The sequence below is a fragment of the Halomonas sp. OfavH-34-E genome (assembly GCF_024124525.1).
Taxonomy (GTDB): Bacteria; Pseudomonadota; Gammaproteobacteria; order Pseudomonadales; family Halomonadaceae; genus Halomonas; species Halomonas litopenaei.
The window spans coordinates 1-115,343 of sequence record NZ_JAMXRY010000009.1 but is presented as its reverse complement, the minus strand read 5'-3'; the positions used below and the strand labels follow the sequence as shown (position 1 = coordinate 115,343).

Below are 115,343 nucleotides of genomic sequence, written 5' to 3'. Positions count from 1 at the left end.
GCTGTCTCGGCTCTACCCAGGTATCTCGCCACGTACCCTGGCGGCCACGCGCCCGGACAGCGATGGTCGAATGCGCGACAGCCGCACCGGCAAGTACTTGATTCGCCTTTGGTGGTGGACCGGGGCGGTGGTGATGGCGGTGATCGGCTCCAACGTGCTGATGTACGCCATCGATACGGGCCGGCCGTCCTCTGGGCTCGACTGGACCCACTGGAATACCGCGCTCGACTTTATCTACGAGGGACTTCGCCACACCGAGCCCTTTCTTTATGGTGCCCTCGGGGCCTTCGCCTTTGTGCTGCGGGTGACCGCGACCCGGCTGTACAGTCGCACCTTCGATCCCGCGCGGATCGGCGAGCATGTCAATCGCATCGTGCTGGGCACGCTCTCCGGTGGCGCCATCGTGTTGTTCGTCTCCCAGATTCCCACCGATCAGGGCGCACAGGTGGCGCTGAGCGGCGCCGCCCTGGGCTTTCTCGCCGGCTACAGCATCGATTTTCTGTTCGGCACCCTGGACCGGGTGATCTGCGCCTTGCTGGCAAATGACGCGGGCGACAAGACTGGCAAGGCGGCGCGGGCTCGCCGTGATGCCGACGTGGTCCAGGTGCTGGATGATCTGGTCGCCGAGCAGCCAGACGGCGAGGCCAGGCGTCGTCTGGGAGAGGTGATCGAGACGCTCAGGCAGCGCCACCAGGCCTGATGGGTAGGGCAGTCGTAGGCCTCAGCCGCTCATCGCCTGGGGCAGATAGGTGGCGATGCCCGGGAACAGGCTCATCAGCACGATGGCCACGATCATCAGCAGGAAGAAGGGTAGCGTGGCGCGGGTGATCGACATGATGTCACGCCCGGTCAGGCCCTGGATCACGAACAGGTTGAAGCCCACCGGCGGGGTGATCTGCGACATCTCGACCACGATGACCAGGTAGATGCCGAACCAGATCAGATCGAAGCCGGCGGTCTCGATCACCGGCATGATGATCGAGGTCACCAGCAGGATCAGCGAGATACCGTCGAGAAAGCAGCCCAGCACCAGCAAGAACAGGGTCAGCACCACCAGCAGCCAGGCCGGTGACAGACCCATGGCGCCGATCTTCTCGGCCAGGTCCATGGGCAGCTGGGTGAAGCTCATGGCCGAGGACAGAAACGAGGCCCCGGCGATGATGAAGGCGATCATGCAGGAGGTGCGCACCGCGGCGAACAGGGCGTCTTTGAAGATAGTGCTGTTGAAGTGGCCGTTGGCTCGAGCGATCAGCATCGACAGCACGACCCCCGAGGCGGCGGCCTCGGTAGGCGAGGCAAGCCCGCCGTAGATGCTGCCGAGGATGCCGCCGATCAGTGCCAGCAGCGGCAGCAGTTGCAGGCTTCCCGACAGCTTCTGGCGCAGCGGCATGTCGCTGTCGCGCTTGCCCACCGCGCCACGACGATTGCCCACCAGCAGCGACCAGCCGATCACGTAGGTCATGAACAGACCGAGCAGCATCAGTCCCGGCCCGACGCCGGCGATGAACAGGCGAGAGATCGACTGTTCGGTGACCACGCCGTAGACGATCATCATGATCGACGGCGGAATCAACAGCCCCAGGGTCGAGGCGCTGGCCAGGGTACCGATGGCCAGATCGTTGTCGTAGCCGCGCTTTTCAAGCTCCGGCAGGGTCATCTTGCCGACGGTGGCGCAGGTCGCCGCCGAGGAGCCGCAGACCGCGGCAAACAGCCCGCTGCCGATGATGTTGGAATGCAACAGACGTCCGGGAATACGCCCGAGCCAGGGCGACAGCGCCTGGAACATGTTGTTGGCGAGCCCCGAGCGAAACAGGATCTCGCCCATCCACACGAACATCGGTAGCGCGGTCAGGTCCCAGCCGTAGCTGGCGCCCCAGAAGTCCGAGGCCAGGATCGGGCCGGGCTCCAGCGGAAAGAACAGCGTCAGCACGATAAAGCCGGTGCCGAGCAGGGCGTAGGCGATCCACACGCCGCTGCCGAGCAGCACCGCCAGCGCCAGCAGGGTGACCAGACTGATCGTCAGCATCTCGGCAAGCCCTCCTGGCGAGACATGCGCAGCAGGCGAACAGGAATCCTCGGGTCAGTCATGGCTGGGCTCCTCGTCCGGGGCCTCGAAACGGCGCGGCGCCGTCAGCGCCTGTCTGGCGGTGTCGATCAGCGCTTCGGCCAGGGCCAGGCTCATCAGCGCCATGCCGACCAGCAACGCCAGCTGGGGAATCCACAGCGGAACGGCGAGCAGTCCCGAGGAGACGTCGTCGAACTCGAGGCTCTCGTGCATCAGTTGCCACAGCGATACGCACAACAGCGCGTTGAGCGCCGAAGCCACCGCCAGGCAGAACAGTTCGGTGAAGGCGCGCACCGCCGCCGGCAGGCGCTGGATCACCAGCGACATGCGGATGTGGGCGTGGTGGCTGAAGGTGTAGGCCATGCCGAGAAAGGTCGCGCCCACCAGCAGGAAGGACGCCAGTTCCGACACCCCGGTGATCTCGAGGCCAAGACGCGCGCCGCCGAACAGCACCAGCAGGGCATCCAGCAGGCGAAACAGCACCTGGATGGTGATCAGGCCGCAGATGGCGACCATGGAGGCGGCCGCACCCAGCCCACCAAGGCGGTAAAGCGGCATCAGGCGAAACTTCATGGGCGATCCTTGGCGTCAGTGGAGCGATACGTTGTCCGTGAGTCGTTGACCGCACCTTTCTTGCACGGCGTCGCGACGTGGCGTGTTGCGAAAGACAGGCCGTGAACGGGACAACGAACGAGCGGCGAGGAAGTCCCTCACCGCTCGTCCCGAGCGCTATTCGGTGTTGGCGCGGTAGTCCTCGATCAGCGCCTTGGCCCGGTCATCGGCGCGGCTCTCCCAGTCCTGGAAGAGCTTGTCGCCGGCCTCGGAAAGGGCTCCGGCCACCGCCTCGTTGGGCTCGCCAATGGTGATGGCGTTTTCCTCCAGGGCCTGGGCGCTGCCTTCCATATCGGCCTTGCTGGCCTCCCAGCCGCGCTCTTCGGCCTCGGCCGCCGCTTCCATCAGCGCTTGCTGGGTCGCCTCATCCAGGCGATCGAAGGCCTTCTGATTGACGAAGATGATGTTCTTCGGAATCCATAGGTTGGCGTCGGAGAAGTGGGAGACATAGTCCCAGGCCGCCATCGACTCGCCGGTGGACACCGAGGTGATCATGGCGTCGACCCGGCCGGTGGAGAAGGCGGTGGGGATGTCCGATTCCTCGGTCTCGGTGGGCAGGCCGCCGAGGTTCTCGGTCAGGCGCTGGGTATTGATGTTGGGCGCACGTACTCTGAGCCCCTCGAACTGGGCGGGGTCATTCAACTCGAAGTCGGTGTAGATACCCTGTGACGGCCAGGGCACCGCGTACAGCGGCTTCATGCCCTGCTCGGCGAACAGCTCCTCGATCACCGGCTTGCTCGCCTGCCACAGCTCCCAGGCCTCGTCGTAGCTGCCGGCGAGCCCCGGCAGGGTGTCCAGTTCGAACACCGGCGACTCGTTGGACAGGATCGACATGAAGATCTCGCCGGCCTGGACGGTACCACGGCGCACCGACGGCTTGATCTCGCCGTGGCTGATCAGCGAACCGCCGGAGTGCACGGTGATGTCGAGCTCGCCATCGGTGGCTTCGCGCACGTCTTCGGCGAACTGCTTGGTGTTCTCGGTGTGGAAGCTGGCATCCCCGTAGGGCGTCGCCAGATTCCATTCGGCGGCCTGGGCGCTGCTGACCGCAGTGGCGGTGGAGAGTGTGGCCACGGCAACGGCCAGCCCCAGGGAGGAGTATCGAGTCATGATGCCTACCTTGTTGTTGTAGAAACGTGGCGGTGAAAACGACGTGTCGTGATGGAGGTATCAGTCTGACTATGCAGCATCGGGCAGGATGGCGTTGAAGATCAAGCCACCTTGCCGATGCCGCTGGGCTCTCAGGCCTTCTTGAACAGCTGGCTTTCGCGATCCTTGAACGCCTTGAACTCCAGGGCGTTGCCGGACGGGTCCTTGAAGAACATGGTGGCCTGCTCGCCGGGCTCGCCCTTGAAGCGGATGTAGGGTTCGATCTCGAACTTGACGCCATGGGACTTGAGCTTCTCGGCCAGGGCCTCCCAGGCGTCCATTTCCAGTACCACGCCGAAGTGCGGCACCGGCACACCGTGGCCGTCCACCGGGTTCTTGTGGGCAGCGTCGGCGGCGTCCTTGAGACCGGGGTTCAGGTGGCAGACGAACTGATGGCCGTAGAGGTCGAAGTCGACCCAGGACTCGGAGCTGCGGCCTTCGGGGCAGCCGAGAAAGTTGCCATAGAACTCGCGGGCCTCGTCGATATCACGGACCTGAATGGCAAGATGGAAGGGATCGCTGACGGCCATGGGGAAACTCCGGAGTGGGTGAAGGGGTATATCACTGATTCTTGGCCGGGGAGGATCGTGGCGTCAATCTTCTTGCCGAATTTGTCGGGAATCGACTCGGGCGTTAGATTCAACTGACAAGAGGAGATTGTGTGGCGCCCCGGCAACGCGATCGAAGCATCCACGAAAGGGCTCGAAGGAAAGCGCTCGGAGCGCGCGCTGGACGCCACGATGGCGACAGAAGACAGCGGAAGACGACAATAACAGGTTCGTTAACCACCTGACGTCCATTGGCAAAGGTTCACCAAAGGACGTCGACAACAGAGGCTGCCCCCATGCCGATACCCCGACTCAACTGCGACGTTGGCGAGAGCTTTGGTGCCTGGAAGATGGGCCGTGACGCCGACGTGATGCCCTATATCGACTGCGCCAATATCGCCTGTGGCTTCCACGCCGGCGACCCTGACGTGATGCGACGCACCGTAGGCTACGCCGTGGCCAATGACGTGCTGGTCGGCGCCCACCCCGGCTATCCCGACCTGGTGGGTTTTGGCCGGCGCAGCCTGGCGGTGTCCGCGAGCGAAGCCGAGAATCTGCTGCTCTACCAGATCGGTGCCCTCGACGGCGTCTGTCGTGCCGAGGGCACCAGGCTCGGCTACGTCAAGCCCCACGGCGCGCTCTATAACGACATGGCCACCAATATGGAATTGCTGCGCGCCACCATGCGCGCGGTCAAGGCCTATGACGAGAGCCTGCCGCTGTTGGTGATGTCCACCGCCGACACCGCCGCAGTGAGGGCGCTGGCCGAGGAGGAGGGCGTCAGCCTGTGGTTTGAGGTGTTCGCTGACCGTGCCTATGACGGCGAAGGTCGGCTGGTGTCCCGGCGTGAGCCAGACGCGGTGCATCACGATGAGGACACCATCGTCGGCCAGGCGGTGACCCTGGCCCGGGGCGAGGCGCTGACCGCCCGCGACGGCACCAAACTGGTCCTTCCCGCCGATACCCTGTGCGTGCACGGCGACAACGAGAGTTCAGTGGCGGCGGTGCGCGCCATCCGCGAGGCCTTCGACCAGCTGGAGGGGGCATGACGCCGAGCCCACGCCTTGAGACAGTGGCCTTCGACAGTCTGATCGTGCGGCTGTTCGACGCCATCGACGAGTCGCATATGCCCTGGGTGCTGGCGGCGGTGGACGCCATCCGCGAGCGGCTGGGCGAGGATGCCCTGGAGGTGGTGCCGTCCTACACCACGGTACTGGTGCAGCTCGATATCCGCAGGCTGTCGCTTGGCGAGGCTCGAGCGCGCCTCGGCGAGGCCTTGGCGAACCTTTCGCCCCGGGCGACGGAGGACGGTAGCCTGCACGAGATCCCGGTGTGGTATGACGCAAGCGTCGGCCCTGAGCTTGAGCTGATCGCTCAGCGCGCAGGCATCACCGCCGACCAGGTCATCGAACGCCACTGCGCCCACGACTACAGCGTGTTCGCGCTGGGATTTGCCCCCGGCTACGGCTTCATGGGACTGGTCGAGGACGCCCTGGCCACGCCTCGACTCAAGACACCGCGCCAGAAGGTCGCCGCGGGCAGCGTCGGCATCGCCGATCGCCAGACCGCCGTCTACCCGGCGCCGTCGCCTGGCGGCTGGAACCTGATCGGACGCACCGCCACCCGGCTGTTCGATCGCGAGCGCGAGGGTTACACCCTGTTCAAGCCCGGCGATCGCGTGCGCTTTGTGGCCATCGACCGCGCCACCTTCGAGGCGCAGGGTGGCGACACCACTCCCCAACCCCCGGCCGAGGAGAGCGGCGCATGAGTCTCAAGGTGGAACGCGCAGGTCCCCTGGCGCTGGTGGTCGATGGTGGTCGTCAGGGTGTGCGCCATCTGGGCGTGACCCAGGGCGGTGCCATGGATTGGGTGGCGCTGGGCTGGGCCAACTGGCTGCTGGGTAACGCCCCGGACGCCCCCGGCATCGAGATCATGGTGGGCGGCCTTGCGCTGGTGGTCGAGGCCGACGTGAGCGTGGCGCTGGCCGGTGCCGACCTGGGCGCGACCCTGGACGGCGAACCCCTGGCTCTGGCGGAGCCGGTAACGCTCAAGCGTGGTCAGCGGCTGGTGTTCGAGCGGCCGAAAAGTGGCCTGCGCACCTATCTGGCACTGCCGGGCGGGGTCGAGGCGAGCGCCATCATGGGCAGCGTCACGAGCACCGTGCGAGAAGGGCTCGGTGGCCTCGACGGTTTCGGCAAGCCGCTGGCCCAGGGCGACGTGCTGACGCCAAAGCAGGATCGGCCCTCGGGCGGCGATCGTCGCCTGCCACGGCGGGACGCCGACAAGGGGCAGCGGGACGCTGATCGAGAGCAGGGGGCTCTGGTCACGGCAAGCGACGGGCCACTGGCGCTGTCGCTGGTGCCCGGGGCCCAGATCGCGAGCTTCTCGGGCACCAGCCTGTATCGCGCCTTCAATGACGTCTGGACGCTGGATCAGCGCGCCGATCGCATGGGGATTCGCCTGACCGGGCCACAGCTTGAGGGCAGCATGAGCGGTATGGTGTCGGAAGGCATTCCGCTGGGGGCGGTGCAGGTACCGCCGGACGGCCAGCCGATCATTCTGATGAACGACCGCCAGACCATCGGCGGCTACCCGCGCCTGGGGGCGCTGACCCCGCTGGCCTGCGCCCGCCTGGCCCAGTGCCTGCCTGGCACCGAGGTGCGCCTGGTGCCGGAGTCGCCGGAGCGTGCCCGCGATGACCATCTGAGGCAGCTTGCCCGTTGGGAGTAGGGGCGGTGGGCTGCCCTCCAACAAGGCCTTGCAGCGGATTCCGATGCAGCAGCAGGCGAGGATAGCGGTCGGGCCGAAACGCAAAGCGCCCCGTTCATGGACGGGGCGCTTTTCCTTCATTTGGGTCAGTGGCTAGAAACGATAGCTCAGGGTAGCGCTGACGCTGCGCTCGGCGCCGAAGTAGCAGAATTCGAGCGAGTTGCAGGAGGCCACGTAGTCCTCGTCCAGCAGGTTGCTGACGTTGAGGCGGCCGCTGACGTTGGTCAGCCCCACCTGGCTGAAGTCATAGCCCAGGGTGGCGTCGACCAGGGTGTAGTCCGGGACCGACTTGGTGTTGTCGCGGTCGGCCTGGATATCGGCGTGGTAGCGCACCCCGAGGCCGGTGTTGAGCCCGGCCAGCGGTCCCTTGAGGAAGTCGTAGTAGCCCCACACCGAGGCGATGTGCTTGGGCGAGTAGATGGCGTCGTTGCCTTCCTCGCTGGGGGCATCGCTTTCGGCGTAGGTGATGTCGGTGTAGGCGTAGCCGGCCTGGAGGCTCAGTGCCTCGGTGAGCTGAGTGCGCGCCTCAAGCTCGATCCCCTGGGATTCGATCTCGCCCACGGCGCGATACGGATCGGTGGGCTGCTCCTTGGTGGCCACGTTTTCCTGGGTGATATGGAACAGGGCGATGGAGTACTGGTCCCGAGTACCCAACGGCTGGTACTTGAGCCCGGTTTCCACCTGCTCGCCCTCCATCGGCTCGAGCAGATCGCCGGAGGCATCGACGAAGCTGGTCGGGGTGAAGGCGGTCGAGTAGCTGGCGTAGGGCGAGACGCCGTTGTCGAAGGCGTAGAGCAGGCCAGCGCGGCCGCTGAACTGGGTTTCGTCGAGATCCGAGCTGTCGCCGCTATCGAGGTTGGTGTTCTCGATGTCGACCCAGTCGTAGCGGCCACCCAGGGTCAGGTGCCAGCGATCCCAGCTGATCTGGTCCTGCAGATAGACGCCGGTCTGGTCGAGTTCGTGCTTCTCGCGGGTGGTCACGACGATATCGCCGATGGGGCCAGCACCGTAGCTCGGGTTGAAGGCGTCGATGTTGGGGAAGGTGCCCCCGGACCAGACCACGTCGTTCTCGCGGGTCTGGTAATCGAACCCGGTCAGCACCCGGTGCTCGAAGCCGCCGGTGGAAAAGTTGGCTTCGAGCTGGTTGTCCACGGTCCAGGCCTCGAGATCCTCGTCGGCGCCGGAGTAGTAGCGGTTGAGCTCGGTGTCGTTGGCCCAGCCGTAGGCGTAGACCTGATCCATCTCGACGTCGGATTCCAGATACTTGAGCTTCTGGCGAGCGGTGATGCCGTTGCCGAAACGGTGCTCCAGCTCATAGCCCAGCAGGGTTTGGTCGCGCTCGAAGTTGTCGTAGTCGTCCTCGCCCTCGAAGAAGGTGTTGTCGATATGCCCGCCGGCATGGCTGGTCACCGTGCCGTCGTAGGGCAGACCGGCGTGATAGCCGCCCTCGGGCTCACGCGAGACGTAGGCGTTGAGGTTGAGGGTGGTGGCGTCGGTGATGTCCCAGGTCAGCGACGGCGCGATGGCGTAGCTTTCTTCTTCGGCTTGATCGAACTGGGTATCCGAGGAGCGGGCGATGCCGGTCAGGCGGAAGGCGGCACGCTGGCCTTCGTCGACACTGCCGGTGACATCGAAGGCGGCGCGCTGCTGGTCATTGTTGCCGAAGCCGACCTGCACCTCGCCGGTGGGGCTGTCGCTGAACTCAGGGCGCTTGCTGGTCAGCGCGACCAGGCCGCCAGGGGAGGCGCGACCATAGAGCACCGAGGCCGGTCCCTTTACCACCTCGATGCTTTCGAGCATCCAGGGGTCGACCTTCAGCGAGCTGAAGCTGTTGGTGTCGCCCATCAGCTTGAGGCCGTCGAGGAAGGTATTGCTCAGGCTGCCGTCGGAGAAGCCCCGCAGTACCAGATAGTCGTAGCGGTTGGACGACCCTAGCTGGTTGGTATAGACCCCGGGGGTGTAGTCCAGCGCCCGCTGCACCGTCTGGGCACCACGTCGCTCGATCTGCTCGGCGCTGACCGTAGAAGTGGCCTGGGGCGTCTCGAGGAAGGGCGTATCGGTCTTGGTGGCGGCCTGGCCGGTGACCGTCATGGTGCCCAGCTCGGTATCGGCGGAGGTGCCGGCATTGGCGGCATCTTCACTGAGGGTGGTCTGGGCCAGCGCGGCGGAGGACACGCTGGCCGCCAGCAGCGCCGGGCCAGCCTTCAAGGCGAAAGGTTTCAGGGCGAAAGACGTCAGCGCGAAGGGCAGGGTCGAGGTGATACGCATGTTGTCGCTTACCATTGGGAGCAGGGAAAGGCGCCGCGGGGTAGGCACCTGAACAAAGCGGTCATGTTTCGGTAATGCGAATTATTACATTTTGCGAGTGGGCCTGTTTATGCGCGGCGCCAAGAACCTTATGCGTGGTGACAGGACCTGCGCCGATAATGAAACCTCAGTAGCCAAGTGCGATCGGCGTAGCGAGTGCTAGGCGCTGTCCGAAAAGTCGACGAGCGAAGGTTAGACAAGGCAAAAATCGGTGAGAAAGCGCAGTTTACGGGGTGTAAATGAGCATGTTGATCCGATTTTTAACGCCGTATTACCGAGCGCAGGCACTTTTCAGACAAGCCCTAGCTGATGTAGTGGATCCAGTCACCGACGAAGCACCGCCCGACGGCTGGGTGCCGTTGCGGTGTACTGTGTCCAGTTGAGGTCTCGGGGGGAGAGGTGCCCAGGGGGGCTGGGCGAAGGGCGAAGGGCGAAGGGCGAAGGTCCTGGAAGCGTCTAGCCAACGTCGCGGGGTGAGACCCCGAAGCGCCGCCGAAAGGCGGTAGAGAAGTTGGAGGCGTGGCTGTAGCCGCTCTCGAAAGCGGCCTGCTGCACGCTGGCGCCCTGCGCCAGCAGCTCGTGGGCCAGGGTCAGTCTGCGTTCTCGCAGGTAGTCGAAGACCGAAACGCCGAACAGGCGCTGGAACTTGGCGCGCAGGCCCGAGGCGCTCATGGACGCCATCGCCGCCAGCTGCTCGAGGCAGTAGGACTCGGCGGGAAAGTCGTGCAGCCGCTGGCGGATCCGCTCCAGCCGCTGGCGCTCCGGCAGGGGCAGGTCACCGCGCTGGCGCGGGCCGGGATGTCGCAGGCCGTGGGCCAGCAGTTGCAGGCCGATGGCCTCCATCAATAGCTGGCGCTGGCCGGGGGAAGGCTGCGGCATGACCGCCTGTTCGAGCATCGGCGCCAGATAGCCCGGCAGTGGCCAGATGTGCAGATGAGGACGCGGGGCGTCGAGCAGTTCGGTGATGTCCGGGCGCTGGCTCAACGAGGCGATCGCGGCCTGGTCCAGCGACAGGTTCAGGGTGCGCAACCGCTGCCCCTCATCCTGATGCACGCGCAGGGAAACCTGATCGGCGAGCCGGGCGCTCAGTGCGCTGCCGGCGGTGAGCCGCTGCCGCCGTCCTCCGGTGTCGACCACGATGGCGCCTTCCATCACCACGCACACGAACAGCGGCGAGGCCATGGTGGAGCAGGAGTCGTAGGGCTTGAGCACCTCGACATCGGAAAAGGTCAGATGCCAGCCGCTGCGTACCTCTTCCTCGATGACGCGGCCTCTAAGAATTTCCAGGTGGTGGGCCACCGCCGGGAAGCGGGCGCCGTCGAAGCGGTAGTCGATGCCATGGCGCTGGCCGAAGCGAAGAAAGTCCCGCGCGCGGATGACCCGGGTATCACCAAGTCCCGCGGCGGCCCCGGCCAGCGGGCGCGAGCGAGGCTGAGCGCCACTCGACTCGCAGGCTTGCGCGTGGCTTGCAGCGCTCATCTTCAGCTTGCGACCAGGCGGCGGGCGTCGCCGCGGGAGGGGAAGGTCTGCACCACTGCCCCTGTGCTCTGGGGCATCGCTGTGGTCCTGGGCTGTCTGACCTTGTTGCCGGTCTTGTTGCTGGTCGTGTTGCTGGTCTTGCTGCTCGCCCTGGCAACGGCGGCATCGTCCAGCGGGCAGTTGCCGCAGCAGCCGAAGTCCTCGAGTCGATAGCGCAGGCAACATAGCCGCCGTGTGCGCTGGGTCTCGCCGTGTTCGTCGGGCAGGTAGCGCACCGGCATGAACAGGGGATTGCGCCGGCCATCCGGGTAGACCCGGTGGTCGATCAGGCGCAGCGCCTCGTCGCCGAGCCCAGGTGAGGCCATGGGGTGGTGCACGGCAGCCTTGGCAAAGTACTCGAAGTAGTTGCCGAAGTTGCTCCAGAACACCTTGGGAGAGGCCCCGGAGACGCAGCCCAGCATGTCGACCAGCGGTGCCACATGCCCCTGCAGCAGGCGTTCGAAGCGCTCGAAGGCGTCGAGTGACCCCAGCGGGGTGCCTTCGTGGGGCAGGGCGATGCCAATCGTCTGGCCGCTGTCGCTGAGATACAGGCCCATCTGATCCAGCGCTACCGGCAGGTCGCGCTCCAGCAGCAGGTTGGAGGCCAGGGTATGGGCGGCCATCGCGCTGAAATGCCACTTGGACCAGAGCGAGGCCACCGCCTTGAGGTCATCGCCCTGGTACTGGGCGGCGAAGCGCTCGAGCAATTCGTCCAGCACGCCAGGTTCGAGCAGACGCTCGGCAGGCATGGCGTCGTCGGGTAGCTCGGCCGCGACGGTGGGTACGGCAAGGTGTTCCAGGGGACCGCAATACAGACGAGGCAGCGCTGATGTCATGGGGTGTCCTGCAGGCCGGAGGCTTGAGGTCATAAGACCAACGGTGGACACCATAAATTAAATGCGAATTGTTATCAAGAATATTGCCGATAGCCGGCGTCGATCGATTGAATGCTGGCGGCCCGCCAGACCTGGCTGGGGCTGGGCCCCTGGTCGATATCCGAGCACATGTCGACCCGTGCAAGCGTGAGGGTATGGCAATGGACGACCAGCTCACCGCTCGCGTCCCCGACCTTGCCTTTGCCATCGCCCTCGCCGGACTGGCGCCAGCGCCAGATCTGGCGGCGGTATTGCAGTTCGTTGTCGCCGTCGTTGTCGCTGTCGTTGTATGTGTGCTGGCCGGGCATCTCTTGCGGGTCCAGGGCGTTGTCCTCGACCAGCGCCAGTTCGACGCAGGGCAGGGCCGAGTCCCTGGCCAGCCACTGGAGCGCGGCGACCTCGGCGCACTGCTGGGCCGGGGTCAGGTGGGAGGCTCCACGATAGCCAGGCAGGAAGCGCCGCCCCTGCGCCTCGGCTTGCAGCATGGGCAACGCCTGGTCGGGCTCGATACGCCCGTATTTGCGCACCGGTGACAGCAGGATGATGCTCGCGGCGAAGCGGCAACCGCCCAGGTGGCTGCTCTCCCACACGTCGAAGGGCAGGCGATGTTCCTCCACGGCGCGGGCCAGCGCCTTGTAGCTGCGATAGCCGTAGCGCGCGCAGCACTTGTCCTTCTTGCCGTGGGTGCAGCACAGCACCAGGTCGTGGTGCTGCGGTGTGGACGGCCAGCGCTCGAGATCCTCGCCCGCGGCCAGCGCCTCGACAAAGGCCACCAGCGCGCTGCGGTCTAGCTGAAGACGCCGACGCTCCGGCATCAGGATCACCTCGTGGACCTCGGCAGGCTGATCACGACGATGGATCAGATTGACCCGACGACCGCTGGCGGCCAGGGCGTCGAGTTGCGCTGCCAGCTCGGGGGGCATGTCGCTGGCGTGGCGCAGGTTGCGCTGCCACCTGGCCCGGGGCCAGCTGATCAAGAGGTTGCGCTCGGCGTGGGCGCCGCTGCCGGGCAGCGGATCCCCCGCTTCGCGAGACAGGTCGGTGCAGAAGACGTGGCTCATGGCCTCGGCCCTGACGTTGTCGAAGGATGCCTTGCCTGAGTGTGCGTCGAAGACGACTCGGCGGTTGGTCTCTGCTGCGCCGTCTGCGATTCACGGCGCCCCAGCAAAGGTACGCACAGCGGCTTGCCGCTTTCAGGGTCGACCATGACGTGGGCGTCGAGGTCGAAGACGCGCTTCAGATTGTCGGCGGTGAACACCTCTCGCGGTGCGCCGCTGGTGAGGATGCGGCCGTCGCGCATCATCACCAGCTCGTCGGCGTAGGCGGCGGCCAGGTTGAGGTCGTGCAGCACCAAAAGCAGGGTGCGCCCCTGGTCGTGGGCCAGTCCCGAGAGCAACTCCAGCAGGTCCACCTGGACCTTGAGGTCAAGAAAGGTGGTGGGCTCATCGAGCAGGATCAGGTCGGTCTGCTGGGCCAGCACCATGGCGATCCAGCAGCGCTGGCGCTGTCCACCGGACAGGGTGTCGACGTGGCGTTCGGCGAACTCGGTGACCCGGGTGTAGGCCATCGCCTGCTTGACCACCTCAGCGTCGCGACGGGCATCGCGTTGCCACAGGCGCTGGTGGGGAAAGCGTCCCATTGCCACCAGCTGGCGCACGCTCAGCCCCTCCGGTGCCGTCGGCCCCTGGGGCAGCAGTCCCAGATGCTGGGCGACCTCGCGGGTGGAGCGACGGTGAATATCCTGACCGTCGAGCAGCACCTGGCCGCCCTGGGGCTTCAAGGTGCGTGCCAGGGTCTTCAGCAGGGTCGACTTGCCGCTACCGTTGGGACCGAGCAGCACCGTCAGCTTGCCTGGCGCCACCGCGATATCCACCCCGTCCAGTACCAGCCGTTCCTCGTAGCCGACCTTGAGAGAATGTCCCGCCAACGGGTGGCCGAGCGCGGACGCCGCCGTCGATCCATCGGACGGCACGTCAGACGATCCGTCTGACGACACGCCTGACGATGCATCGGACCGGTGTCGGGGGGCCGCGCTGGACGAGGGTGTGGTCGGCAAAGAAGGCTGAGATGAGGTCATGCAAGGCCCGCCTGGGGTGTGTGGCAGCAGCACGGTATGACAAAAAATTCTCATTTTCAATCCGGCCAGGCCCGTATCGGCGCGGTTTGTCGGCATGGCGCGCGGCGTTTTAGCACAGTGTGTTGTTAGCTTATGCCGAACGAATGGTTCGCATTTCGTGGACATCAGGAAAGCGATTAATTAGGATAATCGTTCTCATTTGTATGTGAGATGGCAATAAACGACGCAATGCGGCATCGAGGCTTCGGTAAGGTGCGGCCGTTCGGGAAGGTGGCGAATCGCATCGCCACCGCTCGCCGGGAGCGGCAGCACGGGGCAGGGACGACGTCCGAGAGCAACGTCCTGGCGTGAGGGACTCGCCAGACCTCGAGTCAGCGTTTGCGCGATCATTCGATTTAGCAAAAGGAACGATGCACGACATGAAACGTCATGCTCTCTGGCCCACCGTTTCACTGCTTGGCCTGGTGGCCGCACAGCAGGTCGCGGCGCAGACCTCCGTCGATACCTCTTCCTCGAACGGCGCCCGTGCCGACGAGGCCCCGACCATGGTGGTGACCGCCTCGCGGACCAATACCACCGCGGAAGATTCGCCGCAGACCGTGCGCATCATCAGCGAGGAGGAGATCGCCCAGCAGCTGGACGTGACCACCGACTCCTCCCAGATTCTGAGCAACCTGCTGCCGTCCTACTCGCCCAACCGCCAGAAGATGACCGGCAGCGGCGAGACCCTGAGGGGCCGCACACCGCTGTTTCTGATCGACGGCATTCCCCAGTCGAATCCGCTGCGTCCGACCGGTCGTGAGGCCCACACCATCGATTTCTCCCAGGTGGAGCAGATCGAGGTGATCCAGGGCGCCAACGCCACCAACGGCGTCGGCGCAGCCGGCGGGGTGATCAACATCATCACCAAGCGTCCGGAGCCGGGTTCCTTCAATCAGCACTTCGGCGTGCAGATGACCACCCCGACCAGCGAGCTGGACGAGGACACCCTGAGCTACAAGACCGACTACGGCTTCAGCGGCAACAAGGGCAACGTCGACTATCTGTTTGGTCTGAGCTACGAGGACCAGGGGCTGTACCTCGACGCCAAGGACGACCCGGTCGGTGTCGACAACACCCAGGGCGACCTGATGGACTCGCGCAGCTATGACCTGCTCGGCAAGATCGCCTACTGGATCGACGATGACCAGCGCATCCAGTTCACCCTCAATCACTACGACATCGAAGGTCACAACGACTACGTCAGCGTGACCGGCGATCGCGACGCCGGCATTCCGACCACCTCCGTGCGTGGCACCCCCGAGGGCGACGCCCCCTTCAACGAGGTCTGGACCACTGGTCTGAGCTACGAGAACTACGACCTGGCCGGCATGCACCTTAGCGCCCAGGCCTACTATCAGGACTACGAGGCGTTGTTCGGCGCCACCGACTCCAGCAGCTTCCAGGATCCTTCGCTGGCGCCGGTAGGCACCTACTACGACCAGAGCTCGGCCAAGACCGAGAAGTTCGGCACCAAGGTCTCGCTGACCAAGGACGACCTGTGGAATGACCGGCTCAAGCTGACCGGTGGCTTCGATACGCTGTTCGACGAGACCGAGCAGTACCTGTATCAGAGCAACCGCACCTACGTGCCGCCCACCGATTACACCGACCTGTCGCCGTTCTTCCAGGCCGAACTGCAGCCGATCGACTCGTTGCTGCTGTCCGCCGGGGTGCGCTACGAGTACGCCGAGCTGGATATCGATGACTATCAGACGGTGTGGGCCAACAATGGCGTCGACGTCGAGGGCGGCAATCCCGACTTCGACGAGACGCTCTACAACGTCGGCGCGGTGTGGAAGCCGGTCGATCGCGTCAGCCTGTTCGCCAACTACTCCGAAGGCTTCTCGATCCCTGATGTTGGTCGTGCGCTGCGCGGCATCGATACCCCGGGACAGTCCGTCGACAGCATCGACAACCTGCGTCCCATCGTGACCGAAAACGTCGAGACCGGCGTGCGCTTCGAAGGGGATCGCCTGTCGGCAGAGCTGAGCTACTACGAGTCCACCTCCGACTTCGGCAGCCGCCTGACCGAAGAAGACGGCGTCTTCATCATGAACCGCCAGGAGACCCAGATCACCGGTATCGAGGCCTCGGTGGACTACGCCTTTACCGAGCGCCACTCCGGTCGCCTGGCCTACTCCCACATGACCGGGCTGTATGACAGCGACGACGATGGCGACCTCGATGCCGAACTGTCCGGCCTCGATGTCTCGCCGGATCGTCTGATCGGTAGCTGGTCCGCCAACTGGACCGACAAGGTGTCCACCTTCCTCCAGGCCAACTACTCGTTCGATGAGACCTATGACGAGGACGATCGCGAGTTCGACGGCTATCTGCTGGTGGACGCTGCGGTGGGCTACCAACTGCCTACCGGCAAGCTGAATGTGGGCGTGTCCAACCTGCTCGACGAGGACTACATCACCTACTACTCCCAGAGCGCGCTGGTCAACGACGACCGTTACTTCGCCGGTCGTGGTCGTACCCTGACGGTAGGGTATAGCGTCGACTTCTAAAGGCCGCGTTTGTAAGCACTACGGCTGGAAAGCGCTACTTTTCGTAAGCGCCGCTAGTCGGCTGATCCGGACCGCCGCCAGGACGGCGGCGGTCCACGCGGACGGGCCGTGGTGCCGCTTCGATGACATCAGGCAACGCCTGAGGCTGTTTTCAGGCCATCTGCAGAATCAGTTTCCAGATCAACGACTTCATAACAACGTACGCCATAACAACAACCCTTCGCCAAGTGACTAGCCAGGAAAGCGCGGTTTCCCCTGACGAAAGGCGTCGATGATTCGACGTCCGGGGAAGCAAAACAAGGAAGGAATCCTTGCGGAGGTTGCACATGCAATTCCCCCCATGTACTCGCACCCCTGGCGAGATCGCTCGGCATGCCTCACAGCATGCCCTGCTCAACGGCATCATCAAGGAAGTGGCGATCCCCCACGACCTGTTGAGCCACCACTGGCCCGCCAACCGGCTTGGCCTGCCAACGAGCCTCCAGGGCCTGCCGCTGCAGGTCGACTGGTCGTCTTCGTTGACCCTGTTCGTGCTGGTCGATCGCCACTCGTCGATGGGCTGCCATCAGGTTGTGTCGCCGCTGTATCTGCGACGCGGCCTCGATGAGGCCTGGCGGGAGGCCGATACCGGCGAGCTGGTATCGGCCCTGCTGGAAGATGGCCCCTGGCGCGAGGCCAGCCCCAATCCCGAGTTCGGCGATCAGGTGCTGCAGAGTCAGGCAGTGATGGCCTCCATCATCGAGGACGCTCGGCAACGCCCGCATGACCCGCTCAAGGACTACGCCGCCAGCGAACAGGGGCTGTGGTTCGGCCATCCAAATCATCCCACGCCCAAGGCCAGGCAGTGGCCGCAAGGCGTGAAGGGCCAGGGCAGGGACTGCTCCCCCGAGTTTGGTCAGGGTACCCGCTTGCACCAGTTTTCGTTTCCGGCGCAAGGGCTACGGATCGCCTGCAATGGCCTGGAGCCCGGTGAGGTGCTCAGCCAGGCCGCCGACCAGAGCGCGGAGCCCGAGGCCGGGCGGGTGGTGCTGGCCATGCACCCGGTCCAGGCCGAGCTGTTTCGCCAGGTGCCGGATGTCGCCGCGCGGATCAACGACGGCAGCATCCGCGACCTGGGCAGAAGCGGCCCGCTGGCGCTGCCCACCGCCTCGATGCGTACCTGGCATGCGCCTGAGCATCCCTGGTTCATCAAGGGCTCGCTCAACGTGCGCATCACCAACTGCGTGCGCAAGAACGCCTGGTACGAGCTCGAGAGCACCCTGGTCATCGATCGCATCATGAGTCGCTTGATCGACAGTGAAGACCCGGCGCTCGAGACCCTCGAGCTGGCTCGGGAGCCCGCCACCCTGCACTGGGCCCCGCAGGACGCTGACGACGACCAGCGCCGCTGGTTCCGCGAGCAGACCGGGGTCATCCTGCGCGAGAACTTCTGTCGGCGCTTCGGCGCCGAGCGCTGCCTGCTGGCGGCGACGGTATTCGCCCGTGACACCGAACTTGAGCCAATGGTGCCATCGCTGGTGGCGCGCGCGAGTTCGCCTGGGTCCGCTGCTGTGAGCGGCGCTCCCGCCGACGATGTGCCCGAACACAGGATTGTCGACTGGTACAAGGCCTATCTTGGCGCCCTGGTCGAGCCGGTGCTGGCGCTGTATTTCCGTCATGGCATCGTGGTCGAGCCGCATCTGCAGAACTGTGTGCTGATCCATGACCAGGGCTGGCCCCGTCGCGTACTGCTGCGCGACTTCGAAGGCGTCAAGTTGACCGAGGATCATGGCCTTGACTGGCTCGCCGGCGAGACGCTGGATGAGCGCGTGCGCGCGTCGATGACCTACAGCCGCGACAAGGGCTGGAAGCGCATCGCCTACTGCCTGCTGGTCAACCACCTGGCCGAGGCGATCCTGGCGTTGAGCTGGCGCCGCCCGGCCCTGGCCGAGCGTCTGTGGATGGCCACCGGGGAGGAGCTTTCGCGGGCCAGGCAACGGCTCGGAGTCGCCACGCCCGAACTCGATGTGCTGCTCGCAGGGGGCGACTTGCCGTGCAAGACCAACCTCAAGCTCAGGCTGATGGCCCGGGCCGATCGTCACGCTGACTATGTGTGGCTGCCCAACCCCTGGCATCAGCTCGCAGGTGAGCGCCGGGAGGTGGCCCATGGCTGACAGTGTTGTTGCCTCGGGGCGTAAAGAGGCCCAGCGGCTGCCGCCAGCGGTGCGGGAGGCGATCCGTTGCCACCAGGCCGAAGCGCAAGATCCCATCGCCGCCTTCTTCTATGACCTGGAGGCGCTGGCCGCCCGGGCGCGTTCGATCAAGTCCGCGCTGCCCGACGGTGTAGAGCTTTTCTACGCCATCAAGGCCAATAGCGAGGCGCCGGTCCTCGGGACCTTGGCGACCATCGTGGACGGCTTCGAGCTGTCCTCCGGTGGCGAGATCGGTCGCATGCGCGAGGCGACGAGCACGCTGCCCTGGGTGCTGTCGGGACCGGGCAAGCTCGACACGGAGATGGCGTTGGCCATGGACGAGGGCATCGAGGCCTTTCACGTGGAGAGCCTTGGCGAGATCGCGCGGCTTGAGCGACTCGCCGCGGCCAGGGGGCGTCACCAGGCGGTGCTGATCCGCATCAATCCGACCCTGCCCGAGGCGCTGTCGAGTCGTCTGCGCATGGCCGGTACCGCCACCCCCTTCGGCATCGACGAAGCCAGGCTTGGCGAGGCGGTGGCGGCGGTGGACGCCGCTGCCCATCTCACCCTGGTCGGCTTTCACATCCACGCCATGTCCCACCAGACGAGCGTGGCGCGCCACCAGGCGTTGCTTGACGGCTACCTGGCACGCTGGCCCGAGTGGCGAGCGCTTGCCGCCTCGCCCGCCAGGGTCACTCAGCTCAATGTCGGGGGTGGCATCGGCGTCGACTACATGGCGCCGTTCGAACCCGAGCGGCAATTCGACTGGCAGGTGCTGTGTGCCCATCTGGACACGCGACTCAAGGCGATGGATCAGGCCCCGCGGGTGCGCTTCGAGATCGGCCGCTTCCTCAGTGCCTTCTGTGGCTACTACGCCATCGAGGTGCTGGACACCAAGCACAGCCATGGCCAGGGCTTCGTCGTCTGTCGTGGCGGTACCCACCAGTTCCGGCTGCCTGTGGCCCAGGGCCACGACCACCCTGTCATCCACCTGCCGAGCGGGGAGCGCGGCGAAGCGTCGTCCGGCGAGAAGCGACCCTGGACGGTGGTGGGGCAGCTATGTACGCCCAAGGACGTGCTGGGGCGCGATCGACTGCTTGGCGACGTCGCCCCGGGGGATCTTCTGGTGCTGCCGCTGGCCGGGGCCTACGGCTACAACATCTCCCACGCCGACTTTCTGTGCCACCCAAGGCCGCCGCAGATCTTTATTGGCGCCGACAGGGCGTCACCTGACACCGCACGCTGAGGTTATTCATGTCATCACCTTCTTACGTTGCCGAGCCCGCGACGGGGTCCGCTGACGCCGTCGCAGACGTCGCCGCACCTCGAGTTGCCCCCTGTGTTGCTCCCAGTGCTGTTCCCGCTGCCGTTCCCTTTGCCAGTTCCGACGACTGGCGTCATCGGTCGCGCATCGAGCGGCGGGTCATCGCCCAATTGCTGCAGACCCTGCTGTACGAAGACGTGCTCGAGTATCGCTGCGAGCACCTGGCCCCGATTGAGGGTGAAGGGCAGGGGCGTGAAACCACCTTCGTCGTCTCCCTGGGAGAGCGCGACTATCGCGTGCGAGGCTGGCTGTGCCACAGCTTCTCGCTGATTCGCCTCGATCATCAGAGTCTGGTCCTGGCGCCGACACAGGCGTCGGCTCGGGCGTCGACAAAGGCGCCGGCTCTGGCCTCGGCCCAGGCCAACCGCCACAGGGAGGCGCCGTCGCTCTCGGAGTTTCTGGACGACCTGGCGTCCACACTGAGCGCCAGGGCCGAGGGAGACCTTCAAGGGCGGCTGCAGCCGGGGTTCATCAACGAGCTCAAGCAGACCCTGATCAAGGACCTGCAGTCTTCGACGGCAGCGCCCGTCGACGGCCAGAGCGCGCCCCACACGCTCGACGCCGACGCCCTGGAGCAGTACTTCACCGACGCCCACAGCTACCATCCCTGCTACAAGTCTCGTCTCGGCTTCACGCTTGGCGACAACCGTCGCTTCGGTCCCGAGTTCGGCCAGCCGCTGCGGGTGCTATGGCTGGCGCTGCCGGCGCGGCTGGCACATCAGGGGGCTGTTCCTGGTCTCGGCGCCCTGGCGACATTCGCGGCCATGGCCGATGCCGAGCTGGGTGAAGAGGGATCGCCGGCCAGGCAGCGTCTGGCCGAGTGGCTAGGCGAGCGAGGCCTTTCGCGCGAGCAGGCGGTGCTGCTGCCGGTGCACCCCTGGCAGTGGGAAAATGTGCTGGTCAGCGCGCTCTACCCGGAGCTTGCCAGTGGCGAGATCGCCCTGCTCGGCGAGGGCGAGACCCGCTATCGGCCGCAGCAGTCGATTCGTACCCTGGCGCCGCTGGATCACGATCGGCACGCGTCCCCGACGCCCTATCTCAAGCTGGCGCTGGGGATCACCAACACCTCCAGTACCCGCATCCTGGCGCGCCATACCATCACCAACGGCCCCATCATCACCGCCTGGCTCAAGCAGCTTCTGGAGAACGACGCCGGCGCCGGGGCGGCCAACGTTGTGATCCTCGGCGAGTTGGCCGGGGTTGCCCTGGACGAACGCGCCTTTGGCGGCCTGCGCCATGACGAGGTGTACGGCCAGGCCGGTGCCCTGTGGCGTGAGCATATCGACGGCTTTCTCGCCCCTGGCGAGCAGGCGGTTCCCTTCAACGGCTTGAGCCAGTGTCTGCGCGACCCAGACGGGGCGCCCACAGAGCCCTTTATTGCCGACTGGATCGCCCGTCACGGGCGCGACGCCTGGACCCGCCAACTGGTGAGCGTGGCGACACTGCCGATCATCCACCTGCTGTTCGCCGAAGGGGTGGGGCTTGAGTCCCACGGCCAGAATATCGTGGTGATCCATCGTAATGGCTGGCCAGTGCGAGTCGCGCTCAAGGACTTCCACGACGGGGTGCGCTACTGCCCGTCGGCGCTGGCCCGTCCCGAGCTGGCCCCCAGCCTGGAGCCGTTGCCGGCGGCCCACGCCGCGCGCAACCGCAACTCCTTTATCGTCACCGACGACCTGGCGGCGGTGCGCGACTACTCCTGCGACGCCTTCTTCTTTATTGCCCTGGCCGAGATGGCGATCTTCCTCGAGCGTCACTTCGGACTCACCGAGGGCTCCTTCTGGGCCATGGTCGCCGACGTCATCACCGCCTACCAGGACGCCCATCCAGAGCACGCCGAGCGCTATCGCCAGTTCGACGTCTTCGTCCCCGAGTGGGAAGTGGAAGCACTGACCCGCCGGCGGCTGTTCGGCGACGAGGTGCCTCAGATCAAGCGGGTGCCCAATCCCCTGGCTGTGCATGCGCCGGCGTCGCGCCCTGCGTCTGTGACCACGGGGAAGGCTGCAGCGACACAGGAGCGCACCCCATGCTGAGAACCAATCGCCTGAAACGTGCGCTGAGCGAGCAGCGCGAGGTCTACGGCGTGCTGGCCTCGTTGCCCACGGCGGCGTCGATCGAGCTGATCGCCGAGGCCGGCTTCGACTTCGTGGTGATCGACACCGAGCACGTGCTGATCAACCCGGAAACCGTCGAGCACATGATCCGCACCGCCGAGAGCTATGAGCTGACGCCGCTGGTGCGGGTCGCCGACGACAACCCCAAGACCCTGCTGCGCCTGCTCGACGGCGGCGCTCAGGGCATCGTGTTGCCGAGCGTTGAAGACCCCGAGCGGCTGGCCGCTGCGATACGTGCCTGCAAGTACGCCCCCCAGGGCACGCGCAGCCTCAACGCCGGGCGCCCCGGCGCCTTCGGCAAGCACTCCCTGGCCGAATACGTTCAAAAGGCCAACGACGAGATTCTGGTCGTTGCCATGATCGAGAGCCGGGCCGGCGTCGAGCGCATCGACGAGCTGTGCGCGGTCGATGGTCTCGACCTGGTGCTGGAAGGTGCCGCTGATCTGTCCCAGTCCCTGGGCGTGAGCTGGCAGACCGCCCACCCCGAGGTGCTAAAAGCGCTTTGCCGGGTGCAGCAGCGGGCGGCGGACCACGGCCTTCCCTACGCCGCCTTCCTGCGCCATGTGGGCGCCAAGGCCGAGTGGCGCGAGCGCGGTGTGCGTACCTTCCTGCTCGGCGACGAGCGGGGCATCGCCTTTCGCGCCCTGACGAGCGCCTTGAAGGAGGCACGCGCATGAAGTGCCTGTCGCTTGCTTCCGGTGCCCCTGTTGCCCGAACCCCGAACCCTGCTGCCGCGCCTTCGTCGGTGCCCCCGATCGTTGCAGTTGCAAGGAGAGCCCAATATGGCCTCGTTTGATTCCGTTTCTTCGCCTGTTTCTTCAGCCGTTCCTTCACCTCAGGCTTCACCCCAGGCGAGGCGCCTGGCCAGCGAGCAGATCCTTCAGTCGCTGGTCGATGGCCTGCTGGTCGAGGGGATCCTCGAGATCGACTCGCTGGCCGGTGATGACAGCGATGCCCGCTCGTTTGCCGCTGAGCTGTTTGGTGATGACTCTCTGGTGGCCCACCCCGGGGCGCGATTGTGGCGCCAAGAGCGGGCCCAGGGCGCTAGCCAAAAGACCAGCCTGGTGATGCTGCTGGAGCCCGGCATTGCCCAGGACTGGCAGAAGGTGCCCGGCACGCCAGTGCTGGCGCTCGATGGGGGGACTCCGTCGCCCCTGGACCCCGTGGCATTGATGCGCCGGGTGTTCGGCGGCGATGACCAGACCCTGACACCGGGCCAGCGCGTCTTTCTCGACGCCCTTGAGGACAGCCTGTGGCAAGCCACGGCCTCCATGGCGCACGGCGTGGATACCCGCCATCTTGCCTCCCTGGGCACCCTTGAGCACTTCACCATTCTGGAACAGTGGGCGTCGCTGCTCGACCGGCCCTACCATCCCACCGCCAAGGCCAAGCAGGGGCTTAGCGCTGCCGAGTACCGCGCCTATATGGCCGAGTTTGCCAACTCCGTCGAGCTTTACTGGGTGGCGGTCGCGCGTGACCGGCTGACCCATGGCGCAGGGGTGGGGGCGCTCGTAGCCGGCGCGGCTTCGGGCGCCGATAGAGCGACAGCCGGCGCGGAGTCGGGCGCCTTTAGAGCGACTTCGGGCGCCTTTAGAGCGACTTCGGGCGCCGATAGAGAGAGCGCCCCTTTGGAACAACCCGCAGACTGGCTGCTCGCGGCCGAGGAGCGTCAGGCACTCTCCGATGAGATGCGCGCCAAGGGCATCGCCGATAGCCACCTGGCGCTGCCGGTGCACCCCTGGCAGCACGATCATGCCCTGCCGAAGTGGCTCGCTGAGGACTTTGCCGCTGGTCACTGCATCACCCTGGAGGCTAGCGCCGGGCGCTGGTGGCCGACCTCGTCGCTGCGCTCGCTGCTGCCGGCTGCGCCCTCGTCAGACGGCGCAGCGTATAGCCTCAAGCTGCCCATGGCCATCCACTCGCTGGGGGCCTCGCGCTACCTGCCGGCGGTGAAGATGATCAATGGCGATCTGAGCGCACGGCTGCTGGAAGAAGCCCGGCAGCGCGATCCACTGCTGGAAAGCGCCTTGCACCTGTGTGACGAAGGCAAGTGGTGGGCCTACCTGCCCGAGGACGCCAGCCTGTTCGATGAGGCCCCGCGCCACCTGAGCGCCATGGTGCGCAGCTATCCTCAGGCGCTGCTCGAGCAGGCCGGCACCCAACTGGTACCCATGGCGACCCTGGGTACGCCGCTACCGATGGTCGGGGCGTCAGGTCCAGCACGCGTCAGCGCCCATCACGTCTTCGATGACTGGATGGTGCAGCGTGGCATGGAACAGGGAGCCGCGAGCGCACAGGCGCTGTTTGGCGAGCTGTGTGCGCGCTTTTTCGAGATCAACCTGCGCATGCTGAGGCTCGGCATGCTGGCGGAGGTGCACGGCCAGAACGCCGTGCTGGTGGTGCGCCAGGGTAGGGTCGAGGGACTGTTGCTGCGTGATCATGACTCGCTGCGTATCAACGTCGGCCAGCTCGAGCGCCACGGCATGCAGGATCCCTGCTACCGGATCAAGCCGGGTCACGCCAACACCCTCTACCACGACAGTCAGGAGGCGCTGTTGTTCTGGCTGCAGACCCTGGCGATCCAGGTCAATCTGCGTGCGATCATCGACACCCTGGCGGGGCACTATGGCCTTTGCCAGCGCGCGCTATGGCGAGATCTGACGGTTCAGCTCGAGGCCCAGCTCGACGCCGTGCCCTTCGATGCCGCCGAGCGCAATGTCTTGAAGTCCGCGCTGTTCGAGCGCGAGCGCTGGCCCTACAAGCGCCTGATCGCCCCGATCATCGAGCGTGCCGGAGGCCCCGGCAGCATGCCTTTTGGCGTCAGCGAGACCGTCAATCCGCTGAGGACCTGCCAGGGGGCGCTGACGCATCAGAACGCCGAGGCAACTGCCGGTGTTGAACAGGGTGTCGGTAGCGCTGGCGAAGCCGACCGTCTGGGGACGCTGCAGCAAGCCTGATCTCACCGTCAGGAAAATGCACGGCGGCATCGGTGAACACCGATGCCGCCGTTTTTTCGTGCGCAAGAGACGGGATATTCAGCGCAGCCATTCGGGATGCTCAGCGAGCATCGCCTCGCGCCGACGAGTTTCGTCCTGCTGCTTGGCCAGGGCTTTTTCGGCCAGCTCGTCGGCCCGGTGCGGGGGCACCACGAACAGACCGTCGTCGTCGCCCAGCACCAGATCGCCGGGCGTGACGGTGACTCCGTCGATAGCCACCGGGGTGTTGATCTCACCCTCCAGCGACAGCGAGCGAGTGGTCAGCGGACTGGTACCCGCAGCAAACATCGGCAGGGTCAGCCGAGACAGCGTCTCCCGGTCGGTGACAGCGCCATTGGTGACGACACCGGCGAGTCCCCTGGTCAGCGCCGCGTAGGCGCGAAACTCGCCCCAGCAGGCGCGACGATGATCACCGGACACGTCGATCACCAGCACGTCACCGGGGCGTGCGAGCGTCAGCGCCTCGCGGATGATGGCGCCGTCGACATGAGGAATTCTGACCGTCAGGGCGGTGCCGACCAGGCGTACCGGGCGGTGCAGCGGCTCCAGTGAGGCAATGGCGCCAAAGTCACTGAAGTGGCCCAGGGTCGAGGTGGCAAGCCCGGCGAAGCGATCGATCTGTGCTTGGCTGAAGCTGTCCCTGCGCGGGGCAATATGGAACATCGGACCTCCTGTCGGATGTGTTGCTGAGGGGGTGCTGACCGGATCACGGCGAGGCACCTAGCACCATTACTGCCGGGTGCGATAAAGCAGATAGACGAAGAAGGGTGCACCCACCGCGGAGACGAAGACCCCGGCGGGCAGGTCCTTGGGCAGAAAGGCCACTCGGCCGATCAAGTCGGCGTAGAGCACGATCAGCGCGCCACACAGCGCCGCCACCGGCACCAGCCGTGCAAGACTGCGCCCGACCAGGCGGGCCGCCAGATGGGGCGCCACCAGTCCGACGAAGCTGAGGCCCCCGGCAAACGCCACCGCCGCGCCGGCCAGCGCCATGCTGAGGGCCAGCAGGATCAGCCGGCTTCTCAGCACATCGACACCGAGCCCGACGGCCACGGCGTCGCCCAGAGCCAGGGCGTCCATATGCCGAGCCAGGCTCAGGCACAGCGGAATCGCCACCAGCAGCCAGGGTAGCAGCGACAGCACATGGCGCCACTGGGCCGCATACAGGCTGCCGGTGAGCCAGACGTAGGCGTGCAGCGCCGAGGCGTCGTCGCTGATCACGATCAGCAGGGTCGTCGCCGCCCCCATGGCGGCGGACAGCCCGATACCCACCAGCACCACCCGGCTGGGATTGAGCCCCTTTCGCCAGGCCAGCGCCACCACCAGCACGGTGGCCACCAGGGCGCCGCCCAGCGCCGCCAGCGGCAGCAGATGGATGCTCAGCTGACTGGCAAAACCGGCCAGAAATACCACCGCCGCCAGCGCCGCGCCGCTGGTGATACCGATCACATCCGGCGAGGCCAGCGGGTTTCTGACGATGCCCTGCAGCACCGCGCCGGCCACCGCCAGCGCCGCCCCCACCAGCACCGCCAGCAGAATGCGCGGCAGCCTCAGCTCCCAGACGATGAAGCCGATGTCGCTGGTCTGGGGTGCGGCCAGGGCTTTCAGCACCTCGATGGGTGGAGTGGGAAAGCTGCCCAGCGACAGCGACAGGCCTGCGCTTGCCACCAGCGCAAGCGCCAGCAGCGCTACCAGGCGGCGATAGCGCCGGTTGGCCCGATCTGGTGTATGGCCTTGTGTATGGCCCTGTGTGGCGGATTCGGCGTTGGCGCCAGACAAGCTGCTCATGCGGATACCTGCTTCTTGCGGGCCAGATAGATAAAGAAGGGCGTGCCGATCAGCGCGGTCATGACGCCGACCGGGATCTCCTGGGGCGCCATCAGAAAGCGCGAGGCGATATCGGCGACCAGCAGCAGCGTGGCCCCGAGCAGCGCACACGCCGGCAGCAGCCAGCGATGGTCGATGCCGACCAGGCCGCGGGCCATGTGTGGCACGATCAAGCCGACGAAGCCGATCATCCCGGCAAGCGCCACCGAGCTGCCGGCCAGCAGGATTACGCACAGGCCCAAGGCAAGCTTCAGGGTGCCGGCGCGCATGCCCAGGCCGGTGACCATGTCATCGCCCAGCAGCAGGGCGTTGGCCTGACGGGCGAGGGCCGCGGTGATCGCAAGGGCCAGGGCAAACAGCGGCAGCAGTGGCACCACCAGTTCAAGCTCGCGCCCGGAGACCGAGCCCGCCAGCCAGTACAGCACGCTCTCGAAGCTCTGCTGGTCGATGATCAACAGGCCCTGACTGAAGGACACGAACATCGCCGTCACCGCCACCCCGGCGAGCACGACCCGAAGCGGTGACAGCTCGCCGCGCCGGCCATGGCTGAGCGCCACCACGGCGAGTGCGGCGACCAGCGCGCCGAGCAAGGCCGCCCACACGTACTGACCGGGGGTGTGCAGCGGCAGCAGCGATACCGCTACCACCACAAAGAACATGGCGCCGGCGTTGATGCCGAGGATGCTTGGCGAGGCCAGCGGGTTGCGCGTCATGGTCTGCATCAGCGCACCGGCCACCGCCAGGCTTGCACCGGTCAGGGTGGCGATCACCGCCCGGGGCAGGCGTTCGCTGAGGATGATGATATGGCTGACCCTGCCACCGTCGTAGTCGGTGATGGCCTCAAGGGCGGTCAGCGGTGCGATCTCGGTGGTGCCGAGGACCACACTGGCGCCGAACGCCGCCAGCAGCAGCAGGGTACCGAGGATCAGTCCGGCGGCCCGGGTGGAGGTGCGTTCCAGCATCAGGCCGCACCCTCGTCTGTTGTGGCCGACGGCTCTTTAATAGCTGAAGGCTCTTTCACAGCTGAAGGCTCCTCACCCAGCGCGTCACCCAGCGCGCAGGAAGGGGAGAGCGCCTGCGGCGCCAGGCCGTAGTGGCGATAGAGGTCATCGAGCATCGCGTTTGCAGCGAGGATCCCGCCGCCCATGATCCAGTTGACTGTGTCTACTTCGTACACCCGGCCGGCTTGTGTCGCGGTAAGCCGCTGCCATAGCGGGTGGGCGGTCCAGTGGCGGTAGGTGTTTTCGATCGCTGGGTCGTCTTCCAGCAGCACGAAGATGACGTCGGCGTCCAGCGCGGGGATGTTCTCTTCGCTGGTCAACTTCATGCCCCAGCCGCTGTCGTTGGCGGCGTCAGGCTGGCGGAAGCCCAGCTCCTCCAGGATGCTGCCGGCGAAGCCGGAGGAATACAGACGCACGTGGTCGCTCTTGAAGCGCACCACCGCGGCCTTCTGCGGCCAGGCGTCACCCAGTGTCGTGGCGATTTTCGCGCGCAGATCCGCTACCCGGTCGTCCCAGCAGGCCAGCAGTTGTTCGGCCCTGGCCTCGCGCCCGGTCGCCGCCGCCACCAGCGTGAGCGAGGCCTTGAAGTCAGACACCGTGGACGAGAACACCGTCGGCGCGATCTGCTCGAGCAGCGGGCGCACCCGTTCGTGTCGAAAGCGGGTGGCGACGATCACTTCGGGATCGAGCCAGGCCACTTTTTCCAGGTTGGGCTGGGTCTCCAGGCCCACGTGCTCGACGCCATCGATCGCCTCGCGCAGGTAGCGATAGGTGGGCTTCTCCATCCAGGCATCGACTACCCCGATGGGCGTTACCCCCAGCGCTACCGCGCTGTCCGTGGCCCCCTGATACAGCGTGACCAGACGCGGCGCCGAAGCCGAGGAGACTGCCGGGGCAGCGGCCGCCGAGTCCGCGCTTACTTCAGACCTTATATCAGCCCTTGCACCAGCCCTGATGTCGGCCTCGGCAGTGCCTGCAAACAACAGCATCCCGGCGAGCAGGGCGAGTGCCACAAAGGCCAGCACGCCGGCGAACAGCCCGAGCACCAGCAGCAGGCTGCGCAGCACTGAGGGTGCCTGCCGAGGCTGGGGCCGGGAGCGGTGCGGCGGCTCGGGTGGCATGTGTGATGAAAATGGCGAGCGCGAGCCTGGTGAGGGTTGCGACGGCGGTCGCAGCGATGGCGTGAACGTCATGGGGATGATCCTTCACCTGTATTGGCGTGTCTGGCGCCCCGACGAGTGGCCGATTTCTCGCCCCAGCGCCCAGGCCAGCGGCAGGCACAGCAGGGCAATGGCGGCCAGGGCGATAAAGGTCTCGTGCAGGGCCTGGGCGCTGGCCTCGGCGGCACTCACGCCAGCGGCGGTGACGCCACTTACGCGGGTGTCGTAGTAAAGCGATAGCGCCACCAGACCCAGCGAGGCGATCAACCGCCTCGCCATATTGTTCATGGCCGAGGCCTGGGCCATGTCCCGGTCGGGCAGGGCGCGCATGCCCACCGTGGTGGAGGGCAGATAGCCGCAAGCAAGGCCAATGCCACGCGTCCCCATCCACAGCCCCACTACCCAGGCTGGCGCCGCCGACGACATCAGCGCGAGCCCCGCAAGACTGACAGCGGTCAGCACCAGGCCGGCGAGAAGACACCACTGGGGCGGGTAGCGGTCGATCATCCGCCCGGCGATGGGCGAAGACAGCGACGCCATCAAGGCCGTGGCCAGAAACACAAGCCCGGTGGTCAGCGGACTCGCCCCGAGCACCTGGTGCATCCACAGCGGCACCAGCAGTACGCAGCCGAACAGGATGATGGACTGCAGGCAGGCCAGGATGACGCTCAGGCGAAAGGCGCGGTGTCCAAATAGGGACAGCGACAGCAGAGGCGCCGGGGCTCCCTGGGCTGCTGTGGGGTCGGCATTCCGCTCCTGCATACGCCCTGCCTTGAACTCCATACCCCGTTCGACCACCACGAACCCCGCCAGGGCGGCCAGTCCGAGCCCCAGGGGGACAAGCGCCGAGGGCGTGAGCAGTTCGGCCAGGCTGTCGATTCGGCTTAGCGAAAACAGCACCGCGCCCATACCGAGGGTAATCAGCACAAAGCCCGGCAGGTCGAAGCGCCTGGCACGGTTGGGCGCCTCCCGATGGAGGCAGCGCCAGCCGACCACCAGCCCCAGCAGCGCAAAGGGCAGATTCATGACGAACAGCGCCCGCCAGTGGCTGACCTCCAGCAGCAGGCCGCCAACGCTTGGGCCGATGGCCGGCGCGATCATCACCGCAAACCCCCAGATGCCGCTGACGCGGCCCCGCTGCTCGGGCGGATAGGCGGCGAAGATCAGTGCCAGCGACAGCGGCATCATCAGCCCCGCTGCCATGCCCTGGACGCCCCGGGCGATGATGATGCTGTCTAGACTGTCGGCCATGGCGCCGAGGCCAGAACCGGCGATAAAACCGACCAGCCCCAGCAGATAGATCACCCGCCGGCCGAAGCGGTCGGCCAGATAGCCGGTCAGCGGCATGGTCATGGCCATGCTGATCATGAACAGGGTGATGACCCAGTTCACCTGGCTGGCGCTGGCATCGAAGGTCGCCATCAGCTCCGCCACCGCCAGGTTCAGCGCACTGTTGTTGAGGCTGACGGTAAAGGTGCCCAACAACACGCTGACCAGCACCCAGGCACCTCCGGCGCGGGCCTTCGATAAATCATCACAAGACAGCTCAGCACCCCGCGACGCAGGGACCTTGGTAAGCGTATTGGTGGGCCGGGCCTGGAACATGAACCGTCTCACAGTCCTGGAAAGCGGAAATGCGGAGGGCCAAGAGCATGCCATGATGCAAAAGCAAATGCAATTCATTATCAAATGAGAGGGGGAGGAATACTACCCGAAGTCGTCGCGCCAGGTGAGCGACGCCATCAGCCTGAAACCATAAGCGCCGGACCTGAAATGGCCCGGCGCCTGGTGGGGATGGGAATTCCCAGGACGAAATTTAGAAGTCCATGGTCCAGCCAAGGGTAAAGGTCCGTCCCCGACCCTGATAGTCGTACAGGTACTCCGGACCGTAGTAGGGCGAGTAAAACATTGCCGCTCGCTGTCCCCAGACGGTGGAATATTCCTCGTCGAGCAGGTTGTCGATACCCAGCGTCAGACGGCCGATATCGATATCCTGGGCCAGTGCCAGGTCCACCGTGGTGTAGCCGTCGATCTGGCGGTCATCGTCATCTTCCAGGTTATGGGCATGGTTGGCCTGCAGGCGGGCGCTGCGTCCTGCCGCCATGTCCTGCCAACCGACGAAGGCGGTGGCGGAGGACAGCGACGCATAGCGGGCGTCACGCTTTTCCCAGCTGCCGTTCTCGTCTTCCTGCTCCGAGCGCACCAGGTGCAGGGTGCCGCCGACCTCGAAGCCGCCGTCCAGGAAGCGGGTCACCGCCGCCTCCAGGCCGTAGTCACGCTTGTTTTCCTCGACCACGCTGACCGACAGGTCTTCGGCATTTTCGACCGCCTTGTCGGACCAGGCGTAGTAGATCGCCGCCTGGGTGCTCCAGTCGGCGTCATTGAAGCGCCAGCCGAGTTCCACCTGGTCTGTCTTGATGGCGTCCAGCGGGTTGTCGTCGACGCTGACATCGGCGCTCTTGCCGTAGTACTTGGCCGGGTCCGGCAGCTCAAAGCCCTGGCTGAACTGGATCCAGTTCTGGTGGCCGTTGCCGTAATCGTAGAGGGCGCTTGCGTTGACCAGGGTGGCGTCATAGTCATTCTCGCCCCCCGGTACGCCGTTGAAGTCATCGACCTCGACGTCCATATGCTGCTGGCGCACCCCGGCGGACAGGGTCAGACCGTCGGTGACCCGCCAGTCGCCCTGGGCGAAGCCGGCGTAGCCGTCGACCTCGTAGCTTGGATAGCGCGGGCCGATCTCGCGCTCTTCCTGGACGAGACCGCCACTGGCATTCGAGGTGGCGATGTCGAAGTACATCTGGTCGGCGTCGAAGGACTCACGGTCCATGTCGAGGCCATAGGTCAGCGAGACGCGCTCGCCCAGCTCGGCATCGAACAGCGCCTTGATACCGCCCAGATCGGTGTCCTGCTTGGAGGCGCGGAATTCGACGCCCTGAGTGGTGGCGTAGGGGAAGGCATTGAAGCTGGCCTCTTCTTCCCGATAGAACGCCTGCAGGTAGAAGTCCTGACCCAGCAGGTCGGCGTGGTGGTATTGCAGGTTGACCATGCGACGATCCGTCTCGGGATCGCGATCCGACGAATAGCCGTCGCGGATCTCGGCGCCTTCCAGATTGCCTAGCGCCAGGTTGGGGAAGTAGAGCCCACGGTCACCCTCATAGGCCGAGCGGTATAGCTGAGCGCCAAGCGTCAGCGTCTGCTCGGCGCTCAGCGCCAGATCGACGCTGCCCATGATGTCGATGGAGCGATTGTCCTGCAGGTCGGTCTGGGCGATGTCCGGGAAGATCTCGTCGCCACGCCCGTCATAGAAGCGTCCATTGTCCTGATAGGCCACCGCCAGACGTCCCTGGACACGCTCGCTGCCGCCACTGATCGACTGGGCCAGGCGGAAGTCGGCGTCGTCACTGTCATTGAAGCCGCTGGTGACGCTCGTCGCGGTGGAAAAGTGGCGACCGGGGCCGTCACCTTTCTTCGTCACGATATTGATGATGCCACCGGTGGCGCCACCGCCATAAAGACTGCTGGCGCCGGACAGCACCTCGACGCGCTCTATGTTGAACGGGTCGATGGCGTCGAACTGGCGCGACAGGCCCCGGGAGCTGTTCAACGAGACGCCGTCGATCAGCACCTGCACGCTGCGGCCACGCATGTTCTGGCCATAGTTGGTGCGTCCCTGGGGGGGCAGATCCAGCCCCGGTACCAACCGGCCCAGCGCGGTCTTGAGGTCGGCTCCCGTCGCGATCTGAGTCTCCAGCTGCTGCTGGTCCACCACCCACACCGCTCCGGGAATCTCGCTGATCGACTTCGGCGTGCGCGAGCCGACCACCACCATGGTCTCCTGGGATTGGACAGCTGCCTCGTCGGTGGCCGCCCTGGCGTCGGTGCCTGGCTGATCGGCGCCAACCGCCTGCGCCCAGCTAAGCGACGGAGCAGCGGCCAGCAGCAAAAGGCCTGCACCGAGGGAAAGTGACGCTGACAAGGGAGAGCCGCCATATGACGTAACGCCGGTGACTGGCGCAGTAGTAAGGGGACGCGGGCGTGTGTGGAGCTGAGTCGAAATCTGGGAAGGCATGGAATGATCGCTTGGCTGATGTTGACCGGCTTGTCGAGACGAGCCGATGGGACAGTGCGGACCGGGCTTCTGGCGGCCCGTCTCGCGCCACCTGCCGAGGGAGCTGCGTGTTGGCCGTGGGGCAGATGTGCAGCTTCGGCAGCGGCAAGCAATATAGCGAATTGTGAAAATAATGCGAAGCGTTCGTATTAAAATTTAAGATTTGTGCAAGTCAAGCTCACCCCCTCGCCGACCAGAGGCACAAGGCGTAGGCTGGATGCATCTACCACGCGACGATCAGGAGGCCTGATGGCACGAGTAAAGATCCTCAAGCAGGGCACGATCCACTGCTTTCCTCCCGGCCTGCGTGACGACCAGGGCGAGCTGGTCAACGCCGAGATTTCCGCGGTGGCCTACGACGGCGAGCGACTGTTGATGGCCAGCGACAAGCCGATCCCCGGCCACGAGCGTTCTGCCGCCTTCAGCCTGCCGTTGACCGCCGATGGTCCCGACGACAGCCGCATCGACTACCTGACCCAGCAGACCATCAAGGAAGCGGTGAAGTATGAAGACTTCGCCCTGACCACCGATGGGCGCCACATGATCGCCACCACCGGTTTCGATCGCATCGATGACGAGACCCACGAACTCAACGCCTACAACCACCTGTTGATCTGGCCACTTCACGAGCCTGACCGGGTCCAGGTGGTGGACCCCGACCCCCGTGACGGTGTGGAAGGGTCGCTCGAGTTCCGGCGCAAGATGGACGCAGCCGTAGGCGAGCCCTACTACAAGATCGAGGGTCTGGCCGCGATCCCCGGCGAGCGTGGCGATGGCCTTTTGCTGTTTGGCATCCGCGAGCAGGGCAAGGCCCACGATGACTTCGACTACGTGCGCAGGGTCATTGGTGCCCACTACATCATCAACGACGACGACAACCTGGAGTTCGTCGACGCCCTGCACGACGTCTTCAGCTTCGACCCCGGCGAGTACGACGGCGTGGAGCACATCTGTGGCCTGTCGAGCCTTGAGTACGATCCCTACCACGGCCAGCTCTACCTGCTCACCAGCTTCGAGACCGAAGAGGGCGACGACGAGGTCATCGGCGGCTATCTGTGGGTGATGTCACTGCACGACTTCCGCCAGGGCAGGGCACCCACCCTGGTACGCGACGAGAACGACAAGGTGCTCGAGTTCGAACACAAGGCCGAAGGCCTCGCCGTGCTCGACCGCGAACGCCTGTTCGTCGCCTACGACAACGACCGCAACTACGACCTGCACAGCGTCAGCGAACGCGACGAACGCCGCTGCTGCGAAGCCCCCTACACCATCCTTGGGTTGGTGTAGTAGGCACCAAGCGGTTCAGGTATGGCACAACGCCACATCGACCCAAGGCAGGGCAGAACGCGGAGTCGGAGACTGGATAGCCCTGGCGTGGAGTAAAGAGGGATAGAGAGCGACAAGGAGCGATAGCGCGGGAGAAGGGGCGCGGAAAGAGGGAGCGTGTGGAGTGAAAAGGGCGCGTGAGGAGGAGGGCGATGTGTGGGTGCCGCGGGTACGCCAGCGGTACACCCAGCCGCCAAAACCGGACTTCGAGGCGCCAGAGCGATGATGCGAGAAAGGCTGGAAGGCGAGAAAGCGCCAGGAATGGCACAGCCGAAGCGCCTCGAAAGCCGCCATACTGACCAGTGGCAAGCGTCCACCCGAAACCCGCTAGCCTACGGCCGCAGCTTTCGCTATCATACGCCCGCGCTGATAAGGGCCTATAGCTCAGTTGGTTAGAGCAGGGGACTCATAATCCCTTGGTCGTAGGTTCAAGTCCTACTGGGCCCACCATCGTCCCTTCCTACCTGCTGGTTGTGCCGTCTCTGTCTTTTTATTGCTTCCGTACCACGGGAACTCCAGGTACTGAGCTGCCACACGAAGATGGTTGTAGCGCCCCCTTTCTTGGTTTAGCCGGCTTCAAGCCGCGTGCAAGCGCAAATGGCCCCACGTTGAGGTCATGTTGCGTAGTCCGCACCATCGTGACCGCCCGTTTTGATCTATCGTGACCGACTATTCCAGGCCAACGTGACCGGCCATTCCGTTTCATCGTGACCGATTTCGGCCGCTTTCCCAGAATCCGCGGTCACGATATCGGAATCATCGGTCACGTTCCCGGAATCTCACCTAACTCGCTGGAATGATTCGGACTTTTACGGCAGACCCCTTCTTTTGCTTTGGCCTAGGAGGGGACGATGCCAGCACCGAGGATTCCCATGCGAACCATCACCGAGGTGTTGCGCCTCAAGTACGACGCCGGTCTCAGCCACGAGAAGATTGCTCGGGCCTGTGGCCTCTCCAAGGGCGTGGTCAGCAAGTACGTCAGCCTGGCCCAGGAGGTCGGCCTCAGCTGGCCACTACCCGATGGCACCGACGAAGCGGCGCTGGAGGCTCGACTGTTTCCGGCTGTCAAGGGTCTCACTTTCCCGGCGATTCCGGCTCTTGTGCGGACCGAATATTAGTTATCACCTCGAACACCCCTTCGAGTAGCTCACCTTGAATAGCATCTTCTTGTCTGTATTCGATCTTTCATTGCATCGCCTCCCACGGATTGAGGATGGTTACTCCTGTAGGCTCGAAGTCGGCCACATTGCGAGTGACTACCGTCATGCCATGAACAAGGGCCGTTGCCGCGATGAGCGCGTCACGTTCGCTGCGCTTGTCGGGGACGTGCAGCCGGGCGCAGCGTTGCGCTACGGCTGCATCGACTGGCAATGTTCGCCCCGAGAACTCCGGCAGTACCTGTTGCTCCAGCCACGAGCGCAGCACGGTCCCCTGGGTGGCGTCCTTGCGCTCAATCGACAACACCCCAAGCTCAAGTTCCATGATGGTGATGTCGGACACAAAAAGCTCGGCGGCATCGACGCTTTCAGTCCATGTCGCAACGTTCGGGTCAGCTTTGCCAGCCCGAACTTTTCGTAGTTCGGACACGACGTTAGTGTCGAGAACATACATCATGAGAAATCAGCGGGCTGTGTGCCAATGGTCACACGCGGCGGTTCAAACTCGATATCCGCCGAAACGTTTGGCATAGCCAGAGAATCAGCAATGTTGCGACGTTGCCTTATAAGCCGCTGGTATTCCTCGATGCTCAACAGCACATGAGCAGGCTTGCCGCGATCTGTGATGAACACGGGGCCACTCTTGGCCGCCTTCTTTGCGCGGGTAACGTCCTGGTTAAGTTCTCGACTGGATAGCGTTGTGATGGTCATGATGGCACCTCCTATACGAGCCACTAATGTAGGTATGTCACTACACGGGTGAAGAGCTGTCCATGGGCGGCTGTCAGGCTATCGTGACAGTAGCAACTGGGCGGTACAGTAGGGGTACATTCATCAGATATCCCCTGTTTCGCCAATCTGCGCTAAACTATTGAAACGCGAGTGTTTTGTGGTTTTTTGGATTTCGTTCGGCTACGCTTGATTTTTCAATGCATAGCGCGTGGGCGGCAAATTCACAATCCCTTGGTCGTAGGTTCAAGTCCTGCTGGGCCCACCACCGCTCTCCCACTTGCTTGTTGGTTGTGCTGTCTGGAATTGACATTGCTCTCGCACCACGGGAATTCCCGATGCTTGGCTGTCCACGGACATCGTTTCAGCGCCGCTTCCTTTAGGGAAAGGGCTTCGAGCCCCATGCGAGCGCTTGCTGCCCAGCGTTGTCTCCATCTATATAAGTCCCAGCATTTGACCGAACTCTGAAGCGAGTCGGCGTCATAAGATGCGCCCGCCAGCCGGTACAGTAGCCGAATTGGTAGGCCCTACGGCCCTGACACGGGATCTGACCAGCAACCATCGCGATATTCGCTTTACTAGTATCGGGCACCGGGGACTTTCGGCCAGCGTTCATACTCTGAGCCTGACACCTAGAATGAGCTACGCCAGAATGATCGGTCGGGCGATCCTAAGGATGGTGCGGAATGCGCAGGTGTTGCGCGTCGATCTGATGCCGGACCATGACGACGTGCTCGGCTTCAGCAATCACTGGTATCCCCAGGCACGGGAAACGGCCAGCCCGTCTCGATAGGTGGGGATCTTTCCATCCGCGTGGTCGCACCACCGCTTTTCGTTGCCACCAAGCTTGAAGCCTACAAGGGGCGGGGTGAGGACGATCCTTTATCGAGCCACGACATCGAGGACCTCCTTAATCTCGTGGATGGCCGCCCTGAGTTACTTGATGAGGTGAGAGCCGCCGACAGCGACCTTCGGACCTATATCGCAGATGAGCTCAGCAAACTTCTCGACAATGATCTCTTCGGATATGCCGTGCAGAATGCGGCCGGAGACCCCGACCGGAACGAGGCAAATTTCATCGCCATGATCTACCTGATCGGCAGCCCTGTGTGGCGCATGCTGGAGCAGGTCAAATCCACATGAAGTGACGAAGAACCTTTTTATCCCAGTGAAGGCGGCCACTGGCGAGCTGTGTGCACTACACTCAGTATCCGTACCTGCATCCCCACAACGTCATAGACCAACATATAGCTGGGGTGAACAACCAGCTCCCGGGATCCAGGAGCACGGCCAGGCCGTCCGCTGTCAGGGTGGCCTACCAGCTGTGCGGCCTTCCCTGAAAACAGTTCATCCAACGTCAAGGCTGCCAGCGGATTCTCTGGCTCTATGTAATCGTAAATGTCGTCACGATCCTGCATCGCCTCTGGCGTCCAGACCAGCTCCATCATTTAGGCTTCGCCAGACGTGCACGGGTAGACGCACGGCGGGCAGCAAACCTGGCTTCCACATCGGCGGCAGGTATTAGATTGCCAGCTTCTGCCGAGGCCCGTGATTGCTCCACCTTGGCAACCAGCCAGGCATCATAGTTCTGCGCTTCCTGCTGCTGGGCTACATAGTTGCGCATGAAGTCTCGTAGAAGCTGTGCCCCGGTACGATCGTGAGCCTTGGCAGCACTGGCAAATTCTGCTTTCAGGGCCTCATCGACCCGAAAGGTGAAGGTAGCATCGCTCATGACACCCATCCTTATGTGTTACACAGTTACCACAGGATAGCACGGGGAGTATGGCATTCATCCACTCGCATCCGCTCTGAACAGATACACCACTGGTACTGAATCACATCGTCTATTCGAGACGCACGTCAGGCTCTGGGGATCACGCTGTTCTTACTCAATGGTAGATAGACCATCGTTTGTGCAGTTACAGCGCATCCCCAACGGCGCCTGGCGGCTGTTCCGCGCCAATCCTGGTGGCACACGACAAGGCAAGGCCGTTGTGATGCAGCATAGCGCCATTGAGGGCGCGGACCACGGCGGCAGTGTCACGATCAAGCTGTATCAGGGCGAGAAGGTCGGGGACCTGGCGGTCATCGGAAAATTCCTCTCTACGCTGTGAGCGAGTGGACGGCTGAGTGGTCGCCTTTGTCGATGCTGGCTGGATAGCGAGTGACAGAGCAGGCATGCTCAGCGCTATCCGATACCGCTGAACCAGGTGACCCCCATATGTCAGACCCGTTCAAGCAGCTCCGCGACGCCATGGACCAGTTCGCCACCGAACGCGACTGGGACCAGTTCCACTCACCCAAGAACCTGGCCATGGCGCTGACGGTGGAGGCAGCTGAGCTGCAGGAGTGCTTTCAGTGGCTGACCGAGGCGCAGTCCAGGGAGCTGGATGAGCAGCAACTGGCCGCCGTGCGCGATGAAATCGCCGATGTTCAGCTCTACCTGATCCGGCTGGCAGGCAAGCTGGACGTGGATATCGAAGCGGCGTGCCGGACGAAGATGGAGAAGAATGCGGAGAAATATCCGGCCGAGAAAGTGAAGGGAAGTGCGAAAAAGTACACGCATTATCAGGATTGACGTGATGTTTTCCCGTCTTTTTCCCTGCAGCGGCCTTCTCTACCTGACTTTGTCCCTTAAGCTTCCTCCGGCTGATTTTGGCCTCGAGCAGGGGCTGAGACTCGGCTTAGGTTTAAATTATCTGCTAAAAGCGGCCTTGAATGGCGTTTTCAGAGTGATAAATAAACCAGCTACCGCACAAGATCCCGTGTGACTCCGTTGTGACGCCGGCCGGATGGCCGGCGTTTGCTGGGCGAAGCGTGGCACTCGGTTTAGTGACCGCGAGTCAGGCGTGTGGCCAGCCACCAGCCCAGTAGCATCGTCAGCAGAAAACCCGCCAATGGCAGACTCATGGCGCTGCTGGAGACGATGGCAGGCCCGGGGCAGTAACCGCTCAGGCCCCAGCCAACACCGAACAGGGCCGCGCCGAGCAGCAGGCGGCCATCGATATCGCGACGCGTGGGCAGTTGGAAGCGCTCGCCCAGCAGGGGAGTGCCGCGCCGCCAGACGAGGCGATAACCGATGAAGGTGGTGATGACGGCACCGCCAAGCACGAAGATCAGTGTGGGGTCCCAGTCACCGGCCACGTCGAGAAAGCCGACGACACGCGCGGGATCGGTCATGCCGCTGAGTGTCAGCCCGAGGCTGAAGACCAGGCCGGTGATGAAGCCGATGATCGCTTTCATGGTGACTCTCCCAGCAGGTGTTGGCTCACGAAGACCGTCAGCATGGCGACGGTCACGAACACCACAGTGGCCACCAGCGAGCGGGGTGAAAGACGAGCGATACCGCAGACGCCGTGGCCACTGGTACAGCCGCCCCCGATGCCGGTTCCCACGCCTACCAGCAGGCCTGCGAACATCATGCTCAGGCCCCCGCTGGTGGGATCGCCGATCAGCGCATCTGAGCGCTCGGCCACATTGCCCCAGTCAAGATTGAACAGCACGAGGAGCAGCGGGCCGCTGATCAACCCGAGCACGAAGGCAATGCGCCAGCGGTGGTCCGGGCCTGATTCCAGAAGCGCTCCCCGCGTGATGCCACTGATACCCGCGATACGTCCCAGAAAGGCCATCAGCATCACTGCCGAGAGGCCGATCAGGACGCCGCCCGCGAGTCCTTTCATGCTGCTCATGATGTCCATGTCATTCGTCCTCCCTTTCGGCCATCCAGCGTTGCGACGATGATATGCTCGAGCCCGACCATCGCCAACCGTCATCGCCAGGCGACTTCGCCCACCGACTGCCGAGTCTACTGGTCAGGTGATTTGCCAGCCGGCTGACCTGTGGGGCATGCGACAAGGACGCGGAGGATTCGCAGGAGCACCATGAACGAACTGACTCAACGCCTGCGCACCTTTCTCAAGGTGGCGGAGCATCAGAGCTTCAATGTGGCGGCGCGGGAGCTGGATATCGCCAGTTCCACGGCGACACGTCATGTCAATCATCTGGAGCGCCAGCTGGGCGAGCCGCTGTTGGTGCGCACCACTCGCCATGTGCGGCTGTCGTCCGCTGGAGAGCGTGCCCTGATCCGCTTTCGCGCCATTCTGGCCGAGGTGGAACAACTGGAGGATGAGCTCGAGACGCTGAGTGAGCGCGTCGCGGGGCCGCTGCGTATCTCGGTGCCGTGGCGCTATTCACGCCTCTATCTGGCGCCGCTGGTGAGCGAGTTCATGCAGCGCTATCCCGAGGTGGCGCTGGATATCGTCAGCAGCGACCAGCGTGTGGATCTGATCGAGGACCACTTCGACGTGGCCCTGCGCATCGGTCACCTGGAAGATTCGAGCCTGATCGCGCGGCACATCAGTGACCAGCGCTTCGTGCTGGCCGCCGCGCCGTCTTACCTCGCGGCCCAGCCCCCGATCCATCGGCCGGAAGACCTGGAGCAGCACCGTCTGCTGACCTTCAGCTATACCACCGCCAATCATCACTGGCGATTGGTGCAAGGGGATCGTGAGCATCGTATCTCGGTGCGGGCCCGTGCGTTGCGCACCAACAATGCCGACATTCTCACCCAGGCGGCGCTGGGCGCCGCCGGCGTCGTGGTACAGCCGCTCTGGGCCATACGAGGTGAGCTGGCAAGCGGCCGCCTGATGCCGGTGCTGGAGGACTATCAGGTCACCTCATCGGATTTCGACACCGGTATCCATGTCGTCTACGCGCGCGAGAATCAGCATAACCCGCGCGTGCGCGCCTGGATCGACTTCTTGCTGGCCCGTCGCGAGCGGCTGTCCTGTCACTAGCCAGCCGTGAGCGCTTTCCGCCGTCCAGATATACGAAGGGGCCGATCTAAAGGGAGATCGGGCCCTGTGCGCGCGTCGCGACTGCTTGGACGATACTCATCAGGCGGTGTTTATCAGATGGTGCTCATCTGACAGCCATCAGTAGAGGATATCGCTGCGGATGATGTACTTGGCGCCGTCGCGGATCGGCTCGCTGGCGTGCACGCAGTGCTGCGGATGCGAGCCATGCGGGAAGCACAGTACGCCACCCTTGGGCGTGGAGACCGAGACCGTCTGGATATCGTCCCGCGACTGAGCCGGCTTGTCGGGATCACGGCGGCTGACCAGAAACTCGGTGCGCCCGCCAGTGTAGCCATCGCTTAAGAAGATGAGGAAGGTGTACTGGCTCATCAGGCCCGGATAGGCGCCCTGGACGACCTCGCCATTGATGACGCGACTGCCCGGCCAGGCGCCATCGGTGTGCGGCTTGAAGAAGTCGCCGGCCTCGTAGCGATAGACACGAAAGCGCGCATTGATGCCTTTGGCTCCCTCGCCCCGGATCTGCTCAGTGACCAGTGGCGCCGAGCGCTGCCAGACGACCTGATCGACCGCTTCACTGACGACCCAGTTGACGTTGTGATTGTGGCGTACCGAGCGCGGCAGGGAGACCGGCGCATCTTCCTCGAAGCCCATGTCCTCCAGAACGGCAACGAAGTTGTCGGCCTCGGCAGGTGTCAGCACATTGAGCAGCTGGAAGGCGCCGGGGACACCCTCGACCTCCTGACGGACAACCTCTGGCGTCGCGTCGGCTTCGAAGAGGTCAGACACGTCGCCGTTGTCCGTCCAGATGGGCAGGGGCATGGGGGAGAAGCCGCGTTCGTGGCTGACGACATGGAATGACAAGCTCATGGCAAAGCTCCTGAATGACGAAGAATGTGAGACGAAAACGTGGGGACAGCGATGCCTGCCGGGAGGAAGGCCTGGATGACCGTCAACTGGCGGTGAGTGTCGGTACCGAGGAGAAATAGTCAGCTACCTGGATGGGCCCGGTATCCGCCATGTTGCCCTTGGCGCTCAGCCGCTACCAACGGCCGCTGCACCTCAGTCGGGATAGCGGACCAATACCCGCGTCTCCAGGCTGGTGCGTGTGGGCGCATCTTCGGGCGTGTCGAGCAGCTCGGCCGCGGTATGCGCGACCGGTGGCTTGCCGGCGCTGTCGAAGGCATTGAAGACGATGGCTTCGTCGGGGCGCATATGTGAGACGAAGTACCAGCGGTGATCCGGATTATGGACGAGGCCCTGGATCTGGCCGCAGCGATCTGGATAGAGGATGTCGATGTTGACCCAGTCCTCGTGGTGCACGCTTTGGGTATCGGCGAATGCCAGCGGGTCACGCGCGACGGCCTGCTCGACGGGCTGCCAGACATTGACGATGCCGTAGTGGCCGCTCAGCCAATGCTCCGCCTGCTCGGGCGGCAGCAGATCGCGCACGCGCTGCGGGCCAGAGCGTGGCGAGTAGTCGACATGCACATGCTGCGCCGGCACGCGTTCACCTTCGAAGCCGCGCAGGGTGTGGTCGAACACATGCACTTCACTGACACCGAGCTGCTGCTTGAGCAACGCCTCGATGGCTGGCGTGTGCAGGCGGTCGCGCGCCTTGGCGTCGCGTACATCCACGGCAAGCTCGGGCGTATCGAGAAACAGCAGGCCCTGGGACGCGAAGCTTGGCGGAGTAGCGCGCAGATCCTGCAAGCTGACGCTTTGGCGATCATGCTTCGGCTCAATGCGCCGACCGGTCTCGCCGTCCGGGTCCACCTTGATCTGCAGACCTTCCGGGCGATCGAGCTGATAATTGACGAACGCCAAGGGGGTAAGGATGGGCGCTGACATGATCGAGACCTCCTTCACGATGAGTTGTCAGATGATGAGCACTGACATGCACTTGGGCCGGCCGCTTGCGCTGTGGCGAGTCCAAGAGGCTGGTTGGCGAGCTTAGTGCATTGGCGCAGACACAAAAAAGGCGCCTGTCTGCAATTTTTTATTGCACGAATGGCAATAATCAACGGCTGCCAAGCGTCCGTGGTTTCCGCATGTTGTTTCCGTCTCCGTCCTTATTCCCATCCCAATAAACCGATAAGTAACTGATAAACAAAGGCTGGGAGAGCCGCCAAGAGCAAGGCTGACGTCATAGAGAGTTGGCATTCGACGTGTTGATGTAGATAAGGGCCGGCTTGTATAGTCAAGTTGCTATTGCAAAGACGTCATCCAGGCGCATCTGTCAGATTATGCGATGGGTGAGCGTGATATTCATCGTGCCAAGGGAATGGTCATGAAAGATAAGCGTGTGCCTGTAACTCCAGTGTTTTATCGCGGTGCGTCAGCGGCTCTGTGTGTCGTCGCTCTGAACGGCTGTACCGGTATGGCCGAGACGGGCCCTGCAACCGACGTGCCCGGACATCCAGAAAGCACCAAGACCAATGTGCTGGAAGCAGGGGCCAGTGCATTGCAGACCGATGCACCGACGGATCAGCTCAATATCTATCTTGTTGGTTTCCATCCCATGAAGGATGAGCCAAGCCATCAATTCGAAGCGCATCACTTCTGCCAGCAAGTCAACGAAGACTTCATGCAGTGTGCGCTTTACGATGGAAATACTGCGGATGCCCACCTCACCGGGGTGGAATACATCATATCCGAAAGCGTTTTTGAGACCCTGCCTGAAGAAGAGAAGCAATATTGGCATCCCCATAACGGGGAGATTCTGTCTGGCCAATTGGTCGCGCCCAACCTGCCTGAAACCGCTGATCATGAGCTGATGCAATCCAAGATGAACAGCTATGGCAAGACGTGGCACACATGGAGCAGTTCACACAGCGATGAACAAGACCAGGCGTTGCCGCTGGGTAAGCCCGAGCTGGCTTGGTCCTTTAATCGTACCGGAGAGCCGCAGCCGGGCCTGGTCGAAGATCGAGACCAACGTATGGGGATCGACACAGAGGAGCGGCGTCAGGCCAGGCAAGATCTGGTGCCGCTGGCCAATCCCCAGTCGGGTGTTGATGTGTTGAAAGGAGAGTTTCCCAGGTCAACCCAGCCCATCCCTGGTGTGGAAGCCAAGACCAGTGAGTGATGTCGTCGGTTTTGCCGGTTGGCTGTGGTGATCGGTACTGCCGGGTTCCGGATGATGGGTTGCTCGCTTGGTGAAACGCGAGCCGCCCTGCGGGTCTCTGGTGGGAGCGGGGGAGGTCAGCGACGCCAGCCTCGTCCCGGGCACCAGCCGCGCAACGTGCGAAAGTTCTGTTGCCATGCTTTAAAAAGGTTTGACAAGGCACGCCGAGCCGTGAGAGGATGCTTCTCGTTGGTTAGCAAGTCGTATATTTCAGTACTGATCGAATCATTCGGTAGCCTGGCAATATCCCCCTTGTTATATCCATATTTCTGGGATGACACCCGGCAAACTGTAATGACAACGCTCTGCGTTAAGGAATTCGATCATGGCAACTGGCACAGTTAAGTGGTTTAACGACGCTAAAGGTTTCGGCTTCATTTCTCCGGCCGACGGTGGTGACGACCTGTTCGCCCACTTCTCCGAAATCAAGGCTGAAGGTTTCAAGTCCCTGCAGGACGGTCAAGAGGTCTCTTTTGACGTGACCCAGGGCAAGAAAGGCCTTCAGGCTTCTAACATCAAGGTTATCTAACTTCTAGTTAGCTAACTGAGATGAATGACAAGACCCGCTCCGGCGGGTCTTGTCGTTTTTGTGTGTGAAAAGTCTAGGTCTGGCCGTGTGTGGTCGGCGTTTATCTTCTTTTCGGGCTCCGCATGCTTGGGTTGTCTTGCGAAGCAGCCTGGCCCGGTTATCTAGGGCTTGTCTGAAAAGTGCCTGCGCTCGGTAATACGGCGTTAAAAATCGGATCAAAATGCTCATTTACACTCCGTAAACTGCGCTTTCTCACCGATTTTTGCCTTGTCTAACCTTCGCTCGTCGACTTTTCGGACTGAGCTTAGGAGGCCTTCGTGCTGGACCAGCGGGATTGGCAGGCCGGTAGCTCAACCTGCCCAAGAGGCGATAGTGGTGGATAGCAAACTTTGCTGACGGCTTTAACGCGTCAAAGGGGCTTCGCTGGGCTTGCCTCATCAGCATAAAGCAGCCAGTCTCCCATGCCGCTGTCCTCAAGGGCGTAAACTCCCCGACCAGAGCGCCATACCAGGCCCTTCTCGCGAAGCGAGTCGAGCGCACGTTGAACGGTGGATGCCGAAGGCTGGGTCTTGCGCTTGGCAAGAGCCTGGATCTCCTTGAGCGTATCCTTGGTGAAGGGTGTAAAAGGGCGCTGTTGCGCCGATGTTCGGGCCAGGACGAGCAGGATGGCGCGCTGTAGCTCGGGCAGTTGATCGAAGTCGGACTGGAAGAGGGCCTGGTAGTCTGCCTGGATCGATTGTGCTCCTTGCTCCAGCAGCTTTCCGAGGTCGTCGGCCCGCCCGTGCTCCAAGGCAACGCGCTTGATGACGTCCCACAGCAGTTCAGGACGGCGACCCACACGTTCGAAGGTCTTGGCGACATCTGCGACCTGGAAGGTGTTACCAGGAGCCAGCCTTGCATTGACGTGGTGGGTAAATGCCTCCACGAAATCATCCCCCAGTAACGGGAAGGGGGTGACGGTATTGCCGAAGAAGGGCTGGTCGCGGCTCAACACCAGTTGGGCCAGCTTGTCACGACTGCTCCCAGTGAACACCAGACGCAGGCCTGGTTTCGCCCTGCCCAGGGTCAACGCATCGCGAGCGGCCTTGAGTGCGAACATGGTGTTCATCCCCTGCTCGCTACTGAGTGCATGCTGTGCCTCGTCGATGAAGAGTACGACCAGACGTTCCGATGCTTCGTGCAGTGCCTGCAGGGCTTCCGTCAGGGTGGCTTCATCCGGCAGAGCGGAACCTGTCAGGTCCCACGTCAGCGTCTTGTGTAGCGTGACGGAATCGACGCCGGCAGCACTCAAGAGCTTCTTGATGCGCGGCGCGTAGGTCTGCAATCTGGCCATGATAGCGCGTTCGATCAGCAGGCCTGGATCCATCTGGCGGTCTGCCCAGAGGTCGACGTAAACCACTTCCCAGCCGTGCTGTTCGCAGGCAGGCATCAGGTCCTGCCGCAGGAAGGTGCTCTTGCCGGTGCGCCGTGGTGCGGCGAGGAATAGCCCGCCGCTGTAGTCGATCAGGCCATCGCCAGCCAGGCCTGTCACGATCGACTGTGCGAGGGCTGGTCGGTGAAAGACATAAGTTGCGGAAACCATGGAATACGCCTCTTTACGCGGCTATGCGTAAAATTATACATCATGGCGGTAAAGGGCCATAATGCGGGCCTGCATCGTCAGCACGATAGGCGAGTTCAGCAGGACGGCGCTGGCAAACCGTTTCTGGTGGGTGAACAGTCTGTCCGGCGCACTGCTGTGCATTCCGGCTAGTGCACCGATTCACCGATAAAACAAAGCCCCTCGATCGAGGGGCTTTGTTCCTTCTTTACTCAGGCCTTAGTGGGCCAGCATTTCATCGACGATACCCTGGCCGTCCAGTTCGGAGGGGTAGTAGGTCGGCCAGTTGGTGACTTCTTCAAGCAGGGCCGCACGGTCGTCACCCCAGTACAGGTGGTAGTGGTCGGCCTCGGTCGGGTAGATGGCATGGTCGCTGAACTGGATGTAGTTCGGCAGGCTGTCGTCTTCACCCTGGTACTCGAAGATGTAGCGAACGCCACGGTTGCCGGCCTTGTAGGTCAGGACTTCGTAGCCGTCGGAGGCGTATTCGCCGGAGAGCACCTGACCATCTTCGTGGAAGGAGACGGTAGAGCCATCGATGACGATACGGTCGACGTCGGTCTTGTAGCCGATCTCGTAGTACGCCTTGTATTCCTCGGCGCTCTTGTCATCGCTCTGCTGGGCCTTGTGGGCGAACACTTCGTCGAGGGTGCCGTCCAGCAGGTAGGGGTAGACGGACTGCCAGTCGCCTTCCCAGTCGGACAGCGGCCGATCCTTGATCTGGTCGTCGTCGAAATAGCCGGCGTAGATGTCCTTGGCGTGATCATGCTCATGATCATGATGGTCGTGATCGTGCGCTTCACTGGCCGCGGAATCGCTTTGTGCGAGGGCCAGGGGGGCGGTCGCCAGTGTCAGGGCGCTGATTGCGGCGACGGCCATACGGCGGGTCAGAATCGGGTCCATCGTCTTGCTCCTTGGGGTGATTGGTGGGGCGTTGTGGCCTCCCCGGAGAGGCCTTGGAGAGAACAGGGCTTTTATCACTCGGCCTCGGCGGCGCAGCGGGCGACGCCGTCGGCCAGTTGGCGCAGCAATGCGGGATAGAGCTCGGTACCGAGCGGCAGGTCGACGCCCAGGGGATCGATGACCAGCGACGTCTCGACGCCGGTGCCTTGGAACACGCTGTCCACCAGCGCCGGGTTGAACTGGGGCTCTCGGAAGACGCACTGGACGCCGAGATCGGCGACACGCTGCTGGATCTCTCGGATACGCGCAGGGCTCGGGTCAGATGCATCCCCCAGGGAGATCGCCCCGGCCGCTGGCACATCGAAGCGGCGCTCGAAGTACTGGTAGGCATCGTGGAAGACGATGAAGCGCGTACTCTGGGCCTGCTGGAGGCGGGTCTCCAGTTCATCGATCAGGTCATCGAGCTCGCCGCGGGCTTCCTTTGCGTTGTGTCGATAGATGTCGGCGTTGTCGGGATCGAGTTCGGCCAGTGAAGTTGCTATGGCATCGAGCCAGGCCTGGGCGTTGACCGGGTCCAGCCAGCCGTGGGGGTCCCAGCCTGAATGGTCGTGATGGTCGTGGCCGGCATGTTGCTCGTGCTCGTGGCCGTCATGCCCTTCGTGGTGCCCGTGGCCCTCATGCTCCTCGTGCTCATGGAGCTCATCATGATCGTGGGCCTCGAAGGTCGCGCCCTGTCGATAGGTCAGGCGCTGCGTGCCGGCGCTTTCCATCAGCTCCACCTGCTGCGCATCCACCGCCAGTGACTGGCGTGCCTTGGCAAGCCAGGGCGTCAATCCATCGCTGACCCAGAACACCACGTCGGCCTGCGCCAGGGCTTCGGCCTCGGAAGGACGCATGGCGTAGCCGTGGGGGGAGGCTCCAGGCTGGATGACCAGTTGCGGCGTCCCCAGGTCTCCCATCACGCGCTCCACCAGGCTGTGGACCGGCGGAATATCCACGGCCACCGAGGGGACCTCTGCGGCAGCCATCGCAGGAAGCAGCAGGCAAGGGAGGAGAAGGGGGCGTAGCGAGGTGTGCATCGTCATCGATCTCTTGGAGCGTTCTCGGGGCGGGTGATTGTGGCATGTTTTGTTATGATATAACATTGTTTTCGAAATCGAGAAAGGCTCTGGAGAATGTTCATGCCGCTATTGTCGATCGATGATCTGCGGGTCGTCCTGGGAGGGCAGACCATCCTCGAGGGCATAGACCTCAAGCTCGAATGCGGCGAAATCGTGACGCTGGTCGGCCCCAACGGGTCGGGCAAATCGACGCTTTTGCGTACCATCATCGGTGCGCTGACGCCCGCTGGCGGACGTTTGGTGCGAAGGCCCGGGCTCACCATCGGCTATGTACCGCAGCGGCTGGCCATCGGTCCGACCCTGCCGATGACGGTCACGCGCTTTCTCAACCTGCCTCGTCGACGTTCCCGCAAAGCCGTGCAGCAGGCCCTGGCGCAGGCCGGCGTGCCTGAGCTGGGCTCGCAACAGTTGCTGTCGTTGTCAGGCGGCCAGCGACAGCGTGTTCTGCTGGCGCGAGCCCTGCTGGAGAAGCCCGACCTGTTGCTGCTCGATGAGGCAACCCAGGGCCTCGACCACCGGGGTACGGCGGATTTCTATCGCCAGATCGAGCGGGTGAGGCGCGAAACGGGCTGCGCGATCCTGATGGTCAGCCATGAGCTGCATGTGGTGATGCGCACCTCGGATCGGGTGATCTGCCTCGATCGCCACGTCTGCTGCCAGGGCACGCCCGAGCGAGTGCTGGCGTCCCCGGCCTATCAGGCGCTGTTTGGCCCCGATACCGCTTACGCGCTCGCCTTCTACCGCCACGAACATCTGCGCGAAAAAGACGCCGCTAGCCCGGCCTTGGCGCAGGTGGGCGCTGCCCGCTCGTTGGGGGTCTCGGCCTGATGCTCGATGACTTCATGCTGCGTGCGGCGCTCGCCGGTATCGGTGTGGCATTGGCCGCCGCCCCGCTGGGCTGTTTTGTGGTGTGGCGCCGCATGGCCTACTTCGGTGATGCCACCGCGCACGCCGCCATCCTTGGTGTGGCACTGTCGCTGTTGCTGTCGACCTCGATCTTCGCCGGAGTGCTGGTGGTGTCGCTGCTGATGGCGATCCTGGTCTCGTTGCTCAGCGGTCGTGGCTATGCCATGGACACCTTGCTCGGGGTCATGGCTCACTCGGCGCTGGCCTTCGGGCTGGTGGCGGTGTCCTTCGTGTCCGGGGTGCGTATCGACCTGATGGCATATCTGTTCGGTGACATTCTGGCGGTCGGCAAGGGGGATCTGGTGTTGATCGCCGGCGGCGCCTTGCTGGTCATGGCGCTGGTGGGGTGGCGCTGGTCGTCACTGTTGACGGCGACCCTGGACGCGGATCTGGCGCGGGCCAATGGCATCCATCCCGGGCGCGAGCAGCTGGTGCTGACACTGTCCCTGGCGGTGGTCGTGGCGGTGGCGCTCAAGGTGGTGGGGGTACTGTTGATCGCTGCACTGCTGATTATTCCCGCCGCCGCCGCCAGACCCTTCTGCCGCACCCCGGAAGCCATGGTGCTGGTGGCAGTGGTGATCGGAGCCGCGTCTACCACCGGCGGTCTTCAGGCGGCCTACTGGCTCGACACGCCTACCGGTCCGACCATCGTCAGCCTCGCCGCTGTGGTGTTTGTCCTGTGTAGCCTGGTGGATCTCGGCAGGCGCCGGTTCGTCAGAATGTCTTCCAGCAATATCTCGTCCTGAACGGGTAACCCGTGCGTTGCTGCTTTGGGCGCAGGCCGCCACTGCAGGATCAGCCTTGCCTTACTGGCCCTTGCGCAGTCTAGCAGCATCATGAGTCATCGGCTGGTCTGGTGGCGATCTCCGCACGAGGAGGTTCAAAGTCGATATCGATGTCGCCATCGTCAGGCATCGCCAGCGTATCGGCGATGTTGCGACGTTGTCCGGCAAGCCGTTGGCACTATCGCTCGCACTGGAGCCATCGCTCGTCTGCCTGTACGCAAGCGCTACGGGCACCTAGCGTGGTCGGCCCCTGTGTGGCCGGCCACGCCGGCGCTTGTCCCGGGTCGGCGCAGTGTGCACGGGGCTCGGCGTCGGGACGAGCCGCACGGCTGTCGGGCTTCTCAGGACGTACAGATCCACAGTATCCGCGCCGGCTCGTCGCCGACCGATATCACCGCGTGGCCCATCTGGCTGTCGAAGGACATGCTGTCGGCAACCTTGAGCCGGGTCGGCTCGTAGTGCTCCGTCCATACCTCCACTTCACCCTGCTGCACCACGATCTGCTCATGTCCGGCGTGGCGCTGCAACTCGCCAAACTCCTCGATACTGGTGTTGAGCACCGTCGTGGAAAACACCAGAAAGTCCTTGGCCACCATGTCGTTGCACAGAAGCTCGAAGCGATAGTCGGGGGTCTCGACCACGGGCCCCTGGCCCGCCCGGGTGAGGGTACGCCAGCCGCTCAGGGCGCTGCGTTCGTTGTGATAGAAGAGTTCGCTGACATCTACCTCCAGGGCGGCGGCCAGCTTGACGATCACGTCGTAGGTCGGGGATAGCCGGCCGTTCTCGATACGCGAGATGCTGGCGGCGGAACTGCCCGAGGCCTCGGCCATCTGGGCGATGGTCAGGCCCCTATCGCTTCTGAGTGCCTTCAGGTTGGTGCCGATGGAACCTGCCTTGCGCGGACGCTCCCTGACGCGTGGGGGCGGGGTGACGGTGTCGCTCATGCTGGCCTCCGACGCCTTTGCCTCGAATTTTTCAAGAAAAAGCGTTGGTTGTTGGTCTTTTTTTATAGTTTTGACTGAATATTGCGTATATGCAATCCTCATTCACGAACGCGACAATAGCAAGGTGTGTGCGTGTGAGCGGGCGCTCCGGCGTGATCCCGGGGTTGCCAAAGCGCTTGCCAGCACGGTCATTGCGCTCCTAGGGCTTGTCTGAAAAGTGCCTGCGCTCGGTAATACGGCGTTAAAAATCGGATCAAAATGCTCATTTACACCCCGTAAACTGCGCTTTCTCACCGATTTTTGCCTTGTCTAACCTTCGCTCGTCGACTTTTCGGACAGCGCCTAATTTCCACAAGAAAATCCAATGGGGATAATAATGTACAAACTGAATCGACTGGCGGGTGGTGTCGCCCTGGCGGCCGCGCTGGCGGGTGCCTCGCTGAGTGCAAACGCAGAGGAAATGAACTGGAAGATGGCCACTCCCTGGGGCGGCGGTCCCTGGCTTGAGCGCGATGCCCAGACCTTCGCCGACTATGTCGACCAGCTGACGGCCGGTGACATCGCCATCGAGGTGTTCCCCGGTGGCACCCTGGGGGGCGCGCTGCGGGTCACCAATACGGTCAAGGCCGGGGTGGCCGAGGTCAGCCACAACTACGTCAACTACGACTACGGCACCGATCCCACCGCGGCGCTGCTGGCCGGGCATTCCAGCGGCCTGACGCCGGAAGAGTTCATGATGTGGATGTACGAGGGCGGCGGCGTGGAGCTGTATGAAGAGTTCCGCCGTGACGTCTTCGATGTGGTGGCCTTCCCCTGTTCGATTCTGGGCACCGAGATCTTCCTGCACTCCAACAAGAAGGTCGAGACGCTGGAGGACTTCCAGGGTCTGCGCCTGCGCACCTCCGGCGCCTGGGCCGAGATCGCCTCTCAGCTGGGTGCATCCACCGTGGTCATGGCGGGCAGCGAGATCTACAACGCCCTGGACCGTGGCGTGATCGACGCCGCCGAGTGGGGTAGCCCCGAGATGAACAAGCCCACCGGCTTCCAGGACGTGGCGCAGTACGTGATCCTGCCTGGCGTGCACCAGTCGGGTGGCTTCCTCGAGTGCCAGGTCAACCAGGACGCCTGGGATGCGTTGAGCGCCGAACAGCAGGAGCTGCTGCGTCTGGCCGGCAAGCTAAGCGTGTTCGACTCCTGGCTCGCGAGCTCCTACGCCGACCTCGAGGCCTACCAGGAGCTGGTCGACGGCCCCAACGAGATCGTCCAGCTGGATCAGTCGTTCATCGACGCCATCTATGAAGAAACGCGCAAGTGGGAAGACGAGAACGCCGAGAGCAACGAGTGGTTTGCCCGGGTGCTCGAGTCCCAGCGTGAGTTCAAGGCCAGCATGACCAACTGGCAGCAGTATCGTCTGCCGATCGGTGCCATGGGTCGCGACTGACCACACGCCTTGCGGCCCGGCCAGACAGCAAGAGCTAACCCCCTTGCTGCCTGGTCGGGCCGCTGTCTTTACCACCACCTGTGGGCAAACGAGATGAAGCTTATTCACGCTATCGAGCGGCTGACCCGCCTGGCGGGAGGGCTGGGCGCCATGCTGACCTTTCCGCTGATCGCGGCCCTGGTCTATGAGGTGTTCAGCCGTTACGTGCTGGGCCGCCCGACCCTGTGGGCCTTCGAGGTCAGCTACATGGTCATGGGTGCCATCTTCATGCTGGGCATGGCCAACGCCCTGCGCCTGGGCCAGCACGTCAGCGTCGATCTGTTGACGTTGCGCTGGTCGGATCGCACCAACGCAGCGGTGCGCCTGGTCGGCTACCTGCTGTTTCTGCCGGTGCTGGGCTGGCTGGTGTGGGAGCTGGGGCAGTATGCGCTGGAGGCCTTCGCCTCGAACGAGCGCTCTGGCCGCTCGGCCTGGAACCCGGTGATCTGGCCCGTATTTCTGACCTGGTGGGCCGGCTTCGTGCTGCTGGCGCTGCAGGTCGTGGCCGAGATCCTCAAGGCGATCCATATCATGCAAGGGCGCACGCCCGACCAAGGGGGCGCGGCATGAGCGACTATCTTGCGCTGGTGATGTTCCCGGCTTTGATCGGTTTCATCATCGCCGGCTTTCCGATCGCATTTTCGATGATTCTGGTGGCGACACTGTTCGGCATCATGCAGTTCGGTGACGCTGCCGCCTATCAGTTGCTGACCAAGATCGAGGACACCGCCTCCAATTCGATCCTGGCGGCGGTGCCACTGTTCATCTTCATGGGCGCCATGCTCGAGCGCTCCGGTATCGCCGAGCGGCTGTTCACGGCGATCCACTTCTGGACCCGTCGGCTGCCGGGGGGACTGGGCGTCGGCGCGGTGGTCATGGGGACCTTGTTCGCCGCGGCCAGTGGTGTGGTCGGTGCCACCGAGGCGGTGATCGGGCTCTTGGCCATCCCGGTCATGCTCAAACATCAGTACAGCAAGTCGCTGATGTCCGGCACCATCTGTGCCAGCGGCTCGCTGGGGACGGCGATCCCGCCGTCTATCACGGTGGTGGTGCTGGGCCCGGTGGCCAGCGTCTCGGTGGGGTCGCTGTTCAGCGGCCTGATGTTCCCGGGCTTCCTGATGGCGCTGTTCTTCTTGCTCTACATCGTGCTGATCGCCTACTTGAAGCCGGAGATGGCACCGCGCATGGCGCAGGACGACGCCGAGCGGGCGACCCTCGGCGAGAAGCTCAAGATGACCTTCGGTGCGCTGCTGCCGACCATGGCGCTGATCATGACGGTGCTCGGCACGATCTTGCTCGGCATCGCCACGCCGACCGAGGCGGCCGCCTGCGGCGCCCTGGGATCGGTGGTGCTGGCGCTGGCCTATCGCAACCTGACGCTGGACGTGCTGTGGAACTCGGCCAAGCGGACCTTGAATATCTCGGCGATGATTCTGCTGATCGTGCTGGGGGGCAACATGTTCGCCGGAGTGTTCTTCGCCGCCGGAGGCATGGCCACGGTGCAGTCGCTGTTGATGGACACCGGCATGAGCCCCTGGATGATCCTCGGCATGATCCTGCTGATCGCCTTCCTGGCCGGCTTCGTGCTCGACATGATCTCGGTGGTGCTGATCGTCATCCCGGTGGCCATGCCCATCGTGCGTGCTCTCGGCTTCGACGAGATCTGGTTCTGCGTGGCCTTCCTGGTGGTGATGCAGACTAGCTATCTGACGCCGCCGCTGGCACCGTCGATCTTCTACCTCAGGGCGATCACACCGCCGGAGGTGACGCTCAAGCACATGTACATCGGGGTGGTGCCCTTTATCGTGGTACAGCTGGTAGTGCTGGCGCTGGTACTGAGTTTCCCGTCGCTGGCGCTGTGGCTACCCGAGCAGTTGAGCGGCCCCTCGTGGAAATGACCCCGGACACTGACAAAGGAGACGCCCCCATGAAGGACTCCGACACCACCGTCGACAACGGGGCCTACCTGACCCGCGAGGCGCTGATGTCGCTCAGTCGCCGCGTGCTGGAGCACCAGGGCTTCAGTGCCGAGCAGGCCAGGGCCCTCGGCGAGACCCTGGTGGCGGCGCAGATGGACGCTAGCCACTCACACGGGCTCTACCGTCTGCTGGGGATCGTCCAGACGCTGCGCCAGGGCGCGGCGGTCGCCGACGCCGTCCCGGAGGTAGAAGACGTGGCCGCCGGGGTGGTGCGGGTCGATGCCGGCGGTGGCTTTTCACCGCTGGCCTTCGAGCTGGGGCTGCCGCTGCTGGTGGACAAGGCCCGCGACGCCGGGGTCGCGCTGATGGCGATCAATCACTGCGTGCATTCCACCGCCTTGTGGGTCGAACTCGAGCGGCTGACGGAACAGGGCCTGGTGGCGATCGCCTGTAACCCCACCCAGGCCTATATGGCGCCCCACGGCGGCAGTCGCCCGCTGTTGGGCACTAATCCGCTAGCCTTTGGCTGGCCCAGGCCAGGGCGCGAGCCGCTGGTGTTTGATTTTGCCACCAGCGCCATCGCCCGGGGCGATATCGAGCTGCATCGCCGCGAGGGCAAGCCGATCCCCGAGGGCTGGGGGGTCGATCGCGACGGGGGGCCCTGCACCGACCCAACGGAAGTACTGGATCACGGCGCCATGCTGCCGTTTGGCCAGCACAAGGGCTCGGCACTGGCGCTGATGGTCGAGCTGATCGCCGGCCCGATGATCGGCGACCTGCTGAGCGTCGAGTCCAGCGAGCACGACGCCGGTCGCGCAGGGCTTCCGTACCACGGGGAACTGATCATCGCCATCGACCCGGCGCGCACCGCAGGCGCCACCAGCGAGGCGCACATGGCCAGGGCCGAGCGCTTGTTCGACGAGCTGCTGGGCCAGGGCGCACGCTTGCCGGCCCAGCGTCGTTACCGTGAGCGGGCGCTGAGTGAATCACGTGGCGCCTGGGTGCCCCAGGCGTTGCTCGATGATATCGAGGCGCTGCTGGCGTGAGGTGACGCGGGGCGCCTTAGCCGAAGGTGTCGCCGCCCGGCCGAAGGTACATGAGGCTTACACGAAGTCATTGCCGCGCCTCTGGGACGCGCCGTGATCATTTCCTACGCTGGGGTACGGTTGGGCAGCGACGCCCGACCGAGAGCTCATTTGTTCGAAGCGAGGGCATGTCATGGCAATGACAGGGACGTTATTGGTGATGCTGGCATCGCTGCAGTGGGGGCTCGCCGGCGGTTTCGGCAGCCTGCTGTTGCAGCGCGACTGGACGCCTGAGGCGGTGTCCTTCTGGCGGGCGCTGGTGGGGGTGGGTGTGATGCTCGTGTGGCTGGCGCTGTCCTGGTGGCGGCGCGGGCGACCGACGGTCAACCGCCGGATGGCGATGTGGGCAATGCTCGCCGGGTGCGGTATCGCCGCCAACTTCACCTTTTACTTCATCAGCATCAGCGAGAGCAGTGTGGCGGTGGCGGCGACCCTGATGTACAGCGCGCCGATCTTCGTGTTCGTCGTGTCCTTCCTCACCGGGGCCGAGCGTCCGTCATTGGTGCAGTGGCTGGCCATGGCGGTGGTGATGGGCGGTATCGTGCTGTTGACCGGCATCTACCGCGCCGACGCCGGCGTGGTGACGCCTTTCGGGATCGCCGCCGGTTTGCTGGCAGGCGTCGGTTACGCCTTCTTCATCTTCGGCTTTCGCTTTGCGGCATTGCATGGCTCGGCCACGGCGGCGCTGCCGATGGCGCTGGCCACCGCCGCCCTGTTGATCCTGCCGCTGGCGGATTTCTCGACGCTGGCCTCGGTGCCTGCGTCCGCTGACGTTTCGCTGTTTCTGCTGGTCGGTGTGCTGGGCGGCGCGCTGTCGTTCTTCTGCTACGTTGTCGGCGTGCGCTATACGCTGCCGACCATGGCCTCCATCGTCGCCATGGTCGAACCGGTCACCGCGACCTTGTTCGGGCTGTTCGTGCTGGACGAGAGCCTGACCCTGCCTCAGGTCGGGGGCATGCTGCTGATTCTCGGCGCGGTGACCGGTATCAGCCTGCTCAAGCACCGTGCGGCGACAGCCTCAGAGTAGGCAAGTCGCCTCGATAGCACAGACGTCGTCGGCGCCACGGTCGTCACCGTCTGCCGACCTGGCAGAGACCAGTCCTGCGAGGGGCGCTGCGGGCCTTGAGCTCGGCGCCCGGGCTACTCCAGTCCGATGTTCTTGGCCGGGAATTTCTCGAAGGTGGCGCGATGGGCGCCGGCTTCGGCCACCATGGACGCCTGCCAGGCGTTGCGTCGGTGGCCGACGGTCATCTGTTCCTTGGGGTCGATGTAGAGATTGAACAGCCAAGGGGCCAGGGCGGTCCTTTCCACCGTCGCCATATCGATCCAGCGCAGGCCATCGTCGGCGCGCACCACAGCGGTATGCATCTTGTACTCACGCATGCGCAGGGCGGTGAACTGGTTGCCCAGCCACATGTAGACCTGCTCGCGGTGGGACTGACCGTTCTCGGTAAGCAAGAAGGACGTCTGGTCGATGCCGTCGATGTAGCGGTCCTGAGGGATGCCGTCTTCGGCGCCGCCCAGGGTGGCGAAGGTATTGAACAGGTCCATCAGATCGAACAGGCCGTCGGAGCGCTGGCCGGGCGGGATCATGCCCTTCCAGTAGGCGATGCCCGGGACCCGCACGCCGCCTTCCCAGGTGGTGCCCTTGGCGCCACGGAAGGGGGTGTAGCCGCTGTCCGGCCAGCTATCCATCTGGGGCCCATTGTCCGAGGTGACGAAGATGAAGGTGTTCTCCAGCTCGCCGCTGTCATCCAGCGCCTGAACGATGTCACCGATATAGCTGTCGACCTCGACGACGGCGTCCTTGTAGGGATACTTCGATGGACTGGCGCCGCGAAACGCCTCCGATGGCCAGTTGTCGGCGTGCACCTTCATGAAGGCGTGGGTGATGAAAAAGGGCGCGTCCTGCTGCGACAGCCGCTGGATGCTGTCGACGGTGTAGTCCCTGAGTCGGGCGTCACCCTCGGCCATGTCCTCGATGGAGCTGACCTGGCTGACCACCTCGGTGGTGCCGTCGGCGAGGCCGTGGATCAGGTTGTCATCGGCCTTGATCCGGTCGTAGCGCTCAAGCTTGTCGTCATCCAGTACCAGGTCGGGATAGCGACGCTCATCGAAGCGCTGGGTGTATTCCTTCTGCGCCCGGTAGTAGCCGTAGAACTCGTCGAAGCCCACATCGTGGGGGCGCATGCCTTCTTCTTCCCCGATATGCCACTTGCCCACCAGCAGACTGTAGTAGCCCTGGTTCGACAGCAGCCTGGCAATGGACGTCTCGCCTTCCCATGGATTCACGCTGACGCTGTCGCCGGCAAGGATCGGGCGGATCAGGCCGGTGCGTACCGGCAGACGGCCGGTAAAGATGGCCGCACGTGTGGGCGTGCAGGTGTACTGCGAATAGGTCGACGTCAGCATCAGGCCTTCATCGGCCAGCCGGTCCATATGCGGGGTGGGGGCGCCGACGGCCTCGCCACCACCGAAGGCGCCAGGGTCACCGTAGCCCAGGTCATCGACGATAAACAGCAGGATATTAGGCTTCTGGCCCGCGCGGGCCTCGAAGTCCGCCAGCGCCTGGGCGGCCGCAGCCTGCTGCTGGGGGTGGGGAATGGCCGGTTGACGATGGTCGTTTTCCGCCACCGCCCGGGACAGCGTGCTGGCCATGGCGATGGGGGCCTTGGCCGCCAACAGGCCTGCCGACAGGGCCACGGTCAGCATTGTCGCAGCGATGGAAGTCCTCATTTTCCACTCCATGTGTCGGGCCCAGGGAAAGAAGAGAGCCGCGGTGCCAGGGGAGACATGTGATCACTGAAGCAGGACGCTGTCTGGCGCCTGATGTCTTCCCGGTATCCGTCGGGTGGTGCCAGGATGTGCAGCATTGGCGTGTTGCTCGGGCGTGGTCGCAGTGTGGCGAGTGAGGTGGGAGGGCGCCATCCCCCGAAAGGCATAACGGCCTGGGCTCCATCGCCAGGCGGGTGCTTCCTGATCTTGCCCAACAAAAGTGGACACCGGTCTATGCGATCATTCGAGCTTCGAAGGCTGCTGGGCTGATCATCCCAATGGCGCTGTGGCGGCAGTGACAGCGGCGCAGACAGCGAACAAGCGCTGGCCCTGAGCGTCGCCGGTGCCGGCGACACCACCCTGGAGCGCATCGGCCAGGAGGCCGCGCTGCTGGTGGAGTAGGCAGTGGAGTAGAGAGTGGAGCAAGCGGTCGAATAGGCCGTGGAGCAAGCGGTCGAATAGGCCGTGGAGCAAGTGGTGGATCACTCCAGCGAAAGTCCCCTTCGATCACCCGGCCCTTGGCCGGGTGATGTTTTTTGCATAGCGACGAGCCTCCCTCGAGTACGAGACGCCTCGGCTATCTCGCATCGCTACGAGCGCTCCCAGCCCTCTCTCCCAGCCCTCTCTCCCAGCCCCCTCCCAGCCCCCTCCCAGCGACAGGGCCGTGCACTGCATCCTGCAAGCGCAGCAACTATCGGCTGTTCTTCGGGCGGTGATCTCGACCCACAACATCAGCACTTTAATTCGGCCAATCGGGGTTTTTATCAAAAGGTGATAATTTTTTGTTATGGCGTTATAGCGACGTGCGTAAAGGCCGGCGTGTACTCGCTTATGGAAAGATGGAAGCGTGGTTTTTGTTTTTTCAGTTGTCGAACTGACAAGGGAAGAAAATCGTGACGTAAAATCTAGAGTGTTTTGTGTGATTGTTCGCAGTCATCGTTGCCCGAGGCGTGGAATAAGCATGCAAAATTGTGCTTAATCGATTGTGTAGTCGCTTAATGGCAGCGACCTTGGTATTTATTTATAAAGTTAAGTGTCGAATTATCAATCATTTAAAAATTTGTGAATTTTTTATCACAAAGTGTGAGTTGGTGGCTGAGGTGTTTTCTGACGCGCAATTATCTGTTTTATAAAAAAGAAATTTTTGATGTCGGAAAACAACGAGGCTTCGAGTGATAATGATGTTCGTCAGTCCAGTGTCGAGAGCGAAAATCAGTGCCTAGGTTTAAGGCAGACGCAGGAATCACACCGTGCTTGTTGCCTTGTTTTCGTTGTTTGCCGCCACCAACCGGCGGCGAGGACACTCCCATGAATACCGACACTGAAAGAGCCAATGCCAGCGCCACTGCGCTGATGAATACCCGCGGCGTGGAGCCCGCTGTCCTTCTCTCTGTCACCGATGGCGGTGGGAGTTATAGCTTCAGGCTGAACCACGACTTTGGATACAACAGAGATCCTGCCAGCAATGAGCCCTATCGCTGGGTGGCTCCTGACCTCCCCGAACTGACGGCGGACGGTGAGCCAGTGGGGTTTCGGATTTCACCCGACGGGCAGCGATTGATGCTGTTCGAGGAGAGTTTGCTGGACGAGGATCCGGGAAGAGCCCTGCTGATCCTGCAACTGACTGACGACGACGAGTTGGTCACTGTTTCGGTGAATCGGAAACTGGACCATACCGGGCCTGATTTCGACGACATTCTGTCGTTATCGTTTCCTTTCATCGCCACCGACAACGAGGGCAGGGAAGAGAAGGCCTGGGTCGACATCAATGTGGTTGATGTAGCGCCACCCACCTACTCGGGGTACAACGGCATCGATACTCCCAGTTCGGTCGTTCCGGGGAACTTTGTCGTCGATCGCTGGAGGATGGATGCTGGCAAAGAAGGGCTCGACCGGGTCTTTGTCAGCCTGCCCGGTGACGACACCGAATATCCACTGGGGGCGATGATCGACACCGACAAAGGCCTGCTCGCCGTCAACTTGGAATATTGGGTGTTCAAGGCCGACCCCGATGCCGAGGGATCGTTCGAGTTCCAGATCGTTGTCATCGATGGTGACGGCGACCGGGTGAACATCGAGGCCCACTTCGATATCCGAGAATGTGAGAACAGCGAGGTGGCGACCACCCCGGAGACCGATGGCGATCCCACCACCGAACCGGCCCACGCTATCGTCGATGAAGCCGCCTCTTACTACGGTAGTGCCAGCGGCTCAGGCACAGGCGAAACGGTCGTGGCGGCCGGGTCGCTGGGCTATGACCTCGGCAGCGATTGCTCAGAAGAAACTGGCTACGAAATTCAACGGGTGAGCAGCTTCGATTGGGATATCGCCAGTTTGCCGCGTCTGACCGCCGACGGCTATCCGGTGTCATGGTTGATTGACGCTAGTAGCCACAGGGTGCGTGGGGTTGCCTACGATAGTGACGCCCAGGAGGAGTATGCGGTCATCGAGGTGGTGCTTACCGACTTAGCCTCCGGCAGCTATGAGGTACGGTTGCCTGACGTTAGACACTTTGCTGACCGCGACCAGATTGCCGCACTGGATCACTCAGGCGCTGGCAACGATGACAGTATTCACTTCGAGTTGGGCTATGTCGTCGTCGACGTCTCTGGCAACAGCGCTTTCGGCGTGCTCGAGGTCACGGTCAATGATGACGCTCCTCGCGCCAACGACGACAGGGCTTCCACGTCCAAGGACACCCAGGTCATCGTCGACGTGCTGGCTAACGACGTTCTCGGTGCCGACGGTTCGGGTGGGGTTGTCGCGGCCAGCGTTCAAGGGGGAGCCGATGTCGGTAGCGTCACGGTCCGGGGCGATGGCCGCTTGTCCTTCGTGCCTCACCCGGACTTTCTGGGCGATGCCCTGATCGATTACACCAGCAGCGATGGCGATGGTGACACCACCCAAGGAGGTCTGACCGTCAATGTCCGCGACGCTGCCTCGACGACGCGGTCCACTCCGGAAACCGACGACGACCCCGATACCCAACCGGCCAGGGTCGTCGTCGATGAGGAGGGTCTGCCCGGGGGCATTGCTGGCGGTATCGGCGATATCGCCGGCGAGTCAACGGTCGCCACCGGTTTCCTGGGTTATGACGCTGGCGACGATGGGGTTGCTGGTTTCTCCTGGATTCGTAGCTCCTATTTGGTAGATGTGGAGGTGAGAGGGGAAGTGCCGCGCCTGTCACTGGTGAATAATGGACGGACCTTGATTGCCAAGGACGCGCAGTTCGGCTCGGTATTCAGGCTTGAACTTGTCGATATCACGACGGGTGAATATCGCTTCGAGCTGTTCCAGCCGCTGGATCACTCGGATCCAAGTATCGAGGACAATGTCGACTTTGTGATCGACTATGTCGTTACCGATGGTGACGGCGACACGGCTGAAGGCGTACTCGAGATCCGTGTCAATGACGACGCCGGCCGCGCCAACAGCGATAGCGCCGCCACCCTCAGTGCCACCCCGGTCATCGTGGACGTGCTGAGCAACGACGAGATCGGCGCCGAGGGCGTACGCAAGGTCATGCAGGCAAGCGTTCAGGGCGGCGACGCTGTGGGCACCGTGTCGATCAATCCCGATGGCACCCTGACCTTTGTTCCCGCTGTGGGATTCTCCGGCGATGCGCTTATCGACTACGCCCGCTCCGATGGCGACGGTGACTTCCCCGTCGGCACCCTCACCGTGTCTGTTGCGGCCGTCAATCCTGACGGGCTGATCACGCCACTGACCGATGGCGACCCCGACACCCGGTCGCCCAAGGCGGTGGTCGACGAGGATGGCCTGGCAGGCGGTATCGCCGGGGGGGCCGGCGACACGGCTACCCAGAGTCGCGTGACCATCGGATCGCTGGGCTACGACTTCGGCAATGATGGTCCGGGTGGCTTCCGCTGGCACACCGATGGCCTGCCGATACTGACCTCCGGTGGCGATCCGGTGAGCTGGCGGCTAAGCGGCAATGGCCGTTCGCTGCTGGGCGTCGACAGCGGTGGCGGCAGGGTCATCGCGGTGCAGCTTGTCGACGTGGTGACCGGCCGCTACAAGGTGACGCTGGACAAGCCGCTGGATCATGTCATTTCGGGCATCGAGGACGACCTCTCTATCGAGGTGGGCTATACCGTCACCGACGGTGGCGGAGACGTTGCCGCCGGCAGGCTTGACATCGTGGTGGACGACGACAGCCTGGTGGCCCGAGACGATAGCGCCACAATCGCCGTCGACACGGCGATCAGGGTAGCGGTGCTGGACAACGACGGGCTGGGCGCCGATGGCCCTGGGGGCATCATCGACGCCAGCGTGCGCGGCGGGCCAGCGGTCGGCAGCATCACGATCAACCCCGACAACAGCCTGACCTTCGTGCCCCACCCGGAGCTTTTCGGCAGAGAGGTGCTGATCGATTACGTCGTCAGTGACGCCGACGGTGACACCGCCGCCGCCACACTCAGCGTCGTCGTCGAAGGTGGCGACGCCGGCGGCCCCACCACCCCGGACAGCGACGGTGATCCTGAGAACGTGGCGCCCACCGCCATCGTCGATGAGGACCGGCTTTACTTGTATGCCTATGAAATGACTGGCCTGGAAGGTGGTTCCGGCGATATCGGATACTACCAAGCCTATTACGACGGTTTTCTGGGCTACGACTTTGGAGAGGCTGGGCCTGGCAGCTTCCGCTGGTCCACCGATGGCTTGCCCGAATTGAGTGCGAATGGTGAGCCTGTGACCTGGTCGCTCAACGCCGCTGGTAACAGCCTGATCGGCAAGGCCCGCGGTCTCAATATTTTCGGCTACTATGACCAGGTAGACGTGATCAGTATAAAGCTCCTGGGCCTGGAGCCGGGCATCTTCAAAGTTGAACTGCTAAAGGGACTGGATCACAGCGACCCCTACCTGGAAGACGACATCACCTTCAGCGTCGGCTACGTCATCACCGATGGCAACGGCGATAGTGCGCAAGGCTCGCTGGACATCCTGGTGGACGACGACAGTCCCCGTGGTGGTGGGTACAGGGGATGGTACTTCACTGGCACCGATACCCCGGTCAGGTTTGATCTGCGGGATGACATCCTTATCGGCGCCGACTTCGAGCGGGTCGCCAACTTTCGCGCCGAGGTCGTCGGCGGCGATGGCGTTGGCCAGGTCAGCCACGAAGAGGGTGATTTTTATGCCACCTTCACGCCGCATCCCGAGTTCCACGGCACGGCCTTGTTGCAGCTCGGATACACTGACGGTGATGGCGATGAGACCGGCGGACGTGTCGAGGTCAGTGTCGGCGCCTCTGGCAACAATGTACCGATCACGCCGCTGAGCGATGGCGACCCTGCCACCGTCTCGGCCCGGGCCGTGCTCGACGAGGAAGGCCTCGCCGGTGGCATCGCCGGCGGCCCGGGGGACGTGGCCGGAGAGGCCAGGGTCGTCACCGGATCGTTGGGCAATGACTTCGGCAAGGACGGGCCGTGGCTGTTTCCCTTCCACTGGGTCACCGATGGCCTGCCGGCGCTGAGCTCACAGGGTAGCCCGTTGAGCTGGTTGGTCAACGGTACCGGGCATGAGGTGACGGGCGTGGATGCGCTTGGCAACGAGGTGATCAGCGTCCGCATCACCGATCTCGAGCAGGGGCTCTATCGTGTCGAGCTGCACCGGCCGCTTGACCACGACGATGCCAGCCTCGAGGACAATATCGATCTGACCGTTCGCTACATGATCACCGACGGCAACGGCGACACTGCCCAGGGCCAGCTAAGGATCAGCGTGGATGACGATAGTATGCTGCTGGTCGATGACAGCACCACTACCGACAAGGCCAGCCCGATCAGCGTGGACGTGCTGGCCAACGACCAGTACGGCGCTGATGGCCTGGGTGGTCTCGTCTCCGCCAGCGTGCGCGGTGGGGCAGCGGTTGGCAACGTCACCATCAATCCCGACAGCACCCTGACCTTTATCCCCCACCCTGACTTCTCAGGGAGTGCGCTGATCGACTACACCGCGAGCGATGCCGACGGTGATACCCGCAGTGCACAGCTCCGCGTTGTGGTCAAGAGCGATGATGCCGGTATTCCCATCACTCCGGAGACCGACGGCGACCCCCTGTCCAACCCCGCCAAGGCCGTGGTCGACGAGGATGGCCTGGCGGGCGGCATCCACGGCGGTGTCAGGGATGCGCCCACCGAACTCACGGTCGCGACGGGCGTGCTGGGCTATGACTTCGGCAGCGATGGCCAGGGAGACTTTCGCTGGAGCACCGACGGCCTGCCGTCGCTGACCAGCGGCGGTGATCCGGTGACCTGGCGGCTCAACGGTAACGGTCGTTCGCTGGTGGGGTTTGACAGCAATGGCGATAGGGCCATCTCGGTTCAGCTTGTCGATCAGGCGACCGGCAGCTACAAGGTGGCAGTGGCAAGGCCGCTGGACCACGCCAACGCCAGGGTCGAGGACGACCTCAACTTCGTCGTGGGCTACAGCGTCAGCGACGCTGACGGTGACACTGCTGAGGGTGTGCTGCGCGTGACCGTGGATGATGACCGTGGTCGTGCCAACGACGACAGTGCGCGCACCGATCGCGCGACAGCGGTCGAAGTGGACGTGCTGGCCAACGACGACCACGGCGCCGATGGCCCGGCACGGGTGATCGCTGCCAGTGTCCAGGGAGGCGCGGATGTCGGCAGCGTCACGCTAACCAGCGCTGGCGTGTTGACCTTTGTGCCACAGGCAAGCTTTAGCGGCACCGCGCTGATTGATTACACCGGCAGCGACGCAGACGGCGACATTACCGCTGGACAGCTCAGCGTCAGTGTCGACCAGGGCACGGATCGTCCTACCACCCCGGAGACCGATGACGATCCAGCCACCGGACCCGCCACCGCGGTTGTCGACGAGGACGGCCTGGCCGGTGGTGTTGCCGGTGGTCCGGGTGATGCGCCAGGCGAGCTGACCGTCGTGACCGGCTCGCTGGGCTATGACTTTGGCTCTGATGGGCGTGGAACCTTCCGCTGGAGCACCGACGGTCTGCCCTCCTTGACGTCACAAGGCCGCCCATTGAGCTGGTCGCTCAATGCCACCGGCCATACCATGACGGCCTCCGATACCGAGGGCAATGGCGTCCTGCGCGTCAGAATCATCGATATTCTCAACGCAGAGTATCGCGTGTCACTGCTCCGACCGCTTGATCACGATGATGCCATGAGCGAGGACAGTATCGACATGGCGCTGGGCTACGTGATCACCGATCGTGACGGCGAGGCTGCGCAAGGCGTGCTCAATGTCAGCGTGAATGACGACAGCGTTCGCGCCAACGATGACAGTGTCAGCACCGTGAGCGGTGACCGGGTCAGGGTGGATGTGCTGGCCAATGATGAGTTCGGCGCCGATGGGCCGGGACGTCTTGTCGGCGCCCGCATTCAGGGTGGCGCCGACGGCGTCGGCACCCTCAAGATCCACCCTAACAGTACCTTGACCTTTGAATCCGATTCGTCTTTCTCTGGCGTTGCGCGTGTTCACTATGACGCAATGGACGGCGACGGTGACATCAGTACCGGCACGCTTGTCGTGGACGTCGAAACCGATGACATCCCGACTACCCCGGAAACCGATGACGATCCGAACACTGTCCCTGTCAGGACCTTCGTCGACGAAGACGGGCTGCCAGGCGGTATCCCGGGAGGAGATGGGGATGTTGCCACCGAACGCACCGTCGCCACCGGCTTGCTGGGCTACAACTTCGGAAATAACGGTCAGGGTGGTTTTACCTGGCATAGCGACGATCTGCCGACGCTGACGACCGGCGGAGATCCGGTGACCTGGCAGTTAAGCGGTAACGGGCGTTCGCTGCTGGGCGTAGATAGCAGTGGCGACCGGGTGATCTCGGTGCAATTGACCGATGTTGCCAGCGGTAGCTATCGAGTGGCGCTGTTCCAGCCGTTGGATCACGAGCCGTCCCCCTCGTTGTCTTATGTTGTAGAGGATAACCGCGCCTTAGAGGTTGGCTATACCGTCACCGATCGCGACGGGGACCGTGCCGAGGGTGTCTTCCTGCTCTTTGTCGACGACGACGCCGGCAGCGCCAGCGATGATAGCGCCAGTACCGACAGTGACACCCCGATTACCGTGGATGTGTCCACCAACGATAAATATGGCGCCGATGGGCCGGGGAGCATCGGCGGGTTTGGCCTTCAGGGAGGGGCAGGGGTCGGCAGCATCACGGTCAATGCCGATGACACCGTGACCTTCATACCCAACCCGAGCTTCTCCGGCGTGGCGGAGATCGACTACAGCGGCAGCGACAACGACGGTGACAGCAGCGAGGCGACGCTCTCTATCGATGTGACGGGTGGCGACCCCACCAGACCGACGACCCCGGAAACCGATGGCGACCCCGCCACCATGGTGGCCGAGGCCGTCGTCGATGAGGATGGCCTCGGCGGCAACCCCGGCGGTTTCAATGACGTTCCCGGTGAGCAGACCGTGGTGACCGGTTCGCTGGGCTATGACTTCGGTGAGGGAGGGCGTGGCAGCTTCCGCTGGACGACAGAAGGCATGCCGTCTTTAACGTCGCAAGGACGCCCCCTGGCCTGGTCACTCGGTAGCTCCGGCCACAGCCTCCTGGCCTCCGATAGCGACGGTAATACTGTGATTGGCATCGAGATGACCGATATCGACAGCGGCGACTACCGCGTCGAGCTGTATCGTCCGTTGGACCACAAAGATGACCTTGGGGAGAGTGATATCAATGTCGCGGTCGGCTACGTCATTACCGACGGTGACGGCGATACTGCTGAAGGACAACTCCGGCTGACGGTAGATGACGACACGCCTGTGATCACTGCTGATCTGGAAGGCTTTACCTTTTATAGCGGCATTCCGGTGACCCTCGATTTGGTGAACTTCGGCGGCGATGGCTACGGTTCCCTGAAGGTGAGAGTCTCCAGCGGTGATGGTGGCCAGGTGACGATCAATCCCGATCATACGGTGACGTTCTTGTACGACGGGGGCTTTATCAGTGAAACGAGTCTCTGGGTAGATGCTGCTGATAGCGAATACGATGAGGCTCGCAGTTTCGCTAGAGCCAACGTGGCGCCAGCGCCAGCGCCAGCGGATGCTGACGTCAGTGCCTCTGCCATTGGCGACACAGGTGTGCTTGTGACAGGCGAGGAAGTCGCTGCCCAGACGGACCGGCTGGCGCTGTCGGAATTGCTTGATGACGAGAGCGACGAGGAGGTATCGGTCTGGCTGCCTCCGGAACAGGACCAGACCGACAGCGTAGGCCCCGCGTCGGCAGGGGGCAGTGGTGGAGGCAGTGGTGGCGGCAGTGGCAGTGGCGCAGACAGCGAACAAGCGCTGGTCCTGAACGGTGCCGGTGTGCCGGGCGCAGGCGACACCACGCTGGAGCGCATCGGCCAGGAGGCCGCGCTGCTGGTGGAGTAGGCAGTGGAGTAGAGAGTGGAGTCAGCGGTGGATCACTCCAGCGAAGATCCCCTTCGATCACCCGGCCTTTGGCTGGGTGATGTCTTGTCGGCTATCGCAATATTTTTTTGCGTCTTTTTTAAGTCGATAAACCGGCTGAAATTCTGCCTCGACTTATCGATGATTGATGGGTGTTTGTCCTGTCGTGTGATCAATGTTGATCGATCAATATTCCAAAAAGGTGGCGGTGACCTACAAGGTGATATGTTGGCTTTTATAAGCCATGGTAGCGCCGGCGTTGAACCGGCCTACAGAACTGTGTTGTTTCGAGTTTTTCGATGCCGGAATCTCATATTTTCAAATCGGTGGAAAAACAGAAAGTTGTTATTTATCAGTTGGTAAGAGATTTCGTGAATTTTCTTTCGTGTGGCTTTTTATGCGAAGTGGTTTTTTGCTGATTCGCAAGTGTCGGTTTTTTATGAAAGTCGCGGTTGGCACCAGGAATCGAGGAGTAATGGGACGAAAAGTGGTGGCCACCAGTCCAGTGTCGAGGTCGGTATCGACCACCTAGCTTCAAGGAGCCATACGCGAATTTCGACCCACCCAAGGACAGGAGACTGTCATGAATACCGATTCCGAAACAGACAATGCGAGCACCTACACCTCGATCGACAGTCCACACGACCATACCCCGACCGCCGGTCTGATCAGGTCGGTGGTTGACGAAGAGGGCCTGCCCGGCGGCATTCGAGGTGGCGTAGGCGACGCCTTGACTTTCCAGAGCTTTACTGCCGCTCGTTTGAACTATGACGTCGGTAACGACGGCGTGAGCTCCTTCACCTGGCACACCGCCGGGCTGCCGGCACTGACTTCCGGCGGCGTCCCGATCAATTGGCAGCTCAGTGGCAACGGTCGTTCGCTGGAAGGTTTCGACGACAACGGTGACCGCGTTATCTGGATACTGCATGGCCCTGAAACGGCCTATTACAAGTTGTTTGTCGAAGGTCCGCTGGACCACCGCAGCAGTACGTTTGAAGACGATATCAAGTTCACGGTGGGCTACACCGTCACCGATGGGGACGGCGACAGCGCTGACGGAGCTGTGCAGATCATCATCGATGACGACAGCGGAATCGCCCATGACGACAGTGCCACTACCGCCAGCGGCACGCCGGTGCGTGTGGATGTGCTGGCCAACGATGAGCATGGTGCCGATGGCCCGGGCGATGTCATCAGGGCCAGCGTTCAGGGTGGTGCTGGCGTCGGCAGCGTCACCATCAACCCCGACAGCACCCTGACCTTCGTCCCGCACCAGGGCTTCGCCGGTGACGCAGTGATCGACTACAACGGCACCGATGGCGACGGTGATATCACCTCGGCGTCACTGACGGTCGATGTGATGGCGGGCCGGGAAGCTGGCGAACTCTATGTCGGTGACAATGGGGATAATCATGGGTCGACCGGCCCGGGTGATGACGTCCTGATCGGCGACCTGGGCGGCAAGCAGGGATTGATTGCGTCAGGTGTCGACTACAACATCTCGATCCTGATCGACGAGTCCGGCAGCATGCGCCAGCCGTCCGGCACGGATGGTCTTAGTCGGCTACAGCTATTGCAGCAGAACGTCAATCTGTTGCTCACACGTCTGGCGGGTCACGACGGAAATGTGGACGTACAAGTGGTGCGTTTTGACGACAAGGCGCATTCACCCAGAGCGGTCGATGGTCTGAACGAACATAACGTGGCTGGCCTTATCGCTTACGTCAACGGTGCGGCGGCCCAGGGCTCCACCAACTATCAGGCAGCCCTCTCCGCCGCCAGAAAATACCATGTCGCAAAGGAAGATGAAGGTGACAGGTCGCTGACCCTGTTCCTGACCGATGGTCTCCCGACAGCCTACCGGGAGGGTGGACACATCGTGGAGAGCGATGTGGCGGGGGCCTTTACCCCTGTCCACAAGGCGTATCAACAGTTCCTTCAACTCGGTCGGCTGTCCGAGGTGCATACCTTCGGCATCGGTGAAGAGGTCGCGGGGGAGCCGGATCCTGCGGGTCTGCTGCGCAAGGACTATCTGGACATCTTCGACAATACCGAGACCCAGGGGACTCGCACCATCACCCTGCAGGACGGCACCGAGTGGACGTCACCCGCCGGTGAGTCGGTCATCGTCAACACCCAGGAGGTACTGAACGCCGCGCTGGCGCAGGGTGGCCCCGACGCACCGCTCGAGGTGCTCGGTGACGATGTGCTTGCCGGCGGGGTGAAGGCCGATATTCTGTTTGGCGACACCGTCAACTCCGACCACCTTCGCTGGAGAGACGGCGATACCCACGAGAGCTTTGCCGCCGGCAGCCACGACGGCCTCGGCTACGAAGGGCTGACCGAGTACCTCAAGTGGTCGGTTCACCATGGCAATGGCGCCGAGGCGAGCGATGCCGAGATCATTGCCTATATCCAGGACCACTACCGGGAGCTGATGGATACAGACCGTGTCGATGGCGGCAACGATACCCTGCTTGGGCAAGGGGGGGGGCGATGTGCTGATCGGCGGTGGTGGTGACGACGTGCTGATCGGCGGTCGCGGTGGCGACGTGATGTGGGGCGGCTTTGGCGCCGACACCTTTGGCTACGAGGCGGGGGATGCGGGCAGTGTGCGCAGGCCTGCAGAGGACGAGATCAAGGACTTCACCCTGGGCAACACCGCCCGCAACCCCGAGGCAGATCGGCTCGATCTGTCTGATCTGCTCGATGACGCCCGTGACCACCAGGTGTCGGACTTCCTGCACGCCAGTCAGGAGGGTGGCGATACTGTCATCGCGGTCAAGTCTGATGGTGGTATCGGCGCACACGGCGCCGGCGCCGATCAGTTTATCGTCCTCGCCGGCGTGCGCATGGGCGGAGCATCCAGCGACGCCTTCCTCGATCGATTGATCGACCATGGACAGCTCGAGGTGGAATAGGCGCTGGCCCATTCGCCGGCGCATGCTCACGCATGCGTCGGCGGATGGCGAGAGGGTCGCTTCGCTTCACTAGGTGTCGTTGACGTCGCCTGAAGGCCGCCTGACGCTGCCGCGCAGCATCGGCGTGACTGGCAGGGTGATCTGCTGTGGTGGGGTGTCCGGCTGGTCGATCTGGGCCAGCAGCAATTCGGTGGCACGCATGATCATGGTCTGTACCGGCTGCTGCAGGGTCGTCAACGAGTGGCTCGGCCAGGCGGCCATGGGCACGTCGTCGAAACCGATGACCGAGACGTCCTCGGGCACCTTGAGGCAGAACTCGCTCTGGATGACTTCCATGGCGGCGATGGCCATCAGGTCGTTGGCGGCAAACAGGGCGTCGGGCGGCGTGGTGCTGGCGAACAGCAGCCGGGTGGCCTGGCAGGCGCTGGTGTATTGATAGTGGCCGATGCCGCTGTCGTGAAGCGCGGCCCCCATGGAGGCCAGGCCCTCGACAAAGCCTGCTCGACGCTGGATGTCGGTGGAGGAATCGACCAGGCCAGACAGGTAGGCGATGCGGCGATGGCCCAGCGAGACCAGGTGGCGGCCCGCCCAGTAGCCGCCCTGGAAGTTGTCACAGGCGACCTGGCTGATGCCCGCGTAGTCGACCGTACGGTTGATGATTACCACCGGAATGCCGTAGTCGCAGACCAGAGCCGCCTGGTCGTCATTGAGGGTAATTGCCAGCATCAGGATGCCTTCGACCTGGCTTCTCAGGATGTCGTCGAGCACGTCATCGAAGCCGTCGCTGCTGGACGCCGAGAACAGCAGCAGGTGGTAACCCTGCTGCTTGAAGAAGCGGGACGCCTTTTCCAGCATATAGCTGTAGAAGGGATTCTCGAGGCTGTAGACGACCACCGCGATGGTGCGACTCGATCGCGTGATCAGAGAGCGGGCGATGGTGTTGGGCCGATAGCCAAGTTGCCGCGCCGCTTCCATGACCTTCTTGCGGGTCTTGTCCGACACCTTGGCATCCGGCGAAAAGGTCCGGCTGACGGCAGACTGCGAGACCCCGGCAAGACGGGCGACATCGTGTGAGGTGACGGATTTCTTTTTCATCGAGTCATGTCGTGTCGGGTGGCAGAAATGGCCGGCGATCACGCCGGCTCGACAGGCTCCAGAGACGCATAGGCGGCGATCTTGTCGGTGTAGACGCTGGCATTTTCGCGCACCGACTGTATCTCGTCCTCGGTCAGTTCTCTGACCACCTTGGCTGGACTGCCGACGATCAACGAGCCAGGGGGAAAGCGCTTGCCCGAGGTGACGAGCGCGCCGGCGCCGATGATACATCGATCACCGATGTCGGCACCGTTGAGTACCGTGGCATTCATCCCCACCAGCACGTCATCGCCGATGCGGCAGCCGTGCAGCATGGCCAGGTGACCCACCGTGACCTGGCGTCCCATGGTAACCGGATAGCCGGGGTCCGAGTGAACCACACAGCCGTCCTGCAGGTTGCTGTCGTCTCCCACCACGATAGGCGCATTGTCGCCACGAAGCACGGCCCCGGGCCACACGCTGACGCGCTCACCCAGGCGTACGTCGCCGATCAGCGTGGCCTCGTCGAACACCAGTGCGCTGGCGGCGATATCGGGGGCCTCGCCCCCGAGTCGATACAGGGTCATCGTCCGTCTCCCTAGAAGCCGACCTGGTCGGCGCCCTTGAGTCCCAGCATCTGACGCGCTTCGTCCGGGGTCGCCACCTCAAACGACAGACCCTCGAGGATCTCGCGCACCTTGGCGACCTGGCTTGCGTTGGTCTCGGCCAGCTTGCCCGGGCCCAGCCACAGCGAATCCTCGAGCCCGACCCGCACGTGTCCCCCCATGGCGGCGGCCTGGGCGGCGATGCGCATCTGGCTGCTGCCGGCGCCCAGCACCGACCACTCGTAGGCGTCGCCGAACAGCCGGTCCGCGGTGCGCCGCATGTGGATCACGTCCTCCGGGTGAGGACCGATGCCACCGAGGATGCCGAACACGCTCTGGACGAACACGCGGCCGCCGATGACGCCGCGGTCGAGCAGGTTGCGCAGGGAATAGAGGTGTCCGATGTCGTAGCACTCGCACTCGAAACGGGTACCGTTCTCGGCGCCCAGGGTCATCGCCTTCTCGATGTCGGCGAAGGTGTTCTTGAACACCAGGTCGCGACTGTTCTCCAGGTGCTCACGCTCCCACTGGTGCTCAAGCGACGCGTAGCGGTCGAGCATCGGGAACAGCCCGAAGTTGATCGAGCCCATGTTCATGGAGGCAAGCTCGGGCTTGAACTCCATGGCCGGGCGCATGCGCTCCTCCACCGTCATGTGCGGACTGCCACCGGTGGTGAGGTTGATGACCGCGTCGCAGGCGTCCTTGATGTGGGGCAGGAAGCGCTCGAACATGGCCGGGTCCTGGGTCGGCTTGCCGTTGTCGGGATCACGCGCATGCAGGTGCAGAATCGAGGCGCCGGCCTCGGCGGCGGCGATGCCTGCCTCGGCGATCTCTTCCGGGGTGACCGGCAGGTGCGGCGACATGGACGGGGTGTGGATCGCGCCGGTGACCGCGCAGGTGATGATGACCTTGCGTTGCTTTGCCATGGGTCGGGTCCTTGAATGATGGATAGGCGGGTAAGGTGGGACAGTGGCTGGTCTGGGTCCGTCGTTGGCCCGGGTCAATCGTTTGCCAGCGTCTGCTGGTGGGCGATCAGCGCCATCAGGCGTCGGTCGCGCCAGGCCTGTCGCTCGCCCAGGCGCTGGGCTGGCAGTTGTTGACGGCGCTGCTGGTCGAGTGCCGCCAGGGTCGTGGCTTGCCAGGGATCGTCGTCACCGCGCTCGCGGTCGACGTCGCGATACAGCGGCCCATAGCGGTTGCCATAGTCGACCACGCCATCGGGCGCATTGAGGTCGATGGTCTCGAAGGGCCCCATGAACGACCAGCGCAGGCCCAGCCCGTGCTTGACCGTCTTGTCCAGATCCTCGGCGGAGCACACCCCGTCTGCGAACAGTCTCAGCGCCTCGTTGAGCAGGGCGCCTTGCAGGCGATTGAGCACGAAGCCAGGGACTTCCTTGTTGACCAGGATCGGTGTCTGCCGGGCCTGCTCCATCAGCGCCATGGTGGACGCCACCGCGGCTTGCCCGGTGGCCGGCGCCGGCACCACTTCCACCAGCGGGATCAGGTAGGGGGGATTGACCGGATGGGCCACCAGGCAACGGTCAGGGTGATGGAGGTGATCGGTGAAGCGCGAAGCGGCGATACCGGAGGTCGAACTGGCCAGCACCGTGTCCTTGGCCACCACGGCTTCAAGGTCGCTGTAGATGCGCCGTTTGGTCTCGACATCTTCCGGCCCGCACTCCTGCACGTAGCCGACCCCGGCCATGGCCGATGCCAGGTCGCTGTCGTAGCGGATACGCGACATCGCCCGCTCCGGGTCCTCGATCAGCCCCGCCTGGTGGAGGTCGTCGAGGGAGGTGGCGATGGCGTCGCGGGCCCGCTCGAGCGCCTCGTCTGCGGCGTCATGCAGGCACACGTCGATGCCGGCTCGGGCGAACACGATGGCCCAGGCGCGGCCGATCAGGCCGGCGCCGAGAATACCTACGGGTCTGGTCATAAGGAGGCTTCCGTGGTCACAGGGATTCGACGTTGGCGCAGACGCTGAGTGCCTGGCCGCTGATGTTGGTGCCCCCCGGCGCCGCCAGGAACAGCGCCATGGCGGCGATATCGGTGGGCTCGACCATGCGCCGCATGGAGATCTTCGACAGGTTCTCCGTTTCCATCTCGGCGTAGCTGATGCCGCGCTTGGCGGCGCGGTCCTCGATCACCTTCTCGATGCGTGGCCCGCGCACGATGCCCGGGAGGATGGCATTGACCCGCACGCCGTCCGGGCCGAGCTCGCAGGCCAGGCTCTTGGTCAGGCCGACCACCGCCCACTTGCTCGCGGCGTAGGGCGTGCGGTAGGCGAAGCCAAGCCGTCCGGCTACCGAGGCCAGGTTGACCAGCAGTCCCTGGCTTTCGCGCAGCAGCGGCGCGGCGCGGTGGGCGACGCGGTACTGGCCGTTCAGGTTGATGTCGATGGTCTGGGTCCAGCTTGCGTGATCGATCTCGTCGATGCCCGCGGTGGGGCCGGCGATCCCGGCGTTGTTGACCACCACATCGAGACCGCCGAGTGCGCGGGCGTCATCGAACAGGCGGGCGACCTCGTCCTCGCGGCTGACGTCGCAACGGGTATGGGTGATGCCGTCTGGCAGGGCGGCCAGGGCCTCGCTGTCGATGTCGCAGACGTGGACCCTGGCGCCGGCCTGGACGAAGGCCTTGGCGATGGCCAGGCCGATGCCGGAGGCGCCGGCGGTGACCAGCACGCGCAGTCCCTGGCGCGGGGTGAGGCTTTCAACGACGTTCATGGTGTTCTCCTTGTGTGGGGTCACAGCGACGGCAGCCAGGTGGACAACACCGGCAGCAGGCTGATGATCAGAAGGTTGGCGAGCACGATCGCGACGAAGGGCATGACCGCCCAGGTCAGACGAGCGATGCCGATGTTGGTGATCTGGGAGGCGACGAAGAGGTTGAGCCCGACCGGCGGGGTGAACATGCCCATGGCCAGGTTGACCACCATGATGATGCCGAAGTGGATCGGGTCGAAGCCGTAGCTCACCGCGATCGGCAGCAGGATCGGCACGAAGATCAGGATGGCGGCGGCGGCTTCGATGAACATGCCGGCCAGAAGCAGCAACAGGTTCGCCAGCAGGATGAACAGAAGCGGGCTGTCGATGGCCGAGATCACGAAGTCCGAGATCATGTCGGGGACCCGCAGGCTTTGCAGGATGCGCCCATAGAGCCCGGCGGCGCCGATGATGCTGAGCACCACCGCGGTGGTCACGGCGGATTGCTTGAGGATGCCGACCAGGCTTGCGAACTTGATCTCGCGGTAGATCAGCGTGCCGATGACGAAGGAGTAGGCGACCGCGATGACGGCGGCTTCGGTGGGCGTAAAGACACCCCCATAGATGCCACCGAGGATGATCACCGGCATCAGGATGGCCAGAATCGCCTTTTTACCGGCGCGAAAGACGTCGCCGAGCGAGCTTTTTTCTCCGCCGCCAAGCCCATTGGCACGGGCAAAGAAGTAGGCAAACACCAGCAGGGTCAGGGTCACCAGGATGCCCGGCAGAATACCGGCGATGAACATGTCGCCCACCGAAACGTTGGCGGCGATGCCGTAGAGAATCAGCGGGATGCTGGGCGGGATGATCACGCCGAGGGCGCCGGAGGCGGCCTGGTTGGCGGCGGCGTAGCCACCGGGATAGCCCTTGGACAGCATGGCGGGAATCAGGATGGCGCCGATCGCGGCGGTGGTGGCGGCGCCGGAGCCGGAGATCGCCGCGAAGAACAGCGACGTGACGATGGCCACCATGGCCAGGCCGCCGGTCATGCTGCCCACCAGAGTGTTGGAAAAGTCGACCAGACGCTTGGAGATGCCGCCACCCTGCATCAGGTAGCCCGCCAGGATGAAGAACGGGATCGCCATCAACGGAAAGGAATTGACCGAGGCCAGCATCTGCTGGGCGACGATCAGCATCGGCATCAGGTCGCCATGCCAGACGGTGATGGCCGAGGCCAAGCCCAGCGAGAAGGCGATGGGGACGCCAAGAATGAACAGGGAAATCAGCAGGACGAACAGTAACAGTGCCATGGTCAGTTCACCTCCTGATGGTGGTGGACCGGTTGGCCCAGGGCTTCGTCGATCAGCAGGCCGAGGCTATTGACCATGATCACGATGCCGCCTGCCGGGATGGCGAGGTAAGGCCACATCATCGAAATACGGGTGCTGGGGGCGGTCTGGCTGGAGACCCGGCCGACCAGCTCGAAGCCGTACTTGATCATGACGAAGGCGAACACCGCCGAGCACAGCACAACCAGGATGCGCATCAGGCGGCCCACGCGTTCACCGCAATACTCCAGCACGATGTCGACCGAAATCAGGGTGCCCTTGCGGTAGGCGTAGCCGGCACCGATAAAGGTCAGCCAGAGCATCGAAAAGCGCGCGATCTCGTCGGAGAAGAACAAGGGACTGCCGACCACGAATCGGGCGAAGACTTGCCAGAAGATCAGTACGGTCATGACCAGCAGCAGCAGCGCCAGGCCCCAGCCGATCAAGCGGTTGAAGTGCCCGATCCCGGCGTTGACGAATTGCAGGAAGGATTGCATGGGATGCCTCGCAGGAAGAGACGGCGCCCGCCTTGCCATGGGCTCGGCGGGCGCCTTGTTGCTTAGTGGTCGAAGTTGATCGCGGCGTCGACCAGGTCCTCGCCCACGGTCGGTGCCCACTTGTCGATCACCGGACGGACGGCCTCACGGAAGGGGCCCAGGTCCGGCTCGGTCACGGTCATGCCGAGTTCCGCCAGTTCGCCCTTGTAGCGCTGCTCCAGCTCCTGGCTGGCCTCACGCTGCACCGGCAGTGCGATCTGCGCGGCTTCGAGGATGATCTGCTGATCTTCTTTGCTGAACGAGTTGAACAGGTTCAGGCTCATCATCAGCGGCGCCGGCGAATAGACGTGCTGGGTGATGTTCAGGTAGTCCTGGACCTCGTAGAAGTTGACGTCGTAGATGGTGGCCAGCGGGTTTTCCTGGCTGTCCATGACCCCCTGCTGCAGCGCGGTGTAGACCTCGGTCCAGGCCATCGGCGTGGCGTTGGCGCCCAGCGCTTCCCAGGTGTCCACCTGAACGCGGCTTTCCTGGGTGCGGTGATTGATGCCGTCGAGATCGCTCGGGTGCTCGAGCGGGCGTACCGAGTTGGTGTTGTGGCGGAAGCCGTTTTCCATCCAGGCCAGGAACTTGACGTTCATCTGCTCTTCGGCGAGTTGAGCGAGCTGTTCGCCGTGTTCGCTGTCGAGGAAGCCGTAGGCGTGCTCGTGGTCCTCGAAGATGTAGGGCAGGTCAAACAGCAGGAACTCGTCGACAAAACCGCCCATGGGACCGGTAGAGGCGATGCCGGCGTCGATGATGCCAAGCCCCATGCCTTCGATGACCTCACGTTCGGCGCCCAGGGCGTTGTCGTAGTGAGGTTCGATGGTCAGACGGCCATCCGACAGGCGCTCAAGTTCCTCGCCGAACTTGAGGATACCGATGCCCTGCTGTGACTCGGGTCCCAGCGGCAGGCTGACGTCGATGGTGCGTTCCTGCTGGGCCAGGGCGGTAGCGGACAGGCCAAGACCGACAGCGGCGGTCAGGGCGGTCAGGCTGAAGGGAAGGGGGTGAAAGTGGCGCATGGAGCTCTCCTGTTGTCGTTGTGAGCCCCTGGCCGGCAGCGAGGGGCAATCGGCGGCGCTCGAGGTGGTGGCGCTGCGGAGTGCACACTTGTAAATCCAAACGACATACGTATTCAACAATAGAAAATTCCATGATCCATGTATGTGAAGTAAGTTGCTGAATAGTAATTAAATATACTTTAGTTTAATTTAGTGACTACGTAGTCTTTTTTTTGTGGATTGATGGGTGGCGTGCGCGCTCTGTAGCGTCGGGTAGCGCCTGGGGCAAGTGACGTCAGGTGGCCTGAAGTGGAGTGAGCTGGCGTGAGGTGGAGTGGGCTGGAGTGAGCTGGAGTGTGCTGGCGTGTGCTGGCGCGAGGTGAGGGCGGCTCGTTCATGGGCTCGCACCAGGCGCTCGACAGCGTCACATCAAGCTGTCATCTGGTGGTGATTGACTACACTGTCGCCAGGTCGGTGGCACGCCTTGACGTCCACCTCGGCGACGCACAGGCAAGGGGCGAAAAGCCGTGGCGTGAAACGGCAAATCTGGTTAGCATGCGCCGTCCGGTAGTAGGGTAGGGGGCTCGTCGGGTGGACGAGCCTCGTGGGTCGCGATTCGGCTCACCTCGACCGGGCCTATCCATCTTGACGGGTCGTTGTACTCAGGCGGGAGCGTATTGTTATGTCAAAAGTGATCATCATCGGTGCCGGCGGTGTGGGCAGTGTCGTCGCTCACAAGTGTGCGCAGCTTGAATCGGTGTTTACCGATATCCTGTTGGCCAGTCGCACCGAGTCCAAGTGCAAGGCCATCGCCGAGCAGTTGCCGCGCCCGATTCGCACAGCCCAGGTCGACGCCGACAACGTCGCCGAGCTGACTGCCCTGCTCGAAGCCGAGAAGCCGGAGCTGGTCATCAACGTGGCGCTGCCCTACCAGGACCTGAGCATCATGGATGCCTGCCTGGCCGCCGGCGTGCACTACCTCGACACCGCCAACTACGAGCCGCTGGATACCGCCAAGTTCGAGTACAAGTGGCAGTGGGCCTACCAGGATCGCTTCAAGCAGGCCGGCCTGACCGCGCTGCTCGGCAGCGGCTTCGATCCGGGCGCCACCAACATGTTCACCGCCTATCTCGCCAAGCACTACTTCGACGAGATCGAGGAGCTGGACATCATCGACGTCAACGGCGGCGATCATGGCTACCCCTTCGCCACCAACTTCAATCCGGAGATCAACATCCGGGAGGTCAGCGCGGACTGCCGCCACTATGAAGATGGCGAGTTCGTTACCACGCCGCCGATGTCCAAGATGGCGCGTTTCAGCTGCCCCGAAGAGGTCGGTGACTACAACATCTACCGCCTCTACCACGAGGAGCTGGAGTCGCTGTCCAAGCACTTCCCGAGCCTCAAGCGCGCCCAGTTCTGGATGAGCTTCGGCGACAGCTACCTCAAGCACCTGGAGGTGCTGAAGAATGTCGGCATGACCGGCATCGAGCCGGTGGAGTATAACGGCCAGCAGATCGTGCCCATCCAGTTCCTGGCCAGCCTGCTGCCCGACCCCTCCACCCTGGGTCCGCGCACCAAGGGCAAGACCTGCATCGGCACCGTGGTGCGCGGCAAGAAGGATGGCCAGGAAAAGGTCATGTACCTGTACAACATCTGCGACCACCAGGACTGCTACGCCGAGGTGAAGTCCCAGGCGATCTCCTACACCACCGGCGTGCCGGCGATGATCGGCGCCAAGATGATCCTCGAGGGCCACTGGAAGCGTCCGGGCGTGTGGAACATGGAACAGTGCGATCCCGATCCGTTCATGGCCGACATGAACGAGTACGGTCTGCCGTGGAAGGTCATCGAGCTGGATCCGTCGTTCCGTCTGGACGTGCAGAAGGGCGAGGACCTCTAAGGCGTGGAGATCCTTCAGTTCACGGATATCACGCGGCTGGACGCCGAAGCGCTGCCGTCACCCTGCTACGTCGTCGACGAGGTGGCGGTGGAGCGCAACCTGGCGATCCTCGCCGAGGTCGCCGAGGCCAGCGGTGCCAAGGTGCTGTCGGCGCTCAAGGCCTTCAGCATGTGGCACTTCGCGCCGATGGTGTCGCGCTACTTGAGCGGCACCTGCGCCAGCGGCCTGCACGAGGCGCAGCTCGGGCGTGAGCACTATGGTGGCGAGGTCCACGTCTTCGGTGCCGCCTACAGCGACGCCGATCTGGCCGAGATCCTCAAGATCGCCGACCATGTGGTGTTCAACAGCTCGGCCCAGTGGCGGCGGGCCCAGCCGCTGGTGCGCGAGGCGCTGGCGCGTCGTCCGGGGCTGCGCTTCGGGCTGCGCATCAATCCGGAGCACTCCGAGGGCGATGTGCCGATCTATGATCCCTGCGCACCGGGGTCGCGGCTCGGTATCCCGTTGTCCGAGCTCGACGAGCAGAGCCTCGACGGCATCAGCGGCCTGCACTTCCATACCCTGTGCGAGCATGACTTCCCGCCGCTCGAGCGTACCCTGGCGGCGGTGGAAGAGCGCTTCGGCCATCTGCTCGGGCGCATGCAGTGGGTCAACTTCGGCGGTGGCCACCATATCACCCGTCCCGACTACCAGCGCGACGACCTGATCCGCTGCGTGCGTGACTTCGCCGAGCGTCACCAGGTGCAGGTCTATCTGGAGCCCGGCGAGGCGATTGCCATCGGTTCCGGGGTGCTGGTGACCACGGTGCTGGACACGAGCTTCAATGCGCTGAACCAGGCGATCCTCGACACCTCGGCCACCTGCCATATGCCGGACGTGCTGGAGATGCCCTACCGCCCTGGTCTGCTGGGGGCGGGGGAGCCAGGCGAGTACCCGCAAACCTACCGACTGGGCGGGCTGACCTGTCTGGCCGGGGACGTGATCGGCGACTACAGCTTCCCCGAGCCGCTTGAGATCGGTCAGAAGCTGATCTTCAAGGACATGTCCCACTACACCATGGTCAAGACCACCACCTTCAATGGCACGCGCCTGCCGGCCATTGCGGTGTGGAACTCAGAGACCGGTGAGCTCAGGGTGATCCGCGAGTTCGGCTATCAGGACTTCCGCGAACGCCTGTCCTGACCGCAGAGTGGAAGGTGCGAGGCCGAGGTTCGAGTCCGAGGTTCTGGAGCTCGACTGATGCGGATCGTGGTATCGATTCGATCGGACCGTCTTCGCTGCGCAAGACGCCCGCCCCGTTCGGCACTGCCGAGCGGGGCGGGCGTCTTTTCGTCTGCGCCTTAAAAACCTTCGAGCACGATCTTGCCCTTGGCCTTGCCACTCTCGATCAGCGCATGGGCGCGCTTGAGGTTGTCGGCGTTGATGGTGCCGTAGCTGTCGGTGGCGGTGGAGCGAATCCGATCCGTGTCGATCAGCCCCGCCACCTTGTCGAGGATCTCGCCCTGGCGGGCGATGTCGTCGGTGGTGAAGAGCGCGCGGGTAAACATCAGCTCCCAGTGGATCGACACCGCCTTGGGCTTGAACGGCGTGATGTTCAGCGTCTCTGGGTCATCGATCAGCCCGAAGCGGCCCTGGGGGGCGATCAACTCGGCCACCTGGGGGGCATAGTGCTCCGAATAGTTGGTCGAGAAGACGAAGGCTGGCGCACCCAGGCCCAGCGCCTCGACCTGTTCGGGCAGCGGTTGGCTGTGGTCGATCACATGGTGGGCGCCGAGTTCCTTCACCCAGGCCTGGGTCTCCGGGCGTGAGGCGGTGGCGATGATCTGCAGGTCGGTCAAGGCACGCAACAGCTGGATGGTGATGGAACCCACGCCGCCGGCACCGCCGATCACCAGCACCGCACGGGCGGCACCGGGGACCGGATCAAGCACCCGCAGGCGATCGAACAGCATCTCGAAGGCGGTCAGGGTGGTGAGCGGCAGCGCCGCTGCCTGGGCGGTGGGGATGGAGCGAGGCGCATGCCCGACGATGCGCTCGTCGACCAGGTGGTACTCGCTGTTGGTGCCCGGGCGGGAGATATCGCCGGCGTACCAGACCTGGTCGCCCACGGCGAAGCGTGAGGCCTGGTCGCCGACGGCGACCACCTCGCCGACCGCGTCCCAGCCAATTACCGCAGGCTGGCCTTCTTCGGGTGCGCGGGCCTGGCGAATCTTGACGTCCACCGGGTTGACCGAAATCGCCTCGACCTTGACCAGCAGGTCAAAGCCGCTGGCTTGAGGCGTGTCGAGGGTCAGATCGACCAGGGCGTCGTCGCGGTCGATGGGGCCGGGGGCGTGGTAACCGATAGCTTTCATGGGATCTCCCGTTAGGTGTTCATCAATGGCAACACCTTAGCGTGCTATGGAGTCGTGAAACACCGGCGGCCGCCAAACACACTATTCGGAATTCCCGGACAATGACTGGCTCAGATGGCGACAGGTTTTCGCTTTCCTTGGCGTCAGAGACATGACTACACTTGGCGTTTCCCATTGCCCACAGGACGTTGCATGGCAAGCTCGCGGCCCAGCTACGCAAGAATAAAGGAATATCTGCTGTCCGAGATCGAGAGCGGGGCCTACGTCGCCGGTGATCGAATCCCTGCCGAGAATGCGCTGGCCACCCAGTTTGGGGTCAGCCGCATGACCGCCAACAAGGCCATACGCGATCTGGTACAGAAGGGCTTGCTGGTGCGCCGGGTGGGGTCCGGTACCTTCGTCAGTCAGCGCAAGTCTGAATCGTCGCTGTTCGACATCCGCAATATCGCCGACGAGATCCGCCTGCGAGGCGGCGAGCACTCAAGCCAGATCATCGCCTTGAAGGAGGTGGCCGCATCCGAAGAGGTCGCCGTCTTTCTGGGGGTGAGGACCGGGACCCGGGTGTTCTACTCCGAGATCGTGCATCGGGAAAATGGCGTGGCGATCCAGCTCGAGCGACGCCACGTCAACCCGAAGCTGGCGCCGGACTACCTGCAGCAGGACTTCGAGCGCCAGACGCCCAACGCCATCCTGGTGGCGCGCTATCCGGTCACCGATGTCGAGAACAGCGTCGAGGCGATGCTGCCAAGTGACGAGGAGGCGGCGCTGCTGGAGATGTCTCCCAGCGATGCCTGCCTGCTGGTGGTGCGGCGTACCTGGTCAGGAGAGCTGTTGATCAGCTACACCCAGCTTCTGCATCCCGGCAAGCGCTACAAGCTGAACGCCTCCCGCAATACCTGACGTCCCCCTTCGCGTTTTGTCGCTCTTTTGCTGGCGGCTTCCTTCGACACGCCTTTGTTGTGGCTATGGTTCTAGGCGCTGTCCGAAAAGTCGACGAGCGAAGGTTAGACAAGGCAAAAATCGGTGAGAAAGCGCAGTTTACGGGGTGTAAATGAGCATTTTGACCGGGCTGGCGCACCAGCCGATTTTTAACGCCGTATTACCGAGCGCAGGCACTTTTCAGACAAGCCCTAGCTGAGGCGCCGTGCCATGCAGTGCCTGAGCTTTCCACCGTTGTTCTTCTCGCCCATCTGTTCTTCCAGGCTCTCCTGCCACCTGTCCCTCCTGGCTTTCCCTCCTGGCTGTTCCTCCTGACTGTTCCTCCTGACTGTTCCTCCTGACTGTTCCTCCTGACTGTTCCTCCTGACTGTTCCTCCTGACTGTTCCTCCTGTCTCTCTCCTGGCTGTTCCTTCGATCTCTTCCGGCAGCGCTGACGAACGTTTGATGCCCCTCACTCCAGACCTCCCTGGCGTTGCCCTCGATGCCAGGCTTCCGGATGTTCTACGGCTAGAGCCTTCGATGCCGGGGTGGGCCGATAGCGTCTCCAGATGTATATACCAATTTGTGCTGCAAGCGTCTCGTTTCGTCTTTTTTCATCAGACTTTGGTCGAGGAAGAGTCTGGGGTTTTTTTGAAAATACATTATAAAACAATCTATTGTGGTTTTGTGTGAGGAAGGGGTAAGAATGTTTGGGTGGAAAGCCGGTCACTTTAGCGATAGATATGTATATACATATTGAGCGGCCGTCAGCGCTCGATGTCACTGCCAACAACAAGACCGGAGGCAAGACGCTATGCAACCACTCAAGGGGATCACCGTCCTCGACCTGTCCCGGGTGCTCGCCGGGCCCTACTGCACCGCCATGCTGGCCGACCTGGGCGCCGAAGTGGTCAAGGTCGAGTCGGGGCAGGGCGATGACAGCCGTCATATTGCACCTTACGTCGAGGGCGAAAGCCTGTACTTCTCGATGCTCAACCGTGGCAAGAAGAGCCTGTGTCTGAATCTAAAGGACCCCCAGGACCTCGAGCGCTTTCATCGGCTTTGCGAGCGCGCCGACGTGGTGGTGGAGAACTTTCGGCCCGGGGTTACCGAGCGCCTGGGAATCGACGAGGCGACGCTGCGTGCGCGCTACCCCCGTCTCATCTACTGCTCGATCTCCGGCTTCGGTCAGAGCGGTGCCATGCGCGCCAAGCCGGCCTACGACATCATCGCCCAGGCGCTGTCGGGCATGATGGCGGCCACCGGTCCCGATGGCGGCATGCCGACCCGCATCGGCGAGTCGCTGGGAGATGTGTGCGCCGGAATGTTCGCCAGCTGGTCGATCGCGGCGGCGTTGTTCGCCCGTGAACGTGACCCCGAGCGCCAGGGCTGTCACCTGGATGTGTCCATGCTCGATTGCCTGTTCTCGATGCAGGTCACCAACCTGGCGCAGTTCGTCGCCAGCGGCCAGGCGCCTTTTCCTATCGGCAACCGCCATCCGCTGTCGGCGCCCTTCGACAGCTTCGAGGCCAACGATGGCCAGGTAATCATCGCGGTGATCAACAACACGCTGTTTTCTCGCCTGGTTGAGTGCATGCAGGCGCCAGAGCTCGCCGAGGATGCGCGCTTTGTCGACGACGAGCAGCGCTGTCTCCACCAGGCCGAACTCAAGTCGCTGATCGAAGACTGGACCGGCCAGTTCACCGTGGAGGAGGTCTGCGCGCGTCTCGATCAGGCGGGAGTGCCGGCGTCTCCGATCTGGAACATCGCCCAGCTTGCCGAATCCCGGCATGCCGAAGACCGCCAGCTGCTGCTCGATATGGGGCACTGGCGCTCGCCGGCTCAACCGGTGTTCTTCAATGGCCGACGGGTCGTCTGCGATCGCCCCGCGCCGACGCTTGGCCAACACAACGCCTGTCTCGAATCACAGCACCTCGACAAGGAGATCGACGCATGAACTTTACCTTCAATGAAGATGACATCGCCTTCCAGGACGCCGCTCACCGCGTCTGCGCTGAGGTGCTCAAGACCAATGCGGCGCGCTACGACGAAACGCGGGAGTTCTGCCGCGAGAGCCTCGACGCCCTGGGCGAGCTGGGCTTCTGGGGCATGAACCTGCCCGAGCAGTATGGCGGTGTGGAGATCTCGAGCATCGCCATGTCGCTGGCGGTGGAAGAGATCGCCTACCACTGCGCGGCCACCTGTTCATCGCTGACCGCTCACTTTCTGGCCACCGACTCGGTGCTGATCGGCGCCACCGAGGATCAGAAGCAGGCGCTGCTTCCCCAGTGTGCCAGCGGCGAGAAGCTGGGCGCCTTCGCCCTGACCGAACCCGGGGCCGGCTCCAATCCCGCCGAGATGCGCACCCGGGCGGTACGCACCAGCGACGGCTGGCACCTGACCGGCACCAAGCACTACATCACCAACGGCGCCTTCGCCGACTTCCTGGTGGTCTACGCCAAGACCGACCCCGATCAGGGCCACCGCGGCATCTCGGCCTTTCTGGTCGACCGCCACACCGCGGGTCTCGAGTTCTCGAGTCCCGAGAAGACCCTGGGCCTGCGCGGTAGCCATATCTACGAGATCGGCTTCGACTGTGTGCTGCCATCGGATGCCTTGATGGGCGAGGAGGGGGCCGGATTCGCCACCGCCATGGAGGTGCTGGATCGCGGTCGGGTCGAGGTGGCGGCGATGAGCGTCGGTATCTCGCGGGCCGCTCGGGATGCGTCGCTGGCCTGGTCGAAGGAACGCATCGTCGGTGGCAAGCCGCTGTGCCGGCACCAGGGCATCCAGTGGATGCTGGCCGAGATGCACGCCCAGCTCGAGGCCGCCAAGCTGGTGACCTACAAGGCGGCGGACGCGCGGGACTCCGGTCAGCGTTTCAGCCTGGAGTCGGCGGTGGCCAAGCTGGTGGCCTCCGAGGCCGCAGCCAAGGTCACCGACGCCGCGGTGCAGGTCCATGGTGGCTACGGCTACATCTCCGACCTGCCGATCGAGCGCTACTACCGTGACGCCCGCATCACCCGCATCTTCGAGGGCACCTCGGAGATCCAGAAGATCATCATCGGCCGTGCCATCACCGCCTGACCGCCCAGCAAGGGAGATAGCCCATGAAAATCCTTGTCGCGGTCAAGCGCGTCATTGATCACAACGTCAAGATCCGGGTCAAGCCGGACCACTCCGGCGTTGACCTCACCAACGTCAAGATGGCCCTGAACCCGTTCTGTGAAATCGCCGTGGAGCAAGCGGTTCGCCTCAAGGAGGCCGGCGTGGCCAGTGAGGTGCTGGTGGTCAGTGCCGGGCCGAAGGCGGTGCAGGAGCAGTTGCGCACGGCGCTGGCCCTCGGCGCTGACCGTGCCCTGCACATCGACACCGAGGTCGCGCTGGAATCGCTGGCGGTGGCGCACCTGCTCAAGGCGGTCGTCGAGCAGGAGCAGCCGGAGCTGGTGCTGCTCGGCAAGCAGGCCATCGACAGTGACAACAATCAGACCGGCCAGATGCTGGCCGCCCTCGGCGGCATGCCCCAGGGCACCTTCGCTTCCGCCCTGGAGGTAGAGCAGGGCCAGATCAAGGTCACCCGCGAGATCGACGGCGGCCTCGAGACCCTGTCGCTGGCGCTGCCGGCGGTGGTCACCACCGACCTGCGCCTCAACGAGCCTCGTTACGCCAAGCTGCCGGACATCATGAAGGCCAAGAAGAAGCCCCTGGCCGTGACCACGCCCGACGCCTTGGGCGTCGACGTCAGCCCTCGGCTCAGGCTCAAGGCGGTCGAGCCGCCGCCCGAGCGGCAGGGCGGGATCAAGGTGGCCTCGGTGGCCGAACTCGTGGACAAGCTCAAGAACGTCGCCAAGGTGATCGCATGAAGATTCTGGTCGTGGGGGAACATCATCAAGGACAGCTCGGCGAGGCCACCGCGCGGGTAGTCGCCGCCGCCCGGCAGATCGCACAGACCGCAGCGGACCCAAGTGACGTCGATATCGATGTGCTGGTAGCCGGTGAGGGCGTCGCGGGTATCGCCGAGGCGGCGGCAAGGCTTGAGGGCGTCAGCCGGGTGCGGCTGGCCGATCAGGCGAGCCTTGCCCATCAACTGGCCGAGCCCATGGGCGATCTGGTGGCGGCGCTGGTCGGGGACTACACCCACGTGCTGGCTGCGGCATCGACCAGCGGCAAGAACGTGCTGCCGCGGGTAGCGGCGCTTGCGGATGTCGCCCAGCTCTCCGAGGTCATCGCGATCGAGTCCGCCGATACCTTCAAGCGGCCGATCTACGCCGGCAACGCCATCGCCACGGTACAGAGTCTGGACCCGGTCAAGGTCATCACCGTGCGGGTCACCGCCTTCGAGGCGGTGGCCGAGGCCTCAAGCGCAGCACCCATCGAGTCCGTCGACATCACCATCGCCAATCAGCACTCGCACTTTGTCGGCGAGACCCGGGCGGTGAGCGAGCGCCCGGAGCTGGGCGCTGCCAGGGTGGTCATCTCCGGCGGTCGCGGCATGGGCAGCGGTGACAACTTTGCCCTGCTCGAAGGTATCGCCGATACCCTTGGCGGCGCCATCGGGGCGTCGCGGGCGGCGGTGGACGCCGGCTTCGTGGCCAACGACCTGCAGGTGGGGCAGACCGGCAAGGTGGTCGCGCCGGAGCTGTATATCGCGGTGGGTATCAGCGGCGCCATCCAGCACCTGGCAGGGATGAAGGACTCGAAGGTCATCGTCGCCATCAACAAGGATGAGGAGGCGCCGATCTTTCAGGTCGCCGACTACGGTCTTGTCGCGGACCTGTTCCAGGCTCTGCCCGAACTCGACCAGGCACTGGCCGAGCGCTGACGCAGCTGGCCACAGTTCCGTGCTTAACGGCGCTGGCCATTCAACCCCTGAATATCATCCATCCCGCGGGCGCCGATGACGGCGCCGGCACCACCGAGCATCGCCCCCGCGGGCGGTGCTCATCGCAAGCCCCACTGGAGACACAACATGAACAATCCCAAGGTGGCAGCCCCTCCACGCAGCGCTGGCGTGACCTCGCTGGTCGGCAGCCTGATTGGCCTTTGCATCTTCTTTTTCCCATTCCCGACGGCAGATGGCTCGCTGAAGATCCCGCTGGTGATCATCATCGACTATCTGAAGTCTTCGCTCGGCGGGGCCCTGGAGTATCTGACGCTTGGCCTGGTCGCCCTGTTGTGTGTGACCTGGCTGCTGTCACGCCTGGTGGCTTCCTCCGGGGCGCCGTCTCCATGGCGCCGAGCCGTCGCCGCCTACCATGAGAAGGATGGCACCATGACCGGGCTGACCTTCCTGCTGGCGGCGGTGTTCACCTTCATGCTGGTGTTCCAGATCGGGCCCGACTGGCTGCTGCACAAGGATGTCGGTGGGCTGGCGCTGTACCTGGGGGGCAGCGTCTTTCTGACCGTGGCCATCGCCGGCCTGTTTGTGCTGTTTCTGACCGAGTTCGGCTTCCTGGAATTTGTCGGCACCCTGATGGAGCCCTTGATGCGTCCGCTCTATCGTCTGCCGGGCAAGTCTGCGGTGGACGCGGTTGCCTCCTTCGTCGCCGCCCCGGCGGTGGGCATCTTCATCACCAACAAGCTCTATCTGGAAGGCCACTATACTCAGCGGGAGTCGGCCAGCATTGCCACCAACTTCAGTATCTGCAGCCTGGGCTTCTTCGCCCTGCTGGCGTCCATCGGCGGCATCATGGCTTACCTGCCGCACATGATCATCGTCTCCTTCATCATCAACTTCACCCTGGCGGCGCTGATGGTCAGGATTCCGCCGTTGTCGCGCAAGCTCGACGTCTACCATCAGGGCAACACCCAGACGGCTCAGGATCTTGAGGTTTCCAGTGATGGACACATCCTGGCCCGTGCCTGTGGCGCCGCCGCCGAGCGCGCCTCCCAGACTCGGCTCGATGTGTTCTACAAGGGCTTCTGGGAGGCCATCACCTTTGCCCAGAAGATCGTCGCCTACATCCTGGCCATCGCCACCCTGGCGCTGCTGCTGGCGACCTACACCCCGGTATTCGACTACCTGGGCGTGCTGGTGGAGCCGTTGATCTCTGCGCTTCAGCTGCCGGATGCCAGCGCCATTGCCCCCACCGTGCTGGTGTCGATCGCCGAGATCGCGCTGCCGGCGATCATCATCTCCGGCGCCGACGTCGACCCCATGGCGGTGTTCTTCGTGTGCACCCTGTCGTCGGTGCAGATCATCTTCTTCACCGAGAGTGCCAACGCCATGCTGGAGTCGGACATCCCGCTGACGGTGCGTGACCTGGTCGTGGTATTCCTGCTGCGCACCCTGGTGGCCATGCCCATGGTGGCGCTGGCGACCCATCTGCTGTTCTAGGGCTTGTCTGAAAAGTGCCTGCGCTCGGTAATACGGCGTTAAAAATCGGATCAAAATGCTCATTTACACCCCGTAAACTGCGCTTTCTCACCGATTTTTGCCTTGTCTAACCTTCGCTCGTCGACTTTTCGGACAGCGCCTAAGGCTTGTCTAAAGGCTGAGCCTCATCTCTTTGCATCGCCCATTGGCGCTACCGTCCTCCTTCGGTAGCGCTTTTTTATGTCGGGCGCAAGTCGCAGCCGTGGCGACAGGGTCGGGGTAGGCGAGGCTGCCGGCGTGGTGCAGGCGATGGCTTTGCTAGAAAACCGAAAACTGATTGCGCCGCTTGCCGGCTTATCGTCGGCACAGGGCTGCACTAGCATGGGGGAAAACATGTCGCCGCACCGTTATCCGGTGACCGGCGCCGCCAGGAGATTGCCATGAAGACGATATTGATCACCGGGTCCACCGATGGGATTGGCCTTGCCACCGCCAGCGAGCTGGCGCGCCAGGGCCATCGCGTCATCCTGCATGGACGCAACCCGGACAAGCTCGCGGCGGCCCGTGAACAGCTGGCAGCGATCTCGCAAGGCGAGGTGCCCGCAGGGCATGTCGCCGACCTGTCACGCCTGGCCGAAGCGGCGGCGCTGGCGGCGGAGGTCGAGCAGAGCGACGAGCGCATCGATGTGCTGATCAACAACGCCGGGGTCTACCGTACCCCGGACACCCGTACCGCAGACGGCCTCGATGTGCGATTTGCGGTCAATACCCTGGCGCCCTATGTGCTGGCCCGTCGCCTGGCGGCTTTGCTCGGAGACAAGGGGCGGGTGGTCAATCTGGCTTCTGCCGCCCAGGCGCCGGTTTCGCTGGCGGCGCTTGCCGGCACTGCCGACGCCGACGGTGACTTCGACGCCTACGCCCAGAGCAAGCTGGCGCTGATCATGTGGACCCGCGACCTGGCCGCCAGGTCCAGTGCCGGTGATCCCATGGTAGTGGCGGTCAATCCCGGCTCCTTGCTGGCCAGCAAGATGGTCAAGGAAGGCTTTGGCGTGGCCGGAAACGACCTGTCCATCGGCGTCGACATCCTGGTAAGGGCAGCATTGTCCGAGGAGTTCGGCAACGCCGGCGGCCAGTACTACGACAACGATGGCAAGGGCTTCTCGTCACCGCATGCCCACGCCATGGACGATGGCCGATGCCGTCGCCTGGTCGAGGCCATGGAAGAGGTGCTGGAGCACTGCCTGGGCTAGGCCTTGGTTGTTTGGCCCCATTGCACAAGATAAAGCCCCCGCTCACCGTGAAGGCGAGCGGGGGCTTTTGGTTGCCTGCTGTTCAAGGCTCGTTAGGTGGTCTGAAATTCGCCGCTGGAGGTGGTCGCTTTCTCGGTGGACGACGTCGTGCGCCAGATGGCGATATTGGCGTAGCCGTAGAACAGCGAGATGGCGATGACCAGCATGTGATACCAGAGGAAGGGCAGGTAGGCCATGGTGGATACGCCGAGGGTGGTGGCCATGAACACGCCGCCATCGGTCCAGGGCACCATCGGGGTGGTCACGGTGCCACCGGCTTCGGCGTTGCGCGACAGCACCCGACGATCGATGCCCTGGTCGTCGTAGTTCTTCTCGGTGATGGTGCTGGCGGTGATCAGCGAGACGTAGGCGGCGCCCCCGAAGAAGTTGCCGAAGAAGCCACCGAGCATGGTCGACAGGGTCAGCCGGCCCGGGTTGTTGGCCCAGCGCAGGAAGCCGTTGCTGATTGCCTTGAGGATGCCGACCCGGTCCATCAGGCCACCGAGGCCCAGGGCGAAAAGGATCAGTGCCACCACGCCGAGCATCGACTGGATGCCGCCGCGATTGAGCAGTGTATTGAGGAATTCCACATCGGAGGCCATGGCGTTGCCGTCATAGGCGATGCGAATGGCATCGACCGGAGACACGTCCTGGGCCCACCAGGCGCAGATGCTGCCCAGCACGGCGCCGAAGGTGATTACCGGGATGGCGGGGAATCGGCGCGTCAGCAGGCCGATCACGATCACCGCCGGCAGCAACAGCCAGGGGCTGATGGTGAAGTGGGTCTCCAGCGCCTGCATGGCGACGGTGGCACGGGAGGTGTCGACGTCGCCGTCGATAAAGAAGAAGCCGACCACCAGAAACAGCACGCCGGCGATCAGGATTGCCGGTGCACTGACCAGCATCATCGAGCGGATATGGTCGATCAGGTTTACCTTGCACAGCGAGGCGGTCATCACGGTGGTATCGGACAGCGGCGACATCTTGTCGCCGACGTAGGCACCGGAGATCACCGCGCCGGCGACCAGCGGCAGCGGGATGCCGAAGCTGTGGCCGATGCCCATCATGGCGACACCGGCGGTGCCTGCGGTACCGAAGGAGGTACCAGTGGCCAGCGAGGTGAGGGCACAGATGATGAAGGCGGCGAACAGGAAGATCTGCGGGTCCATCACCGTCAGACCGTAGTAGATGATGCTCGGCACGATGCCACCGGCGATCCAGGTGCCGATCAGGGCGCCGACGGTGGTCAGCACCAGTACGGCTTCCATGCCGTTGTGAATGCCGTTGATCAGTCCTTCCTGCATGCTGGCGTAGCGGATCTTGAGCCTGACGCCCAGCGCCATGACCAGAAACCAGGAGGCGAACAGGGCAAGCTGGATGGGCAGGCCAAGGACATTGATGCTCAAGAACATGATGGCGATGAAGCCGATCATGACGGCCAGAACCTCGGCCATGCCGGGCAGGCGGATGGGGGTGGAAGACGACGTCATGGGATCTCCTTTGGTGTTGTTGTGGGTTCTGCGGTGCAGGGGCTGAGCGGTCATGCTCAGAAGCGCTCGAGCCGATAGGGCGACAGTGGCGGGAGTGGCGATAGTGGCGGGAGTGACACCGGGCCGGATCCGGTCGCTGGGCCCTTCCGCCCCGTCGCCAGGCGGGCGACAAGCTGTGCCGTCACAGCGGCCTGGGTCAGTCCCAGATGGTGGTGCCCGAAGGCCAGCAGCACGCGGCCGTCCCGGGCGCTGTCGATGATCGGCAGCGAATCGGGAAGGGAAGGGCGAAAGCCCATCCAGGGCTTGGCATCGGTGGCGTCCAGGTCGTGCTCGAACAGACCCTGGCTCAGGCGGTGGAGCTGCCAGGCGCGGGCCATGTTGGGGGGGCGCTTGAGGCCGGCGAATTCGACAGTGCCGGCCAGGCGCAGGCCGTCACTCATCGGCGTCATGATGAAGCGGCGCTCCAGCGAGGTGACCGCCACTGGCAATCGGTGCCGCTCTGCCGGCAGCATCAGGTGATAGCCACGCTCGGTATCCAGTGGCACCCGGCGACCGCTGAGGTCTGCGGCCAGGCGGGCCGAGTGGGCGCCGCAGGCCAGCAGTACCCGTTCACAGTCCAGCGCCCCCGAATCGGTCTGGAGGCTGACGCCCTGGCCATGGACACGGGCAGTGCGTACCTCCGCCGTGGCGAAGGTAACGCCTTCCTGGCGGGCGGCGTCGACCAGGGCAGCGGTGATGGCGGCGGGGTCGACCACATGAGCGGTGGCGGGGAAGAATAGGCCACCACGGAGCTTGGCCGAGAGGGACGGCGCGAGCTCGCGTATGGCGTCACCCGACCAGGATTCGAGGGCTACCCCCTGGGCCGACATGGCGGCGGCCAGGTGGTCGATCCGAGGCTTTGACTGGTCCTGCTCATAGACCAGCAGCGAGCCGTCCTCCTTCATCAGATGGCGGCCATCGATCGATTCGAGCAGCTTGCGCCAGGCGTCCAGGCTGGCCTCGTTGAGGGCACGAATCCCGGCCACGCTGTTGGCGTAGGGGGCAGAGCGCAGGTTCAGCAATAGACGAGTGAACCAGGGCAGGGCGCGGGGCAGGTAGCGCCAGTCCAGTCGCAGCGGCCCCATCGGATCACGCAGCATGGCGGGAAGCTGCGTCAGGATCGAGGCGTCGGCGATGGGAAAGACCTGCTCGGTGGCCATATGCCCGGCGTTGCCGTATGACGCCCCCATGCCGGGAGCCTGACGATCCAGTACCTGCACCGAAAAGCCCTGGCGGCGCAGCTCGAGTGCGCAGGCGAGGCCGATGACGCCAGCACCGATCACGGTAATGCGCGTGTCGCCGGGTTGGCGGTCTTGTCGCGAGCCGGGTGAACCCATGGTTTGCCTCTGCAGCGTTTGTCTTTGTCGATTGTATAAAATATAAGATAGGTGCCCTTTCGGATCAATAGCGGCGATATTCAACGTTGGCGTTATCCGCTGGGCGGTCTGCATGGGCGACGCATTGTGGAGGAGCGCATGAACGACGCGCTGGGGCCGTAGCGCAAAGGAATGCGCCGTGTTGGGGGCGCCGAGAAAGCCGCGCCGGGTTCGGAGCGCCGAGAAAGTCGTGCTGGGTTCGGAGCGCAAAGGAATGCGCCGTGTTTGGGGCGCAGAAAACGTGTGAAGGGGATGGAGCGTCAGGACGGTGCGTTCAGGGCAGGGCCTTGAACAAGCCAGCGCAGGAGGAAACGTTGATGACAGGCGGCTGGCGACGACGGGGGCGATAACGCCACTGGCAGGCCAAGGGCGACGACAGCGAAAGCGGGCAGCCCATCCGCGGATGTCCAGGGGGCTATGGCGTTGACGCCAGGGTTCTAGCGAGTCGGCGCCCGCAAGGCGCCGACAGGGTAAGCACAAGGGGAGGGATGGCGCTTCAGTCGGCGTCGCCGCGCTGGGCGCGTTCTTCGAGCAGGGTCACGATGCCTTCACAGGCTTCCTGAATATGGCGCTGGAGCAATTCGCAGGCCTCGTCGGCCTTGCCCTGACGGGCGAAGTCGAGCAGCCCATGGTGTTCGCGCTCGGCCTTTTCGATCTCCTGGGTGTAGAGCAGTTGCATGCGGATGTAGCGATCCGACTTGGTGTTGAGTTGACTGATCAACGCCAGGGTTTCGGGCAACCTGGCCGGTGCATAGAGGGCCTGGTGGAAGGCGAAATTGTACTCGCTCCAGTTGTCGATCTCGCCGCCGCTGTTCAGGGCATCGTCGTACTTCTCGAGGATGCGCTCTGCCTTGAGCAGGTCGTCTTCCGTCAACTCGCTGATGGCATGGCGCAGGACGTAGGTCTCGAGCAATACTCGCAGGTCGAACAGTTCGCGAATCTTGGCGACCGACAGTTCGGTGGTAAAGGCACCGCGGTGGGCATGGAACTCGACCAGCCCTTCGGACTCCAGGGTCAGCAGGGCTTCGCGCACGGGAATACGGCTGACGTCATAGTCCTTTGCCAGGGCATCCTGGCGCAGCTGGGTTCCCCCCTGGAACTCTCCGCCCAGGATACGCCTGCGCAGGTCATCCGCGACGAACTGTGCGCGTGTCTTGAAAGTCGCCATAGCCTCTCTCTGCCCATCGGATGTTATTGCACACTGTATACAAACCGCGATGAATGTCCATGGGCAGGCGGCGGCCCCAGGGGCCGCCGCCTGGGCAAGGGACCTGATTCAGGCCTCGCGCTTGCCGTCGATGAGGCGGCCAAGGGCCCAGGGGTTGTCGTCGCGCAGTGCCTGGGGCAACAGCGATTCGGGCAGATCCTGATAGCACACCGGGCGCAGGAAGCGCTGGATCGCGGCGCTGCCCACCGAGGTGGTACGGGCATCGGAGGTGGCGGGGAAGGGGCCACCATGCACCATGGCATGGCATACCTCGACCCCGGTTGGCCAGCCGTTGACCAGGATACGTCCGGTCCGACGTTCGAGGGTCGAAAGCAGGCCGCGGGCCGTCTCGGTATCGCCGTCGTCCATCTGCAGGGTGGCGGTCAGCTGGCCCTCGAGGCCTTCGGCCAGCGCCTTGACCTCACTTATGTCGGCACACTCCAGCACCAGGGACGTCGAACCGAATACCTCGGCCTGTAGTGCTTCGTCGCCGAGAAAGTCACTGGCCGTGGCCACGAACAGACCCGCCTGACACTGATTGACACCTTCGCCTTGCGGCCCACGTGCGATTTCTCGGACCTTGTCGCTGTCGCCAAGGGTCTCTACGCCCTGGGTGTAGGCGTCATGGATACCCGGGGTCAGCATGGTCTGGGCGCCCGCAGCCTTGACGGCGTCGGCGGCCGACTCGATGAAGGCGTCCAGGGCCTCGCCCTTGACCGCGATCACCAGCCCCGGGTTGGTGCAGAACTGTCCGGCACCCATGGTCAGTGAGCCGACAAAGGCCTCGCCGAGGTCCTTGCCGCGGGCCTTGAGTGCCTCGGGCAGCAGGAACACCGGGTTGATCGAGCTCATCTCTGCGTAGAAGGGGATGGGGTCCGGTCGGCGCTGGGCGCTTTGCCACAGGGCCATGCCGCCAGAGCGAGAGCCGGTGAAGCCGGCTGCCTTGATGCGGTGGTCCTCGACCAGCGCCTGGCCTACCACGCGGCCGGAGCCGAAGATCAGCGAAAACACGCCTTCGGGCAGCTCGCACCGGGCCACCGCCCGTTGTACTGCGCGGCCGACCAGCTCCGACGTGCCGGGGTGGGCCGAGTGAGCCTTGACCACCACCGGGCAGCCAGCGGCCAGGGCCGAAGCGGTGTCGCCGCCGGCCACCGAGAAGGCCAGCGGAAAGTTGCTGGCACCGAACACCGCGACAGGCCCCAGGGCGATCTGACGCTGACGCAGGTCGGCACGGGGCATGGGCTGGCGTTGTGGCTGGGCAGGGTCGATGCGAACGTCGAGCCATTCGCCCGCGCGTACGGTGTCGGCAAACAGTCTGAGTTGTCCGCAGGTGCGTCCGCGCTCTCCGGCAAGGCGGGCCTGGGGCAGGCCGGTTTCCTGCATGGCGCGCTCGATCAGCGCATCGCCGAGTGCCTCGATTTCCGATGCGATGGTCTCGAGAAAACGGGCGCGTGTCTCGAGCGTGGTTTCGCGGTAGTCATCGAAGGCGGCCTCTGCCAGGGCGCAGGCGCGCTCCACCTCGGCCTGGCTGCCGCCCGGGTAGGCCGGCTCCAGGCGCTTGCCGGTGGCGGGGTCGATGGCGTGGATCGGCGCCTGGCTGCCAGTCACGGCGTCCTGTCCGATCAGCATCTTGCCTTCCAGTGTCATTTGACTCTCCTGTCGAGGGGGAAGTGCGGGAAGCAGCATGGGCGAAAGGGGTGTTGTGCCAACGCCCCTGTCGCCCATGCCGAACACAACAGGAGGCTCGGCGTCGAGCGAGCCTCCCCGGTGGTTTCAGGACATGTCGGGCTTCAGGACAGGTCGAGCGAGGCTGACCAGCCGGCGTACCAGGTACGGAAGAGGTCGTACTGGGTCTCGACGTAGCGACGCTGGGCATCACTGAGGGCGTCGCTCTCGTTGAAGTGCAGGCGATACTCTTCGTCACCGTTGAGCACCATCAGGTGCTTGTAGTAGAGCACCAGGTCGGCACCTTCATCGAAGGAGGACAGCACCCCCAGGGCCTGCTCGAGTTCCTGGGCCCGGCGGCGGGCCTCGACATCGCCCTTGGCAGCCTTCTTGCTGAGGGCCACCAGCCTCAGCACCTCGTGGGGCAGAGCATTACCGATGCCGGTGATGGCGCCGGTGGCGCCGCAGTTGACGAAGCCATGGAAGACGGTGGTGTCGACGCCGACCATCAGGGTGACCTGATCATCCTGGGAGGTGATGTGCTCGGCGGCGTAGCGCAGGTCATCGGCGCCACCGAATTCCTTGAAGCCGATCAGGTTGGGATGCTGGCGACGCAATTCGAAGAACAGGTCGGCGCGGGTGGCAAAGCCATAGTAGGGGCTGTTGTAGATGACCGCTGGAAGGTCCGGCGCGGCGTCCAGGATCGCGGCGAAGTGTGCCTTCTGGGCGGTCACCGAGGTGCCGCGAGACAGCACCCGGGGAATCACCATGAGGCCATGGGCGCCGACCTTGGCGGCGTGGGCAGCGTGGGATACCGCTTCGCGGGAATTGACCGCGCCGGTGCCGACGATGGTGGGGATGCCGGCTTCCACCAGGCGGGCGACGCCTTCCTGGCGCTGGGCCTCGGTCAGCAGCGGCCAGTCGCCCATGGAGCCACAGTAGACCACGCCGCTCATGCCGGCCTCGATCAGTTCACGGCCCTTGGCGACCAGGGCGTCGAAGTCGGGCTGGCGGTCCTTGGTGCAAGGGGTCATCAGGGCGGGGATGCAGCCGGTAAAGATATTGTCGTTCATGTCGGGTCCTTGAGTGGGACGATGTCACGGGGTCAGGGAGGCGCCGCCCTTCTTGGGCAGCCGCCGGTGGGTAAAAACGTCAATGGCCGTCGTCGGGTACTGGGGTGCCAGCCGCTGGGGCTTCAGCCGCCGATGCCCCAGGCGAAGGGGTCTTGCTCGTCGATCAGCAGGGTGCTGTCGGCGCTCATGAAGGCGCGTCCGGTGATGCTGGGGCGGATCTGATCGCCCTGCCATTCATAGCTCGCCTCGAACAGGCCGCCGCAGACGCTGGCCTGGCGCCAGCGTTCGCCGGGAGCGAGCTTGCCGTCGGCGGCCAGGCACGCCAGCTTGGCGCTGGTGCCGGTACCGCAGGGGGATCTGTCGTAGGCCTTGCCGGGGCACAGCACGAAGTTGCGGCTGTCGGCCTCGTCGTCATCGGCGAACAGCTCGATATGGTCGATTTCGCCACCGTCATCGCCGGTGAAGCCCTGGCCTGCAAGCGCCTGACGAATGGCCCAGGTATAGCCGGTCAAGGTCTCCACATTGTCCAGGGCGATGCGCTGGCCATGGTCGCTGACCAGAAAGAACCAGTTGCCGCCCCAGGCAATGTCGCCATGGACCATGCCGTGGCCGGGCACTTCCACCGCGACCTGCCGGCGGTAGCGGTAGGAGGGGACGTTGCGTACGGTCACGGCACCGTCGGCATGCAAGGTCGCCTCGACCTGGCCCACCGGCGTGTCGATGCGGTGGTCGCCGGGGCTGAGGTGGCCCAGGTGATGCAGCGAGGCGACCAGGCCGATGGTGCCGTGGCCGCACATGCCCAGGTAGCCGGCGTTGTTGAAGAAGATCACCCCGCAGGTTGCGTCCGGAGATACCGGCTCACAGTAGAGTGCGCCGACCAGCACGTCGTGGCCGCGGGGCTCCAGCATCACCGCGCGGCGCCAGTGGTCGTGTCGGTCGCGCAGACAGTCGCGTTTCTCGGCCATGGTGGCGCCGGCAAGCGTCGGAAAGCCGTCCATGACCAGGCGCGTGGGCTCGCCGGCGCTGTGGGAATCGATGACGTGTACGCGTTGCATGGAGTACCCCGGTTTGTTGTCGGTTGTGGTGATCGACGATCATCTGGGCGTCGTTGATCAGGTTTTATATTTTATACAATCTTCAAGAGGCGTTGTGAAGTCATCAAAGAGGATTCTTCGCGGGTGCGGGGGCTGGCGCGAGCAGGAAGAGCGGCAGGCACAGGAAAGACCGGGAGGCCGACGCAGAAGGACAAAGGCAGGGTACGAAGGGCGAGCAGCAGGCACAGCAAAGACCGGGAGGCCGGCGCGGAAGGACAGCGGTGGGGTACGAAGGGCGAGCCGCAGGCACAAAAAAGGCGAGGGTCAGGGCCCTCGCCAAGTCGTCAAAAGGAGGGGGCTGGTGTCATTGAGCGGTGATCACGCTCATCACCAGGTTGCCGTCGACCTTGACCGGGCCGTCTTCGCTGGCGCCCAGGGTGTATTCGAAGATGCCGGTCTGCATGCCGCCGTCCTCGCCGTGGAGCATCAGCATCAGATGTTCGCCGCTGCTGACCTCTTCGGTCAGGATGGCCGCGATGTCGGTGTTCTCACCGGCCTTGAGCGGGGCGTGACCGACAACGCGCCCTGGTTTGTGGCTTTCGTCGGTACGGTGGACGACCAGCCAACCGTTGTTCTCGGCGACGATGCGATCGGCGGTGACGGTGCCGCTCTCCACCGACTGATCTTCGGCCCAGACGCCGAGATGGCCGGCTTCGTCCATCTCTCCATGGTGGGCGGCCTGGGCGCCGGTGGCCAGGGAGGCTGCGCCGACGAGGAGGGCTGAGGTGATGAGGGTACGTGCTGCCAATGGCTTGAACATGGTGATGGTCTCCTGGTGTTGCTGATTGGCTTGCCGAAGGTGCTCCACGACAGGATGGCTGCCGAGTTGATAACAGCTACGTGCCGATGCCACCGAGGGTTTCATATCATCGAAAAAAATTGTTGTGCCCTGACGCCAAGGCGAGAGCCGACGTCCAGATAAAAAAGGCCACTCGAACGAGTGGCCAAGCAGGGAAGTCGTGGTGCGGGGCGTACGCCTCGAGGGTGTCGAAACCCACGCCCGCCACGATGACCCCGCCATCGGCCATTGCCGGTGGCGGGGTCATCGACTAGCTACGCAGGGAAGGCGAAAAGGTTTCAGTGAGGGCTGAAATTCTCAGAGACGCTGGCCGCCGCTGGGCTCGGTGGGGTACAGGTAGCCGTGGATAGCGGGGCCGGTAGGCTGGCCGGTGGGCGAGCCACCCGGAGGCTCGACGCTGATGCCAAAGGTGGCATGCTTCAGCAATTCAGGTTCGTAGTCGCGCAGGGCGGCCTGGTCGAGGCTCAGGTCATCGTCGAGTACACCGACGGACCGGGGAGCGGAGCCCAGATCATCATGCTTGATCCAAAGCTGATAGGAGCGGTCGGGCAGAGGTTCGGCGCTGACCGGGCGGACATGCAGGCGGCGCTGCTCCAGGTTGACGCTGAGCATGAAGGCGGGCTGGCGATCGTCCTGCTGGAACACCGCCACAAAGTTGGACTCACTGGTGGACGGCGACGGCTGTGCCAGCAGCACCGCCGCCAGGATGACCGCCGCGGCGCTGGACAGGCCGGTGGCGGCCTTCCAGAAGGCCAGGCGGCGGTGCAGCGGCGTGACGCTGGCGGTGCTCGGGGGGGCGTCGGATGCCGTATCGCCACGCGCGGCGTCCTCGATGGCCTTGATGCGTTGCTGGATAAGCGGCAACAGGTCCGGGCCCGGGGTGAGGTCCTGGATCTCGTCGGCCAGAGGCGCCAGCCGGCTCTCCCATTCACCGATACGCTGCTCGAGTTCGCTGTCGTGTTGACGCTGGCGGTGCACCCTGTCGCGCTCGTCACGATCCAGGGTGCCCAGCACGAACTCGGCGGCCAGCATGTCCTTGTCGTCGCGGTCGCTCATGATCCCAGGCACCCCTTGAGTTGTTTCAGTGCACGATGCAGCCAGGTCTTGACGGTATTGACCGGCTGGTCGAAGTGGCTTGCCAGTTCGGCCCGCGACCAGCCCTCCAGATAGGCCAGGCGCACCATTTGCTGCCGGCTCTCTTCCAGTTCATCAAGGCACAACGTCAGCTGTGTCGACGTCTCGTCCTGGTGACGCTGATCGTAGGCGGAGGGCGTTTCGGTGACCCAGTTCTCGAGGATACTGTCGCTCTCGGTGGGCCGTGTCGGTGCCTTGCGTAGCTCGTCGATGGCCGCATTGCGGGCGATGGTCACCATCCAGGTGATGGCAGAGGCGCGCTCGCTCTCGAAGCGTCCGGCCTTCTGCCAGATGGTCACGTAGACCTCCTGGATGACATCGTTGGCCCAGGCCTGCTGCTTCAAGATACGTAACACCGTGCCGAAGAGTTTCGCCACGCTGGCCTCGTACAACTCGGCGAAGGCCTCCCGGTCCTTGTCGGCGACTCTGGACAGCAGATGAACCAGCCGCTCCGGGGAGGACAGCGGCGGGGATTCCTGGTGCGCCGGGGGTGGGGCGCGAAAGGCATTGGACATGGCGGCGATCTCTGCGCTGCGGAGTGTTGTTGTCGTGGTGGCAGAAGGGTGACGCTGCCTGACCGGCAAGGTCAAGCAGCCTGTATCGACGGTATCGGGCTGCCGTTTAGACGATGCCAGTGGGGTGGGAAGGTCTGCCTTCAGGCTCGAGCCCGGATAGGCGGGCCTCGCGCACCGGCGTATCCCGGGTGACGTGTCGGGGTTCCGCTGCGGCCGCTGCCACGAGGTGACCCTTGGCCAACAGTGCCTTGAGCTCTTCGGCCGGGACCGGTTTGCTGAACAGGTAGCCCTGGTACTCGTGGCCCTGCAGCTGGCGGATAAAGGCCAGCTGTTCTTCGCTCTCGACACCTTCTGCGATGATATGAAGCCCCAGGCACCTGGCCAGCGAGATCACCGCCTGGACGATGGCCGCGTCCTGTTCACAATCGACCACGCCTTGCATGAAGGTGCGGTCGATCTTCAGACGGTCCACGGGCAGATACTTCAACTGGGTCAAGTTGGAATAGCCGGTGCCGAAATCATCGATGGACAGCAGCACACCCATGTTGCGCAGGGTACTCAGTACTTCCAGGGCGCGATCAGGGTTCTGTACCAGGGTGCTTTCGGTCAGTTCGAGTTCCAGCAGGTGAGGGGGAAGCTCCGATTCGGCAAGCGCAGCCTCGATGGTGGCCACGAAGCCGCGATGATTGAGCTGAATGGCCGAGATGTTGACCGCCACCGGCAATGGCTCGCCGGACTCCTTGAGCCACTCGCTCGAGAACCGGCAGGCGGTGCGTAGCACCCATGCGCCCAGGGGAAGGATCAGGCCACAGTCTTCGGCGACGGGAATGATCTCGTCAGGAGTGACCTGGCCGAGTTCCTCATCGTGCCACCGCAGCAGCGCTTCGACGCCAGAGACCTCACCGCTGTCGACGCGGATCTTCGGTTGATAGGCCAGGCTCAGGCGATCCTCCTCGATGGCCTGGGTCAGGCGTCGCTCGAGGGTACTGCGACGGTCCGCCTCGGAGGTCATGTCCAAGGCGAAGAACTGGAAGTTGTTGCGTCCCTGCTGCTTGGCGCGATACATGGCGGCGTCGGCGTGGACCATCAGGGCGTGCTTGCTGCGCCCGTGGTCGGGGTAAAGGCTGATGCCCAGGCTGGTGGAGACCTTGACCATGCTGTTGCCGATCTGGAAGGGCTTGTCCAGCGAACTGACGATGCGCTGGGCCAGCGCTTCAGCGTCGCCGCGCCTGGCAACCTGATGGGTGACCACCATGAATTCGTCGCCGCCCACCCGGGCGACCAGGTCGCTGTCGCGCACCGCCATCTGCAGGCGTCGGGCCGCGCCCTTGATCAGCTCGTCACCCACATGGTGGCCGAGGCCGTCATTGACCTGCTTGAAGCGGTCCAGGTCGACGAAGAACACCGCGAAGGTATCGATATTGTCCTCGAGCAGTTCATCGAGGTGCTCCTCGAGCTTCAGTCGGTTGGGCAGTTGGGTCAGGACGTCATGATGGACCAGGTCCTTGAGCTCCTGATTGGCCTGCTGTAGCGAACGTGCCAGCTGAGCATTGCGCGAGGACAGATGGGCGTCGTAGATCGACATCATCAACGCTGCCAGCATGATACAGGTGGCGATCAGCGCCACCACGATGGCCAGCCGGTCGGTGCCGATGCCCGGGGCCGAGGCCGAGTAGCTCAGGGTGCGATAGCTGGTGGCGGCCATGCCGGTGTAGTGCATGCCCGAAATGCCTGCGGCCATGACCAGCGAGGCCAGGCCACGTTGCCACAACGGGGAGCGTCCCCCCACCGGGTTGAGTCGAAAGGCCAGGCTGAGGGCGACCGCCGAGGCTAGCACGGCGATAACCACGGACAGGGCAAACAGGTCCGGTCGGTAGCGCAGGCTGTCTACCGACAGCATGGCCTCCATACCGATGTAGTGCATCAGGCAGACGCCGCTAGCCATGATCAGCGCGCCGACGGCCAGGCGAGGACCGGTGAGGTGGCCTGACTGCACTGTTGCCAGTGCCAAGGCGGAAGCGAGAAGGCTCGCCAGCAGGGACGCCAGGGTAAGGGGGATCCCGTAGGCGAAGTGCGAGTCGGGGTCCATGGCCAGCATGCCGACGAAGTGCATCGACCAGATGCCGGTGCCCATGGCGAAGGCACCGCCGGCAAGCCACAGGTGGCGGGCAAGGCCCTGGCTCGCTCTGACGCGTCCGGCGAGATCCAGGGCAGTGAGCGAAGCGATGGCGGCGATGCCAAGGCTCAGGGCGACCAGTGCCGGGTTGTAGGACGCAAGCGAGTGGTCCATGCAGGTGAGATCCTTGAGAGTAAAGTATTAGTATCGGCCAGGTGTCGCATTCACTTTACCCTCAGCCTTGTGCAGGAGGTGAGGCAATCTCCTGAAAAGCCAGCTTTTCTTAAGTTTCTGACGGAGTCTGGAGGGGGGATCTGTGGGTCGGTGGGGGCGCCGCAGCCCCTGCCGGGTATCCTCGGCGGGACGGGGTAGCAGGAGATAACCGTGCTCCCCGGGAGAAGGCTGCGCTTCTCCCGGGGGACTCAGGGTGTGTACACGCTAGCCATGGGCGGTGCACAGGTACTTGGTCTCGAGGTATTCCTCCATGCCCTCGAGGCCGCCTTCACGACCGAGGCCGGACTGCTTGACGCCACCAAAGGGGACCTGGGGCCCGGTGATATCCATGGTGTTGGTACCGACCATGCCGACTTCCAGACGTTGCTGGTAGCGACGGATGCGCTGCTGGTCCTTGGCATAGACGTAGGCGGCCAGACCGTAGACCGTGTCGTTGGCAGCGGCGATGGCCTCGTCATCGCGGTCGAAGGCGCGCACCGGGGCGAGGGGAGCGAAGGATTCTTCACTGGCGATGCGCATATCATCGGTGAAGTCGGCCACCAGGGTCGGCATAAAGAAACGTGGCCCTGGGGCCTGGTCCTGGCCGCGACCGAGCACGCGCGCCCCCCGGGATCTGGCGTCCTCGACCAGTTCGCGGGCCTTGGCCACCGCGTCGCGGTTGATCAGCGGGCCGATCTCGCTGTCCTCATCGAAGCCGTTGCCCACCGGCATGTCATTCATGCGCTGGGTGAAGCGCTCGATGAAGGTGTCGTAGAGAGAACGGTGGACGAACAGGCGGTTGGCCGCCACGCAGTCCTGTCCGCTGGTCTGGAAGCGGGCGGCGATGGCGCCTTCCACGGCGGCGTCCAGGTCGGCGTCCTCGCAGACGATGAAAGGGGCGTTGCCACCCAGCTCCATGGCGCTGAGCTTGACCGTGTCGGCGGCCTGAGCCAGCAGCGTCCGGCCGACCTCGGTGGAGCCGGTGAACGACAGCGCGCGAACGCGATCGTCGTCACAGACCTTTTCGGAAAAGCGCTTGCCGGGGCAGGTGAGGACATTGAACTCGCCCCGGTTGAGCCCGGCCTGTTCGGCCAGTCTGGCCAGGGCAAGTGCGCAGAAAGGGGTCTGACTTGCTGGATTGACCAGGGTGGTGCAGCCCGCCGCCAGCGCGGCCCCGACCTTGCGGGTAATCATCGCCAGCGGGAAGTTCCAGGGGGTAATGATGGCCACCACGCCGACCGGCTGGCGCAGCGTGCCAAGCGAGATGTCGGGGTCATCCGAGGCCAGGGTATCACCGGCGATGCGTCGCGCCTGGCCGGCAAACCAGCGCAGGAAGCTGGCGGCGTAATCGACCTCGCCGCGGGCCTCGGCCAGGGGCTTGCCCTGCTCCAGGGTCATCAGGCGGGCCAGCGCCTCGGCGTTGTCCTGCATCGCCTGGTACCAGGCCATCAGCGCGTCGGCGCGCTCCAGGGCGGGGGTGTCACGCCAGCGCTCGAAGGCCTGACTGGCGGCGTCGATGGCCTCGCCCAACTGGTCCTCGGTCAGCTGGGGCACCTTGCCGATGGTCTTTTCGGTGGCCGGGTCTTCGACCTCCCGGGTCTTGCCGTCACTGGCCTCGACCCAACGTCCGCCAAGATAGGCATGGTCTGTCATCAGCTGGTTCTCAGGGGTGTGCATAGGGGCAATCTCCTGAAGAAGTTCCGTTTCCGACCTCCCCAAACTACGCTGCAACGAGCATGTCCTCAAGCCGGGCTCGGAGTGGTAGGGTGGGGACGAATCGACACCGGACGTCCCTGTGGATCCCCCGCAGGGGCGATGACAGGAGGTCCCATGAACGTTCGCAGTGAAGGCGTGGTGATCGTAGGTGGTGGTGCCGGCGGCCTCGAGCTTGCCATCCGGCTGGCCAAGGCAGGCCACAAGGACGTATTGCTGATCGACCGTAGTACCACCCATGTGTGGAAACCGCGGTTGCATGAGCTTGCCGCCGGTTTTCGGCGTGGCGAGGTCGATGAGCTGGACTACGCAGGGCTCGCCGAGCACTGGGGGTTCGGCTTCGAGCGCGGTGAACTCGCGGACATCGATCCCGAGGCGTGTACCCTGACCCTGGCCGAGTGGCGCGAAGACGACGGTCGGGTGAGGGTGCCCGGTCGCTGCATCGGTTACCAGGCGGTGGTGCTGGCGATTGGCGGGGTGACCCCGGACATGGGCGTGGAGGGCGTGCTCGAGCATGCGCTGATGCTCGACAGCGAGGCCGACGCCGAGCGACTCTTCGAGCGCTTCTCGACGGGTCTGCTGGCACATCGCGCCGGGCAGCGCAGTGATCCCTTCCATATCGCCATCGTCGGTTCAGGGGCTACCGGGGTGGAACTGGCGGGACTGCTGGCCACCGAGGCGCGGGCCTCGAGTGTGGCCCCACGAGAGTGCCAGCCCAGGGTCAAGGTGACCCTGCTGGAGGCGACCGATACCTTCATGCCGGGCATGGAGGATGAGGTGCGCCAGTCCATCCGCAAGCGCCTTTTGAATGTCGGCATCGACATCCATACCGAACAACAGGTCAGTCGCGTCGATCGCGACCGTCTGATCACCGATGGCGGCGACGAGTTTCCGGCGGACCTGACCATCTGGGCGGCCGGTCGCGTGGGGCCGCCGGTGGCCGATTCGATCGACGCGCTGGCGACCAACAAGAAGCGCCAGTGGCGGGTGAAGCCGACCCTGCAGAGTGTCGACAGTGATCACGTCTTTGCGCTGGGCGACTGCTCGGTTATCGACGACGAGCCCGCACCGCCCACCGCCCAGGCGGCCAGCGAGCAGGCAGAACATCTGGCCAAGGAGTTGCCGCGTTTTCTCGCGGGGGAAACGCCGGCGCCCTTCGTCTACGAGGACAAGGGTACCCTGCTGTCGCTGGGTGAGGCCGGCAGCGTCGGCGAAGTGAAAGGCTGGTTCGCCGACGACGTCCAGTTGCGCGGGCGACTCGCGCGGGCGGCCTACCAGGGACTGCAGCGCCAGCACCAGTTCATCCTGCTGGGGCCACTCAAGGGTACCGCCGAGGCGCTGAGCGACGTCCTCGGCCGCTCGGTCGGGCCACGCCTGAAGATCCACTGACCACGCGTTGCGTGCGCAGGCGGCCGCCACGCCCCTGGCAAAGCGTCGGCGGCCGCTCGACTCAGCTCGGATCGATGGTCAACAGAAGGCGCGTCTCCCCTGCCTGCTGCGCCGGGCTGCGGTGTACCAGTCCGCGGCCCTCGTTGCCGCTCCAGCCGTCTCCCTTCAACAGTGCCAGGTCGCCGGTGCCCAGCCGCTGAATGGCATGGGCCTGACGAAGCGTCTCGGGCTTGTCCGGCGAGGGTGCGCCGAGCCCGGCGCGATTGACCGCAGACTCGGGCAGCCATTCGCTGCCCGGCCCCCGATAGCTGGTGACCAGTCGTACCGGCAACTTGTCGCAGTGAAAGCGTGGACACATGGCGCTGTCCAGCAGGCGTAACCGTACCCCCAGAGTGTCGGTGTCGAACAGCATCGCCATGGCCTGGGTCAACAGCACCACGTCGTCTACCAGGGGGCAGGCTTGCTCCGGGGCGGGCATGCTGCGCCGGAGTTCGCGCTTCATGGCGACGTCGGGAAGTCCCAGCCACTGAAAGCTCCAGCGACGCTTGGTATCGCACTGTGCCTGGATGCTGTGTTCCAGGCTGGGGGACAGCGCGCGCTGCATCACCGCGATGGTGATGCCTTGCTCGAAGATGCGCGGCAGGATCGAGGCATCGATACCCTGGGCCCAGTGGACACTTGGCTGCGCCTCGCAAGACGCGCTCGAGGCGTCTCCGTCGACGCAGGTGGACAGTGAGCTCGACAGCGACATCTTGGCGTCTCCATGGGATGTGTTTACAATGTTATAACGTAACATTTAAAACAAGGAAAGCGCCTCGTGCAGAGAGGGGCTTTCCTTTGCGAGCGCACATGGGGAGAACAGGTTCATGAATGATGCCAGGTTGCCGGTCACGGTACTGTCAGGCTTTCTGGGAGCCGGCAAGACCACCTTGCTGAATCACCTTCTGGCCAATCGCCAGGGGCGTCGGGTCGCGGTCATCGTCAATGACATGAGCGAGGTCAATATCGACGCCGCTCTGGTGCGCGGTGGGCCAGGGGCATCAGACGAGCTGGAGGACGGGGTCACGCTGAACCGCGCCGAAGAGCGCCTGGTGGAGATGAGCAACGGCTGTATCTGCTGCACCCTGCGCGAGGACCTGTTGATCGAGGTCCGCAGGCTGGCCGAGGAGGGGCGCTTCGACAGCCTGGTGATCGAATCCACCGGCATCTCTGAACCCCTGCCGGTGGCGGAGACCTTTACCTTCGCCGATGAGGACGGTCAGTGCCTGTCCGAGATCGCCAGACTCGATACCCTGGTCACCGTGGTCGATGGCGCCAATTTTCTGAGCCAGTACTCTGAAGCCCGCTCCCTCAAGGAGGCGGGGGAGTCGCTGGGCGAGGACGATGAGCGCAATGTCGCCGACCTGCTGGTGGACCAGATCGAGTTCTGCGATGTGCTGGCGATCAGCAAGTGCGACCTGATCTCGGCGCAGCAACTGGCGGAGGTCGAGGCGGTACTGCGCGCCCTCAATCCCGAGGCCGACATCGTCCACATGGTCCAGGGCGAGGTGGCGCTGTCGCGGGTGCTGGATACCGGACGCTTCAGCTTCGAGCGGGCCCAGCGGGCGCCGGGCTGGCTCAAGGAGCTGCGCGGTGAGCATGTGCCGGAAACCGAGGAGTACGGTATCTCGAGTTTTGCCTATGAGGCGCGCCGCCCCTTCCACCCGCGCAGGTTTCATGAACTGCTGCATGGCGACTGGTTCGGTGGCACCTTGCTGCGCTCCAAGGGGTTCTTCTGGCTAGCCAGCCGTCCTCAGTTCGCCGGTCAGTGGAGTCAGGCGGGAGGCATCGCTCACCATGGCCTGGCGGGTCGCTTCTGGCGGGCGGTACCCGAGGATCAGTGGCCCGAGGACCCGGAGTATCGCGAGGCGATTCTGGCCAAATGGCAGGAGCCCTTCGGTGATATGCGCCAGGAACTGGTGTTCATCGGCCAGAACCTGGCGGAGCATCGCATTCGTCAGGCGCTGGATGAGTGCCTGCTGAGCGAATCGGAGCTGGCCCTCGGCATGGACGCCTGGGTCGGCTCGGATGACCCTTTTCCAGCCTGGTAAGGCCCGGTGCACGACGCCATTACCGCCAGCCGCTCAGGCCAGCCGATCAGCCAATCAGGCCAGCTAGAGGGCCCACCTGCCGACTGTCGGGAAAGACCTGCTCGGCCAGGGGATCGAGGTCGAGGCCAAGGTGGTCACGCAGCACACCCTTGAGGACGGCGCGGGTGTCCTGGGCGGCGATCAGATCACGGTCGTCACGCAACCGGGCGAGCCCCGGCCACTGGCCGTGGACGCGCCCCCCTCGAATGGCGCCACCGGCCAGCAGGATGCAGCTGGCGGTGCCATGATCGGTGCCACCGGTGCCGTTGACGGCCACCGTGCGGCCAAACTCGGTGATGACCACCACGGCGGTGCGCTGCCAGCGTTCGCCGAGCTTGCCGTGCAGCGCTGCAAGCCCGCTATCCAGCTGTTCAAGCTTGCGTGACAGCACCGCATTCTGGCGAGCGTGGGTGTCCCAGCCGTCGTCCTCCACCATGGCGATCTGGGGGCCATCTGCGGCGGACAGGAACTGCGCTGCCGCCGCCAGGGTGTCCTCCAGCCGGCCACCGCTGTCGACGCCAGTGGGGGCCATCTGTTGCATCGCCAGGGCGCGCTCGAACACCGGGCCCAGTCGGGCATCCTGTCGATAGAGCGCTGCGACCCGCTGGGCCAGTGACGGCTGGGTGGTGCCGTGCGCCGACGGCGACCAGGTGGCGAAGGGGGCCGGCCCACGGATCAACAACGGGCGCGAGGAGGTGAGGCCCAGCCCCTGGGTGTCGCCGAGGCTGCCCACCGCTCGGTTCAGCCAGCCGGTGCGGCTTCCTGTGGGGGTGGCGGTGCCGTTTTCCAGGCACTCCTGGGCGTCGAAGTGCGAGCGTCCCTGATAGGGCAGTCCGCAGGCGTGAACCACGGCGAAGTCGCCGGCCTGGTAGAGACGGTGGCAGAAGGCCAGTGACGGATGCAGCGAAAAGGTCCCGTCCAGTCGTGGTGCAACGACTCCTTCCTGCGATGCCAGGCTACCGCGCAAGCGCTGGTAGGCGGGGTCGCTGTCGCAGGGGACGGCGGCGAGGCCATCGAGGGCACCGCGCAGCAGTACGACGACCAGGCGGCGCTTGCCGAGCGGGGAGTCTGCCGCAGCCAGCGAGGGCCACAGCAGCAGGCTGGTGCCTGCGCCCAGCGCCTTGAGAAACTCGCGTCGGTTGAACATAGCGGATTCCATTGGGTGGTGTCGCGACGGCGCTCAGCGCCACTGAAACTCGGGGCTTGCCAGCACCATGGCCAGCGCCTGGTTGCGGGGCGCCTGACTGAGCGCCACGGCGGTGGCTTCACGCAGGCGAGGGCCCAGGCTCTGCTGGGCCAGCTCCATGGCCTCGCCGCTGGCGTCACCGGCGTGGCGCTGGGCCACCAGCAGTCGCTTGTTCAAGGTGTCGGCACCGATCCAGTCGTTGGCATCATCGCTCCATCCGGCCGGGGCGCCGGCAAGAAAAGGTGGCTGGCCCAGCAGGCGAAGCTGCTGGCCCCAGTCACTGCCATCGGGCGAGGGTGCCTTGCCCAGGGCGCGATAGAGCGCGACGAGATATTCCTGTGGACGGCGAGACTTGAGCGCTTGCGGCTGCCACGCCTGGGGGTGGCTGAACAGGGTGCGAAACAGCGTCGACAGGCGACCGTTCTCGTGCTGGAAGGTGGAGGCCAAGGCCGATACCAGCTCACTGGGTGGGTCGTCGGCGACAAAGTGACGGGCAAGCTTGGTGGCGACAAAGGTTGCGGTGGCCTCCTGGCCGGCCACAAAACGCAGCATGTCACGCCCCTGCCTGGCCCCGCCTGCAGCGAAGCGCCGCCCCAGCAGTTCTCGCTCGCCGCCTTGATGGGCCGCGCCATGAAACAGGCTGCCGTAGGGGCCGAGGGCCGGCGCCTCGGTCGATGGCGGCAGTTCGAGCCGTGTCCGCCATCCGGTGATGGCCCTGGCCAGTTCGATCACGTCCTGCTGTTGATAGGGGCCGTCCACGCCGAGGGTATGCAGCTCCAGGATTTCCCGCGCCAGGTTCTCGTTGAGCCCGAGCCGTCCGGCAGAAGCTCTGGCACTTCTGGCCAGCGGCGAATCGGGGCCCACCGACGCTGCATTGTCGAGATAGAGCAGCATGGCCGGATGCTGCTCGACGCCCAGCAGCATGGCCGAAAAGCTACCCGACACATAGGGCCGGATGGCCTCGCGCTCGAAGGCCCCGGGCAGCAACTGTACGCCGCCGCGGTCGGCGGACACGGTGAAGTGGTTGCTCCAGAACATCACCCAGCGCTCGAGTACCGGAAACGGACTCAGACACTGCTGGCGCCCCCTGGCCTGGATCTCGGCCTGTTTCATCGCGCCAAAACGCTCGAGCAGGGTCGGCAGGCTCTGTGTGGGCTTGTCATTGGCGGCGGCCTCGCTCATGCGTCGACGGGCGGCCGCGTGGTCTCGGCGAAAGCGATCGAAGTGTTCCAGATAGGTGATGGTGGATGGCAGGGCGGCGAGAGGATCGATCAGTGGCGCTCGTTCGGCCTCGTCGATCTGCGCCAGCACCCAGCCCTGGGGGTCCTTGGCGATCTCGGCAAGCTCACCTGGCCCCGCGCCGAGGCCAAAGCGATTGGCGGCGATTTCCGCCTGAACGAGGGTGGTGGTCACAGCTGACGCCTCCTGTTGGCATGGCTGACGAAGCCTGGGGCAGGATGCCGGGGGCCGGCCCTGGGGTGAGGCGCCGGGGATCGCCAACAGTTTGGCCGGTAGGTGGCGGGGGCGTTCAGCCGAGCAGGGGTGGATGATCGAGTAGGCCCAGGTCCGAGGCCAGGGCTACGCTTGCACCGGCCTAAGGCGCACCTTTCGTGCATTTTCGATAGGCGTGTCGCGCCAACGCCAACGCCAACGCCAACGCCTCAGGTCAGGGCCTTCGGTGGGGGTGCAAGCCGTAGGCTTAGGGGGTGTGCAGGGCAATACTCAACAGCACCCGCTTGCCCTTTTCGATTTTCGAGACGCTGTGCTGGTAGAGGTCGGGACGAAACAGGATCACCCGGTCGAACAGGTTGAAGATCACCTTTTCGGTCTCGAACACCCCGCCAGCCTGAGGGGCCTTCAGGATGAGGTTCAGCTTGTAGTAGCGGCCGCCACCCATGGGGTCATTGTGGCGATAGACGCTGTGGCCTTCGGGGTAGGTGACCAGGTTGGCGGTCAGCCGCCCCAGATCCAGCAGGGTTCGATTGGTGACGCTTGCCATGGGGACTCCTTGGAAGGGCGCGGGACGACTCGGTGATGTCGTGGGTGGCCGCCATTCAAACGCATTTTGAGCAATTGCTCAATAACGGGCGGTCGCTCCGTGCAGGCTGGGACCATCAGGACGATGTCTCGGGGGCGAGCCGAGCCGGCTGGCTGGCCGGTAATGAGGGCGAACAGTGGCGTGGCCGAGCCCTGTGGACTGAACTAGGCTGAAACGAGCCGGGGATAATCGTCCTTCGGCTCCCGGGACTGCCGTCGACAGCGACGGCAAGGGGGAAGCATGTCGGGTCAGATGATGTATCGCCTGCCAGTGGAAGCTGCCGAGCGTGTGCACATGCGCCGCTACATCGCTGCACTGGGCGCGTCCAAGGCTCGACAGGATAATCGAGGCTTCTACCACTACGCCGGCATCCATGGCGCCCCGGGGCGCTGGTGCTGGCATCATCAGTTCTCGCCTCGCACCAGCCTTAGCGCCAGGCTGTTTCTGCCCTGGCACCGGGCCTACCTCCATCGTCTGGAGCAGTCGCTGCAGGATATCGATGAAGAGGTCTCGATCCCCTGGTGGGACTGGACCGAAGGCGAGGGCATTCCCGAGGCCTTCGATGTTGCGCTGATCGATGGCGAGGAGAATCCGCTCCACTCCTCGCGCATCCAGCTTTTCCCCCCCCAGGTGCCCGAACCGGTGGACCTGGTCACCGAGCGTGATCCCGACGGCCTGTTGCCGGTGTTTTCCTTTCCGGTGGCCGACGTGAACGGTGATGGCCGGGCGACGCTGGGCGAGATCGCGGCCTTCCTGGTGGAGCGGGTGGACACCTTCGAGCAGTTCAATGACCTGATCGAGACGGTGCATGATCAGCTCCACGTCTATGTCGGTGCGACCATGGCCAGCACCACCTACGCAGCCTATGATCCGATCTTTTATTCTCACCACTGCATGATCGACCGGCTCTGGTCGCTGTGGCAGAAGCGCCACGGCATCACCAACTTTCCCCCGGGACTCGAGGAGATCGTGCTGGAACCCTTCGGCCTGACCGTCGGCGAAGTGCTCAATGTCCAGTCGCTGGGCTACGAGTATGCCCGTTCGGTGGCGGACCTGACCCTGGCCGGCAGCGGTCTGGAGGAGGCCTGATGATCGAGCAACGCTATCGCCTGCCGCGGCTCGACCTGGGCGCGCTTCGCGCCGATGAGTTCGAGGAAGCCTTCGTCGAGCTGTATGGCATCCACCACCTGCGCCCCAGCTACACCGCCTGGCTCTTCTTCAGCGCGCGCCTGCCGGCCAGGGTGACCCCGCAAAGCCGGGGCTATGCCGGCACCTTTGCGCTGTTCGGCCACGCCGAATGCTGGGGTTCGCCAGGACACTGCCATGGCCCGGATGGTCTCAGACGTTTCGATACCCGGCCTTCCCATCCGATGACACCGGCGTTCAAGCGGGTACCGGTGACCCAGGCCCTGAAGCGCCATCTGCACGCTGGCAAGAGCACCCTGGACATCCAGATCTACGCCTATACGCGCGAGGCCTGGCCCGATCGTGGCGACAAGTCACTGGTGTGTTGCAGCGGGGTGCAACTGGTCACCTTGTGATCGAGCGCAGGCGCAGTTTCGGTGTGCGCGGCAGGCTTGATGCTTTCTGGCTTGCCGAGCTGGCTTGCCGAGGCACTGTCCGAAAAGTCGACGAGCGCAGGCACTTTTCAGACAAGCCCTAGGCCTTGGAGGACTGGGCCCATAGATTGACCCCACCATCCACCGCGTAGCGGTCGATGTCGGCCAGCTCCTCGTCGCTGAAGTCGAGGTTGTCCAGGGCCTCGACGCAGTCGCTGACCTGATCGGGGCGGCTGGCGCCGATCAAGGCGCTGGTCACGCGGCCGCCGCGCAGCACCCAGGCAATCGCCATCTGCGCCAGACTCTGGCCACGCCGCTCGGCGATGGCGTTGAGCGCCCTGACACGCTCGAGGTTGTCGTCGGACAGGTGCTGTTCGCGGATCGCACCACCGCGAGCAAGACGGCTGTCGTCAGGCACCCCACCCAGGTACTTGGCGGTCAAAAGGCCCTGGGCCAGTGGCGAGAAGACGATCGAGCCGATGCCTTCATCGTCCAGCACATCGAGCAGCCCGTCGTCCTCGATCCAGCGGTTGATCATCGAGTAGCTGGGCTGGTGGATCAGGCAGGGGGTTCCCAGTTCGCGCAGAAGGCGAGCGGCCTCGCGGGTGCGCTCAGGGCTGTACGACGAGATACCGGCGTAGAGCGCCTTGCCCGAGCGTACTGCCTGGTCCAGCGCGCCCATGGTTTCTTCCAGCGGTGTCTCGGGATCGAAGCGGTGGGAGTAGAAGATGTCGACGTAGTCCAGATCCAGGCGCTTGAGACTCTGGTCGAGGCTCGACAGCAGATACTTGCGGCTGCCCCACTCGCCGTAGGGGCCAGGCCACATGTTATAGCCCGCCTTGGTGGAGATGATCATTTCATCGCGGTGGCCGGCGAAGTCGGTCTTGAGGATGCGCCCGAACATGGACTCGGCGCTGCCAGGCGGCGGGCCATAGTTATTGGCCAGGTCGAAGTGGGTAATGCCGTGATCGAAGGCGGTACGGCAGATCTCGCGAGCGTTGTCTTCATGGGCGTTGTGGCCGAAGTTGTGCCACAGCCCGAGGGACAGGGCGGGCAGCTTGAGGCCACTGCGACCGCAGCGGTGATAGCGCATGCGTTCGTAACGGTCTTCGGCGGGACGATAGCTCATGGTGGTCTCCTGTCAGGGCGCACGGGCGCCGTGGCTGTCGTCTCAGCACTTTAGCTGTGTTTGTCGAGGTATCCAAAAGGGCCGCCCCGAAAAAGCCAGGTGAAGGCGGGCAGCACGCAGGCAAGGGCGCAGTCCGGGCAAGATGGTGAGCGCCTGGAAAGGCGAGCGGGAGAATACTCAGGGGGACTCAGGCGACGGTGAAGCTGCGGGCATGAGAAGCCGTGAGGTAACCCAGGGCGCCATGTGCCAGTTAGTGGGCACATGGCGCCTGGGGCGTGACGCCAGGGGCAGGGGTCAGCCGCCGGCGTTCATGGTCTCCGGCATGGCGGCCAGGGTAGCCTCGTCGGAGAGCAGGTCGTGCAGGGTCTGGGACGCCATCTGGGAGTTGCCGTCCATGACCCCGTCGAGCCATACCAGCGCCTGCTCACGGTTGGCGTTCTCCAGGCCATTGGCGGCCAGGTAGGCCTTGGCCAGCGCCAGCCGCGCGGTCTCGTGGCCCTGACGCGCGGCCTTGAGCAGGTAGTCGGCGCCCTGGCGGGTATCCCGCTCGAGGTTTTCACCGCGCAGGTACTCGCGGCCGAGGCTGGCCTGGGCGCCGGCGTGTCCCTGGTCGGCGGCGCTGGTCAGCAGCTGTTCGCCCCGGCTCGGGTCCTGAGCCAGGCTCTGGTCGCCTCGCACCAGGGCGGTGCCAAGCAGGGCGCGTGCCGACAGGCTGCCGGCGTC

Annotated in this window: 94 protein-coding genes, 1 tRNA gene and 1 pseudogene (1 of these 96 running past the window's edge); 42 read left to right on the top strand and 54 right to left on the bottom strand. The window is 64.0% G+C overall.

What is annotated here, in order from left to right; all coding sequences use genetic code 11:
* A protein-coding gene (locus NH448_RS06335; RefSeq protein ID WP_253028553.1) for a hypothetical protein crosses the window boundary here: on the top strand, window positions 1-700 show its 3' portion. 287 nt of this gene lie to the left of the window's left edge; the window shows 700 of its 987 coding nt (coding positions 288-987); the start codon falls outside the window, past its left edge; its stop codon occupies window positions 698-700.
* A gap of 21 nt (window positions 701-721) precedes the next feature.
* On the opposite strand, the gene NH448_RS06330 is transcribed toward NH448_RS06335, so the two are convergent.
* The 4 genes from NH448_RS06330 to NH448_RS06315 all read right to left on the bottom strand — a co-directional run bounded on the left by NH448_RS06330 (window position 722) and on the right by NH448_RS06315 (window position 4,356).
* Window positions 722-2,026 carry a TRAP transporter large permease subunit gene (locus NH448_RS06330; RefSeq protein WP_045992316.1) on the bottom strand — a complete coding sequence of 435 codons (1,305 nt, stop codon included), beginning with the start codon at window positions 2,024-2,026 and terminating at the stop codon, window positions 722-724.
* 54 nt (window positions 2,027-2,080) lie between these two features.
* A complete protein-coding gene (locus NH448_RS06325; protein ID WP_045992315.1) occupies window positions 2,081-2,638 on the bottom strand; it encodes a TRAP transporter small permease in 558 nt (185 codons plus the stop codon).
* A gap of 156 nt (window positions 2,639-2,794) precedes the next feature.
* Window positions 2,795-3,790, bottom strand: a complete 996-nt coding sequence (locus NH448_RS06320) for a TRAP transporter substrate-binding protein (protein ID WP_253028561.1) — start codon at window positions 3,788-3,790, stop codon at window positions 2,795-2,797.
* Window positions 3,791-3,918: 128 nt separating this feature from the next.
* Entirely contained in the window at window positions 3,919-4,356 is a 438-nt protein-coding gene (locus NH448_RS06315) for a VOC family protein (protein WP_045992313.1), read from the bottom strand.
* Window positions 4,357-4,670: 314 nt separating this feature from the next.
* On the opposite strand from NH448_RS06315, the gene NH448_RS06310 reads away from it, so the two are divergent.
* From NH448_RS06310 to NH448_RS06300, 3 genes are read left to right on the top strand one after another with little or no spacing between them, the layout of a single operon-like run.
* The gene (locus NH448_RS06310) at window positions 4,671-5,423 is read left to right on the top strand and encodes a 5-oxoprolinase subunit PxpA (RefSeq protein ID WP_253028552.1); all 753 of its coding nucleotides are present in this window, start codon (window positions 4,671-4,673) and stop codon (window positions 5,421-5,423) included.
* The gene (gene pxpB / locus NH448_RS06305) at window positions 5,420-6,142 is read left to right on the top strand and encodes a 5-oxoprolinase subunit PxpB (RefSeq protein ID WP_108132500.1); all 723 of its coding nucleotides are present in this window, start codon (window positions 5,420-5,422) and stop codon (window positions 6,140-6,142) included. The genes NH448_RS06310 and pxpB overlap by 4 nt, the downstream gene beginning before the upstream one ends.
* On the top strand, window positions 6,139-7,104 hold the full coding sequence (locus NH448_RS06300; RefSeq protein ID WP_253028551.1) for a biotin-dependent carboxyltransferase family protein: 966 nt from the start codon (window positions 6,139-6,141) through the stop codon (window positions 7,102-7,104). The genes pxpB and NH448_RS06300 overlap by 4 nt, the downstream gene beginning before the upstream one ends.
* A gap of 132 nt (window positions 7,105-7,236) precedes the next feature.
* Here NH448_RS06300 and NH448_RS06295 read toward each other — a convergent pair whose 3' ends face one another.
* The 5 genes from NH448_RS06295 to NH448_RS06275 all read right to left on the bottom strand — a co-directional run bounded on the left by NH448_RS06295 (window position 7,237) and on the right by NH448_RS06275 (window position 13,815).
* Window positions 7,237-9,234 (bottom strand): TonB-dependent siderophore receptor, encoded by a 1,998-nt coding sequence (locus tag NH448_RS06295; RefSeq protein WP_253028560.1) that lies wholly within the window; start codon window positions 9,232-9,234, stop codon window positions 7,237-7,239.
* Between the two features lie 672 nt (window positions 9,235-9,906).
* Window positions 9,907-10,929 (bottom strand): AraC family transcriptional regulator, encoded by a 1,023-nt coding sequence (locus tag NH448_RS06290; RefSeq protein WP_253028550.1) that lies wholly within the window; start codon window positions 10,927-10,929, stop codon window positions 9,907-9,909.
* Between the two features lie 2 nt (window positions 10,930-10,931).
* Entirely contained in the window at window positions 10,932-11,804 is an 873-nt protein-coding gene (gene fhuF, locus NH448_RS06285; RefSeq protein ID WP_253028549.1) for a siderophore-iron reductase FhuF, read from the bottom strand.
* Window positions 11,805-11,878: 74 nt separating this feature from the next.
* Entirely contained in the window at window positions 11,879-12,904 is a 1,026-nt protein-coding gene (locus NH448_RS06280) for a sucrase ferredoxin (protein WP_253028548.1), read from the bottom strand.
* Window positions 12,901-13,815 (bottom strand): ABC transporter ATP-binding protein, encoded by a 915-nt coding sequence (locus tag NH448_RS06275; RefSeq protein ID WP_366077664.1) that lies wholly within the window; start codon window positions 13,813-13,815, stop codon window positions 12,901-12,903. The genes NH448_RS06280 and NH448_RS06275 overlap by 4 nt, the downstream gene beginning before the upstream one ends.
* Before the next feature lie 524 nt (window positions 13,816-14,339).
* Between NH448_RS06275 and NH448_RS06270 the strand changes: the two genes are divergently transcribed.
* The 6 genes from NH448_RS06270 (at window position 14,340) to NH448_RS06245 (ending at window position 25,041) form a co-directional block, all read left to right on the top strand.
* Window positions 14,340-16,475, top strand: a complete 2,136-nt coding sequence (locus tag NH448_RS06270; protein WP_253028547.1) for a TonB-dependent receptor — start codon at window positions 14,340-14,342, stop codon at window positions 16,473-16,475.
* Between the two features lie 326 nt (window positions 16,476-16,801).
* Window positions 16,802-18,628: an IucA/IucC family protein gene (locus tag NH448_RS06265; protein WP_253028546.1), complete on the top strand. Its 1,827-nt coding sequence runs from the start codon at window positions 16,802-16,804 to the stop codon at window positions 18,626-18,628.
* Window positions 18,621-19,892 (top strand): type III PLP-dependent enzyme, encoded by a 1,272-nt coding sequence (locus tag NH448_RS06260; protein ID WP_253028545.1) that lies wholly within the window; start codon window positions 18,621-18,623, stop codon window positions 19,890-19,892. Before NH448_RS06265 ends, NH448_RS06260 begins: the two co-directional genes overlap by 8 nt.
* A gap of 8 nt (window positions 19,893-19,900) precedes the next feature.
* Window positions 19,901-22,003: an IucA/IucC family protein gene (locus NH448_RS06255; protein WP_253028544.1), complete on the top strand. Its 2,103-nt coding sequence runs from the start codon at window positions 19,901-19,903 to the stop codon at window positions 22,001-22,003.
* Window positions 21,997-22,761 carry an aldolase/citrate lyase family protein gene (locus NH448_RS06250; protein WP_124803166.1) on the top strand — a complete coding sequence of 255 codons (765 nt, stop codon included), beginning with the start codon at window positions 21,997-21,999 and terminating at the stop codon, window positions 22,759-22,761. Before NH448_RS06255 ends, NH448_RS06250 begins: the two co-directional genes overlap by 7 nt.
* 105 nt (window positions 22,762-22,866) lie before the next feature.
* Window positions 22,867-25,041 carry an IucA/IucC family protein gene (locus NH448_RS06245; protein ID WP_253028543.1) on the top strand — a complete coding sequence of 725 codons (2,175 nt, stop codon included), beginning with the start codon at window positions 22,867-22,869 and terminating at the stop codon, window positions 25,039-25,041.
* Between the two features lie 78 nt (window positions 25,042-25,119).
* Here the strand turns inward: NH448_RS06245 and NH448_RS06240 are convergent, their stop codons facing one another.
* The 6 genes from NH448_RS06240 to NH448_RS06215 form a co-directional block, all read right to left on the bottom strand.
* The gene (locus NH448_RS06240; protein ID WP_253028542.1) at window positions 25,120-25,743 is read right to left on the bottom strand and encodes an RraA family protein; all 624 of its coding nucleotides are present in this window, start codon (window positions 25,741-25,743) and stop codon (window positions 25,120-25,122) included.
* Between the two features lie 66 nt (window positions 25,744-25,809).
* On the bottom strand, window positions 25,810-26,868 hold the full coding sequence (locus NH448_RS06235) for an iron ABC transporter permease (protein WP_253028541.1): 1,059 nt from the start codon (window positions 26,866-26,868) through the stop codon (window positions 25,810-25,812).
* Entirely contained in the window at window positions 26,865-27,869 is a 1,005-nt protein-coding gene (locus NH448_RS06230; protein ID WP_253028540.1) for an iron ABC transporter permease, read from the bottom strand. Before NH448_RS06230 ends, NH448_RS06235 begins: the two co-directional genes overlap by 4 nt.
* Complete coding sequence (locus NH448_RS06225; protein WP_253028539.1) at window positions 27,869-28,975, bottom strand: iron-siderophore ABC transporter substrate-binding protein; 1,107 nt, start codon at window positions 28,973-28,975, stop codon at window positions 27,869-27,871. The genes NH448_RS06230 and NH448_RS06225 overlap by 1 nt, the downstream gene beginning before the upstream one ends.
* Window positions 28,976-29,113: 138 nt before the next feature.
* Window positions 29,114-30,568 (bottom strand): MFS transporter, encoded by a 1,455-nt coding sequence (locus tag NH448_RS06220; RefSeq protein WP_253028538.1) that lies wholly within the window; start codon window positions 30,566-30,568, stop codon window positions 29,114-29,116.
* A gap of 316 nt (window positions 30,569-30,884) precedes the next feature.
* Window positions 30,885-33,044, bottom strand: a complete 2,160-nt coding sequence (locus NH448_RS06215) for a TonB-dependent receptor (RefSeq protein ID WP_253028537.1) — start codon at window positions 33,042-33,044, stop codon at window positions 30,885-30,887.
* Window positions 33,045-33,425: 381 nt separating this feature from the next.
* Here NH448_RS06215 and NH448_RS06210 point away from each other — a divergent pair, with 381 nt between their 5' ends.
* The 3 genes from NH448_RS06210 (at window position 33,426) to NH448_RS06200 (ending at window position 35,620) form a co-directional block, all read left to right on the top strand.
* Window positions 33,426-34,463, top strand: a complete 1,038-nt coding sequence (locus NH448_RS06210) for a hypothetical protein (protein ID WP_253028536.1) — start codon at window positions 33,426-33,428, stop codon at window positions 34,461-34,463.
* A gap of 412 nt (window positions 34,464-34,875) precedes the next feature.
* Window positions 34,876-34,952, top strand: a tRNA-Ile gene (locus NH448_RS06205).
* Window positions 34,953-35,374: 422 nt separating this feature from the next.
* Complete coding sequence (locus tag NH448_RS06200; RefSeq protein ID WP_253028562.1) at window positions 35,375-35,620, top strand: hypothetical protein; 246 nt, start codon at window positions 35,375-35,377, stop codon at window positions 35,618-35,620.
* A gap of 67 nt (window positions 35,621-35,687) precedes the next feature.
* Here NH448_RS06200 and NH448_RS06195 read toward each other — a convergent pair whose 3' ends face one another.
* Both NH448_RS06195 and NH448_RS06190 read right to left on the bottom strand, forming a co-directional pair.
* Window positions 35,688-36,116: a type II toxin-antitoxin system VapC family toxin gene (locus tag NH448_RS06195; protein ID WP_253028535.1), complete on the bottom strand. Its 429-nt coding sequence runs from the start codon at window positions 36,114-36,116 to the stop codon at window positions 35,688-35,690.
* Window positions 36,113-36,370: a type II toxin-antitoxin system Phd/YefM family antitoxin gene (locus tag NH448_RS06190; protein WP_253028534.1), complete on the bottom strand. Its 258-nt coding sequence runs from the start codon at window positions 36,368-36,370 to the stop codon at window positions 36,113-36,115. Before NH448_RS06190 ends, NH448_RS06195 begins: the two co-directional genes overlap by 4 nt.
* An 831-nt stretch (window positions 36,371-37,201) precedes the next feature.
* Here NH448_RS06190 and NH448_RS06185 point away from each other — a divergent pair.
* Window positions 37,202-37,531 carry a hypothetical protein gene (locus NH448_RS06185; RefSeq protein WP_253028533.1) on the top strand — a complete coding sequence of 110 codons (330 nt, stop codon included), beginning with the start codon at window positions 37,202-37,204 and terminating at the stop codon, window positions 37,529-37,531.
* Between the two features lie 17 nt (window positions 37,532-37,548).
* Here the strand turns inward: NH448_RS06185 and NH448_RS06180 are convergent, their stop codons facing one another.
* Both NH448_RS06180 and NH448_RS06175 read right to left on the bottom strand, forming a co-directional pair.
* Window positions 37,549-37,833: a type II toxin-antitoxin system RelE/ParE family toxin gene (locus NH448_RS06180; protein ID WP_290442690.1), complete on the bottom strand. Its 285-nt coding sequence runs from the start codon at window positions 37,831-37,833 to the stop codon at window positions 37,549-37,551.
* Window positions 37,833-38,120 (bottom strand): hypothetical protein, encoded by a 288-nt coding sequence (locus tag NH448_RS06175; RefSeq protein WP_253028532.1) that lies wholly within the window; start codon window positions 38,118-38,120, stop codon window positions 37,833-37,835. The genes NH448_RS06180 and NH448_RS06175 overlap by 1 nt, the downstream gene beginning before the upstream one ends.
* Before the next feature lie 181 nt (window positions 38,121-38,301).
* Between NH448_RS06175 and NH448_RS06170 the strand changes: the two genes are divergently transcribed.
* Together NH448_RS06170 and NH448_RS06165 are read left to right on the top strand one after the other, a co-directional pair.
* Complete coding sequence (locus tag NH448_RS06170) at window positions 38,302-38,502, top strand: hypothetical protein (protein WP_253028531.1); 201 nt, start codon at window positions 38,302-38,304, stop codon at window positions 38,500-38,502.
* Between the two features lie 107 nt (window positions 38,503-38,609).
* Window positions 38,610-38,966, top strand: a complete 357-nt coding sequence (locus NH448_RS06165) for a nucleotide pyrophosphohydrolase (RefSeq protein ID WP_108448333.1) — start codon at window positions 38,610-38,612, stop codon at window positions 38,964-38,966.
* Window positions 38,967-39,217: 251 nt separating this feature from the next.
* Here the strand turns inward: NH448_RS06165 and NH448_RS06160 are convergent, their stop codons facing one another.
* Entirely contained in the window at window positions 39,218-39,631 is a 414-nt protein-coding gene (locus NH448_RS06160) for a DUF6691 family protein (RefSeq protein WP_108448334.1), read from the bottom strand.
* On the bottom strand, window positions 39,628-40,086 hold the full coding sequence (locus NH448_RS06155) for a hypothetical protein (protein WP_108448335.1): 459 nt from the start codon (window positions 40,084-40,086) through the stop codon (window positions 39,628-39,630). Before NH448_RS06155 ends, NH448_RS06160 begins: the two co-directional genes overlap by 4 nt.
* A gap of 183 nt (window positions 40,087-40,269) precedes the next feature.
* On the opposite strand from NH448_RS06155, the gene NH448_RS06150 reads away from it, so the two are divergent.
* Window positions 40,270-41,184, top strand: coding sequence for a LysR family transcriptional regulator (locus tag NH448_RS06150; RefSeq protein ID WP_108448336.1), 915 nt, complete (start codon window positions 40,270-40,272; stop codon window positions 41,182-41,184).
* 138 nt (window positions 41,185-41,322) lie between these two features.
* Here the strand turns inward: NH448_RS06150 and NH448_RS06145 are convergent, their stop codons facing one another.
* Window positions 41,323-42,072, bottom strand: coding sequence for a 2OG-Fe(II) oxygenase (locus NH448_RS06145; RefSeq protein WP_253028530.1), 750 nt, complete (start codon window positions 42,070-42,072; stop codon window positions 41,323-41,325).
* Between the two features lie 192 nt (window positions 42,073-42,264).
* Window positions 42,265-43,053 (bottom strand): CmcJ/NvfI family oxidoreductase, encoded by a 789-nt coding sequence (locus NH448_RS06140; RefSeq protein WP_253028529.1) that lies wholly within the window; start codon window positions 43,051-43,053, stop codon window positions 42,265-42,267.
* Window positions 43,054-43,492: 439 nt separating this feature from the next.
* Here NH448_RS06140 and NH448_RS06135 point away from each other — a divergent pair, with 439 nt between their 5' ends.
* The gene (locus NH448_RS06135; RefSeq protein WP_253028528.1) at window positions 43,493-44,290 is read left to right on the top strand and encodes an OBAP family protein; all 798 of its coding nucleotides are present in this window, start codon (window positions 43,493-43,495) and stop codon (window positions 44,288-44,290) included.
* A gap of 364 nt (window positions 44,291-44,654) precedes the next feature.
* Window positions 44,655-44,858, top strand: coding sequence for a cold-shock protein (locus NH448_RS06130; RefSeq protein WP_045993826.1), 204 nt, complete (start codon window positions 44,655-44,657; stop codon window positions 44,856-44,858).
* Window positions 44,859-45,267: 409 nt separating this feature from the next.
* Here NH448_RS06130 and NH448_RS06125 read toward each other — a convergent pair whose 3' ends face one another.
* From NH448_RS06125 to NH448_RS06115, 3 genes are all read right to left on the bottom strand, one after another.
* Window positions 45,268-46,440, bottom strand: a complete 1,173-nt coding sequence (locus tag NH448_RS06125; protein WP_253028527.1) for a hypothetical protein — start codon at window positions 46,438-46,440, stop codon at window positions 45,268-45,270.
* Window positions 46,441-46,677: 237 nt separating this feature from the next.
* Window positions 46,678-47,361, bottom strand: a complete 684-nt coding sequence (locus NH448_RS06120; protein ID WP_253028526.1) for a metal-binding protein ZinT — start codon at window positions 47,359-47,361, stop codon at window positions 46,678-46,680.
* Window positions 47,362-47,435: 74 nt separating this feature from the next.
* A complete protein-coding gene (locus NH448_RS06115; protein ID WP_366077651.1) occupies window positions 47,436-48,446 on the bottom strand; it encodes a zinc ABC transporter substrate-binding protein in 1,011 nt (336 codons plus the stop codon).
* Between the two features lie 96 nt (window positions 48,447-48,542).
* Between NH448_RS06115 and NH448_RS06110 the strand changes: the two genes are divergently transcribed.
* The gene (locus NH448_RS06110; protein WP_253028525.1) at window positions 48,543-49,310 is read left to right on the top strand and encodes a metal ABC transporter ATP-binding protein; all 768 of its coding nucleotides are present in this window, start codon (window positions 48,543-48,545) and stop codon (window positions 49,308-49,310) included.
* Complete coding sequence (locus NH448_RS06105) at window positions 49,310-50,134, top strand: metal ABC transporter permease (protein WP_253028524.1); 825 nt, start codon at window positions 49,310-49,312, stop codon at window positions 50,132-50,134. Before NH448_RS06110 ends, NH448_RS06105 begins: the two co-directional genes overlap by 1 nt.
* 380 nt (window positions 50,135-50,514) lie before the next feature.
* Here NH448_RS06105 and NH448_RS06100 read toward each other — a convergent pair whose 3' ends face one another.
* Complete coding sequence (locus NH448_RS06100; RefSeq protein ID WP_253028523.1) at window positions 50,515-51,117, bottom strand: XRE family transcriptional regulator; 603 nt, start codon at window positions 51,115-51,117, stop codon at window positions 50,515-50,517.
* 376 nt (window positions 51,118-51,493) lie between these two features.
* Here NH448_RS06100 and NH448_RS06095 point away from each other — a divergent pair, with 376 nt between their 5' ends.
* The 5 genes from NH448_RS06095 (at window position 51,494) to NH448_RS06075 (ending at window position 56,628) form a co-directional block, all read left to right on the top strand.
* Window positions 51,494-52,558, top strand: a complete 1,065-nt coding sequence (locus NH448_RS06095; RefSeq protein WP_045992514.1) for a C4-dicarboxylate ABC transporter substrate-binding protein — start codon at window positions 51,494-51,496, stop codon at window positions 52,556-52,558.
* Between the two features lie 93 nt (window positions 52,559-52,651).
* A complete protein-coding gene (locus NH448_RS06090; RefSeq protein ID WP_045992515.1) occupies window positions 52,652-53,167 on the top strand; it encodes a TRAP transporter small permease subunit in 516 nt (171 codons plus the stop codon).
* Window positions 53,164-54,495 (top strand): TRAP transporter large permease subunit, encoded by a 1,332-nt coding sequence (locus NH448_RS06085; RefSeq protein ID WP_045992516.1) that lies wholly within the window; start codon window positions 53,164-53,166, stop codon window positions 54,493-54,495. The genes NH448_RS06090 and NH448_RS06085 overlap by 4 nt, the downstream gene beginning before the upstream one ends.
* A 29-nt stretch (window positions 54,496-54,524) precedes the next feature.
* A complete protein-coding gene (locus tag NH448_RS06080) occupies window positions 54,525-55,562 on the top strand; it encodes an Ldh family oxidoreductase (RefSeq protein WP_253028522.1) in 1,038 nt (345 codons plus the stop codon).
* Between the two features lie 172 nt (window positions 55,563-55,734).
* Complete coding sequence (locus NH448_RS06075; protein ID WP_286985701.1) at window positions 55,735-56,628, top strand: DMT family transporter; 894 nt, start codon at window positions 55,735-55,737, stop codon at window positions 56,626-56,628.
* Window positions 56,629-56,741: 113 nt separating this feature from the next.
* On the opposite strand, the gene NH448_RS06070 is transcribed toward NH448_RS06075, so the two are convergent.
* A complete protein-coding gene (locus tag NH448_RS06070) occupies window positions 56,742-58,337 on the bottom strand; it encodes an arylsulfatase (RefSeq protein ID WP_253028520.1) in 1,596 nt (531 codons plus the stop codon).
* A gap of 1,347 nt (window positions 58,338-59,684) precedes the next feature.
* Between NH448_RS06070 and NH448_RS06065 the strand changes: the two genes are divergently transcribed.
* The 3 genes from NH448_RS06065 (at window position 59,685) to NH448_RS06050 (ending at window position 70,729) form a co-directional block, all read left to right on the top strand.
* The gene (locus tag NH448_RS06065) at window positions 59,685-67,790 is read left to right on the top strand and encodes a tandem-95 repeat protein (protein ID WP_253028519.1); all 8,106 of its coding nucleotides are present in this window, start codon (window positions 59,685-59,687) and stop codon (window positions 67,788-67,790) included.
* 601 nt (window positions 67,791-68,391) lie between these two features.
* Entirely contained in the window at window positions 68,392-70,329 is a 1,938-nt protein-coding gene (locus NH448_RS06060) for an Ig-like domain-containing protein (protein WP_253028518.1), read from the top strand.
* Window positions 70,286-70,729: a type I secretion C-terminal target domain-containing protein gene (locus tag NH448_RS06050; RefSeq protein WP_290442686.1), complete on the top strand. Its 444-nt coding sequence runs from the start codon at window positions 70,286-70,288 to the stop codon at window positions 70,727-70,729. The genes NH448_RS06060 and NH448_RS06050 overlap by 44 nt, the downstream gene beginning before the upstream one ends.
* Before the next feature lie 69 nt (window positions 70,730-70,798).
* Here NH448_RS06050 and NH448_RS06045 read toward each other — a convergent pair whose 3' ends face one another.
* The 8 genes from NH448_RS06045 to NH448_RS06010 form a co-directional block, all read right to left on the bottom strand.
* Window positions 70,799-71,824 carry a LacI family DNA-binding transcriptional regulator gene (locus NH448_RS06045; protein WP_045992521.1) on the bottom strand — a complete coding sequence of 342 codons (1,026 nt, stop codon included), beginning with the start codon at window positions 71,822-71,824 and terminating at the stop codon, window positions 70,799-70,801.
* Between the two features lie 38 nt (window positions 71,825-71,862).
* A complete protein-coding gene (locus tag NH448_RS06040; RefSeq protein WP_253028517.1) occupies window positions 71,863-72,390 on the bottom strand; it encodes a gamma carbonic anhydrase family protein in 528 nt (175 codons plus the stop codon).
* Between the two features lie 11 nt (window positions 72,391-72,401).
* Window positions 72,402-73,334: a 3-keto-5-aminohexanoate cleavage protein gene (locus tag NH448_RS06035; RefSeq protein ID WP_253028516.1), complete on the bottom strand. Its 933-nt coding sequence runs from the start codon at window positions 73,332-73,334 to the stop codon at window positions 72,402-72,404.
* Between the two features lie 74 nt (window positions 73,335-73,408).
* Window positions 73,409-74,344 (bottom strand): 3-hydroxyacyl-CoA dehydrogenase, encoded by a 936-nt coding sequence (locus tag NH448_RS06030; RefSeq protein ID WP_253028515.1) that lies wholly within the window; start codon window positions 74,342-74,344, stop codon window positions 73,409-73,411.
* 16 nt (window positions 74,345-74,360) lie between these two features.
* Entirely contained in the window at window positions 74,361-75,134 is a 774-nt protein-coding gene (locus tag NH448_RS06025; protein WP_108133687.1) for an SDR family oxidoreductase, read from the bottom strand.
* Between the two features lie 20 nt (window positions 75,135-75,154).
* The gene (locus tag NH448_RS06020) at window positions 75,155-76,423 is read right to left on the bottom strand and encodes a TRAP transporter large permease (RefSeq protein ID WP_045992526.1); all 1,269 of its coding nucleotides are present in this window, start codon (window positions 76,421-76,423) and stop codon (window positions 75,155-75,157) included.
* A 2-nt stretch (window positions 76,424-76,425) separates the two neighbouring features.
* Window positions 76,426-76,938 (bottom strand): TRAP transporter small permease, encoded by a 513-nt coding sequence (locus tag NH448_RS06015; protein WP_045992527.1) that lies wholly within the window; start codon window positions 76,936-76,938, stop codon window positions 76,426-76,428.
* Between the two features lie 62 nt (window positions 76,939-77,000).
* Entirely contained in the window at window positions 77,001-77,999 is a 999-nt protein-coding gene (locus tag NH448_RS06010; RefSeq protein WP_108448358.1) for a TRAP transporter substrate-binding protein, read from the bottom strand.
* A 661-nt stretch (window positions 78,000-78,660) separates the two neighbouring features.
* Here NH448_RS06010 and NH448_RS06005 point away from each other — a divergent pair.
* Window positions 78,661-79,881: a saccharopine dehydrogenase family protein gene (locus NH448_RS06005; protein ID WP_045992530.1), complete on the top strand. Its 1,221-nt coding sequence runs from the start codon at window positions 78,661-78,663 to the stop codon at window positions 79,879-79,881.
* Window positions 79,882-79,884: 3 nt separating this feature from the next.
* Window positions 79,885-81,060, top strand: a complete 1,176-nt coding sequence (gene nspC / locus NH448_RS06000) for a carboxynorspermidine decarboxylase (protein ID WP_253028514.1) — start codon at window positions 79,885-79,887, stop codon at window positions 81,058-81,060.
* A 158-nt stretch (window positions 81,061-81,218) separates the two neighbouring features.
* Here nspC and NH448_RS05995 read toward each other — a convergent pair whose 3' ends face one another.
* Window positions 81,219-82,232: a zinc-binding alcohol dehydrogenase family protein gene (locus NH448_RS05995; RefSeq protein ID WP_253028513.1), complete on the bottom strand. Its 1,014-nt coding sequence runs from the start codon at window positions 82,230-82,232 to the stop codon at window positions 81,219-81,221.
* A 192-nt stretch (window positions 82,233-82,424) separates the two neighbouring features.
* Between NH448_RS05995 and hutC the strand changes: the two genes are divergently transcribed.
* The 7 genes from hutC (at window position 82,425) to NH448_RS05960 (ending at window position 90,717) form a co-directional block, all read left to right on the top strand.
* A complete protein-coding gene (gene hutC / locus NH448_RS05990) occupies window positions 82,425-83,132 on the top strand; it encodes a histidine utilization repressor (protein ID WP_108133693.1) in 708 nt (235 codons plus the stop codon).
* 833 nt (window positions 83,133-83,965) lie between these two features.
* Complete coding sequence (locus tag NH448_RS05985; RefSeq protein WP_253028512.1) at window positions 83,966-85,108, top strand: CoA transferase; 1,143 nt, start codon at window positions 83,966-83,968, stop codon at window positions 85,106-85,108.
* Window positions 85,105-86,238 (top strand): acyl-CoA dehydrogenase family protein, encoded by a 1,134-nt coding sequence (locus NH448_RS05980; protein WP_253028511.1) that lies wholly within the window; start codon window positions 85,105-85,107, stop codon window positions 86,236-86,238. The genes NH448_RS05985 and NH448_RS05980 overlap by 4 nt, the downstream gene beginning before the upstream one ends.
* Window positions 86,239-86,261: 23 nt before the next feature.
* On the top strand, window positions 86,262-87,014 hold the full coding sequence (locus NH448_RS05975; RefSeq protein ID WP_253028510.1) for an electron transfer flavoprotein subunit beta/FixA family protein: 753 nt from the start codon (window positions 86,262-86,264) through the stop codon (window positions 87,012-87,014).
* Window positions 87,011-87,973: an FAD-binding protein gene (locus NH448_RS05970; RefSeq protein WP_253028509.1), complete on the top strand. Its 963-nt coding sequence runs from the start codon at window positions 87,011-87,013 to the stop codon at window positions 87,971-87,973. Before NH448_RS05975 ends, NH448_RS05970 begins: the two co-directional genes overlap by 4 nt.
* Before the next feature lie 147 nt (window positions 87,974-88,120).
* Window positions 88,121-89,488, top strand: a complete 1,368-nt coding sequence (locus tag NH448_RS05965) for a nucleoside recognition domain-containing protein (protein WP_253028508.1) — start codon at window positions 88,121-88,123, stop codon at window positions 89,486-89,488.
* A 419-nt stretch (window positions 89,489-89,907) separates the two neighbouring features.
* Complete coding sequence (locus tag NH448_RS05960) at window positions 89,908-90,717, top strand: SDR family NAD(P)-dependent oxidoreductase (protein ID WP_253028507.1); 810 nt, start codon at window positions 89,908-89,910, stop codon at window positions 90,715-90,717.
* 92 nt (window positions 90,718-90,809) lie between these two features.
* Here the strand turns inward: NH448_RS05960 and nhaC are convergent, their stop codons facing one another.
* From nhaC to NH448_RS05905, 11 genes are all read right to left on the bottom strand, one after another.
* Window positions 90,810-92,246: a Na+/H+ antiporter NhaC gene (nhaC, locus tag NH448_RS05955; protein WP_045992545.1), complete on the bottom strand. Its 1,437-nt coding sequence runs from the start codon at window positions 92,244-92,246 to the stop codon at window positions 90,810-90,812.
* A gap of 56 nt (window positions 92,247-92,302) precedes the next feature.
* Complete coding sequence (locus tag NH448_RS05950; protein ID WP_045992546.1) at window positions 92,303-93,622, bottom strand: FAD-dependent oxidoreductase; 1,320 nt, start codon at window positions 93,620-93,622, stop codon at window positions 92,303-92,305.
* Window positions 93,623-94,157: 535 nt separating this feature from the next.
* The gene (locus NH448_RS05945) at window positions 94,158-94,829 is read right to left on the bottom strand and encodes a GntR family transcriptional regulator (protein WP_045992547.1); all 672 of its coding nucleotides are present in this window, start codon (window positions 94,827-94,829) and stop codon (window positions 94,158-94,160) included.
* Between the two features lie 108 nt (window positions 94,830-94,937).
* On the bottom strand, window positions 94,938-96,515 hold the full coding sequence (locus NH448_RS05940; RefSeq protein WP_253028506.1) for an aldehyde dehydrogenase (NADP(+)): 1,578 nt from the start codon (window positions 96,513-96,515) through the stop codon (window positions 94,938-94,940).
* Window positions 96,516-96,658: 143 nt separating this feature from the next.
* A complete protein-coding gene (locus tag NH448_RS05935) occupies window positions 96,659-97,606 on the bottom strand; it encodes a dihydrodipicolinate synthase family protein (protein ID WP_253028505.1) in 948 nt (315 codons plus the stop codon).
* Window positions 97,607-97,728: 122 nt separating this feature from the next.
* The gene (locus NH448_RS05930) at window positions 97,729-98,661 is read right to left on the bottom strand and encodes a 4-hydroxyproline epimerase (protein ID WP_222515852.1); all 933 of its coding nucleotides are present in this window, start codon (window positions 98,659-98,661) and stop codon (window positions 97,729-97,731) included.
* A 343-nt stretch (window positions 98,662-99,004) separates the two neighbouring features.
* The gene (locus NH448_RS05925; RefSeq protein WP_213231510.1) at window positions 99,005-99,460 is read right to left on the bottom strand and encodes a hypothetical protein; all 456 of its coding nucleotides are present in this window, start codon (window positions 99,458-99,460) and stop codon (window positions 99,005-99,007) included.
* Between the two features lie 336 nt (window positions 99,461-99,796).
* Entirely contained in the window at window positions 99,797-100,555 is a 759-nt protein-coding gene (locus tag NH448_RS05920) for an anti-sigma factor (protein ID WP_108133706.1), read from the bottom strand.
* Window positions 100,552-101,148: a sigma-70 family RNA polymerase sigma factor gene (locus tag NH448_RS05915; RefSeq protein ID WP_253028504.1), complete on the bottom strand. Its 597-nt coding sequence runs from the start codon at window positions 101,146-101,148 to the stop codon at window positions 100,552-100,554. Before NH448_RS05915 ends, NH448_RS05920 begins: the two co-directional genes overlap by 4 nt.
* Before the next feature lie 106 nt (window positions 101,149-101,254).
* Window positions 101,255-103,438, bottom strand: coding sequence for a bifunctional diguanylate cyclase/phosphodiesterase (locus tag NH448_RS05910; RefSeq protein WP_253028503.1), 2,184 nt, complete (start codon window positions 103,436-103,438; stop codon window positions 101,255-101,257).
* Window positions 103,439-103,702: 264 nt separating this feature from the next.
* On the bottom strand, window positions 103,703-105,154 hold the full coding sequence (locus tag NH448_RS05905) for an NAD-dependent succinate-semialdehyde dehydrogenase (RefSeq protein WP_253028502.1): 1,452 nt from the start codon (window positions 105,152-105,154) through the stop codon (window positions 103,703-103,705).
* Between the two features lie 153 nt (window positions 105,155-105,307).
* Between NH448_RS05905 and NH448_RS05900 the strand changes: the two genes are divergently transcribed.
* The gene (locus tag NH448_RS05900; RefSeq protein WP_253028501.1) at window positions 105,308-106,579 is read left to right on the top strand and encodes an FAD-dependent oxidoreductase; all 1,272 of its coding nucleotides are present in this window, start codon (window positions 105,308-105,310) and stop codon (window positions 106,577-106,579) included.
* A 61-nt stretch (window positions 106,580-106,640) separates the two neighbouring features.
* On the opposite strand, the gene NH448_RS05895 is transcribed toward NH448_RS05900, so the two are convergent.
* Window positions 106,641-107,330 carry a DUF1826 domain-containing protein gene (locus NH448_RS05895; RefSeq protein WP_253028500.1) on the bottom strand — a complete coding sequence of 230 codons (690 nt, stop codon included), beginning with the start codon at window positions 107,328-107,330 and terminating at the stop codon, window positions 106,641-106,643.
* 115 nt (window positions 107,331-107,445) lie between these two features.
* Here NH448_RS05895 and zigA point away from each other — a divergent pair, with 115 nt between their 5' ends.
* Window positions 107,446-108,669, top strand: coding sequence for a zinc metallochaperone GTPase ZigA (gene zigA / locus NH448_RS05890; protein WP_253028499.1), 1,224 nt, complete (start codon window positions 107,446-107,448; stop codon window positions 108,667-108,669).
* A gap of 46 nt (window positions 108,670-108,715) precedes the next feature.
* On the opposite strand, the gene NH448_RS05885 is transcribed toward zigA, so the two are convergent.
* The 3 genes from NH448_RS05885 to NH448_RS05875 form a co-directional block, all read right to left on the bottom strand.
* The gene (locus tag NH448_RS05885) at window positions 108,716-109,855 is read right to left on the bottom strand and encodes a DUF1501 domain-containing protein (RefSeq protein WP_253028498.1); all 1,140 of its coding nucleotides are present in this window, start codon (window positions 109,853-109,855) and stop codon (window positions 108,716-108,718) included.
* A gap of 33 nt (window positions 109,856-109,888) precedes the next feature.
* A complete protein-coding gene (locus NH448_RS05880; RefSeq protein WP_253028497.1) occupies window positions 109,889-111,307 on the bottom strand; it encodes a DUF1800 domain-containing protein in 1,419 nt (472 codons plus the stop codon).
* Window positions 111,308-111,593: 286 nt separating this feature from the next.
* Window positions 111,594-111,893, bottom strand: coding sequence for a hypothetical protein (locus NH448_RS05875; protein WP_045992559.1), 300 nt, complete (start codon window positions 111,891-111,893; stop codon window positions 111,594-111,596).
* A gap of 279 nt (window positions 111,894-112,172) precedes the next feature.
* On the opposite strand from NH448_RS05875, the gene NH448_RS05870 reads away from it, so the two are divergent.
* Together NH448_RS05870 and NH448_RS05865 are read left to right on the top strand one after the other, a co-directional pair.
* Window positions 112,173-113,021, top strand: coding sequence for a tyrosinase family protein (locus NH448_RS05870; RefSeq protein ID WP_045992560.1), 849 nt, complete (start codon window positions 112,173-112,175; stop codon window positions 113,019-113,021).
* Window positions 113,021-113,473 (top strand): hypothetical protein, encoded by a 453-nt coding sequence (locus NH448_RS05865; protein ID WP_045992561.1) that lies wholly within the window; start codon window positions 113,021-113,023, stop codon window positions 113,471-113,473. Before NH448_RS05870 ends, NH448_RS05865 begins: the two co-directional genes overlap by 1 nt.
* 118 nt (window positions 113,474-113,591) lie before the next feature.
* On the opposite strand, the gene mgrA is transcribed toward NH448_RS05865, so the two are convergent.
* Together mgrA and NH448_RS05855 are read right to left on the bottom strand one after the other, a co-directional pair.
* Complete coding sequence (gene mgrA, locus NH448_RS05860; protein ID WP_045992562.1) at window positions 113,592-114,620, bottom strand: L-glyceraldehyde 3-phosphate reductase; 1,029 nt, start codon at window positions 114,618-114,620, stop codon at window positions 113,592-113,594.
* Between the two features lie 294 nt (window positions 114,621-114,914).
* Window positions 114,915-115,343: pseudogene (locus tag NH448_RS05855) on the bottom strand (sel1 repeat family protein); the annotation flags it as partial.

Bases quoted from the DNA above. Each gene is read 5' to 3' on its own strand.
- NH448_RS06005 (WP_045992530.1), top strand. From the start codon at position 78,661: ATGTCAAAAGTGATCATCATCGGTGCCGGCGGTGTGGGCAGTGTCGTC.
- NH448_RS06120 (WP_253028526.1), bottom strand. From the start codon at position 47,361: ATGGACCCGATTCTGACCCGCCGTATGGCCGTCGCCGCAATCAGCGCC.
- NH448_RS06250 (WP_124803166.1), top strand. From the start codon at position 21,997: ATGCTGAGAACCAATCGCCTGAAACGTGCGCTGAGCGAGCAGCGCGAG.
- NH448_RS05915 (WP_253028504.1), bottom strand. From the start codon at position 101,148: ATGTCCAATGCCTTTCGCGCCCCACCCCCGGCGCACCAGGAATCCCCG.
- NH448_RS06045 (WP_045992521.1), bottom strand. From the start codon at position 71,824: ATGAAAAAGAAATCCGTCACCTCACACGATGTCGCCCGTCTTGCCGGG.
- NH448_RS05980 (WP_253028511.1), top strand. From the start codon at position 85,105: ATGAACTTTACCTTCAATGAAGATGACATCGCCTTCCAGGACGCCGCT.
- NH448_RS05910 (WP_253028503.1), bottom strand. From the start codon at position 103,438: ATGGACCACTCGCTTGCGTCCTACAACCCGGCACTGGTCGCCCTGAGC.
- NH448_RS05870 (WP_045992560.1), top strand. From the start codon at position 112,173: ATGTCGGGTCAGATGATGTATCGCCTGCCAGTGGAAGCTGCCGAGCGT.
- NH448_RS05995 (WP_253028513.1), bottom strand. From the start codon at position 82,232: ATGAAAGCTATCGGTTACCACGCCCCCGGCCCCATCGACCGCGACGAC.
- NH448_RS06280 (WP_253028548.1), bottom strand. From the start codon at position 12,904: ATGAGCCACGTCTTCTGCACCGACCTGTCTCGCGAAGCGGGGGATCCG.
- NH448_RS06270 (WP_253028547.1), top strand. From the start codon at position 14,340: ATGAAACGTCATGCTCTCTGGCCCACCGTTTCACTGCTTGGCCTGGTG.
- NH448_RS06080 (WP_253028522.1), top strand. From the start codon at position 54,525: ATGAAGGACTCCGACACCACCGTCGACAACGGGGCCTACCTGACCCGC.
- nhaC (WP_045992545.1), bottom strand. From the start codon at position 92,246: ATGACGTCGTCTTCCACCCCCATCCGCCTGCCCGGCATGGCCGAGGTT.
- NH448_RS06265 (WP_253028546.1), top strand. From the start codon at position 16,802: ATGCAATTCCCCCCATGTACTCGCACCCCTGGCGAGATCGCTCGGCAT.
- NH448_RS06230 (WP_253028540.1), bottom strand. From the start codon at position 27,869: ATGCTGGAACGCACCTCCACCCGGGCCGCCGGACTGATCCTCGGTACC.
- NH448_RS06300 (WP_253028551.1), top strand. From the start codon at position 6,139: ATGAGTCTCAAGGTGGAACGCGCAGGTCCCCTGGCGCTGGTGGTCGAT.
- NH448_RS05945 (WP_045992547.1), bottom strand. From the start codon at position 94,829: ATGGCGACTTTCAAGACACGCGCACAGTTCGTCGCGGATGACCTGCGC.
- NH448_RS06330 (WP_045992316.1), bottom strand. From the start codon at position 2,026: ATGCTGACGATCAGTCTGGTCACCCTGCTGGCGCTGGCGGTGCTGCTC.
- NH448_RS06135 (WP_253028528.1), top strand. From the start codon at position 43,493: ATGAAAGATAAGCGTGTGCCTGTAACTCCAGTGTTTTATCGCGGTGCG.
- fhuF (WP_253028549.1), bottom strand. From the start codon at position 11,804: ATGACATCAGCGCTGCCTCGTCTGTATTGCGGTCCCCTGGAACACCTT.
- NH448_RS06060 (WP_253028518.1), top strand. From the start codon at position 68,392: ATGAATACCGATTCCGAAACAGACAATGCGAGCACCTACACCTCGATC.
- zigA (WP_253028499.1), top strand. From the start codon at position 107,446: ATGAATGATGCCAGGTTGCCGGTCACGGTACTGTCAGGCTTTCTGGGA.
- NH448_RS05930 (WP_222515852.1), bottom strand. From the start codon at position 98,661: ATGCAACGCGTACACGTCATCGATTCCCACAGCGCCGGCGAGCCCACG.
- NH448_RS05885 (WP_253028498.1), bottom strand. From the start codon at position 109,855: ATGTTCAACCGACGCGAGTTTCTCAAGGCGCTGGGCGCAGGCACCAGC.
- NH448_RS05965 (WP_253028508.1), top strand. From the start codon at position 88,121: ATGAACAATCCCAAGGTGGCAGCCCCTCCACGCAGCGCTGGCGTGACC.
- pxpB (WP_108132500.1), top strand. From the start codon at position 5,420: ATGACGCCGAGCCCACGCCTTGAGACAGTGGCCTTCGACAGTCTGATC.
- NH448_RS06260 (WP_253028545.1), top strand. From the start codon at position 18,621: ATGGCTGACAGTGTTGTTGCCTCGGGGCGTAAAGAGGCCCAGCGGCTG.
- NH448_RS05865 (WP_045992561.1), top strand. From the start codon at position 113,021: ATGATCGAGCAACGCTATCGCCTGCCGCGGCTCGACCTGGGCGCGCTT.
- NH448_RS06295 (WP_253028560.1), bottom strand. From the start codon at position 9,234: ATGACGGTCACCGGCCAGGCCGCCACCAAGACCGATACGCCCTTCCTC.
- NH448_RS06065 (WP_253028519.1), top strand. From the start codon at position 59,685: ATGAATACCGACACTGAAAGAGCCAATGCCAGCGCCACTGCGCTGATG.
- NH448_RS05985 (WP_253028512.1), top strand. From the start codon at position 83,966: ATGCAACCACTCAAGGGGATCACCGTCCTCGACCTGTCCCGGGTGCTC.
- NH448_RS05960 (WP_253028507.1), top strand. From the start codon at position 89,908: ATGAAGACGATATTGATCACCGGGTCCACCGATGGGATTGGCCTTGCC.
- NH448_RS06200 (WP_253028562.1), top strand. From the start codon at position 35,375: ATGCGAACCATCACCGAGGTGTTGCGCCTCAAGTACGACGCCGGTCTC.
- NH448_RS06165 (WP_108448333.1), top strand. From the start codon at position 38,610: ATGTCAGACCCGTTCAAGCAGCTCCGCGACGCCATGGACCAGTTCGCC.
- NH448_RS06035 (WP_253028516.1), bottom strand. From the start codon at position 73,334: ATGGCAAAGCAACGCAAGGTCATCATCACCTGCGCGGTCACCGGCGCG.
- NH448_RS05875 (WP_045992559.1), bottom strand. From the start codon at position 111,893: ATGGCAAGCGTCACCAATCGAACCCTGCTGGATCTGGGGCGGCTGACC.
- NH448_RS05950 (WP_045992546.1), bottom strand. From the start codon at position 93,622: ATGGGTTCACCCGGCTCGCGACAAGACCGCCAACCCGGCGACACGCGC.
- NH448_RS05970 (WP_253028509.1), top strand. From the start codon at position 87,011: ATGAAGATTCTGGTCGTGGGGGAACATCATCAAGGACAGCTCGGCGAG.
- NH448_RS06290 (WP_253028550.1), bottom strand. From the start codon at position 10,929: ATGAGCGCTGCAAGCCACGCGCAAGCCTGCGAGTCGAGTGGCGCTCAG.
- NH448_RS06070 (WP_253028520.1), bottom strand. From the start codon at position 58,337: ATGAGGACTTCCATCGCTGCGACAATGCTGACCGTGGCCCTGTCGGCA.
- NH448_RS05900 (WP_253028501.1), top strand. From the start codon at position 105,308: ATGAACGTTCGCAGTGAAGGCGTGGTGATCGTAGGTGGTGGTGCCGGC.
- NH448_RS05920 (WP_108133706.1), bottom strand. From the start codon at position 100,555: ATGAGCGACCGCGACGACAAGGACATGCTGGCCGCCGAGTTCGTGCTG.
- NH448_RS06105 (WP_253028524.1), top strand. From the start codon at position 49,310: ATGCTCGATGACTTCATGCTGCGTGCGGCGCTCGCCGGTATCGGTGTG.
- NH448_RS06140 (WP_253028529.1), bottom strand. From the start codon at position 43,053: ATGTCAGCGCCCATCCTTACCCCCTTGGCGTTCGTCAATTATCAGCTC.
- NH448_RS05940 (WP_253028506.1), bottom strand. From the start codon at position 96,515: ATGACACTGGAAGGCAAGATGCTGATCGGACAGGACGCCGTGACTGGC.
- NH448_RS05895 (WP_253028500.1), bottom strand. From the start codon at position 107,330: ATGTCGCTGTCGAGCTCACTGTCCACCTGCGTCGACGGAGACGCCTCG.
- NH448_RS06085 (WP_045992516.1), top strand. From the start codon at position 53,164: ATGAGCGACTATCTTGCGCTGGTGATGTTCCCGGCTTTGATCGGTTTC.
- NH448_RS06150 (WP_108448336.1), top strand. From the start codon at position 40,270: ATGAACGAACTGACTCAACGCCTGCGCACCTTTCTCAAGGTGGCGGAG.
- NH448_RS06180 (WP_290442690.1), bottom strand. From the start codon at position 37,833: ATGGAGCTGGTCTGGACGCCAGAGGCGATGCAGGATCGTGACGACATT.
- NH448_RS05905 (WP_253028502.1), bottom strand. From the start codon at position 105,154: ATGCACACCCCTGAGAACCAGCTGATGACAGACCATGCCTATCTTGGC.
- mgrA (WP_045992562.1), bottom strand. From the start codon at position 114,620: ATGAGCTATCGTCCCGCCGAAGACCGTTACGAACGCATGCGCTATCAC.
- NH448_RS06015 (WP_045992527.1), bottom strand. From the start codon at position 76,938: ATGCAATCCTTCCTGCAATTCGTCAACGCCGGGATCGGGCACTTCAAC.
- NH448_RS06130 (WP_045993826.1), top strand. From the start codon at position 44,655: ATGGCAACTGGCACAGTTAAGTGGTTTAACGACGCTAAAGGTTTCGGC.
- NH448_RS06100 (WP_253028523.1), bottom strand. From the start codon at position 51,117: ATGAGCGACACCGTCACCCCGCCCCCACGCGTCAGGGAGCGTCCGCGC.
- NH448_RS06095 (WP_045992514.1), top strand. From the start codon at position 51,494: ATGTACAAACTGAATCGACTGGCGGGTGGTGTCGCCCTGGCGGCCGCG.
- NH448_RS06145 (WP_253028530.1), bottom strand. From the start codon at position 42,072: ATGAGCTTGTCATTCCATGTCGTCAGCCACGAACGCGGCTTCTCCCCC.
- NH448_RS06240 (WP_253028542.1), bottom strand. From the start codon at position 25,743: ATGTTCCATATTGCCCCGCGCAGGGACAGCTTCAGCCAAGCACAGATC.
- NH448_RS06025 (WP_108133687.1), bottom strand. From the start codon at position 75,134: ATGAACGTCGTTGAAAGCCTCACCCCGCGCCAGGGACTGCGCGTGCTG.
- NH448_RS05975 (WP_253028510.1), top strand. From the start codon at position 86,262: ATGAAAATCCTTGTCGCGGTCAAGCGCGTCATTGATCACAACGTCAAG.
- NH448_RS06325 (WP_045992315.1), bottom strand. From the start codon at position 2,638: ATGAAGTTTCGCCTGATGCCGCTTTACCGCCTTGGTGGGCTGGGTGCG.
- NH448_RS06075 (WP_286985701.1), top strand. From the start codon at position 55,735: ATGGCAATGACAGGGACGTTATTGGTGATGCTGGCATCGCTGCAGTGG.
- NH448_RS05935 (WP_253028505.1), bottom strand. From the start codon at position 97,606: ATGAACGACAATATCTTTACCGGCTGCATCCCCGCCCTGATGACCCCT.
- NH448_RS06115 (WP_366077651.1), bottom strand. From the start codon at position 48,446: ATGACGATGCACACCTCGCTACGCCCCCTTCTCCTCCCTTGCCTGCTG.
- NH448_RS06010 (WP_108448358.1), bottom strand. From the start codon at position 77,999: ATGCGCCACTTTCACCCCCTTCCCTTCAGCCTGACCGCCCTGACCGCC.
- NH448_RS06245 (WP_253028543.1), top strand. From the start codon at position 22,867: ATGGCCTCGTTTGATTCCGTTTCTTCGCCTGTTTCTTCAGCCGTTCCT.
- NH448_RS06040 (WP_253028517.1), bottom strand. From the start codon at position 72,390: ATGACCCTGTATCGACTCGGGGGCGAGGCCCCCGATATCGCCGCCAGC.
- NH448_RS05925 (WP_213231510.1), bottom strand. From the start codon at position 99,460: ATGTTCAAGCCATTGGCAGCACGTACCCTCATCACCTCAGCCCTCCTC.
- NH448_RS06155 (WP_108448335.1), bottom strand. From the start codon at position 40,086: ATGGACATCATGAGCAGCATGAAAGGACTCGCGGGCGGCGTCCTGATC.
- NH448_RS06110 (WP_253028525.1), top strand. From the start codon at position 48,543: ATGCCGCTATTGTCGATCGATGATCTGCGGGTCGTCCTGGGAGGGCAG.
- NH448_RS06235 (WP_253028541.1), bottom strand. From the start codon at position 26,868: ATGAGCAGCTTGTCTGGCGCCAACGCCGAATCCGCCACACAGGGCCAT.
- NH448_RS06255 (WP_253028544.1), top strand. From the start codon at position 19,901: ATGTCATCACCTTCTTACGTTGCCGAGCCCGCGACGGGGTCCGCTGAC.
- NH448_RS06160 (WP_108448334.1), bottom strand. From the start codon at position 39,631: ATGAAAGCGATCATCGGCTTCATCACCGGCCTGGTCTTCAGCCTCGGG.
- NH448_RS06175 (WP_253028532.1), bottom strand. From the start codon at position 38,120: ATGAGCGATGCTACCTTCACCTTTCGGGTCGATGAGGCCCTGAAAGCA.
- hutC (WP_108133693.1), top strand. From the start codon at position 82,425: ATGGCAAGCTCGCGGCCCAGCTACGCAAGAATAAAGGAATATCTGCTG.
- NH448_RS06020 (WP_045992526.1), bottom strand. From the start codon at position 76,423: ATGGCACTGTTACTGTTCGTCCTGCTGATTTCCCTGTTCATTCTTGGC.
- NH448_RS06125 (WP_253028527.1), bottom strand. From the start codon at position 46,440: ATGGTTTCCGCAACTTATGTCTTTCACCGACCAGCCCTCGCACAGTCG.
- NH448_RS06195 (WP_253028535.1), bottom strand. From the start codon at position 36,116: ATGATGTATGTTCTCGACACTAACGTCGTGTCCGAACTACGAAAAGTT.
- NH448_RS06310 (WP_253028552.1), top strand. From the start codon at position 4,671: ATGCCGATACCCCGACTCAACTGCGACGTTGGCGAGAGCTTTGGTGCC.
- NH448_RS06090 (WP_045992515.1), top strand. From the start codon at position 52,652: ATGAAGCTTATTCACGCTATCGAGCGGCTGACCCGCCTGGCGGGAGGG.
- NH448_RS06190 (WP_253028534.1), bottom strand. From the start codon at position 36,370: ATGACCATCACAACGCTATCCAGTCGAGAACTTAACCAGGACGTTACC.
- NH448_RS06030 (WP_253028515.1), bottom strand. From the start codon at position 74,344: ATGACCAGACCCGTAGGTATTCTCGGCGCCGGCCTGATCGGCCGCGCC.
- NH448_RS06315 (WP_045992313.1), bottom strand. From the start codon at position 4,356: ATGGCCGTCAGCGATCCCTTCCATCTTGCCATTCAGGTCCGTGATATC.
- NH448_RS06210 (WP_253028536.1), top strand. From the start codon at position 33,426: ATGGCACGAGTAAAGATCCTCAAGCAGGGCACGATCCACTGCTTTCCT.